The 93887-nt window shown below is 43.3% G+C and carries 93 protein-coding genes, 1 other RNA gene, 5 pseudogenes, 1 riboswitch and 1 other annotated feature (1 of these 101 only partly in view); of the genes and pseudogenes, 84 read left to right on the top strand and 15 right to left on the bottom strand.

The window, feature by feature from the left end; genetic code table 11:
* The coding region (locus ACTNA4_RS06530; protein ID WP_441029198.1) for an IS66 family transposase at positions 1-325 on the top strand (325 nt) is incomplete at its 5' end.
* Between the two features lie 75 nt (positions 326-400).
* Here ACTNA4_RS06530 and ACTNA4_RS06525 read toward each other — a convergent pair.
* Positions 401-1153: pseudogene (locus ACTNA4_RS06525) on the bottom strand (IS110 family transposase); the annotation flags it as partial.
* A 295-nt stretch (positions 1154-1448) separates the two neighbouring features.
* Between ACTNA4_RS06525 and ACTNA4_RS06520 the strand changes: the two are divergent.
* From ACTNA4_RS06520 to ACTNA4_RS06495, 6 genes are all read left to right on the top strand, one after another.
* Positions 1449-2507, top strand: a complete 1059-nt coding sequence (locus tag ACTNA4_RS06520) for an acyltransferase (RefSeq protein WP_441029196.1) — start codon at positions 1449-1451, stop codon at positions 2505-2507.
* A gap of 284 nt (positions 2508-2791) precedes the next feature.
* Positions 2792-3007: a hypothetical protein gene (locus ACTNA4_RS06515; protein ID WP_441029194.1), complete on the top strand. Its 216-nt coding sequence runs from the start codon at positions 2792-2794 to the stop codon at positions 3005-3007.
* A gap of 104 nt (positions 3008-3111) precedes the next feature.
* Positions 3112-3261, top strand: coding sequence for an ATP-binding protein (locus ACTNA4_RS06510; RefSeq protein ID WP_441029192.1), 150 nt, complete (start codon positions 3112-3114; stop codon positions 3259-3261).
* A gap of 149 nt (positions 3262-3410) precedes the next feature.
* A complete protein-coding gene (locus ACTNA4_RS06505) occupies positions 3411-3953 on the top strand; it encodes a DUF234 domain-containing protein (RefSeq protein ID WP_441029190.1) in 543 nt (180 codons plus the stop codon).
* 35 nt (positions 3954-3988) lie between these two features.
* Positions 3989-5200, top strand: coding sequence for a nucleotidyltransferase family protein (locus ACTNA4_RS06500; protein ID WP_441029188.1), 1212 nt, complete (start codon positions 3989-3991; stop codon positions 5198-5200).
* A gap of 145 nt (positions 5201-5345) precedes the next feature.
* Positions 5346-6965 (top strand): AAA family ATPase, encoded by a 1620-nt coding sequence (locus ACTNA4_RS06495; RefSeq protein WP_441029186.1) that lies wholly within the window; start codon positions 5346-5348, stop codon positions 6963-6965.
* A 74-nt stretch (positions 6966-7039) separates the two neighbouring features.
* On the opposite strand, the gene ACTNA4_RS06490 is transcribed toward ACTNA4_RS06495, so the two are convergent.
* The gene (locus ACTNA4_RS06490) at positions 7040-8467 is read right to left on the bottom strand and encodes a DUF4832 domain-containing protein (RefSeq protein ID WP_441029184.1); all 1428 of its coding nucleotides are present in this window, start codon (positions 8465-8467) and stop codon (positions 7040-7042) included.
* Positions 8468-8706: 239 nt separating this feature from the next.
* Between ACTNA4_RS06490 and ACTNA4_RS06485 the strand changes: the two genes are divergently transcribed.
* The 5 genes and pseudogenes from ACTNA4_RS06485 (at position 8707) to ACTNA4_RS06465 (ending at position 12930) form a co-directional block, all read left to right on the top strand.
* Positions 8707-10410, top strand: a complete 1704-nt coding sequence (locus tag ACTNA4_RS06485) for an ABC transporter ATP-binding protein (protein ID WP_441029182.1) — start codon at positions 8707-8709, stop codon at positions 10408-10410.
* Between the two features lie 258 nt (positions 10411-10668).
* Positions 10669-10845, top strand: a pseudogene (locus tag ACTNA4_RS06480) (AAA family ATPase); the annotation flags it as partial.
* Positions 10846-10948: 103 nt separating this feature from the next.
* Positions 10949-11182 carry a hypothetical protein gene (locus ACTNA4_RS06475; RefSeq protein ID WP_441029180.1) on the top strand — a complete coding sequence of 78 codons (234 nt, stop codon included), beginning with the start codon at positions 10949-10951 and terminating at the stop codon, positions 11180-11182.
* Between the two features lie 85 nt (positions 11183-11267).
* A complete protein-coding gene (locus tag ACTNA4_RS06470; protein ID WP_441029178.1) occupies positions 11268-11855 on the top strand; it encodes a 50S ribosomal protein L25 in 588 nt (195 codons plus the stop codon).
* 250 nt (positions 11856-12105) lie between these two features.
* Positions 12106-12930 carry a deoxyribonuclease IV gene (locus ACTNA4_RS06465; protein WP_441029176.1) on the top strand — a complete coding sequence of 275 codons (825 nt, stop codon included), beginning with the start codon at positions 12106-12108 and terminating at the stop codon, positions 12928-12930.
* Between the two features lie 64 nt (positions 12931-12994).
* Here ACTNA4_RS06465 and ACTNA4_RS06460 read toward each other — a convergent pair whose 3' ends face one another.
* Positions 12995-14050 carry a LacI family DNA-binding transcriptional regulator gene (locus tag ACTNA4_RS06460; RefSeq protein ID WP_441029174.1) on the bottom strand — a complete coding sequence of 352 codons (1056 nt, stop codon included), beginning with the start codon at positions 14048-14050 and terminating at the stop codon, positions 12995-12997.
* A 45-nt stretch (positions 14051-14095) separates the two neighbouring features.
* Between ACTNA4_RS06460 and ACTNA4_RS06455 the strand changes: the two genes are divergently transcribed.
* From ACTNA4_RS06455 to ACTNA4_RS06425, 7 genes and pseudogenes are all read left to right on the top strand, one after another.
* Positions 14096-15055, top strand: a complete 960-nt coding sequence (locus tag ACTNA4_RS06455; protein WP_427820641.1) for an ABC transporter substrate-binding protein — start codon at positions 14096-14098, stop codon at positions 15053-15055.
* Positions 15056-15070: 15 nt separating this feature from the next.
* On the top strand, positions 15071-15943 hold the full coding sequence (locus tag ACTNA4_RS06450) for a carbohydrate ABC transporter permease (RefSeq protein ID WP_427806181.1): 873 nt from the start codon (positions 15071-15073) through the stop codon (positions 15941-15943).
* Complete coding sequence (locus tag ACTNA4_RS06445; protein ID WP_427806180.1) at positions 15943-16803, top strand: carbohydrate ABC transporter permease; 861 nt, start codon at positions 15943-15945, stop codon at positions 16801-16803. Before ACTNA4_RS06450 ends, ACTNA4_RS06445 begins: the two co-directional genes overlap by 1 nt.
* A gap of 15 nt (positions 16804-16818) precedes the next feature.
* Positions 16819-18171: a glycoside hydrolase family 32 protein gene (locus ACTNA4_RS06440; RefSeq protein WP_427806179.1), complete on the top strand. Its 1353-nt coding sequence runs from the start codon at positions 16819-16821 to the stop codon at positions 18169-18171.
* Between the two features lie 221 nt (positions 18172-18392).
* Positions 18393-18503 (top strand): annotated as a pseudogene (locus ACTNA4_RS06435) (aspartate 1-decarboxylase); the annotation flags it as partial.
* A pseudogene (locus ACTNA4_RS06430) lies at positions 18493-18591 on the top strand (pantoate--beta-alanine ligase); the annotation flags it as partial. The pseudogenes ACTNA4_RS06435 and ACTNA4_RS06430, both read left to right, overlap by 11 nt.
* Before the next feature lie 3 nt (positions 18592-18594).
* On the top strand, positions 18595-19584 hold the full coding sequence (locus tag ACTNA4_RS06425) for a bile acid:sodium symporter family protein (RefSeq protein ID WP_441029172.1): 990 nt from the start codon (positions 18595-18597) through the stop codon (positions 19582-19584).
* A 68-nt stretch (positions 19585-19652) separates the two neighbouring features.
* Here the strand turns inward: ACTNA4_RS06425 and ACTNA4_RS06420 are convergent, their stop codons facing one another.
* Positions 19653-20222 carry a hypothetical protein gene (locus ACTNA4_RS06420; RefSeq protein ID WP_320812956.1) on the bottom strand — a complete coding sequence of 190 codons (570 nt, stop codon included), beginning with the start codon at positions 20220-20222 and terminating at the stop codon, positions 19653-19655.
* 718 nt (positions 20223-20940) lie between these two features.
* On the opposite strand from ACTNA4_RS06420, the gene ACTNA4_RS06415 reads away from it, so the two are divergent.
* Together ACTNA4_RS06415 and ACTNA4_RS06410 are read left to right on the top strand one after the other, a co-directional pair.
* A complete protein-coding gene (locus tag ACTNA4_RS06415) occupies positions 20941-21102 on the top strand; it encodes a hypothetical protein (protein ID WP_320812955.1) in 162 nt (53 codons plus the stop codon).
* Complete coding sequence (locus ACTNA4_RS06410; RefSeq protein WP_441029170.1) at positions 21102-21764, top strand: HAD family hydrolase; 663 nt, start codon at positions 21102-21104, stop codon at positions 21762-21764. Before ACTNA4_RS06415 ends, ACTNA4_RS06410 begins: the two co-directional genes overlap by 1 nt.
* Positions 21765-21839: 75 nt before the next feature.
* Here the strand turns inward: ACTNA4_RS06410 and nagA are convergent, their stop codons facing one another.
* The 3 genes from nagA to ACTNA4_RS06395 form a co-directional block, all read right to left on the bottom strand.
* A complete protein-coding gene (gene nagA / locus ACTNA4_RS06405) occupies positions 21840-22976 on the bottom strand; it encodes an N-acetylglucosamine-6-phosphate deacetylase (protein WP_320812953.1) in 1137 nt (378 codons plus the stop codon).
* A gap of 40 nt (positions 22977-23016) precedes the next feature.
* A complete protein-coding gene (gene nagB / locus ACTNA4_RS06400; protein ID WP_320812952.1) occupies positions 23017-23742 on the bottom strand; it encodes a glucosamine-6-phosphate deaminase in 726 nt (241 codons plus the stop codon).
* A gap of 215 nt (positions 23743-23957) precedes the next feature.
* Positions 23958-24641, bottom strand: a complete 684-nt coding sequence (locus ACTNA4_RS06395) for an RluA family pseudouridine synthase (protein ID WP_441029167.1) — start codon at positions 24639-24641, stop codon at positions 23958-23960.
* A gap of 335 nt (positions 24642-24976) precedes the next feature.
* Between ACTNA4_RS06395 and ACTNA4_RS06390 the strand changes: the two genes are divergently transcribed.
* The 21 genes from ACTNA4_RS06390 (at position 24977) to ACTNA4_RS06290 (ending at position 45642) form a co-directional block, all read left to right on the top strand.
* Positions 24977-25936 (top strand): calcium/sodium antiporter, encoded by a 960-nt coding sequence (locus ACTNA4_RS06390; protein WP_427806175.1) that lies wholly within the window; start codon positions 24977-24979, stop codon positions 25934-25936.
* An 82-nt stretch (positions 25937-26018) separates the two neighbouring features.
* Positions 26019-26228 (top strand) — a binding site (T-box leader).
* A gap of 92 nt (positions 26229-26320) precedes the next feature.
* Positions 26321-27760, top strand: coding sequence for a proline--tRNA ligase (gene proS, locus ACTNA4_RS06385; protein ID WP_441029165.1), 1440 nt, complete (start codon positions 26321-26323; stop codon positions 27758-27760).
* 33 nt (positions 27761-27793) lie between these two features.
* On the top strand, positions 27794-29125 hold the full coding sequence (locus tag ACTNA4_RS06380) for a CCA tRNA nucleotidyltransferase (RefSeq protein WP_441029163.1): 1332 nt from the start codon (positions 27794-27796) through the stop codon (positions 29123-29125).
* A gap of 34 nt (positions 29126-29159) precedes the next feature.
* Positions 29160-30152 carry a CotS family spore coat protein gene (locus tag ACTNA4_RS06375; RefSeq protein WP_441017432.1) on the top strand — a complete coding sequence of 331 codons (993 nt, stop codon included), beginning with the start codon at positions 29160-29162 and terminating at the stop codon, positions 30150-30152.
* Between the two features lie 90 nt (positions 30153-30242).
* Entirely contained in the window at positions 30243-31976 is a 1734-nt protein-coding gene (locus ACTNA4_RS06370; RefSeq protein ID WP_441029161.1) for a phospho-sugar mutase, read from the top strand.
* 179 nt (positions 31977-32155) lie between these two features.
* Complete coding sequence (locus ACTNA4_RS06365) at positions 32156-32431, top strand: HU family DNA-binding protein (RefSeq protein ID WP_427806170.1); 276 nt, start codon at positions 32156-32158, stop codon at positions 32429-32431.
* 70 nt (positions 32432-32501) lie between these two features.
* Positions 32502-32741: an RNA-binding S4 domain-containing protein gene (locus ACTNA4_RS06360; protein WP_427806169.1), complete on the top strand. Its 240-nt coding sequence runs from the start codon at positions 32502-32504 to the stop codon at positions 32739-32741.
* A 156-nt stretch (positions 32742-32897) separates the two neighbouring features.
* Positions 32898-33173 carry a sporulation protein YabP gene (gene yabP / locus ACTNA4_RS06355; RefSeq protein WP_427820644.1) on the top strand — a complete coding sequence of 92 codons (276 nt, stop codon included), beginning with the start codon at positions 32898-32900 and terminating at the stop codon, positions 33171-33173.
* Positions 33174-33179: 6 nt separating this feature from the next.
* On the top strand, positions 33180-33533 hold the full coding sequence (gene yabQ, locus ACTNA4_RS06350; RefSeq protein WP_427806167.1) for a spore cortex biosynthesis protein YabQ: 354 nt from the start codon (positions 33180-33182) through the stop codon (positions 33531-33533).
* Between the two features lie 84 nt (positions 33534-33617).
* Positions 33618-33953 carry an FtsB family cell division protein gene (locus tag ACTNA4_RS06345; protein WP_441029159.1) on the top strand — a complete coding sequence of 112 codons (336 nt, stop codon included), beginning with the start codon at positions 33618-33620 and terminating at the stop codon, positions 33951-33953.
* Between the two features lie 73 nt (positions 33954-34026).
* Positions 34027-35481, top strand: a complete 1455-nt coding sequence (locus tag ACTNA4_RS06340; RefSeq protein ID WP_427806165.1) for a SpoIIE family protein phosphatase — start codon at positions 34027-34029, stop codon at positions 35479-35481.
* A complete protein-coding gene (gene tilS, locus ACTNA4_RS06335; RefSeq protein WP_441029157.1) occupies positions 35478-36896 on the top strand; it encodes a tRNA lysidine(34) synthetase TilS in 1419 nt (472 codons plus the stop codon). The genes ACTNA4_RS06340 and tilS overlap by 4 nt, the downstream gene beginning before the upstream one ends.
* Positions 36897-37418 carry a hypoxanthine phosphoribosyltransferase gene (hpt, locus tag ACTNA4_RS06330; RefSeq protein ID WP_427806163.1) on the top strand — a complete coding sequence of 174 codons (522 nt, stop codon included), beginning with the start codon at positions 36897-36899 and terminating at the stop codon, positions 37416-37418. It begins immediately after the preceding gene.
* Between the two features lie 58 nt (positions 37419-37476).
* Positions 37477-39258, top strand: a complete 1782-nt coding sequence (gene ftsH, locus ACTNA4_RS06325; RefSeq protein WP_427820643.1) for an ATP-dependent zinc metalloprotease FtsH — start codon at positions 37477-37479, stop codon at positions 39256-39258.
* A gap of 16 nt (positions 39259-39274) precedes the next feature.
* Positions 39275-41317: a glycoside hydrolase family 13 protein gene (locus ACTNA4_RS06320; RefSeq protein WP_441017442.1), complete on the top strand. Its 2043-nt coding sequence runs from the start codon at positions 39275-39277 to the stop codon at positions 41315-41317.
* A 53-nt stretch (positions 41318-41370) separates the two neighbouring features.
* Entirely contained in the window at positions 41371-42426 is a 1056-nt protein-coding gene (locus ACTNA4_RS06315; protein ID WP_441029155.1) for a hypothetical protein, read from the top strand.
* Positions 42427-42436: 10 nt separating this feature from the next.
* Positions 42437-42541 carry an AAA family ATPase gene (locus ACTNA4_RS06310; protein WP_441017448.1) on the top strand — a complete coding sequence of 35 codons (105 nt, stop codon included), beginning with the start codon at positions 42437-42439 and terminating at the stop codon, positions 42539-42541.
* A gap of 32 nt (positions 42542-42573) precedes the next feature.
* Entirely contained in the window at positions 42574-42777 is a 204-nt protein-coding gene (locus tag ACTNA4_RS06305) for an AAA family ATPase (RefSeq protein ID WP_441029153.1), read from the top strand.
* Complete coding sequence (locus tag ACTNA4_RS06300) at positions 42707-43261, top strand: hypothetical protein (RefSeq protein WP_441029151.1); 555 nt, start codon at positions 42707-42709, stop codon at positions 43259-43261. The genes ACTNA4_RS06305 and ACTNA4_RS06300 overlap by 71 nt, the downstream gene beginning before the upstream one ends.
* A 178-nt stretch (positions 43262-43439) precedes the next feature.
* Positions 43440-44084 (top strand): TetR/AcrR family transcriptional regulator, encoded by a 645-nt coding sequence (locus ACTNA4_RS06295; RefSeq protein ID WP_427820621.1) that lies wholly within the window; start codon positions 43440-43442, stop codon positions 44082-44084.
* Between the two features lie 31 nt (positions 44085-44115).
* The gene (locus ACTNA4_RS06290; protein ID WP_441029149.1) at positions 44116-45642 is read left to right on the top strand and encodes a cytidylate kinase family protein; all 1527 of its coding nucleotides are present in this window, start codon (positions 44116-44118) and stop codon (positions 45640-45642) included.
* Here the strand turns inward: ACTNA4_RS06290 and ACTNA4_RS06285 are convergent.
* Positions 45546-46022, bottom strand: a pseudogene (locus ACTNA4_RS06285) (hypothetical protein); the annotation flags it as partial. The gene ACTNA4_RS06290 and the pseudogene ACTNA4_RS06285 sit on opposite strands and share 97 nt — an antisense overlap.
* Positions 46023-46161: 139 nt before the next feature.
* Positions 46162-46500: a P-II family nitrogen regulator gene (locus tag ACTNA4_RS06280; protein ID WP_427806156.1), complete on the bottom strand. Its 339-nt coding sequence runs from the start codon at positions 46498-46500 to the stop codon at positions 46162-46164.
* 502 nt (positions 46501-47002) lie between these two features.
* Between ACTNA4_RS06280 and ACTNA4_RS06275 the strand changes: the two genes are divergently transcribed.
* From ACTNA4_RS06275 to tadA, 4 genes are all read left to right on the top strand, one after another.
* Positions 47003-48070, top strand: a complete 1068-nt coding sequence (locus ACTNA4_RS06275; protein WP_441029147.1) for a hypothetical protein — start codon at positions 47003-47005, stop codon at positions 48068-48070.
* A 15-nt stretch (positions 48071-48085) separates the two neighbouring features.
* Positions 48086-49510: a deoxyguanosinetriphosphate triphosphohydrolase gene (locus ACTNA4_RS06270; RefSeq protein ID WP_441029145.1), complete on the top strand. Its 1425-nt coding sequence runs from the start codon at positions 48086-48088 to the stop codon at positions 49508-49510.
* A 66-nt stretch (positions 49511-49576) separates the two neighbouring features.
* Positions 49577-50572 carry a hypothetical protein gene (locus ACTNA4_RS06265; RefSeq protein WP_427806153.1) on the top strand — a complete coding sequence of 332 codons (996 nt, stop codon included), beginning with the start codon at positions 49577-49579 and terminating at the stop codon, positions 50570-50572.
* Entirely contained in the window at positions 50553-51056 is a 504-nt protein-coding gene (tadA, locus tag ACTNA4_RS06260) for a tRNA adenosine(34) deaminase TadA (RefSeq protein WP_427806152.1), read from the top strand. Before ACTNA4_RS06265 ends, tadA begins: the two co-directional genes overlap by 20 nt.
* A 45-nt stretch (positions 51057-51101) precedes the next feature.
* Here tadA and ACTNA4_RS06255 read toward each other — a convergent pair whose 3' ends face one another.
* From ACTNA4_RS06255 to ACTNA4_RS06245, 3 genes are all read right to left on the bottom strand, one after another.
* Positions 51102-51524: a bacteriohemerythrin gene (locus ACTNA4_RS06255; RefSeq protein WP_427820460.1), complete on the bottom strand. Its 423-nt coding sequence runs from the start codon at positions 51522-51524 to the stop codon at positions 51102-51104.
* Positions 51525-51657: 133 nt separating this feature from the next.
* Positions 51658-51921, bottom strand: an RNA gene (ffs, locus tag ACTNA4_RS06250) — signal recognition particle sRNA large type.
* A gap of 51 nt (positions 51922-51972) precedes the next feature.
* Complete coding sequence (locus ACTNA4_RS06245; RefSeq protein WP_427820459.1) at positions 51973-53502, bottom strand: nitrite/sulfite reductase; 1530 nt, start codon at positions 53500-53502, stop codon at positions 51973-51975.
* Positions 53503-53648: 146 nt separating this feature from the next.
* On the opposite strand from ACTNA4_RS06245, the gene ACTNA4_RS06240 reads away from it, so the two are divergent.
* The 6 genes from ACTNA4_RS06240 to ACTNA4_RS06215 all read left to right on the top strand — a co-directional run bounded on the left by ACTNA4_RS06240 (position 53649) and on the right by ACTNA4_RS06215 (position 60413).
* Positions 53649-55463 (top strand): B12-binding domain-containing radical SAM protein, encoded by a 1815-nt coding sequence (locus ACTNA4_RS06240; protein ID WP_427820458.1) that lies wholly within the window; start codon positions 53649-53651, stop codon positions 55461-55463.
* A gap of 189 nt (positions 55464-55652) precedes the next feature.
* Complete coding sequence (locus ACTNA4_RS06235) at positions 55653-57182, top strand: VanW family protein (protein WP_441029142.1); 1530 nt, start codon at positions 55653-55655, stop codon at positions 57180-57182.
* Between the two features lie 3 nt (positions 57183-57185).
* Positions 57186-58166, top strand: coding sequence for an AIR synthase-related protein (locus ACTNA4_RS06230; RefSeq protein WP_427820457.1), 981 nt, complete (start codon positions 57186-57188; stop codon positions 58164-58166).
* Between the two features lie 46 nt (positions 58167-58212).
* The gene (locus ACTNA4_RS06225; protein ID WP_427806146.1) at positions 58213-58710 is read left to right on the top strand and encodes an Lrp/AsnC family transcriptional regulator; all 498 of its coding nucleotides are present in this window, start codon (positions 58213-58215) and stop codon (positions 58708-58710) included.
* Positions 58710-59891, top strand: coding sequence for an aminotransferase class I/II-fold pyridoxal phosphate-dependent enzyme (locus ACTNA4_RS06220; protein ID WP_427806145.1), 1182 nt, complete (start codon positions 58710-58712; stop codon positions 59889-59891). Before ACTNA4_RS06225 ends, ACTNA4_RS06220 begins: the two co-directional genes overlap by 1 nt.
* Positions 59892-59915: 24 nt before the next feature.
* Positions 59916-60413 (top strand): tRNA (cytidine(34)-2'-O)-methyltransferase, encoded by a 498-nt coding sequence (locus ACTNA4_RS06215; protein ID WP_427820456.1) that lies wholly within the window; start codon positions 59916-59918, stop codon positions 60411-60413.
* A 93-nt stretch (positions 60414-60506) separates the two neighbouring features.
* Here ACTNA4_RS06215 and ACTNA4_RS06210 read toward each other — a convergent pair whose 3' ends face one another.
* Complete coding sequence (locus tag ACTNA4_RS06210) at positions 60507-61391, bottom strand: aldo/keto reductase (RefSeq protein ID WP_427806143.1); 885 nt, start codon at positions 61389-61391, stop codon at positions 60507-60509.
* A 255-nt stretch (positions 61392-61646) separates the two neighbouring features.
* Here ACTNA4_RS06210 and ACTNA4_RS06205 point away from each other — a divergent pair, with 255 nt between their 5' ends.
* From ACTNA4_RS06205 to atpC, 10 genes are all read left to right on the top strand, one after another.
* Positions 61647-61874, top strand: a complete 228-nt coding sequence (locus tag ACTNA4_RS06205; RefSeq protein WP_427806142.1) for an AtpZ/AtpI family protein — start codon at positions 61647-61649, stop codon at positions 61872-61874.
* Between the two features lie 25 nt (positions 61875-61899).
* Entirely contained in the window at positions 61900-62292 is a 393-nt protein-coding gene (locus tag ACTNA4_RS06200) for an ATP synthase subunit I (RefSeq protein ID WP_427806141.1), read from the top strand.
* Positions 62293-62310: 18 nt separating this feature from the next.
* On the top strand, positions 62311-63027 hold the full coding sequence (atpB, locus tag ACTNA4_RS06195) for a F0F1 ATP synthase subunit A (protein WP_427806140.1): 717 nt from the start codon (positions 62311-62313) through the stop codon (positions 63025-63027).
* 67 nt (positions 63028-63094) lie between these two features.
* Positions 63095-63358: an ATP synthase F0 subunit C gene (gene atpE / locus ACTNA4_RS06190; protein WP_427806139.1), complete on the top strand. Its 264-nt coding sequence runs from the start codon at positions 63095-63097 to the stop codon at positions 63356-63358.
* A gap of 46 nt (positions 63359-63404) precedes the next feature.
* Complete coding sequence (atpF, locus tag ACTNA4_RS06185) at positions 63405-63920, top strand: F0F1 ATP synthase subunit B (RefSeq protein WP_427820454.1); 516 nt, start codon at positions 63405-63407, stop codon at positions 63918-63920.
* Positions 63908-64453, top strand: coding sequence for an ATP synthase F1 subunit delta (gene atpH / locus ACTNA4_RS06180; RefSeq protein WP_427806137.1), 546 nt, complete (start codon positions 63908-63910; stop codon positions 64451-64453). Before atpF ends, atpH begins: the two co-directional genes overlap by 13 nt.
* 41 nt (positions 64454-64494) lie before the next feature.
* On the top strand, positions 64495-65997 hold the full coding sequence (gene atpA / locus ACTNA4_RS06175) for a F0F1 ATP synthase subunit alpha (RefSeq protein WP_427806136.1): 1503 nt from the start codon (positions 64495-64497) through the stop codon (positions 65995-65997).
* Between the two features lie 16 nt (positions 65998-66013).
* The gene (gene atpG, locus ACTNA4_RS06170; protein WP_427806135.1) at positions 66014-66886 is read left to right on the top strand and encodes an ATP synthase F1 subunit gamma; all 873 of its coding nucleotides are present in this window, start codon (positions 66014-66016) and stop codon (positions 66884-66886) included.
* Positions 66887-66922: 36 nt separating this feature from the next.
* Positions 66923-68314 (top strand): F0F1 ATP synthase subunit beta, encoded by a 1392-nt coding sequence (gene atpD, locus ACTNA4_RS06165; protein ID WP_427806134.1) that lies wholly within the window; start codon positions 66923-66925, stop codon positions 68312-68314.
* 12 nt (positions 68315-68326) lie between these two features.
* A complete protein-coding gene (atpC, locus tag ACTNA4_RS06160) occupies positions 68327-68725 on the top strand; it encodes an ATP synthase F1 subunit epsilon (RefSeq protein ID WP_427806133.1) in 399 nt (132 codons plus the stop codon).
* Positions 68726-68766: 41 nt separating this feature from the next.
* Here the strand turns inward: atpC and ACTNA4_RS06155 are convergent, their stop codons facing one another.
* Positions 68767-69267, bottom strand: coding sequence for a DUF6062 family protein (locus ACTNA4_RS06155; protein ID WP_441029139.1), 501 nt, complete (start codon positions 69265-69267; stop codon positions 68767-68769).
* Between the two features lie 140 nt (positions 69268-69407).
* Between ACTNA4_RS06155 and ACTNA4_RS06150 the strand changes: the two genes are divergently transcribed.
* The 19 genes from ACTNA4_RS06150 (at position 69408) to ACTNA4_RS06060 (ending at position 89875) form a co-directional block, all read left to right on the top strand.
* Positions 69408-71600, top strand: a complete 2193-nt coding sequence (locus tag ACTNA4_RS06150) for a DNA topoisomerase III (protein ID WP_441029137.1) — start codon at positions 69408-69410, stop codon at positions 71598-71600.
* A 69-nt stretch (positions 71601-71669) separates the two neighbouring features.
* Complete coding sequence (locus ACTNA4_RS06145; RefSeq protein WP_427806130.1) at positions 71670-72095, top strand: hypothetical protein; 426 nt, start codon at positions 71670-71672, stop codon at positions 72093-72095.
* Positions 72096-72213: 118 nt separating this feature from the next.
* On the top strand, positions 72214-72720 hold the full coding sequence (locus ACTNA4_RS06140; protein WP_427820464.1) for a shikimate kinase: 507 nt from the start codon (positions 72214-72216) through the stop codon (positions 72718-72720).
* A gap of 253 nt (positions 72721-72973) precedes the next feature.
* Complete coding sequence (locus ACTNA4_RS06135) at positions 72974-74266, top strand: UDP-N-acetylglucosamine 1-carboxyvinyltransferase (RefSeq protein WP_441017493.1); 1293 nt, start codon at positions 72974-72976, stop codon at positions 74264-74266.
* A 136-nt stretch (positions 74267-74402) separates the two neighbouring features.
* Positions 74403-74505: riboswitch (SAM riboswitch) on the top strand.
* A 157-nt stretch (positions 74506-74662) separates the two neighbouring features.
* Complete coding sequence (gene metK, locus ACTNA4_RS06130) at positions 74663-75850, top strand: methionine adenosyltransferase (RefSeq protein ID WP_427806128.1); 1188 nt, start codon at positions 74663-74665, stop codon at positions 75848-75850.
* A 93-nt stretch (positions 75851-75943) separates the two neighbouring features.
* Positions 75944-77098 (top strand): sensor histidine kinase, encoded by a 1155-nt coding sequence (locus ACTNA4_RS06125; protein WP_427820450.1) that lies wholly within the window; start codon positions 75944-75946, stop codon positions 77096-77098.
* On the top strand, positions 77095-77784 hold the full coding sequence (locus tag ACTNA4_RS06120; RefSeq protein WP_427806126.1) for a response regulator transcription factor: 690 nt from the start codon (positions 77095-77097) through the stop codon (positions 77782-77784). Before ACTNA4_RS06125 ends, ACTNA4_RS06120 begins: the two co-directional genes overlap by 4 nt.
* Position 77785: 1 nt before the next feature.
* The gene (locus tag ACTNA4_RS06115; RefSeq protein WP_441017496.1) at positions 77786-79159 is read left to right on the top strand and encodes a TrkH family potassium uptake protein; all 1374 of its coding nucleotides are present in this window, start codon (positions 77786-77788) and stop codon (positions 79157-79159) included.
* Between the two features lie 37 nt (positions 79160-79196).
* Positions 79197-79856, top strand: coding sequence for a potassium channel family protein (locus tag ACTNA4_RS06110; protein ID WP_427806124.1), 660 nt, complete (start codon positions 79197-79199; stop codon positions 79854-79856).
* Positions 79853-80647: a TrmH family RNA methyltransferase gene (locus tag ACTNA4_RS06105; RefSeq protein ID WP_427806123.1), complete on the top strand. Its 795-nt coding sequence runs from the start codon at positions 79853-79855 to the stop codon at positions 80645-80647. Before ACTNA4_RS06110 ends, ACTNA4_RS06105 begins: the two co-directional genes overlap by 4 nt.
* Before the next feature lie 4 nt (positions 80648-80651).
* Complete coding sequence (gene argF / locus ACTNA4_RS06100) at positions 80652-82754, top strand: ornithine carbamoyltransferase (RefSeq protein ID WP_441029135.1); 2103 nt, start codon at positions 80652-80654, stop codon at positions 82752-82754.
* Positions 82755-82758: 4 nt separating this feature from the next.
* Positions 82759-83739: a biotin--[acetyl-CoA-carboxylase] ligase gene (locus ACTNA4_RS06095; RefSeq protein ID WP_427806121.1), complete on the top strand. Its 981-nt coding sequence runs from the start codon at positions 82759-82761 to the stop codon at positions 83737-83739.
* Positions 83740-83756: 17 nt separating this feature from the next.
* On the top strand, positions 83757-84095 hold the full coding sequence (locus ACTNA4_RS06090; RefSeq protein ID WP_427806120.1) for a DUF6145 family protein: 339 nt from the start codon (positions 83757-83759) through the stop codon (positions 84093-84095).
* Positions 84092-85060, top strand: coding sequence for a tRNA dihydrouridine synthase DusB (gene dusB, locus ACTNA4_RS06085; protein ID WP_427806119.1), 969 nt, complete (start codon positions 84092-84094; stop codon positions 85058-85060). Before ACTNA4_RS06090 ends, dusB begins: the two co-directional genes overlap by 4 nt.
* A gap of 175 nt (positions 85061-85235) precedes the next feature.
* On the top strand, positions 85236-85718 hold the full coding sequence (greA, locus tag ACTNA4_RS06080) for a transcription elongation factor GreA (RefSeq protein ID WP_427806118.1): 483 nt from the start codon (positions 85236-85238) through the stop codon (positions 85716-85718).
* Positions 85719-85770: 52 nt separating this feature from the next.
* Positions 85771-87732, top strand: a complete 1962-nt coding sequence (gene lysS, locus ACTNA4_RS06075) for a lysine--tRNA ligase (protein ID WP_441029133.1) — start codon at positions 85771-85773, stop codon at positions 87730-87732.
* A gap of 276 nt (positions 87733-88008) precedes the next feature.
* Complete coding sequence (locus ACTNA4_RS06070; protein ID WP_154477473.1) at positions 88009-88179, top strand: hypothetical protein; 171 nt, start codon at positions 88009-88011, stop codon at positions 88177-88179.
* 137 nt (positions 88180-88316) lie between these two features.
* A complete protein-coding gene (locus tag ACTNA4_RS06065) occupies positions 88317-89705 on the top strand; it encodes a zinc-ribbon domain-containing protein (RefSeq protein ID WP_441029131.1) in 1389 nt (462 codons plus the stop codon).
* The gene (locus ACTNA4_RS06060) at positions 89702-89875 is read left to right on the top strand and encodes a hypothetical protein (RefSeq protein ID WP_441029129.1); all 174 of its coding nucleotides are present in this window, start codon (positions 89702-89704) and stop codon (positions 89873-89875) included. Before ACTNA4_RS06065 ends, ACTNA4_RS06060 begins: the two co-directional genes overlap by 4 nt.
* An 86-nt stretch (positions 89876-89961) precedes the next feature.
* Here the strand turns inward: ACTNA4_RS06060 and ACTNA4_RS06055 are convergent, their stop codons facing one another.
* Entirely contained in the window at positions 89962-90759 is a 798-nt protein-coding gene (locus ACTNA4_RS06055) for a hypothetical protein (RefSeq protein ID WP_441029127.1), read from the bottom strand.
* A 584-nt stretch (positions 90760-91343) separates the two neighbouring features.
* Between ACTNA4_RS06055 and ACTNA4_RS06050 the strand changes: the two genes are divergently transcribed.
* The 3 genes from ACTNA4_RS06050 to ACTNA4_RS06040 form a co-directional block, all read left to right on the top strand.
* A complete protein-coding gene (locus tag ACTNA4_RS06050; RefSeq protein WP_270251714.1) occupies positions 91344-92168 on the top strand; it encodes a ParA family protein in 825 nt (274 codons plus the stop codon).
* A complete protein-coding gene (locus ACTNA4_RS06045; RefSeq protein WP_441029125.1) occupies positions 92125-93072 on the top strand; it encodes a ParB/RepB/Spo0J family partition protein in 948 nt (315 codons plus the stop codon). Before ACTNA4_RS06050 ends, ACTNA4_RS06045 begins: the two co-directional genes overlap by 44 nt.
* A 283-nt stretch (positions 93073-93355) precedes the next feature.
* On the top strand, positions 93356-93887 hold the start of the coding sequence (locus ACTNA4_RS06040) for a SpaA isopeptide-forming pilin-related protein (RefSeq protein WP_441029123.1). The gene runs 3719 nt beyond the window's last position; the window shows 532 of its 4251 coding nt (coding positions 1-532); it begins with the start codon at positions 93356-93358; its stop codon lies off the right edge, out of view.

The raw sequence follows: 93887 nt of genomic DNA, 5'->3' as shown, positions 1-93887 counted from the left end.
TAATTATGTTCTCAACCGGCGTGATACAGCGGAGACCTATCTGGAAGACGGGCGGTGCAGCTTTACTAATAACCTCAGCGAGAATGCGATTCGTCCACTTGCAGTAGGGCGCAAGAACTGGCTGTTCAGCAATTCCGTTGACGGAGCGAATGCCAGTGCAGTGGTCTACACAATGGTTGAGATGGCAAAAGCACATGGGCTGAATATTTATGGATATCTTAAATTTCTGCTGGAGCACCGGCCAAGTAAAGATATGACCGATGAACAACTGGAAGAACTGGCACCTTGGAGTGAAAAACTCCAATCTATCAAAAATCGCATGTGAATTATAGTGAATTACTCCAACTCGCAAAGGGCTGGGGTAATTTTGTATCTGACCGCATTAATATTTGGCGCTTACAGAAGAAATCATATTTTCTATCATTTTATCAACATCATTGATTTCGGCTGTGATATAATCCATATGTGCGCGGACAAGGCGCATACGATATTTTTGGGCATCAGTCATCTGATATCCTTCGACGGATTCTATAACAGCATCTTCTTTGGATTTGAGGCTCCTTAGAAGTTTAGATGCGATTTCTTCGTGGTTAATGGATGTACCCGATTGCTCAAGCAGATAGTCGATAATGGATGTGGATGACTTCCCAAAGATATCGGAAACAACAGAATCTAATGCAACATTGCAAACAGTAAGAGCATTCTGATATCTATTCTTTTCACTTGAACGGCAGGAAACAAGCTTGTAACGATAGCGAGTGTATTCCCTGAGAATACGGACTTTCTTGCAAGGAATATAACTGCCTTTGACAAGTCCAAGACGGAACAAATCTCCAATCCATTTAGAATCTTTGGTATCATCTTTGTTGCCTTTCACAGCCTTTACCCATTTGGGATTGGCAATGACAACATTGATTTCATCTTCTAGAAGATTAAAGACAGGAACCCAGTATTTACCTGTGGATTCCATACAGACATCATGGCAATCATTGTCGAGAAGCCATTGCTTGAATTCGAGAATGGAATTGTTAAAGGTGGAAAAGCGCTTCTTTTGGTAAGAAGGCTCTATGCCACCGGTGGTTTTGACGATTGTGGCAACGAGAAACGATTTGTGAACATCGACACCACAACAGGTTTGGTAAGTAACTTTCATAGTCAGACTCTTTTCGTAAAAGATGAGAAGCCATTGACTGAACTGCCACACAATTAAACTAAGGCGCTTAAACAATTCTTAGTGTACGGATTCATGATGCCACTTATTTGTGCTTGAAAAGGCAGAACTTACACTGATTACTATGCTGTCTAAAACGAAGAAAGTTATTACAACTTATCCTCCCGTGCTTTGTAGTGTAGCTTCTCGCAAACTATTTTACAGCACAGCGTAGAGAGTTGGCACACTTTCATTACTATTTGTGCCGCCAGCCGAAGGCGGCGGAATGGAGATTACTATGAGAGAAAAAAATTATGGAATCGACATGCTGAGAATACTTGCTATGTTCATGGTGACGATATTACACATATTAACTCAGGGTGGAATTTTAAATGCATCAAGCAGATTTACAAGTCAATATGAAGTAGGATGGTTTCTCCAAACTGCGGCATTTTGCGCAGTGGATATTTATGCCCTTATTTCCGGGTATGTATGGGTTTATGCAAAATATAGATATAGAAATATATTAGAATTATGGTTGCAGGTTCTATTTTACACATTGTCCATTACTGCATTGTTTTGGGCTTTTGTCCCATCTTCTGTATCTACAATGGAATGGATGAAAGCATTATTTCCGGTAATGTTTAATCAGTACTGGTATTTCTCATCTTATGTTGCCCTCTTTTTGTTTATACCGCTCTTAAATATAGTTCTTGAGAAGATGGAAAAAAGACAGTTGCAATTCTGTATTGGAATTATACTATTCTTTTTTAGTTGTATACAGACGTTGTTTTATAGTGACGTGTTTGGAACGAATGATGGATATAGTGCAATCTGGCTTATGATTTTATATTTAGTAGGCGGTTATGTAAGGAAGTATGGACAAAGTATAGAAGGAAAAGCAATAAGGTTTCTTGTGGGATATTTTGTTATGGTAGGATTTACATGGTTATCCAAGCTGTTTATTGAAATTTTGACTCTGCGTTTTCTGGGGGAAGTTCGCGCGGGAAACTATTTGATCAACTATAAAGCGCCTACAATCCTATTTGCAGCAGTTTTTTTGCTTTTGTTTTTTGAAAGGATTAGAATTTCTTCGTTTTGGAAAAGGATAATATGCTTTTGCTCACCAATGGCATTTGGTGTTTATTTAATACACACTCATCCACTGGTCTTTTATTATTTGATGAAGGACAGATTTTTAAAGTATGCCGGATTTCCATGGATACTGGAAATTTTGGCGGTGTTTGGAACGGCGGTATGCATTAATGTAATTTGTTATATGATAGATTTTATCCGATTAGAATTGTTTAAAAGATTACATATTAGGAAAAGAATAGACTGTTTGAGGAAAAGGTGAAAGTTGTTTTAAATATTCACTTTTTTCAAGGGTAGAAGAGAAAAAAGAATTATTTTTCTTGTAGAAGGTTTGAGTAGTATGATGCCCAGGGCGAGTGGCAGTATGGCCTGGGCATCCTTCAGCTATATAATTACTCCCCTTGTCGCCATGGGGCTTCTATATGTGGCAGCTAAAATACTGACGTATGTATTTCCAAAAGTATATTGACTGCTTGGTGTGGAGGCTGGAATTCCTGAAAGATATAATTTTAACTTTTTTCCTGTACATACAAAGTTAAAATTGAATTGTGGGAGGGAAAGCGGGTAACGGAGCGTATTCTTGATGAAATCAAAGGAAGAATGATGGAAGATATTGTTCTTTTAGAAACGAAGTTGTCCAGAACCAATTGTGAAGTTTTTCGATTGCAGTTCGCAGTTGGTGAGTTCGATATGATAGTTTTTGATCCGGAAGAGGGAAATGTGAAATATCTGAATGTGGAAGAGTATTTAAAGAAATTGTGATGCTATGAAATAATACCAGCAGTTATTGACAAATTCATACCAACGCATAAAATAAACTTATGTTACACCAACTCATGAGTCAACAAAATGTGAGGGAGGAGAATATGTTTTATTGTCGGGAACAAGAACTTCAAACGATGAATCGACGTTATGAAAAGGGACGATTTGAGTGTATCGTTATATACGGAAGACGGCGTGTAGGTAAAACTGCGTTGATTAATGAGTTCTGCAAAGGAAAGCAGACGGTTTATTAAAACAAGAGTTGCGGGAGCCGGCAATCTATAATTCAGTCATTACTGCTATTGCTGGCGGTGCCAGTCGTTCAAATGAAATTTCTACAAAAGTAGGACTTGAATCCGGTGTGTGTGCAAAATATTTGAAGGTATTGTTGGATTTGGGCCTTTTGAAGAAAGAAACTCCTATTACAGAAAAGCCTGGAAAGAAAACAGTTTATGGCATTGATGATAATTTCTTCCGTTTCTGGTACCGTTTTGTTCCGAGGAATATGTCTCTAATCACTGCAGGACGTATGCAGCAGATTTATGAGCAGGCGGTAAAACGGTATTATCCGGATTATATGGGGCTGGTCTTTGAAAAAATGTGTCGAGAATATCTGCTTCGCTATGCATCCAATCTTCCTGTTTTGTTAAGCAATGTTGGACAGTGGTGGGGAACAGATGCAAAAACCAGAAAAGAAATTCAAATCGATATTGTTGGAACGCCGGTGGAAGGAAATGAGTATCCGATAGGTTCCTGCAAGTATCGAAATGAGAACACTGGAATCGGGGAATTGGAACTGATTCGCAGATATGCTTCGGTATTTCGCAAGAATGGAACATTTCATTACTATATCTTCTCCAGGGGAGGATTTACACAAGAATTGATAATGGCAGCAGAGAAGGGCGAGGTTACGCTGCTAACGCTGGAAGATCTTTACGCCGGATAAGGGACGATCCTGTGTCCCGGGATAAGAGGGTTATTATGGCATCTATTTCATCAATCAACAAAACTGAATACACCCTTCTAAAGCTTCTCAGCCGGAGCCTGCGACCATCTAAGGGAACGCCACGGCTCCCGTCCCTGACCGGAAATGAATGGCAGCAGCTTGTGGCTTATGCAGACCGTCATGAAGTGCTGTCACTGCTTGAGAATGTATTGGAGATGGACAGGATTCCGGAAGAACAGAGGTTTGCTGTGCAGTTTAAAACAGCAAAAACTGTGCACAAAGGCATCCAATTACAGGTATTGAATTCCAGACTCACCGCGCTTTTGGAGAAAGCGGGAATTATTGCTGTCACAATGAAAGGCAGTGCGGTCGCAAGATTTTACCCGGTTCCGGAATATCGGAAGACAACCGATCTGGATCTGTTTATAGCAAGTGCAGATGATGTCGGGAAGGCAGTCCGGATTCTGAAAAACAATGGTTTCGCACCTTCCGGCAAATGGCATGCTAACCATCATATCGTTCTGGTTTCCGGGAAGAATGAAGTGGTAGAGCTTCACACAACGTGGGCGGAAGCTTTTAAGGAAAAGCATTTGAATCAATATCTGGAAAGGTGTCAGAAAGAAAGTGTTCAGCACGTCCACCTTGTAGAATGGCAGGGATTACAGATGTACGCATGTGAGACGGCATGGCAGGCATTTTATCTGCTGATCCATATGCTGCAGCATTTTGTCGGGAGTGGATTTGGGCTTCGCAATCTCTGTGACTGGGTTGTCTTGTGGGAAAACTGTGATGAGGAAAAAGCGCGGAGAGATTTCTGGGAAATGGCCTGCGAGAGTGGTACGGCAGAATTTGCAAAAGCGATAACAGCCATATGCGTAAGGTATCTTGGATTGAATCCAAAGAAGAGTCCGGTTCCGGCGGAGCATCCGGCAGAGCAGGAAGTGACGGATGCGCTGCTGAGAGACATCCTGGATGCCGGAGAATTCGGCTACAGTGAAGCAGAACGTATGGTAGGCATGGAAGGAAATTCGCTGGCGGCTTATGTGAGAGAATTCCATCATCAGATGCATATTAATTTTCCAAAGGCGGGGAGAATAGCAGTCTTCTGGCCGGTTCTGTGGGTTGCTACACTGGTGCGTTTCCTGAGAAATAATAAGAAACTGAATCGTGCACCCATTTCTGCGATTATGAAGAAAGCGGGGGAGCGAGGGAAGTTGGTGAAACGCTTTACATCATACGAAGAGTAGTAATGAAGTAAAGTGTCAATTCGCACCATACTCTTGGACTTGGGCATTTGTTCTGATATAATGGTAATGCATAGCTGAATGGTTGAGTGTGTGGATAAGAATGGATTCCGATGCATTCGTCATAGTAGAGGGAAGGAGCGTATAGATGGGAGTATATTTGAACAGCACTGCAGCTTATACATTATACAAAAGTGAAACAGTGAAGCCATACTTTGTAGATAAAACATTGATTTTAAAAGAATTATTTCCATTGGTTGAAGAAGGGAATAATTATTTATGTATTACCAGACCCCGACGTTTCGGGAAAACGGTTATGGCTAATATGATTGCTTCTTTTTTTTCGCGTGGACGAGATGCGGAAGATATTTTTGCTTCTTTATTGATTCATACAGACAAGGATTATCAAAAATATAGGAATCAGTTTACAGTGATTCATATCGTGTTTAATGAATTGCCGAGAAGATGCAACTCATACGATCAATATATGGATCGGATTGAAAAAAGGTTGGTTCGTGATCTTCAGAATGAATACCCGGATTTGGAACTTAGTGACACAGATGCGATTTGGGATATTCTTATGGATATCTATACGGCAAATCCTGAGTTACGAATTATATTTGTTCTGGATGAGTGGGATTTTATTTTTCACCAGGAATTTGTGACAGAAGAGGATAAGAAGGATTATCTTTTGTTTTTGAGAAATTTGTTGAAAGACAGACCTTATATTTCCCTTGCATATATGACGGGGATTTTACCGATTGCAAAATATTCCAGTGGTTCAGAATTGAATATGTTTGCGGAGTTTACGATGACAAACGAAAAGAGATTTTCGGAATATTTTGGGTTTACAGATGAAGAAGTGGACCGCTTGTATCAGCGTTATGTTGAACGCACAGAGGAGAAGATGATAACCCGTGATGAGTTGAAGAGTTGGTATGATGGATATCATACTCAATCTGGTGCTCGGCTTTATAACCCAAGATCCATTGTGCTCTCTTTATCAAATAATAATACTGGAAATTATTGGACGAATTCAGGTCCGTATGATGAGATTTTCTATTATATTGAAAATAATATTGATGAGGTAAGAGATGATCTGGCGTTGATGGTATCCGGCATTGGTGTACCTGCGAAAATAAGGGAATATGCGGCAACATCTATGAATCTGCAGACAAGAGATGAGATTTTTTCTGCTATGGTTGTTTATGGATTCCTTAGTTATGAGAATGGAAATGTTGTGATACCGAATAGAGAGTTAATGGAGAAGTTTGCTGAAATGCTTAGAAAAGAAGCTTCGTTGGGATATGTATACAGGTTAGCAAAAGAATCTGACCGGATGCTCAAAGCTACATTGGCTCAAGATACGGATACCATGTCTCAAATCTTAGAATTGGCACATAATACGGAAGTTCCTTTGCTGAGCTATAATAATGAAACAGAGTTGACGGCAGTAGTGAATCTTGTGTATTTGGCAGCAAGAGATTATTACCGTGTAGAGCGGGAAGATAAATCCGGTATCGGATATGTTGATTTTGTTTTTTATCCGGTAAAAGATAAGAGTCTGGATTGTATAATATTGGAGCTGAAGGTGGACCATACGCCTGAAGAGGCAATTCAGCAGATTATAGATAAAAAATATGCTTTATGTTTTAGTGGAAAATTGGGTGAGCAGGCTCAATATACCGGAAGAATTCTTGCGGTTGGAATTAGTTATAACAAGCAGAAAAAGAAGCATTTTTGTAAGGTGGAAGTGCTGAAACAGTAATAATGAAAAAGAATGCGGGAGAGGCCTCTGCAAATTATTTTGTCAGACGAACTACTCCCGCGTTGTATTAATGTTTACTTCTCCAACTGCCCTAACAGATATCCATCATCTGTAGCTTCATTCTTATTCCCCAGCAGAATCATTTCCCCGCTTGTTTCATCTGTTACAGAAAAATAAATTTGATATCTGCCGTGTTTCAAATCTTTCACAGGAAGTTTCACTGTGAAAGATTTTTTTTGCCCGCTGTAGAGTTTTCGAAGATCTGCACCGAATGGAACGCTGATACATTCTCCGGTTTCTGCATTTTTTAGTACAATCGAAGTTAGAAATGGTTTCAGTGTGTTGGCAAATCCGACGTTCTGCAGGGTCAGCGTGAGGGATAAATTCTGTCTTAGTACTCCGGATTTCCTGAGCTTGCAGGATTGGATCAGGTAGCGATATCCGAGATGTTCCTGTACATAGCGGTATCCGTCACATCCACGAAAAGCATCCTTTCCGGTCCAGAGAGTATTTCTCCATTTATCCAGAACGCGGCTGTCGTAATCGGCATTCAGGTATGAGACATGCATGGTCTGAAGTGCGGACACGGAGGTGTTCAGAGTGCTCAGTGTGCTTTGGTAAATGACTTCGCCGCCGTTTGGCACATACCGGCATAAGCGATTCTGGAATTCCAGTTCTTCTGTTCGTGTGCCCTGGTAAGCCGGAGAACCGGCATCGCGTCTTGCGGTCGATCCGTATGTGCCAAGGTCAGATTCGGAACCAAGCATCCCGTCATTGAAAAGACCAAGTCTTCCCATCAGAGAGTCATCTGTTCCAAATGCCGGGAAGTTCGAGGGGACATTATACACATCGTTGATCATTCTCCACTGCGCGGGCGTGCGGACGGAAAGGTAGATGGAAGGTGCGATGACAGCATTTAAGTGGCGGATGAGCGTGCCTACGGAAGCGCCATCCATAAAACGCGAATGATGCATTTCGCCCCAGTTTCCTATGAATATCCCTTGTATGATGTAAATCAGATCCTGATGCTGATTGACCAGTGGACTGATCTGATCCATATGTGTCAGAATCCGATCCAGTGAATCCGGTTCGGTAACCGCTGCGATGCCATCCCAGTCATAAAGAAAACGGAGGATCAGTTTTGGATTGGAAGGGGCTTGTGACCAGGCTTCCAGAATGTCATTGAATTGTGCGAGTCCGGTTTCGCTTATTTCGGTTTTACGGTAATTTTTCAGATTGATTTCCAGCAGCGCCAGAGAAGCTGTGTAAGAATCCGTCTGATAAGAAGCATTTGCAGATGTATATTCATCGGACAAGGTATAGCCGATGATGTGGTAAAAGCCCTGGTAAGGATTGGCAAGCGGCTCGCTGCTTTCGGTAAAAGCTTCTGCCATATAAGTGATGCGGTTTGCATAGGAGGTCAACAGATAGGCAATTATGATTCCTAACAAAAGAAAGACCAGTATCCATAATCTGAAAGAAAAAGCATTCATGAATTTCATTGTATGTGCTCCGTTTCCTAAAAGCTTTCTTGCAGCGATTCGAACCGCCGTACGAATAGCTACGTCTTATTTTAAATTTACTCTAACAGACGATAAGAAGGATGTCAAACTCTTGTTCAAACATAAAGATACGCCATGATGATCCGGCGGGCATCGGGAAAATGCCATAGATATTTACATATGAGTCTGATATAATAAATGACAGATGTATAAGAAATATGCTATTTGAAAGAACGATTATGATGTATAAAGAGAAAATTTTAAAACTCCTGAAAAGTCCGGCATTGGCGGATATTTGGCGGTGGTCAAAAGCCGTTCATAAGTCGATTTTTATATTGTGTGTGTTGAATCTGATGATCTGTGGCTGCTCGCTGGGGATTACGGTCGCTACTAGAGGGCTGATTGACAGTGCCGCGGGGAGGGATAGCGGACAACTTAAGCTGTATGCCGGTGCGCTGGTTGTGCTGGTGGTGATGATCCGGTGTCTTTCCTTAGGTTTGGGACTGCTGAATACGAAGACGAATGCGCTTCTTTTAAAAGAAATGCGGTCTATGATTCTGAAGAGCCTGTTGGGGAAACAGTATGCGGGATTGAATGGCTACCACAGTGGGGAATTGGTCAATCGCATGTTCTCGGATGTAAATGTTGTCAAAAACGGCATCGTGGAGATCGTGCCGGGGGTGGCCGGCATGGGCGTGAGCTTTCTCGGAGCCGCGGCTATTTTGATCGCCATGGACTGGAGATTTGTGGTGGTGCTGGTTCTGGGAGGAATGCTGGGACTTCTGCTATTGATCCTGTTCAGGAAACCCATGAAGCAAAGGCATAAAGAAGTACAGGAAAAAGAAGGACAGCTGCATGCGATGCTGCAGGAAACTTTGGAGAATCTGCGACTGATCAAGGCGAGTGGCTCTGAAAAGCGGATAGAGTACCAGATGGATGTACGGCAGCAGCATTTTCAGGAAGCACAGATGCGAAAGGGCGCTTTTTCTGTGTATATGAACAACAGTATCAATCTGATTTTCCAGTTTGGGTGGCTGTTTTGTATGCTCTGGGGCGGCTTTGGCATTTACAGGGGAAATCTGACATACGGAATGCTGGCGGCGATCATCCAGCTGGTGGGGCAGATTCAAAAGCCGATCGCAAGTGCCGCAGGAGTAGCCGGTCAGGTCTATGGAACCATCAGTTCCGCGGAGCGATTGAAAGAGATCCTGGAGCTTCCGGAAGAGGAGAATGGTGTTTGTGCAGACGGAAGAGAACTTTACAAAGATTTTTCGGCAATACAGATGCGTAATCTGTGCTTTTCCTATGGAAAAGACAGGCAGCCTGTGCTGGAACAGGTGAATATCCGCATCGGAAAAGGCGATTTTGCTGCTGTGACAGGTATTTCGGGTGGAGGCAAGAGCACACTGTTTCAGCTCCTTTTGGGAATTTATCAGCCAAGTAGTGGGCAGGTGGGCTTCTGCTTTGATAATGGGACAGAGGAGATGCCGTCCCGCAGGATGAGATCGCTCTTTGCTTATGTTCCTCAGGGAAATACACTATTTTCCGGTACACTTCGGGAGAATTTTACCATGTTTACGGATGACGCCACCGATGAAGAGATCCTGCAGGCAGCAAAAGCGGCCTGTATCGAACGGTTGATTGTGAAAAGTGATGCCGGACTGGATACGGTCATTGGAGAACGGGGAATCGGATTGTCGGAAGGTCAGGCTCAGCGTGTAGCCGTGGCGAGGGCTTTACTTAGCCGGGCACCGATCCTGTTACTGGATGAAAGCACCAGTGCGCTGGACGAAGAGACGGAGGCAAAGCTGCTTGGGAACATTGCGTCGCTGAAGGAGAAGACCTGTTTGATCGTGACGCACAGGAAGGCGGCACTTAAGATTTGCGATTATCGGATCCATATTGAGAATGGCGGAGTAAAGAGAATGGAAATATCGACGTGAGGTTACTGACGTAAAGAACGCCCTGACCACGACTTGCATAATGCTAATGCAAAGGAATACTGGGACGGTAGAAATACTCTGATCTAGCTGAATAGAATCCGTTTGTTTCGTGCAGACTACACTTGATGATGATGGATAATCCGGCGAAGAAAGGCAGGAAGAAAAGCGGGAATCAAGTGTCCTCTTGAAAACCGCGTCAGCTATTGTTACAATAAGATAACAGTGAATGAAGTGTAGTTTAGGGAAAGGAGCGGACTGATGACGGACAGAGGACTTTTGAAGCTTACGGTCGGGATAGAAAGCTTTGAAAAAATCCGGATAGAAGGGTTCTACTATGTTGATAAAACGGCGATGATTCGGGACCTGTTGTGCAAATGGGGTGAAGTGAATTTATTTACCAGACCCAGACGATTTGGTAAGTCGCTGAATATGAGCTAAGAAGAAATGTAAGGTAATGAGTGTAAAAGTACAGAATTAACAGTATAAGCTGTTAATATATACGCTGGTAGGGATGGAATCGGCACAGGACTTCGGGGAAATGATCTATTATGTACTGAAACAGATCCTGACAGATTGTTACTTCATGGTTATGGGGGACGTATCGCAGAATATCCATTATGAGACCGGTATGAATGACTGGGAAGGATTAAAAGAAGCTCTTTTTGAGCAGAAAAAAGACAGTAAAATTGTGCAAAAACGCGAGAAAAACATGCAAAATAAATCGATATTTATGCATCTTTTCCGATGGATGCGTGTTATAATACACGTGTAACAAGGAAATACTTAACTGACCTGTATTTGTAAGAGAGTATGAAGAAAGGCCGCTAAGCAATCAGTTCTGTAGGAGGAAAAGATAAATGAATACTTTGAAAGCTGAAAAAAGAGACATGGAAACGAAAGCAAAAAAGCTTAGACGGGAAGGATTTGTTACCGGAAACATTTTTGGAAAAGAAATTGAAGGATCTATACCGGTCAAAATGGAGAAAGCAGAAGTAGATAAGCTCCTTAAGACGAAAAACAAAGGAAGCCAGATCGTCCTGGATGTGGATGGACAGAAGATGCATGTACTGATCAAAGAAGTAGATTACAACACCTTGAAGAAACAGGTGGATGAAGTGGATTTTCAGGCATTGGTAAGTGGAGAGAAAGTTCATTCGGTTGCAGAAGTTGTTCTGTTGAACCACGAGATGGTCATGGAAGGTGTGCTGGAACCGGTATTGACTGAAATCGCATATAAGGCAGTTCCGGAAGCACTTGTTGAGAAGGTCGAGATTGACGTGGCAAATATGAAACCGGGTGAGTCTGTGAAAGTGAAAGATCTGCCGATTGCATCGAATAAAGATATTGATCTGATGACGGATCTGGAGATGACAGTGGTCACCGTTCTGGAAGCACACAATGCGGTAGTTGATGATACAGAAGAGGAAACAGTGGAAGAAGCTTAGGCGGAGTTTAAAAGAGAGTTTTAATTGAACTGTGAGAATGCCTTTATTCAAGTATGCGTATGTTTGCTTGGATAAGGGCATTTTTGTATAATGTAAAACATCGATTTTAATAATTGGATGAAACCGTTATAGGCAGTAGACAGAACATTTGGTATAATATTAATATAGTGTCTCGAAAATAACTGGACTGTAAGATAGAAATACTGAATGAATGAAATACAAAACCATATGCAGGAAAGAGAGAAAAAAGATGATTATAGGAACGCATATGTCCATTGCCGGAGGACTGGAGAAGACGGCAAAAAATGTAGTGAAAATGGAAGCAAACACCATGCAGATTTTCAGCCGGAATCCGAGGGGATCGAATTTTAAAGTGCCGTCGGAGAAAGAAGTATCAGAATTTCAACGAATCCGAAGAGAGAATAACTTTGGACCTGTTCTTGCACATGCTCCGTATACGATGAATCTTGCCAGCCCAAAGCCGGAGGTTTATGAATTCGCATGCACCGTGATCCGCGAGGATGTTGCCAGAATGGATGCACTTGGAATCGAGAATATGGTATTCCATCCGGGAAGCCATACCGGGATCGGAGTGGAGGCCGGTATTCAAAATATTATCGCAGGGCTGAATCAGGCGATTACCGGGAAAGAGAAGATTACAGTGCTTCTGGAGACGATGACCGGAAAGGGGACAGAAATAGGCGATCGATTTGAACATCTGAAAGCAATCAGAGATGGGGTGGATCATCCGGAACGGATCGGAATCTGTCTGGATACCTGCCATGTATTTGCGGCAGGATATGATATCGTGAAGAATCTGGACGGTGTGCTGGAAGAATTCGATAAAGCTCTGGGGCTGGATCTGCTGCGGGCGATTCATCTCAATGACAGTATGACGCCGTTTGAATCGCATAAGGATCGGCATGCAACGATCGGGAACGGCGAGATTGGACTGGAACCTTTGTTGAATGTACTGAGACATCCGGCATTGAAAGAGTTGCCTTTCTATCTGGAAACACCGCTGGATGATGCAGGACATAGGGATGAGATAAAAATGTTGAAAGAGATGATATAGAGGGGGACTGCGAACTCGTCCCCTCTAGTCACTCTATAACTTGCTCTTTCTCCGATTGCACAGATCAAAAAGCCTCAGCGTAGCCGGACTCTTTTTCCGTAGTTTCGCGACGCAAAAGAATCGGTGTAATAATCTTATGAACCGGTTTTTCCGGCAGGTGTGGACGGCGTTTTTTACGTTCAGTCATCTGATCGACTAAAAGGCTGACAGCCTCACCCGCGATGATGTTGATCTGCTGGCCGATGGTACTGATTGGCATGACAGCTTCTCTTGAAATCGGAGAATTGTCAAAACCGATGATCAGATAGTCATCCGGCAAGAATCCGTATTTCCGGAACAGAATATTCAGAAGTACATTTGCATGGGTATCATTTGAAATAAAGATACCTTTTTTCATGCCCTGGTACTCTTGCTCAAGTTCTTCGACAATCGAAAACAGTACATCGTAAGTACTTTCGAAGCTGTGCCCCATTTCCCGGACATATGTCTTGTGATTCAACTGTCTCTCTTCGCATAGATCAAGAAATCCCTGTAGTCGTCCGTAGGACGGAACGGACTTTGCAGTTGGGGAATTGATGTGGATCAGTATGTTACATTTGTGCCAGGCAAGCAGGCTGGTGGCCTGATAGCCACCCATGTAGTTGTCGGTGTTTACACTTGAGACAAACTCATCCTCTCTCTCGATGGTTACAACAGGAATCTGAAGGGAAGCGAGTTCTCGTGAGGGAATAGTATGGCTCATGATAATCAGACCTTCGATCTTGTATGCCATCAGTTCCTGAATATAGCAGCGTTCTGTCTCTTCGTGTTCGTTCCCTATAAACACAAGGAATTTGTAACCGAATTTTTCGTATGAAGCGAGTATCTGATTCAACATTTCAGAATAATAGTGGTGGTATAGATCCGGTACGATCACGCCGATGAATTCTGTCTTGCCGTTCGCGAGAATTCGGGCTACTTTATTCTCTTTATAATTCAGTTTCTCCAGCGCATCGGCGATAATCTGCTGATTTTCCAGAGTGAGCGAATCCGGATTATTGAAATAACGGGAAATCGTTGTTTTGGAAAAATGGGTATATTCCGCAATGTCACTGAAGGTTACGTTTTTCTTGGTTCCCATAACCTCCTCCTTTTCTCCTCTCTTGAGGGTACTGAGATCACGCTTTTGAATACGAAAGCGGAGATTCAGGTAGCACTGGAGAAGATGGGAGCGGCTTTTGAAGAGAAATCCGGAGTTCATGTGGAGGTTATGCCGGTAACGGACGGAGATTCACCCTATACGAAGATGGTCAGCCTTTATAACTCAGGAAATCCGCCTACACTGGCGATTCTGGATACCACAGATGTGATTGCGCTTGCTGAGGAGAAAGCGGCGGATCTGACAGAAGAACCGTGGACTGCGGAAGCGGAAGAGTATTTGACAAGGATTAACGGAAAAGTATACAGCTTCCCACTTTGTATTGAGGGAAGAGGTCTGATCTACAATAAGAAAGTGATTGAAGATGCATTGGGAGAAGAATTCGATCCGAAATCCGTTACTACTCTGGATGAGTTTGTTGGATTGCTCGACAGACTGGTGGATGCGGGAATCGAAAAGCCTGTTTCCCTTGCAAAGGAAGACTGGTCACTGGGGGCACACCATCTCCAGTACATATATGAGACCTATGACGGCACTTCTGAGGGTGCGGCGAAGATAATTGAAGAATTGAAAAACGGAGATTTGAAAGTTGAATCTTACGATCGCGTTTATGAATTACTGGATATGTTCGATGTCCTGAAGAAATATAACGTGGCAAAGGGTGATCCGCTGGGAGCAGACTACGATGAGATGGCAATTGACCTGGCAGACGGAAAAACGGCTTTCTGGTTCAACGGAAACTGGGCTTGGCCGAATCTTGAGGAAGCCGGAGCGGAAACTGAGGATGAATATGGTTTCCTCCCGTATTTTATGAACAATGATCCGGACGATTTCGTGAACTGCAGGATTCAGGCTTCTCCGTCCAAACAGGTGATGAATGATCACTGGTCTATTCTGGGATCTGCAATGCAGAAATATCTCGCGGGCCGCAGTGACAGGGAAGAACTGATTGAGTCAATTCAAGATTACTGGGATGAACAGGAATAAGAAAGGGATGGAGTTATGGAATCAAATAATAAAGGAAAAGATTTCTGTATGTTTGCGTTACCGGGGCTGTTTTGCTTCGTGGCAGTTGTGATTGTTCCGTTTGTATATGGTGTTTACCTTACGCTGACAGACTGGAATGGTGTATCAAAGGTTAAAAATTTTGTGGGGCTTAAGAATTTCGCAGGAGTGATGAGAGACGGTCAGTTCTGGACATCCCTGCTTCTGACCTTCAAATATGTGATTGTGGTGGTATTGCTGGTAAATGTACTCGCCTTTGGAATCGCGTATCTTTTGACCAGAGGAATGAAAGGTCAGAATTTCTTCCGGGCCGGATTCTTTACGCCAAACCTGATCGGAGGTATCGTACTTGGTTATATCTGGCAGTTTGTATTTTCCAGAGTATTCGTAAGTATTGGGGAGACGACCGGATGGAAATTGTTCGAGGTGTCATGGCTGTCAGATCCGGACAAGGCGTTTGCGGCGTTGGTGCTGGTGTCTGTTTGGCAGCTTTCTGGATATATGATCCTGATCTATGTGGCAGGATTTATGGGACTCAGTGAGGACGTGATGGAAGCGGCACAGATTGATGGAGCTTCCGGATTTGTGAAATTAAAAAGTATTATCATGCCACTTATGATGTCATCGGTTACGATTTGCCTGTTCCTGACATTATCACGTGCATTTATGGTTTACGATGTGAACCTGTCATTGACAGCAGGCGCGCCTTACGGAACAACAGAGATGGCGGCAATGCACGTGTATGAGAAGGCATTTACATCCAGACAGTTTGGTGTAGGTCAGGCGGAAGCGTTGATATTATTTGTGATTGTGGCTTGTATCAGTGGAATTCAGGTATACCTGACGAAGAAGCAGGAGGTGGAAGCATAATGAAGCAGACAAAAGTTGGAGGAAATAAGAAAAAAGCAGCAGATATGCTTGCGATGCTGGGACTTATCATTATTTTTGCAGCGTACATGTTCCCGTTTTTGATGGTAGTGATCAACTCTCTGAAACAGAAGAGAGACATTATCAAGAGCCCGTTTTCATGGTTGTTTACAATCAAAGGCCTGTCATTTGACAATTTTGTAAAAGCATTTACACAGATGGATTTCTTGAACGCATTCAAGAATTCGCTGATCGTGACGGTTTCGGCAACTCTGCTTGTGACGCTGTTTGCGGCAATGCTTGCGTATTATATAGTTCGAAATAACAATGTGATCTCAAAAATTACATTTGCCCTGATGGTGGCTTCCATGATCATTCCGTTCCAGGCACTTATGATTCCGTTGGTTAGTATTTACGGAGGCACACTGAATATTCTGAATCACCGGGCAACCCTGATCTTCCTGCATACAGGATTTTCAATGGCAATGTCAGTATTCATGTTCCACGGATTTATCAAAGGAAATATTCCGATTGCACTGGAAGAAGCGGCTTACATTGACGGATGTACACATTCACAGACCTTCTTTAAGGTCGTACTCCCGCTTCTTAAGCCGATTATTTCCACGATGGTCATCCTGAATTCTATGGCTTTCTGGAATGACTTCCTGCTGCCGTCGCTGGTTCTGACAGATAAGAAGCTGTTGACGCTGCCGCTTTCAACGTACAGTTTTTATGGAACCTACTCTGCGGATTATGGTACAATTATGGCAGGTCTGCTGCTTTGTGTGATTCCGATCCTGGTTCTGTATATTATCCTTCAGAAACAGATCATCGGCGGAGTGGTAGCAGGTGCAGTAAAATAAAAGGATGGCTTGAATATGATGAGAAATGTATTGCATTTAAAAGCTCCGGGAAACTGGATCAACGATCCGAACGGATTTATATATTACAAAGGAAAATACCATTTGTTCTATCAGCATTTCCCGTATGCTCCTGTGTGGGGAACCATGCACTGGGGGCATGCGGTGAGTGAAGACCTCGTTCATTGGGAACATCAGGGCATTGCGTTGTTCCCGACGAAAGAATACGATCAGAATGGTGTGTTCTCCGGCAGTGCGCTGGAAGTGGATGGAAAGCTGTATTTGTACTATTCTGCTGTAAAATATCTGGAAGCGGAAAGTGAAAATATCCATATGGCAAAGAACGGAAAATTTGAGACCAGCCAGGCGCTGGTGATTTCTGAGGATGCAGTGCATTTTGATAACTGGAAAGAAAAAATGCAGATCATACCTGTAAACCATGATGATGCACAGGCACACGCCGTACATACGAGAGATCCGAAGGTATGGAAAGAAGGAGACACGTATTATATGGCGCTCGGAAGTACCTTCAGGGAAGAGACTGGTAGGCTTGTGATCTATACCAGTAAGGACGGGATACACTGGGATTTTGCGAATCAGATGCTGGATGGCAGATTCGGAAAGATCCTGGAATGCCCGGATATTTTCAGAGTGGGAGATGACTGGGTGTTTGAAGGTTCGGCGATGTATATCGGAGATCCGGAAGAAGGGTATGAAAGTCACGCAATCTGTGCCCCGGCTGTATTTGAGCCGGGGAAATGTGAACTGTCCATTTCGGGAGAGTGCAAGTATATGGATTATGGAATGGATCTCTATGCACCGCAGACCAATCTGGATAAAGATGGCCGGAGAGTGATGATAGGATGGATGCGTATGCCACAGGCAGTGAAAGAAAAAAACGGTATGGAGTGGAATGGGATGATGTGTCAGCCAAGAGTCATAGATGTGGAAAACGGACATATCTTTTTCCGGGTTCATCCGGAAGTAAGAGCATATTTTAATCAAGAAACACCGATTCCGGAGAAATTGGATTATTCTCGTCCTTTCTGTCTGAAAATGAATCTGGAGGAGGGAGAAATCCTGAATATCGGAGGGTACCGTATCTGGATGGAAAATGGTGCGGTACATACAGACAGAAGCATTGTTTTTGCAGGAATGAAAAGCTGTTCGCTGATTGGCAAAAGTCCGGATGTATCCGGAAGGTGTGAACTTGAGATTTTCGTTGATAAAAATCTGATTGAAATCTTTATAAATGACGGAGAATTTGTGATCAGCCATGTTGTATATGGATTGGGAGAATGTATGGAACTGTCCTGCAGTTCCGGGAAAAAAATTCTGTTTTTGCGGCATGGCGGGGATGAAGAGATGTAAGTTGTTTTTCACACAGTAGCCGGTATTTACTGCGGGCTACGTGCCGGGAGCGTACATGAGCCACGATGTAAAAGGGGCAGCAAAAAATATACGGATTCGTTGTTGCAAGATGAAATGTCAGGGTGCTATAATACCTGCGGAGATAGTATTCCAAGGAAACTATACTCTGTCTGATTCACTGTGATTTTCATGCCGAAATGATTTGGGAAAGGAAGTTGAAGATGACAGTAGAAATGCTTAAAGGGAAGATACATCGTGCGACTGTTAAGCAGGCTGAACTGGATTATGTGGGAAGTATCACAGTAGATGAAGATCTGTTGGATGCAGCCGGTGGAGCGTGTAGAGAAGGATGTCCTGGCGGCGATGGCTGTCTACATCGGTAAAACGAGACTGATCGATAATTTCAGTTACGAGGTGTAGGCGATGGAAAAAATAATGAAAAAAATCGGGAGAATCAGTTCATTTCTTACGAGATACATCGGAGTGATCATTATTATTTTTTCTATAATAGCCTTCTGTTGGCGTGACGGATTTGCATGGACGACAAATTATACATCCATGTTCCTCGGGATTGCCATGTTTGGAATGGGACTCACAATAAAAATGGGAGATTTTCAGGTCGTATTTTCCAGACCGAAAGAAATACTCATCGGATGTCTGGCTCAGTATACGGTCATGCCGCTTCTGGCGTGGATCCTTGCGGTCGTGCTGAAATTACCGGAAGATCTGGCATTAGGAGTGATCCTGGTAGGATGCTGCCCGGGCGGGACTGCGAGTAATGTGATTACATATATTGCGGGAGGGGATGTAGCATTGTCGGTTGGTATGACGATCGTATCAACACTCCTATCACCGCTTGCGACCCCTTCTTTAGTATACTTTCTTGCCGGCGCATGGGTGGAGGTTTCCTTTGCCGCAATGGTGCTTTCTGTTGTGAAGGTGATACTGGTTCCGGTTCTTTTTGGAATCCTTATCCGAAGTATTCTGGGAAAACAGATTCAGAAGATATCTGAGATTCTGCCCCTGATATCGGTGGTATCCATTGTGATGATCATTTCAGGAATCGTCGCGGTGAATGCAGATAAGATCATCAGCTGCGGCATACTGGTTCTGGGAGTCGTAATCCTTCATAATCTGTGCGGAATGGGAATCGGATTGGCGGCGGCTAAGTTCCTGAAGGTACCGTATGATAAAGCGACTGCGATCGCCATCGAAGTGGGGATGCAGAACAGCGGACTTGCGGTTTCACTTGCGACAGTCAATTTTGCGGCGAATCCGCTTGCAACTTTGCCGGGGGCGATTTTCAGCGTGTGGCATAATATGTCCGGTTCTGTTTTTGCGGGAATGCGCCGCAGAGGAGAAAGACAAGAAACAAATGCGAATGTACGGGAAGAGAAAATGGAATGTGCATAGACGAATAAATAGAAAAATACCAGGAAACGTTTGAAACGTCCTGGTATTTTTTATGAACATTCCGATTATCAGTCAATAGAATTGTCGGGTTCCGGTTCCGTAACCGTTCCCGAGAGCATGCGGACCGGGCTGGATTTGTCGATATCCTCAGCGATCTTCTGAGCTTTCAGAAGAATATCCGTTATTTCGGTTTCTTCTTCGGCCTCTTCCGGTACAAAGCAGCGTGCACTTTCGTCCGGAAACAGATGATTCTTAAGCTTAAATGCCATGAGAAAGGCTTCGAGTTCCTGCTGAAGCGCATCCTTGTAGAATTCAAAGTAGAATTTGATTTCTGTTTTTTCAAAATTCGTACAAATGCATCCGCATTGACTGCCGTGGGTGCGGCTCTGGCGGCGGAAATATTCCGGATCCCCTGTTACCATATAGAAAATCTGAACCAGAAGGTTCTCTTCAATATCACTTTCATATGTAAACCAGTGCTTACTCAGTGTGTCCTTCTGCAGGGACTCTTCATCAATATCGTATTTTTTTAATAATTTCTGATAAAGCTTGATTGCAGATTCCCGCTCTCCGCCTTCTCCGCGCTCGGCAAGAGCTTTGATTTTTAATAATTTGGCTTCTAATTTGTTCTCATCCACTGAAATAGTTCCCCTTATTATTTTGTCGCTGTTGCCATTATACCACAAGATGGTAAGAATGTGCTTTGTGATTTGCTAAAATATTAAGTTTTATATAAACTCTTTACCGTATCGGGAAGAATGTGCATTTATGTAATAGTATACAAAGATTTACAAGATGGCAGCAGTCTGTTGAAATGCGGATCGGAATATGATACACTTCCACCAAGAACAACCGTGTTGCAGGGTGGCTGACCTCTATTCTACATAGAATGGGGGTGGTGCTGATGGACAAGAAACCTTTTGACTTCAGGGACTTGATGGCTTTTGGAATGTTCATTCTGGCATTGCTGACATTCGTATTTACGTTTATCAGATAATGTTTTAAGGCATAGAAAAACCACCCCGAACTTTGACCGAGACAGGGTGGCGATTCTATGAATTTCCAATTTACTTTTGAGGTCAACCCCTTGTGGGCGGTTGTTCCTTTTCTGTGTCTTAAATATAGCATATCTGGCAGTAGTACGCAAGGACTGAACCAAAAATTGAGGAGAGTTTCTTTAACAATAGTAAAATAATAGCTTCAAAATATTAAGTTTTCTTTAGAATTTGTGAACTGTCTTGTCTATTCCCCTGAGAGTATAGTAAAATATAACCATAAAGAGTAGGCATGGTATGAATTCGAGGCCTGCTCCGGATATTCCATGTTGAGACAGTTATCGAGAAAGGGGAGTATACAATGACAGAAGATTTAATTAAACAGATAAAGGGAATCAAGCAGGCACTGGTGAATGTGGATATGTCAGGTGAGGATTGGGAAGAGAGAGAAGAGATCCTTGAGAAGCTGGAGGATGTCACCACTTATTTGAAGGATGCCATGGGCAAGGGTATTGAGTTCTGATGAGAAGAGTGGATGCACTGATATTTGACATGGATGGTCTGATCTTTGATTCGGAACGGGTGGTGCAGCGAAGCTGGAATGAGGCAGGAACGAAACTCGGTTATGGACGTGTCGGGGAACAGATTTACCATACACTGGGATTTAATGTAAAACAGCGGGAAGTGTATTTTAAAAGAATATATGGTGAAGATTTCCAAATGGAAGAATTCAATAATCTGACGCGGAAAATTTTCTATGAGATTGCGGAGTCGGAAGGGATAGCCATGAAGAAGGGCGTTCGCGAACTGATGAAATTTGCGAAAGAAAGCGGAATTCAGATCGGACTTGCGACTTCATCCAGGCGGGAATACTCTGTCCGTTTGCTCACAGAGGCCGGAATATGGAAATATTTCGACGGATGTGTATTTGGAGATATGGTTACAAAGGCGAAGCCTGATCCGGAGATCTATCTTAAAGCTTGTGAAGCAGTCGGGGTATGCCCTGCAAAAAGCATTGCTTTGGAGGATGCTCCGGCCGGGATTCGAGCATCTCATGCGGCAGGAATGATTCCGGTCATGGTGCCGGATCTTGTTGAACCGACGGAAGAGATTCAGAGTCTTTACTACCGGCGGGTAAATTCCCTGATCGAGGTGATTCCGCTTGTGGAAGAACTGGAGAAATAGAATAAAAGGCAAAAAAGAGCTGTGCTTCAGATGAGGCACAGCTCTTGAATTATAAAAGTCTGAAATCCGGTATAATTATCCGTGAATGATGACTTGACTGAGATTCAGATCCTGATCCAGAAGTACCAGATTGGCAATTTTTCCGGTGGAAATGCTTCCGTAACGGTCATAGATTCCGATTGCTTTTGCCGGATTCATGGTGGCACATGCAATGGCACTTTCCAAAGGGATCTGCATTTCTTTGACAGCGGTTCTCATGCAGTCCATCAGATTGGTTACGGAACCGGCAAGAGCACCATCGCTGACAAGTGTGGCGTATTTCCCCTTTACAGCAACATCCTGTCCGCCAAGTGTATACTGACCGTCTTCCATTCCGGCGGCACGCATGCTGTCACTGATCAGGATCATGCGGTCATCGCCAAACAGCCGGAAGGTAGCCCTGACGACAGACGGATGGATATGCACACCGTCACAGATCAGCTCGGCACGGCAGTGCGGACTGTCGAAAGCGGCACCGACGACTCCCGGAGCACGGTGCGTGAAGGGAGGCATGGCATTGTACAGATGGGTGGCATGTCTGGCACCACGGTCATAGGCTTCTTTGGCGGTCTTATAATCTGCAGTAGTATGTGCCAGAGAAATGGTAACTCTGTCGTGGAGCGCATCGATGAATTCCATTGCGCCCTCATTTTCCGGGGCAATATCGATCAGCTTGATGAGACCGCCTGAACGTTCCTGAAGACTGTTGAAAAGCGCTTCGTCACAAAGCCGGATATGTTCGGCAGCCTGAGCCCCCTTTTTGGCTTCACTTATAAAAGGCCCTTCCATGTTGATACCGACAAGAGAAGACTGTCCCGGACGGGCAGGTGATTCGTTATAGGTACGTGCTGCATCCATAACCTGAGCAAGCAATTCCGGGGACACCGTCATGGTTGCAGGACAGACGGATGTGACACCACAAGAAGCTTCATAGCGAGTGATTGCATCAATCGCTTCTACAGTACCGTCACAAAAATCATGTCCCATGCATCCATGGAAATGGATATCGATTAGTCCCGGGATGGCATAAAGCCCATCTGCATCCAGAACGGATTCAGTTTCGGCAGGTATTAAGGAAGGGCAGATATCCGCAAACACTCCATCTGTAATTCGAATATCCTGCCTGGAAAATGTTTTATCTTCTCTGTAAACAAGTGCATTTCTGATAATCATAATTATTATTCAGCCTTCTTTCTAATGTATGGAACAGATGTTACTGTGGTATTTTGGATAAAGCAGCCTCATCTGCGACCAGTGATACATCCGGATGGAGCTGAAGGATAGAAGCCGGTACTTGCGGAGTGATTGGCCCGAAGAAAGCATCGCGAACAATTTCCGATTTATCTTCTCCACTCACAATAATCAGAATTTTACGGGCATTCATGATCGTGCCGATTCCCATGGTGTATGCCTGCCGCGGAACATCATCGATGGATGCGAAAAAGCGTTTGTTGGCTTCGATGGTTCTTTCCTGAAGGTCTACGCAGTGGGTTTCCTTTGGAAAATGATCAGCCGGTTCATTAAATCCGATATGTCCGTTGTGACCAAGACCGAGAAGCTGAAGATCCACTCCTCCCAGGGAACGGATGATCTCTTCATAATGACGGCATTCTTCCGTGGCGTCTTCTTTTGTGCCATCCGGAAGATAAGAAGCTTTGATATTTACATGATCAAACAGATTCTCATGCATGAAATAGTAGTAGCTCTGGTTATTATCACGCGTAAGTCCCTTATATTCATCCAGATTCACAGTAGTAACCTGTGAAAAATTGATATCCCCCTTATTGTACCAGTCAACCAATTGTTTATAAGTCCCGATTGGTGAAGAACCGGTAGCAAGCCCTAAAACACAGTTCGGTTTCAGAATTACCTGTGCTGAAATAATATTGGCAGCAGTACGGCTCATAGCATCATAATTTTTGGTTTTGTAGATTTTCATAATTTTCCCCTTTCCAATAAACTTATCAGTATTTTGTACTTTCATATGATAAATGTATCAAAAGAAATACTAAAAAACAAGATAGTGCAAATCGAAAGCATGGAAAGTGCAAAAAAAAGCATTAATTGTGCTATTTATTAATATGTAGCATTCTTTATACTGAGTTTCAAAGACAGAGGAGGTAAAATGGCATGTCAAGGACAAGAGGAAGCGGATCAACTGGCAGTCCCCTGCGGCTGCTCTAAAGTGAAATTCATCTGTTTCCCGGTTGCAGGATGTCGGAAACTGAGGTGATATGCTCTGAGGGAAATAGGAGTATATCCTCGTGTCTGGACAAATTGCGGATTATATTTATTATCCCCCCAAAGAGGAGCACCTGCGTGTGCCATTTGTACGCGGATCTGATGATGCCGTCCTGTTTTCAGGTGCACAGTTACCGTGGTCAGTGTATCGCCATTCCCCATGTGCTGCGTATCAATGACTTCATAAGAGAGCTCTGCGCGCTTTGCCTGAGGTGTATCTTTGGAGCAGACGCGGGAAGTATTGGTCTTTCCATCCTTTACAAGATAATCGACCAGTGTTCCGACGGAATTTGGCAATGTGCCACAGCATACAGCGTGGTAGTCCTTACAGAATCCGCTCCCCGTTAGTTGTCGGCTCAGTTCAGCAGCTGATTTAGGGTTTTTAGCAAAAACCATGAGACCGGATACGGGCTGGTCCAGTCTGTGGATCACGGCCAGATAAGGCGCCCTGGAGCCGGACGATGTGGATGCAAGATGATTTTTCAGAATGCTTTCCATATCAGCCTGTCCGAGTTTGCGGGTCTGTACCGGAATCCCTACAGGTTTGTCACAGACAATGATGTCTTTATCTTCATATAATATATTGAGATGTTCCATAATTTTCCTCCGAAGAATTTTTTTGCTTGACTTTTGAAAAAAAGGAAGTTACACTTATCTCCAGTAAAAGGGAGTAGCTTCCATTGATTCGTTTTGTCAGGAAATTCATTGCCGAATTCAGTGTGATACGAAATCGTCATCACGATTATTTAAACATAATCCGGTTCGTATTGTCAATTAGCGAGACTTTTATTGCAATTTTATGCCACAGGTGCAGGGGTTTGCAATAAAAAGTCTTTTTTATTTGCCTAAAATACATTGCTGTATTCAGAAAACGACTCAAAACACAAAACTCAGCACCGCCAAAATATATGATAAAAATGGGAGGAAAAAGTATGGTCTATGTTTTATTGATTCTGGGATTTGTCTTGTTGATTAAAGGAGCAGATTTTTTTGTGGAAGGAAGTTCCAGCGTGGCGAAAATTCTGAAAGTGCCTGCGATTATCATCGGACTTACTGTTGTGGCATTTGGAACCAGTATGCCGGAGGCGTCTGTGAGTATAACTGCAGCGTTGAAAGGACAAAATTCACTTGCTGTAAGTAATGTCTTAGGGTCCAATATGTTTAATCTTCTGATTGTACTTGGCTGTAGTGCGTTGATGAAGCCGCTTCGGGCTACAGATAGTGTGCTTAAGAAAGAATTTCCGTTCTCTATCCTTATAACTGCAGTGATGCTTTTGATGACAACAAGGTTCGCTTTCAGTCAAATCCTTGCAGGCGAAGGTGAATTTGTGCTCGGAAGAGTGAGTGGTGTGATCCTTCTTATCATGTTTGTACTGTTCCTGGTTCTCCAGGTCAAGGAGGCATTGAGAGCACGGAATGCGATGCCGGTTGAGGATTATGCAGTCATGACTCCGGCAAAAAGTGCACTTTTTATTATCGGTGGAATTGCCGGAATCGTTCTGGGAGGAGATCTGGTTGTAGATTCGGCTACGGAGATTGCAGTACGGTTTGGACTGAGCCAGACCTTTATTGGTCTGACGATCGTTGCGATGGGGACTTCCCTGCCGGAACTTGTGACATCCATGGTTGCGGCAAAAAAAGGAGAAAATGATCTCGCTCTGGGAAATGTAGTCGGTTCGAACATATTTAATATACTTCTGATTCTTGGAGCAAGTTCTGCAATCTGCCCCATCACGGTAGATATCAATGCAATATATGATATGTTCATACTGATCGTATTTAGTGTATTTGCGCTGATCTGTGCGAAAAGCCGTAAAGAATTGTCAAAGAAAGAGGGTGTGCTCTTTTTAATGCTGTATGCAGTATATTTTGCTTATATTTATGTGAGATAACTGTGGGAAAATCTGCAAAGACGGGTTGACAAATATAGAAATCTCAATTAAAATTCTGAGTATCTGAAAAGAAGCGATAGACACGTGGACTGTGAAGAGGATTAGTATATATTGGAAGTGGCACAGAGAGGTTTCCGTCTGCTGCAAGGAAACTACATGGAAGATATAGAACCTGCCTTGGAGTTCCTGTATGAAAATACAGCGCACCCGGCGTTAACGGGAAATGAAGTGAACTGTTTTACCATGTAAGACGGTTAATCAGGGTGGTACCGCCGGTTTTCCGGTCCCTTTTGTCAGGGGCGGGAGAACCGGCGTTTTTATCTTGAATGCCAGTTATACTGCACCCCTGAAACAGATCAAAAAATAGAAGAGGAGAGGTTTGACATGGCAAAAGAAAAGAAATTTGTAGAATCAATTACTTCGCGGGATGTAGATTTCGCACAGTGGTATACGGATGTGGTTCGTGAAGCGAAACTTTGTGATTATTCCAGCGTGAAAGGATGTTTGAATTATTTGCCGAACGGATATGCGATTTGGGAAAAGATTCAGGCTGACCTGGATAAGAGATTTAAAGAAACAGGTGTAGAGAATGTTTATCTTCCTGTATTGATTCCGGAGAATCTGTTGCAGAAAGAGAGTGACCATATCGAAGGATTTGCACCGGAAGTAGCATGGGTAACAAAGGGAGGAATGGAACGCCTTCAGGAGAAAATGTGTATTCGCCCGACTTCTGAGACCTTGTTCTGCGATCTGTGGTCAAGAACCGTGCAGTCCTATCGTGATCTGCCGAAGGTATGGAATCAGTGGTGCTCTGTACTTCGATGGGAGAAGACAACCAGACCGTTCCTTCGCTCCAGAGAGTTCTTATGGCAGGAAGGCCATACGATTCATGCGACTTATGAGGAGGCTGAGGAAAGAACACTTACTATGCTCAGAGTATATCAGGAGTTTATCCGGGATTCTCTGGCGATTCCGTTTGTATCAGGTCCTAAGACAGAGAGCGAGAAATTCGCAGGTGCTCAGGACACCTATACGGTAGAAGCTTTGATGCATGACGGAAAGGCACTTCAGTCTGCAACCAGCCATTTCTTCGGAAGCGGCTTCCCGGATGCATTTGACATCAAGTATCTGGATAAGAATAATGAACTTCACAGTGTATATGAGACTTCATGGGGACTTTCCACACGTATTATCGGTGCGATCATCATGGTACACGGTGATGACAGCGGACTCGTACTGCCTCCGAGAATTGCTCCGGTTCAGACGAGAGTGATTCCGATCGCACAGCATAAGGAAGGTGTACTCGAAAAAGCGAATGAACTGGTTGATACATTAGCGAAAGCCGGCTACAGTGTGAAGATCGATGATTCCGAGAAGAGCCCGGGATGGAAATTCAGTGAGCAGGAAATGCTTGGAATTCCGACCCGTATTGAAATCGGACCGAAAGACATCGATCAGGGACAGGTTGTCGTTGTACGCCGCGATACACGTGAGAAGATTATTGTTCCGATCGATGAAATTGCAACCAGACTCGGAGAAATTCTGGAAACGATCCAGAAAGACATGTATGACCGGGCAAAAGCATTCCTTGACAGCCATATTGATACAGCGGTGACCATGGATGAAATGAAAGAGAAATTCAATGAAAACCGTGGATTCATCAAAGCAATGTGGTGCGGAAGCGAAGAGTGCGAGGGCGAGATCAAATACGAGACCGGCGGCGCATCTTCAAGATGCATCTGCAAAGAAGATCCGATCAGTGACACATGTATTTATTGCGGTAAACCTGCGAAACATATGGTTTATTTCGGCAAGGCATATTAAGATAGTATAAAGAACAGGTGAATGTAAAGAAATATGAAGATTCAATTACCTGACAAGGTGCATCATATTATTACAACTTTACAGGATCACGGGTACGAGGCATATGCCGTAGGAGGCTGTGTCAGGGACAGTATCCTCGGACGGGATCCGCAGGACTGGGATATAACAACATCAGCAACGCCTTTGGAAACAAAGGCGTTGTTTGAACGTACCTTTGATACCGGAATTGAACATGGGACGATCACGGTACTTCTGGAGAAAGAAGGCTTTGAAGTGACGACTTATCGGATAGACGGTAAATATGAAGACAGCAGACATCCCAAAGAAGTTCAGTTTACACGCAGTCTGGAAGAAGATCTGAAACGGCGGGATTTTACGATCAATGCCATGGCATATAATGAGGAGGCCGGGCTGGTAGATATTTTTGACGGTCTGCAGGATCTGGATCAGAAAGTGATCCGATGTGTGGGGAATGCAGGGGAACGTTTCTCGGAAGACGCGCTTCGGATTCTCCGCGCAGTGAGGTTTTCCGCTCAGCTTGGATTTGACATTGAAGAGAAGACCCGGGAGGCAATCAGCGATCTGGCATCGAATTTAAGAAATATCAGTGCCGAGCGCATACAGGTGGAACTCGTCAAATTGCTGGTATCTCCGCACCCGGAGCGCATCCGGCTGGCATATGAACTTGGTATCACATCCGTGATTCTCCCGGAATTCGACGTTATGATGGTAACAGAGCAGGAGAATCTTCATCACTGCTATCATGTCGGCGAGCATACGATCCATACGATGATGAACATTGCGCCTGAGAAGGTACTGCGGCTTACCATGCTTTTTCATGACATGGGAAAACCGGTGACGAAATCGATCGATGAGAAAGGGGTCGCACATTTCAGGGGACATGTATGTGTCAGTGAAGAGATCGCAAGAAGGATTCTGCAGCGCCTCAAGTTTGATAATGATACTATAAGAAAGGTAAGCAAGCTGGTGCGTTTTCATGATTACAGAATGCCGGCTGCTTCGAAATATGTGCGGCGTGCAATGAACAGGATCGGAGAGGACTTATTCCCGTATTATCTGTTGGTGCAGCGTGCCGATATTGCCGGACAAAGTGAGTATCAGAAGACGAAGAAGATAGAAAATCTTGAGCAGATAGAAAAATTATATAAAGAAATTCTGGAATTGAAACAGTGTGTATCGCTGAAGGGCCTTGCCGTGACGGGACGTGATCTGATCGAGGCGGGAATGGAACCGGGGCCCCAGATCGGCGAGATGTTGGAAACGCTTTTAAAAGAAGTGATTGATGATCCTGAAAAGAATGAGAAGAAAGTTCTTCTAAAAATGGTATCTCGGGGCATACACTAGAAAGACATGAAAACGAAACGTGCAGGGGGATGCCATGAAAGATTATGGGATTAGTGTCTTAGAACAATACCAGATGGAAGTAAACAGCACCCACAGAATCAGGGGTGCTGTTTTGTGCGATACGGATCGCGGGCTGTTTCTTTTAAAAGAAGTATATATTGCACCGAAAAGGCTGCCCGTGCTCATCGAACTGTACAAAACGCTGAATGAAAGCGGAATCTGTATGGTGGATATGCCACTGGCAAACAAAGAGGGAGCGTATATTACGACGGCTGATGACGGAACCGGGTATATGGTAAGACGATGGTTCCAGGGGAGAGAATGCGATGTACGCCGGGAAGCGGAGCTGCTGGAGGGAACGAAATACCTGGCAAAGCTGCACAAACTGATGCGGATACCCGGTGAGGACACAACGGGAGCCGAAATCAGTTTTCCGCTGGAAGAGGAATTCAGGCGGCATAACCGGGAACTGCGGAAGGTGCGTACGTTCATTTGCCAAAGAAGTGTCAAAGGAGCATTTGAGACGGAATTCCTGAAAGGCTGTGACCGGATGTACGAATGGGCAGAAGGGGCGAACGAGCATCTGAAAGAGACCGGATACCGACGGTTATGGCAGGAGGCACAGGAGAAAGGGACCTGGGTTCACGGAGACTACAATTATCATAATCTGCTATTTTGCAAAGAGGGATTGGCAGTTACCGGATTTGACCGTGCGCACAGAGAACTCCAGTTGGATGATTTTTATTATTTCCTGAGAAAAACAATGGAGAAATACAGGTATGATGAGCGTCTCGGTTATAAAATGCTGCGAATGTACGATGCGGAAATAACACTCGGGAAAAAAGAAAGGGATTATCTTGCAGTGAGGCTCGCTTACCCGGAGAAGTTCTGGAAAATTGTGAATTTGTATTACCACTCGAATAAAGCATGGATTCCGGAGAAAAATGTTGAAAAACTGAGGACGGCAATTCGCCAGAATGAGGAAAAGAAGCGCTTTTTATCGAATATATTTGCTTTTCATTTATAGCCAAGTAGTGTATAATAGGGATAAAGCGAGTACCAGAATGTGCCCTTGAGGGAGAAATGTACTCAGAACAAATGGAGGTACAAAAAAGAGATGGAAGAATATGTAAAGAGATACGAAGAATGGTGTACTAACCCGTATTTTGACGCGGACACACAGGCAGAACTGAAAGCAATTGCTGATAATGATGGGGAAATCAAGGAGCGCTTTTACAAAGATCTGGAGTTTGGTACAGCAGGACTCCGTGGTGTGATCGGAGCCGGAACGAACCGCATGAATATTTACACTGTTAGAAAGGCAACACAGGGACTTGCGAACTATATCATCAAAGCAGGTGCGAAGGAACGCGGAGTGGCGATCGCTTACGACTCACGCCGTATGTCCCCGGAATTCGCAGATGAAGCAGCACTTTGTCTGGCAGCGAACGGAATCAAAGCATATGTATTCGAATCACTTCGCCCGACACCGGAACTGTCTTTTGCAGTGCGTGAACTGAAGTGTATTGCCGGTATCAACATTACGGCCAGCCACAATCCGCCGGAATATAACGGATATAAAGTATATTGGGAAGATGGAGCACAGATTACTCCTCCGCATGATAAAGGTATCATGGATGAGGTTCTTGCTGTTACCGATTATACAACGATGAAGACGATGGGACTGGAAGAAGCGAAAGCGGCCGGTCTCTATGAAGTGATTGGACAGGCTATTGATGACGCACATATTTCCAGATTAAAAGAGCAGGTACTGCATCAGGATGCGATTGATGCAGTGGGTAAGGATCTGAAGATCGTATACAGCCCTCTTCACGGAACCGGAAATATACCTGCCAGACGTGTACTTAAGGAACTTGGCTTTGAAAATGTATATGTTGTGAAAGAACAGGAACTCCCGGATGGAGAATTCCCGACCGTTTCTTATCCGAATCCGGAAGCAGAAGAAGCATTTGAACTTGGACTTAAGCTTGCAAAAGAGGTAGATGCCGATCTGGTACTTGCAACAGATCCGGATGCAGACCGACTTGGAGTGCGTGTAAAAGATAAAGACGGCGTATACCATACATTAACAGGAAATATGTCAGGATGTCTGCTCGCTGATTACGAGATTGGACAGAAGAAAGCCTTGAAAGGCCTTCCGGAAGACGGATACCTGATCAAGACGATCGTTACTTCCAATCTGGCGGATGCCATTGCAAAAGGATATAATGTAGGACTGATCGAAGTCCTGACAGGTTTCAAATATATCGGACAGCAGATTCTTGGATTTGAAACAAGTGGAAAGGGTGAATATCTTTTTGGATTTGAGGAAAGCTATGGATGTCTGATCGGAACACATGCAAGAGATAAAGATGCAATCGTAGCAACAATGGCTCTTTGCGAAGCAGCAGCTTACTATAAGACAAAAGATATGACATTATGGGATGCAATGGTTGCAATGTACGAGAAATATGGTTATTACAAGGATGATATCAAGTCAATCACCATGAAGGGAATTGAAGGACTTGAAAAGATCCAGAACATCCTGCAGACACTGCGCAATAATCCGCCGGCTGAGATCGGTGCTTACAAGGTGCAGAAGGCAAGAGATTATCAGGCAGATACAATCAAAGATCTGGCAACCGGCGAAGTAACACCGACAGGCCTTCCGAAGTCCAACGTTCTTTATTATGAACTGAATGATGATGCATGGGTATGTGTTCGTCCGTCAGGAACCGAACCGAAAGTAAAATTCTATTATGGAATTAAGGGAACTTCTCTTGAAGATGCAGATGCTAAATCAGAAGAACTTGGAAAAGCAGTGCTTGCTATGGTGGATCAAATGTTGTAGAAAACAGTTTGTCCGGAAAGAATTGTATTTCGGTGTTCCTAAGAAGGATTTAGGCTTGACAAAGGCTTTAAAACCCGATATAACTTTACATAGGGCATTCTGCAAGGACGCAGTCAGCCTTTAGTACGAGGTAGAATACAGTTGGTATTCGAGTGATTATGATACAGGAGGAAATATTCATGAACAAAACAGAATTAGTGGCAGCAGTGGCAGAGCAGGGAGAGGTTTCTAAAAAAGATGCAGAAAAAGTGTTAAAAGCTTTTGTTGATGTAGTTACAGAAGAACTGAAAAAAGGGGAAAAAGTTCAGTTGGTAGGTTTTGGAACATTTGAGGTAAGTGAAAGAGCTGCAAGAGAAGGAAGAAATCCTCAGACCGGTATGACCATGAAGATTGATGCCTGCAAAGCGCCGAAGTTTAAAGCAGGAAAAGCTTTGAAAGATGCTGTAAACGCATAATTGGTTTTGGATTGATGAATGTAAATAGAGAGCGCTGGCCGCTCTCTATTTTTGTAGGAGAAATAATGATATGAGATTAGATAAGTTTTTGAAGGTATCGCGCCTGATCAAGCGCAGGACTGTGGCAAATGAGGCATGTGATGCCGGAAGAGTTATGGTGAACGGTACGGTAGCAAAGGCATCCGTTAAAGTGAAAAAAGGGGACATTATTGAGATTCAGTTCGGAACAAAGACTGTAAAAGTGGAAGTGCTTGAGCTAAAGGAAACTACAAAGAAGGACGAAGCTGCCGAGTTGTTCCGATACCTGTAATTCTATAAAGTTTTTAACATATATTATCCCATACATTCATAAAATGATATCAAGGCACTGAATGACCGGAACATATCCGGATCATGGGTGAATGCGCGGAGGGATCCGCATGTATCATAGATGGAAAGGTTGGGGGTAGTGGTGGAAGAAAGTAAGATGCCGAAAACGCACAATCATAAGCTTGTAATCAACAACAGAAAAACCAGTATGGTGACGGGAGTTCTGGATGTATTGTCGTTTGACCTAAATGAAATCCTGCTGGAAACGGATCAGGGAATGCTTATGGTGAAAGGAACGGACATGCATGTGAACCGTTTAAGCCTGGAAAAGGGCGAGGTGGATTTGTCGGGGAATATTGACAGTGTGGCATATTCCAATATTAATTCGGCAGGAAAACAAGGTGAAAATTTTTTGACAAAACTTTTCCGGTAACCGAATATGTTGGGAATTGAAAAAGAGTTTTTGGTGTTCCTTCACGCAATCATAACCGGAGTTTTTGTGACTGCTGTATATTTAAGTCTTAGGGTGCTGAGAAGGATTTTCCGCCATGCATTATGGGTGATCAACATAGAAGATTTCATATATTGGATTTTTGTATCACAGTACTTTTTTGTGCAAATTTACCACACAAGTAATGGTGAGATAAGGTGGTATTTTGTACTAGGTGTTGTGATTGGGGCGATTTTGATGCACTTTTTCGTTGCTTTTACAAAAAAAATCGATCAAAAATTATCTGATTTGATGGAGAAAAAAAACGGAAAAACTATTGATAAATCTGGGGAAAAAAGATAATATTATTTTACAATTGTGGATTTTATATAAGTAATAATAGGGAATATACCGGTTGGAAACAACAGTAAAGGGTGAGTATATATAATGGGAAGCTTAAAGCAGAAGAATCGGAAGATCCGGAAAGGACATTCGAAGAGCAGGCTTCAGAATCATAAGAGAAGTGTGTTGGCAATCAGCAGTATTATTGTGATGCTCAGCGCAGTAATTGTTATTCATGGAATGGCGTTACAGGCGAGAAACAAAGAATACATGGCTCAGGAAGCAGAACTTATGGCACAGCTGGATGATGAGAAGGATCGCTCGGAAGAGATTGATAAACTGAAAGAATATGTGGGAACAGATGAATATATTGAAGATGTTGCGAAAGAGAAGCTGGGATTGATTAAGCAGAATGAGATCCTGTTTAAGGCGGCTAATTGATGACGTATTCACGAATGATGAGCTTTGGAAGAGATTCCAGAGCTCTTTGTATTATAGTAAGGGAGGCAGGCAGATGGGAGAAAACAGAAACGAAGTGACGGTGATGCAAAGTCCGTATGTAACGCAGGCGGACAAGTTTGCCAAGTCCCTTAGACATCTGGCGGATACATTTCTGAAAATGGAAGGAACCAGGGAGGGTTTCAGTGCTGAGGAAGTTCAGGAAATGATCAGACAGATAGAGGATCGGGTGTGCGGTTCCTGTGAGCGGAGGGAGCATTGTACCGGACAGAACAGGGAACAGATCGATCTGCTCATTTATGAATTGCTTTGTGCGGTGGAAAAATACGGTACTGAACTGAATGTAGAGATGAAACGAAAACTTCAGAAAAGCTGTATTCAGGCGCCTCGTTTTCTCAGGACTATTCTGGATGTGTTTCAGGAAGCAAAGAAAACACTGATTTGGAACAATAAAATGATCTTAAACCGGGAAGGATGCGCAGTCCAACTGGATACGTTCGCCCAGATGATACAGCATGCGACCAGGGAACTGGATGCAAGTATTTTTCAGGATCCGCCATTGGAAAAAAAGCTGAAGATGCACCTGAAAAGATCAGGAGTCAGGATGCTGAGCTCTGTATTTTTTGTGAATCCGCAGGGGCGATATGAGATTCATATTACGGGGAAAACAGAAAAAGGGGTATGTATGACAACGAAAAAACTGTCAGAGATACTTTCGGACTGTGTCGGACGGAAAATGTGTCCTGCCAGCGAGGAAAGGCCGGTGATGAGTCAGGAATACTGTACGGTAGTTTGTGTAGAAGGACCGGGATATTATACGATGCAAGGCATCGCAAAAATCGGAAAAGGATGTCAGAAGATTTCGGGAGACAGTTACCTGATGACGAGATTGCCCGGTGGTCAGGAGGCGGCAATCCTTTCTGATGGGATGGGATCCGGAGAACGTGCTTCCAGAGAAAGTGCGATGATCGTAGATATGTTGGAAGAATTGCTGAAGGCGGGATTTCCCAGACAGACGGCACTGTCTATGATGAATACAGCACTGGTCATGGGAAGAGAAGAAGTATGTTTTTCTACTGTGGATATGAGTATTTTTGATCTGTACAGTGGGGAATGTGAATTTATAAAAGCTGGCGCTGCACCTACGTTTATACGGAAAAGGGAAGGAATGGAGCATATCTATTCTGAAAATCTTCCGCTCGGCGTAGTGCCGAATCAGCAAAGCGGAGAATTCAGAAGAAATCTGGAATCGGGTGATGTTGTTGTGATGGTCACGGATGGAATCCTGGATGCACTGCCTTCGGGAGAGCAGGAGCAATTGCTGGATCTGATCATCGGAGGAACATCGCTTGAAAATCCGAAAGAATTGGCCCATTATATCCTGCAAAGTGTCCTGGAACTGACAAACGGTGAACCGAAAGATGACATGACAGTTTTGGTGGCAGGAATCTGGGAGATGTGTTACTCTAATGATACGAAGAAAGAAAATCGTACAAAAGGAAAATCATGATGCTGAATAGAATAAAAAAGTTTATGGAAAAGTGGCATATGCTGACAGCGGGGGATACCGTGATAGCAGGTGTTTCGGGAGGTGCAGACTCAATGTGCCTTCTTTTTGTGCTGGAAGAATTGAGAAAGAGTATGGAATTTGATCTTGTTATCGTTCATGTGAATCATGGGATCCGCGGTGAAGCAGCAGATGCGGATGAGGAGTACGTGCGAGACATCTGCAGGAAGCTGGGGCTTACTTGCGAAGTATTTCATGTGAACGTCCCGGAATATGCAAGAAAGGAAAAACTTTCCGAAGAAGAAGCCGGAAGAGAGCTACGAAGAAAAGCGTTTCGTGAAACAGCAATCAAATATGGTGGTACCAGAATTGCACTGGCACACCACCAGGATGACAATGCAGAGACATTTTTTCTACATCTCGCCAGAGGAAGCAAGATGAAAGGACTTGGAGGGATCTGCCCTGTAAAGGGAGATTACATTCGTCCGCTTCTTTGTGTGAACCGGATGGAGATAGAAGAATTTTTGGAGAAAAAAGGAATCCTTTATTGTATGGATGCAACAAATCTGGAAGATACTTATACAAGAAACAAGATAAGAAACCATGTCATCCCATATTTTACAGAGAACATTAATTCAAAAACGGTAGAACATATTAATGGGGCTATGGAGCAGCTTCGAGAGGTACAGGAATATCTGGAACGCCGGATGAGGGAAGCGTATCGGAAGTGCGTGAAAGAGGAGCGGGGGAAAATCCATATTTCTGAGCAGGAGTTCCGTAAACAGGATGAGCTGATCGGCAGAATGGTATTAAGACAGGCAATGGTTTGTCTTAGTAAAAAAGAAAAGGATCTGGATGAGGTTCATGTAGTTCAAATCAGAGAGTTGCTGGATAAGCAGACGGGCAGAAAAATTGATCTTCCTTATAAAATGCGTGCGGTACGGACATATGAGGGAATTGATTTGACTCTTGGAAATGAGACGAAGACCAATGGTACAGAAATGGGAAACGAAGGCAAAATTGTATGTATCCCGAATGTAAATGAAACAGAGGAATGGAGAGTTGAGTATGGAGATTGGAAGGTTTCTTGCAGAAAATTTCCGTTCACCCAGGGACTTGAGGGGATTCCGAAAAAAACATACACGAAATGGTTCGATTATGATATAATAAAAGAGAACGTCTTTGTACGCAACAGACGGGCAGGAGACAGGATTGCGATTGATAAAGAAGGAAATACGCAGAAACTGAAATCCTATTTTGTGAATGAGAAAATTCCGTCGGACAAAAGAGATAAAATTCCGCTGATCGCGGAAAAGGAGAGAATTCTCTGGATTGTGGGATATCGTCAAAGTAAGGGATATCAAGTGACGGAACAGACAAAGACCGTTTTGGAGATTACGATAAATGGAGGTACCTAAATGGCAGAGAAAATTAAGGTTTTAATACCGGAAAAAGAAGTGAATGCAAGAATTGAAGAATTAGGAAAAAAGATCAGTGAGGATTATGCGGGAAAACAGGTACATTTGATCTGTGTACTTAAGGGAGGAGTTTTCTTCATGTGTGAACTGGCAAAGAGGATTACTGTGCCGGTTTCCATGGACTTCATGAGTGTCAGCAGCTATGGTGACGGAACTTCATCCAGCGGAGTTGTGAAGATTGCGAAGGATCTTGATGAATCGCTGGAAGGAAAGGATGTACTTGTAGTTGAGGATATTGTGGACTCAGGACGTACGCTTTCTTATCTGCTGGAAATTCTTCAGAAGAGGGGACCTAAGAGTATGCGTCTTTGTACATTACTCGACAAACCGGAACGGCGTGTTAAAGACGTGCATGTTGATTATGTAGGATTTAATATTCCGGATGAATTTGTGGTAGGGTTCGGATTAGATTATGCACAGAAATATAGAAATTTACCATACATCGGATGCGTAGAGATGTAATTGGTGGAAGGAGCAATAATTGAATAATAATAATAAGACAAGAGGAATCAGCGGGCTGATGCTTCTTCTTTGTGCTGTTTTTATGATAGGAGCATACTGGTTTATGAATCAGGCCGAGAAACAGGAGAAGGCATATACTTACCGGGAGTTCCAGGAAGATCTGCAAGATAATAATATTAAGAAAGTTGAAGTAAAGCCGGACAAGGTAGCACCAAATGGCACGCTAAGGATTGAGAAAAATAATGGTGTGCTGGAAGAACTGTATGTCACAGACGTTAATGAAGCACAGGAGCTTCTGAGCTCTTATGATGAAGTAATCTGTTATGTGGATTCTGTACCACAGGAAAGCTGGTTTGCGACAACGATGTTACCAACGCTTTTGATGATAGGTGCACTTGTTCTTCTGGTTATGATGATGAATCGCCAGGGTGGTGCAAATGCAAAGGCGATGAATTTTGGGAAAAGCCGTGCGAAGATGAGCACAGAAGCGGAAAATAAAGTCAAGTTCAACCAGGTTGCCGGCCTGAAAGAAGAAAAGGAAGAACTGGAAGAGATCGTGGATTTTTTGAAAGCTCCGGGGAAATATATTCAGGTTGGAGCAAGAATCCCGAAGGGGGTGCTGCTTGAGGGACCTCCGGGAACCGGTAAGACTTTACTTGCAAGAGCGGTGGCTGGTGAAGCCGGGGTCCCGTTTTTCACGATTTCCGGTTCCGATTTTGTGGAGATGTTTGTCGGAGTTGGAGCATCCCGTGTGAGAGATCTCTTTGAGGATGCGAAACACAATTCGCCCTGTATTGTATTTATTGATGAGATTGATGCGGTGGCAAGACGCCGCGGAACAGGTATGGGCGGAGGCCATGATGAGAGAGAGCAGACATTGAACCAGCTTCTGGTAGAGATGGATGGCTTTGGACCGAATGAGGGAATTATTGTTATGGCTGCGACGAACCGTGTGGATATTCTGGATCCTGCCATTCTTCGCCCGGGGCGGTTTGACAGAAAAGTGGTCGTTGGAAGACCGGATGTGCAGGGAAGACTTGAGATCCTTCAGGTCCATGCGAAAGGAAAACCACTTGCGGAGGATGTGGATCTGCAGCAGATTGCCCAGACAACGGCTGGATTTACCGGCGCGGATCTGGAAAATCTGTTGAATGAAGCAGCGATCACGGCTGCTAAAGAAGGGCGTGTGTATCTGCAGCAGGCAGACATCCGGCATGCATTTGTGAAAGTAGGTATCGGTGCGGAGAAAAAGAGCCGTATTATTTCGGATAAAGAGAAACGGATCACAGCATTTCATGAATCAGGGCATGCGATCTTGTTCCATGTACTTCCTGATGTGGGACCTGTGTACAGTGTATCCATTATTCCTACTGGATCGGGAGCGGCGGGGTATACGATGCCATTGCCGGAAAAGGATGAGATGTTCAATACCAGAGGCCAGATGCTTCAGGATATCACAGTTTCGCTCGGTGGAAGAGCTGCTGAGGAGATGGTTTTTGATGACATCACAACCGGAGCATCTCAGGATATCAAGCAGGCAACCGCCTATGCGAGATCTATGGTGACGAAATTTGGTATGTCGGAAGCTCTTGGGCTGGTAAATTACGATAATGACAGTGATGAAGTCTTTCTGGGAAGAGATCTTGCACATTCATCACGTGCGTATGGTGAGCAGATTGCGTCTACGATCGATTCAGAAGTTAAGAGAATTATAGATGAATGTTATGCCCGGGCGAAACAGATCATTAAAGAACATGAAGATGTATTGAATGCCTGCGCGGAACTTCTGCTTCAGAAAGAAAAGATTACAAGAGAAGAATTTGAAGCATTATTTGATTAGGAATTGAGGAAACATTATGAATAAAGAAGCATTGTTTTGCGATGGCACTGAGGCATATGTTAGCCAGCCGGAGCCGGAAGTAGACGAATGGATACAATTGTGGTTCCGGACGGCAAAGGACGATGTGGATGAAGTACTGATGTGCATCAAGGATGAGAGCTTTCCGATGAAGAAAATGATCTCAAAAGGCGCGTTTGATTATTATTGCATTGACTGGCAGCTTGACACTGAGGAATTCAGATATTATTTTAAAATTTTGAAAGGCGAAGAAGTCTGCTATTATAACCAGTGGGGAGCGAGAGACGATTACGCAGAATACTATGATTTCAGGATTGTTCCCGGATTTGCCACACCAGAGTGGGCAAAGGGGGCGGTGATGTATCAGATTTATACGGATCGTTTCTGCAACGGAGATCCAACCAATGATGTTCAGACAGGGGAGTACTTCTATATAGGCGATCAAGTACAAAAGGTGGAAGACTGGTACCGCTATCCGCAGCCGATGGATGTGCGTGAATTCTATGGAGGAGATCTACAGGGCGTGATAAATAAGCTGGATTATCTGCAGAGTCTTGGAGTAGAAGTGATTTACTGTAATCCATTATTCGTTTCTCCGTCCAATCATAAATATGACACGCAGGATTATGATTATATTGATCCACATGTTGGAAAGATAGTGACAGATGGCGGTAGACTTTTGGAACCCGGGGAAAAGAGTAATTATCACGCTGATAAATACCGGATTCGTACAACGGACAAAGAAAATCTGGAAGCCAGCAATCAGCTGTTTATCCGGCTGGTTGAAGAGATCCACCGTCGCGGAATGAGAATAATTATTGACGGAGTATTCAATCATTGTGGTTCGTTTAACAAATGGATGGATCGGGAAATGATTTATGATCAGGTGGAAGGATATCAGCCTGGGGCATATATGAGCGCACAGAGCCCATACCGGAACTATTTCCTGTTCCACAATAATAATGACAGTGAGTGGCCGCAAAATGCCAGTTATGATGGATGGTGGGGACATGACACGCTTCCGAAGCTGAATTATGAAGATTCGAAAGAATTAGAAGAATATGTACTTGGCGTGGCAAAAAAATGGGTCTCACCGCCTTATAATGTGGATGGATGGCGTCTGGATGTCGCGGCTGATCTGGGGAGAAGTAACGAATACAATCATGAATTCTGGAAAAAATTCCGCAAGGTTGTGAAAGATGCGAATCCCAATGCATTAATTCTGGCAGAGCATTATGGAGATCCGAGAGAATGGCTGGAAGGCGACGAATGGGATACGGTCATGAACTATGACGCGTTTATGGAACCTCTGACCTGGTTCCTCACCGGGATGGAAAAGCATAGTGACGAATACCGTGAGGATCTTCTGGGGAATGCAGATAATTTTGTGAATGCGATGAAGCATCATATGGCAAGTATGATGACCCCATCCCTGCAGACGGCGATGAACCAGCTTTCTAACCATGATCATTCACGTTTCCTTACAAGAACGAACCATAAGGTCGGAAGAGTCGCAGAACTGGGACCGGAAGCTGCGAATCAGGGAGTGGATCTTGCAATTATGCGTGCTGCCATTGTGATGCAGATGACATGGATCGGTGCGCCAACACTCTATTATGGAGATGAAGCCGGAGTCTGTGGGTTCACGGATCCGGATAACCGCAGAACCTATCCATGGGGACGCGAAAACAAAGAGATGATCAGTTTTTACCGGGAAATGATCCGTATTCACAGAGAAAATCTTGCATTGAAGAAAGGTTCTCTTAAAATGTTAAAATGGGGACCGGGACTTCTTGCGTACGGAAGATTCTGGGGAGATGAACAGATTATCGTAATCATCAACAGCGCAGACGAACTTCGGGAGATTCATGTCAATGTCATGCCTGCGGAAGTGAAAGAAGGTTCCAATATGGCACGAATCATGTATTCTTATATAGAAGGCTATATCGGTGCGTTTGATGAGTATGTGGTGAAGGAGGGAATTCTGTCACTGATGATGGGACCGAAATCGGCGATTGTATTGAAGAATAAGAAATGGTAGGGAAAACCTTGAAAAAAGTAACTGTTTATGAAATTATGCATATGGAGAAAATAGTGGCAAAGATTTCATCTTCCGGAAAGGCAGAGATCTTTGAAGAATCGTTTATGCCGTATGATTTATATTTGGATGTGGAAGATGATAATGACATCGATGTGCTTGTAAATAATGTAAATAATTTTAATCATTGGTGCGCATCAAGAGTATTGTCTCTGGATCGAAAATACGCAAAAGATATTCTGAACAGTATCGGAGTCATGCAGGCAGTTACGGATAAAGACAGGGCGAATATATCACTGTCGTACCGATGTGTTTCTTTGACGGATGTATACTGGGTGAGAAACGAAGGGGACAGAACAACATTTGATGAAATAAATTTATATGATAATCCTTTGAATGAAGCGATTGTCGAACTCACTCTTAAGGGGCGCCAGATGACGGTTACGAATCAGGAACTGGCGCCGGATTTATCTACAAGAGGATGCTTTCCCAAGGCCTGGATCCGATGCGATTCGGGATTTAAGTTATTAAAAGACGGAGAAGCAGAAGCGGTGAAAAGAGAAGTACTGGCAAGTGAAATCTGCCAGTGCTTTGACATTCCGCAGGTCATTTATCGCGAACATGAATATGACGGAGAAATCGTATCGGAAAGTGATATCATTACTTCGAAAGAATATTCCATGGTTTCTAAAATGGCATTCGATATTTATGCGTGTAATCATAATCTGGATACACTGGAAGTCTGCAAAGAAATGGATCCTGTTACATATTATGGGATGAACATACTGGACTATCTGACCGGAAATACGGACCGGCATCCGGAGAACTGGGGATTTCTGGTGGACAACCGTACGAATAAGTATGTGTCTTTGTATCCGCTCATGGATTTTAATCAGTGCTTTTTGTCATATGATAATCTGGAAGGCGCAAAGTGCCAGACCGTTTTCCCGGCGCAGATGTCGCAGAGAGAGGCGGCACAAGAAGCGGTAAAACATATCGGACTTCGGATGGTTCGTGAAATGGATATGAAGAAGTTTGGGGATATGGAAAAAGAAGCAGAGATGTTTCAAATGAGATTGGCGGAATTGAAGAAAATGGTGGGAGAGCGGTGACAGTGTCACATTGATTAATCGTCCGCGACGTTTTGGTAAGACGCTTAATTTGAGTATGTTAGAACGCTTTTTCTCTATAGATTATGCAGATCAGAGAGAGATACAGATGCGTTAACAGATGCAGACCGAAGTTTTTATGATCGAATTTTGGCAGAAGATATCAGGAATCCTGATGCGACATCGGCACTTTACCAATTATCGAACTATCTGTATCGATACTATGGGAAAAAAGTCATTATTCTTCTTGATGAGTATGATACGCCCATGCAGGAAGCTTATCTTGGACGAATGTGGACTGTCAGAAAAGAAAGAACAGGTAAAATACTGGTACGACGGATTTATCTTTGGTGAATGTAAAGATATTTACAATCCATGGTCGATTTTGAATTATCTTGATAAAAAGGATTTTAGGACATACTGGGCTAACACCAGCTCTAATAGTCTCGTTGGGAAACTGCTTCGGGAAGGAAACCGCACAATTAAAGAAAAATTTGAAAATCTTCTCTGCGGTGAAACAATTCGTACGCCAATTGACGAACAGATTGTATATAATCAACTAGATAATAATGAATCTGCAATCTGGAGTTTGCTTCTTGCAAGTGGTTATCTGAAAGTACTGAGCTTTGAACGGGAGGAGTCGTTGGAATACGGGGAAGAGGCGAAGTATGAACTGGTGCTTACCAATTATGAAGTTGAGCGAATGTTCAGCACCATGGTACGGGGATGGCTCAAATGCGTGGAGCCGGATTACAACGATTTTATCAAAGCTCTGCTGCTTGGAGATAAGAAAGCAATGAACGCATATATGAATCGCGTCGCTCTAAGTACATTCTAAATTAAAATGAAATTTGCAAGTATATTGTGGCTAGCTAAAATCTGAAAAATAGTTCAGCCGGAATATACTTGCTTTTTTTGTTATTAAAGAATTTGGAGAATAAAAATGATGAGATATTATTGACCACATGGTTTGTTTGTAGTATTATTGACCATGCAGTCAAGAAAAGGAGGGCTTTATGAAGAAGGAAGAAAAAACCAGACTCACTTGCGAGAAAATCATTCAGGCGGCAATTGCAGAATTTGGTACGAAGAGTTACGAAGCGGCCTCACTGAATACAATTTGCAGCGATAATCATATATCAAAAGGATTGATCTATCACAATTTCAAAAATAAAGATGAATTGTATTTAATCTGTGTGAAACAATGTTATGAAGAAATGACGAGACATATTAAGAATACAGTTTGTCATTCGGAGAGTGTGGAGGAAAAACTGAAAGAACTCTTAAATGCCCGACAGGTTTTCTTTGAAAAAAACCCGTATTATGCGCAGATTTTCTTTAATAGTGTTTTGATGCCTCCAAGGCATCTGATAAAAGAGTTGAAAGAATTGAGAGTTGGTTATGATGAGTGTTTAAAAGAACGCTATGCAGAATTACTGTTTCAGATGGAATTAAGAAAAGGGGTAAGTGTTGAGAAAGCGATTCAGTATCTGATGACAATGCAGGAAATGTATAATGGCTATTTCCGGGAGATGTATTATGAGAATGAAGATATACAAAAAGTGATCGAGACACATGAGAGCAGATTATCGGAATTATTGGATATGATCATGTACGGTATTGCAAAGAAAACGGAGGATTTTTCAGAAAATCTAAGGTGAAGATAAATATGAAGTAAGGAAGTGTAACAAAATGATTTTGATGTTTGTGAAATTGATTTTAGTTGTTATATTGGCATTTTTGGCAGGAAAGCTGATATCGAAATTGAAACTGCCCGCTATTTTAGGCTGGCTGATTGCCGGGATGCTGTTAGGACCGCATGCGTTTTCACTGATGAATCAGGAGATATTGGATGTAGGGTGGTATCAGGTTATGATTCATGTGCTGGAATGTGGTGTTGGACTTATGATCGGTACGGAATTGGTCTGGAATAAGATTAAGAAATCCGGAAAGGCGATCGTGATTACAACGCTGACACAGTCTTTGGGGACTTTTCTGGTTGTTTCATTGGTATTTGGAGTCGTATTCTATATAACAGATGTTCCATTGTATCTGTGTTTTGTTTTTGGAGGAATTGCGCTTGCAACGGCTCCCGCACCGGCACTTTCAATTGTGCGTGAGTTTAAGACGGATGGACCTGTTACGAAAACGTTGATTCCGATGGCGGCTCTGGATGATATCGTAGGCTGTGTTGTATTTTTTACAACCATCGCTGTGATCGCCGGGAAACTTTCGGCGGGAAGTATGCCGGCTTATATGATTGCTCTGGTGGTTATATTACCGCTGGTTATTGGGATTGTGTGTGGATTCCTGTCAGGATTTATCTTGAGGAGAGACAATGGTGATGGGATAACGCTGGCATTGCTGATTGTCACCATTTTATTTACTTCTGTTGCAGGATTCTTTTTTAATAACCGTGTGATGCCGACTCCGATTTTGAATTTTATGTTGATGGGAATGGCTTTTTCGGCCACCTTTTCAAATATGATGAGTGAAAATCGGCTGGAACAGATTATGCGCGTTTTTAAGGCTGTTTATATTCTGTCGCGTGCATTAGGAAAATATTTTGGCGCTTATTTCGGGGCGGCCGTTACAAAGTCTCCGCAGACAGTAAAAAAATATCTTGGTTTTACACTGCTCCCACATTCTGGAGTTTCTCTTGTATTTACGGGAATTGCGGTTTCCGTTTTGAGCGGTTCCGCGCCGGAATGTGCGCAGATCATACAGGGAACGATCGCGGCGGCAGCGGTGATCAATGAAATCATTGCAGTGATCATGGCGAAAAAAGGATTTGAATGGGCTGGGGAACTGAATCAGAGTGGTGCGGACAATGCATTGGAAGAGAAAGCTTCAGCTCCACTTGTTATTACAATCAGTCGGCAATACGGAAGCGGTGGACGAGATATTGCTATGAAATTGTCGAAAGATCTGGGGATTCCGTTTTATGATAAAGAGATCATCGAAATGGCAGCTCAGACCAGTTCGATTGAGCGTTCATTTTTTGAAAATTATGAGACGGATAAATCCAATAAAGTGCTGAACGAGCTGGCAAGTAATGTGACGAATCATTACTCATTGGATGACCGGGTGTTTGAACATAATGTGAAAACGATACGGAGGATTGCGGAGACGTTGCTTACGCAGTCACATCCGGCTGTGATGGCAACTAATCCTGCGAGGGAGCCGTTGAAGGTCATGGATACGTCTGGTTTGCCGTAGCGGATCCATGTTACGATCAGTGCTGCGATGGTTGCGGCAGTCGCGCAGAATACAGTATGGAAAATGATAAATACGCCGATTGGAAGACCGTTGAATAATCCGTCAGCATCGGCAAGTTTGGTCGGATCTAAGAAGCCGGTTGAACCGATGATTCCGTTCCAGTCACTTCCATGCATGATTGCAAACCCGAATATAAAGAAGAAAAGACTTCCCAGGACAAAGTCCATCATATTTTTCATCAAAATGTTACCTGTGTTTTTGGCTCTTGTAAAACCGGCCTCACACATAGCAAAGCCTGCCTGCATGAAATAAACCAATATTGCACCTACAATTGTCCATACTACATTCAGAAGAAGCTCTGTTGCTGCCGTGGCTTCCATGCCGCTTTCAATTAATGCTGTTAATCCCATAATACTATCTCCTCTTTCTGTTATAAAAAAGGATACCTGATGCATCAGATGCACAGCTATCCTCATTGATAACAAATATGAATTTTTTTATTTATATGTACCATTTTGATTAAAGAGCTGCGGTACCGCGCTCACCAGTACGAATGCGGACAGCATCTTCCACTTCATACACAAAGATTTTGCCGTCGCCGTATGCTCCGGTTTGGATTTCCTCAACGATTTTCTGAATCAAAGGTTCTGCAACAGAAGGGTCAACGACTGTTTCAACTTTTACTTTCGGGAGAAGATTCACGCTGTATTCAGCTCCGCGATATATCTTTCTGTGCCCTTTTTGATTGCCGTATCCCATGATGTTGCTGATCATAACGCCGTTTGCGTTGGAAGCGTCAAGAATTGCTTTCAGGTCTTCAAGCTTCTCCGGCTGGATGATGATTTCCAGTTTTTTCATAATAACAGCCTCCTTTTCTGAAAAACAAAAAGGCGCTTTCCGTGTTAGGAAAACGCCCTTGTTTTTGGATATCCCCTATTATACACAAGGGGAGTGATTTGTCAAAGGTATTTTTATCTTGAAAGAAGATAAGACTCCCACCTCTATAGGTGGTGAGTTGTGACAAATATGTCTTGGTGGGAGTCCAATCTCCTTCCAAGATAAAGCCTCCGGCGGATTGCAGAGGTGCGCAGATGTATTGTGTCATGCAAAGCATGACGCGCACCTCGCAGCAAGTACGCCGAGGCGTACTTGAAAAAAATTTTATAATTTGTAAATCATGAACAGAAATAAAATGAGAGAAAAAAGTTGTGAAAATCGCAAGTGTAGAATATCCGAGTCAGGAGGAAGAAAAAGAGCAAAAAATAAAGAAAAAAATGACGACTGTTGACGGATAAATTGTCATTTGCTACAATAAAAAATAGGGAAAATGGTGCTGAATTAATAAGGAGGAGAAGATGGCATGATAAGTCTCACATTTGGGGAGCAAGTAAAAATTGTTTTAAGCAGAAAAGGTATGACAATCAAGGAGCTGGCAGAACAGATTGAGGAAAGAACTGGGAAAAAGATGTCCAGACAGAATCTGACACAGCGTCTTGGAAGAGATAATTTTCAAGAGCAGGATATGCGCATGATTGCAGACATTCTGGGGTGTTCGTTCCAACTCAGTATTCTTGCAAGTCAGGAAGCGGCAGAGAGGGCATCTGTAATTGAAGAAGTTCCACCGACAAGTAAAGAACTGGATAAGCTTGCAGCAAAGAAGGAAAGAAAAGTGGCACGTGCTGAAGCGAAGGAAGCGGAACGAGATATTACAGTGGGCGAGATCGTAGATATGATGGAAGAACCGCAGGAGCAGGAGGGAGAAAAAGAAGCTGCTCCGGCCACGGAACCTGTGGTAGAGCAAATGATTGATACAACGGTTGACACAGAGACAGAAACCGTAGTAGAGGAAATATCTGAACCTGAGGAAAAGACGGCAGGCGAGGAGGAAGCAGCTAAGGAAGCTGAAGTTAAGGAAGAACTGGTTCATGGCGAGCCGGAAGAAGATGCAATCGGAGAAGAAGTGCTGGAGGAGACAGTGGCAGAAGCACCGACAGAGGAGGAAAGAATATCGGAATCTGTGATGGAAGAAGCTACGGATGTACAGCCGGAAGCAGAGCCAGAGGAAACCATGAAAGAGGAAACAGCGAAGACTGAGCATAGGGAATCGCGTTTTTCCAGAATAACAAAGATTATTTCTTCGCCAAAGAGAGAAGAAAAGCGTCACGAAAAAGCAAAAGATTTTCAGCCGATCAAGAAACGTGCGGATGAAGATGAAGATCTTGTAAATGGTGATGTGAATCCGTATACAGGTCATGAATATCAATCGAACAGTGTTCGGATGCATCCGAAGCGCATCGGTTATGTTCAGGTTTATGACCGTAAGGAACATAAATGGACAGATATGACGGAATGGGCATTCCTTGGATTTGAAGAGCGTAAAAAAGCAACGCTTGGCAAGGATTATGAACCGCCAATCTATCTGGATTAATGACAGAGGGCTGTTATGGAGTGGGAAAAGCTTTTATCAGCAAAGAGGGACCGGCAGAGTGTACATCGTGCCGGTTCTGTTAAATCTACAGATTTGCGCAGTGAATTTGAGAAGGATTATCATCGAATCATAGGAAGTGCGTCGTTCAGACGGCTTCAGGACAAAACGCAGGTATTTCCTTTGGATAAAAGTGATTTTATTAGAACGCGTCTGACTCATTCGCTGGAAGTATCATCATTTGCCAAGTCTTTGGGACAGAATATCGGTGAAAATATACTGACGTATGGCCTGAATCCGGGATTTAGTCCGAGAATGAAAGAGGATATCTGTAGTATTCTTCAATGTGCAGGCCTGATTCATGATATAGGAAATCCGCCATTCGGGCATTTCGGGGAGCTTGCTATTCGGGAATGGTTTGCAGAGAATCTGGGAAAACTGGAATTTTGCGGGCAAAAGGCAGAAGAACTGTTAGAACCGCAGATGCGAGAAGATTTATATCATTTTGAAGGAAATGCGCAGGCACTGAGGCTTGTGACTAAGCTGCATTATCTCGTGGATGAACGGGGAATGAATCTGACATATGCGCTTTTGGGGAGTATAATCAAATATCCGGTTTCTTCGCTGGAAATCAGGCCGGAGAGCGGGAATATTAAGGATAAAAAGTTAGGATATTATTATGCAGACCGAGATATTTTCTATGATGTACAGGAAACGACCGGGACCAATGGATGTCGGCATCCGCTGACGTTTATTCTTGAGGCTGCTGATGATATTGCATACAAAACGGCCGATATCGAAGATTCATTTATTAAAGGATTTATTTCGTTCCATAAGCTGAGAGAAGAACTGGAAAATCTTAATACGGAGACAGGAGAAACTGGAGGTCCGTTTGATGCGTTGTATGAACTTGACAAATTCTATATGAGGGGAAAAGAGCGCGGAGAACGGAAACCAGAGGAGTATGCGGTCAAGAACTGGATTGTTCGTGTACAAGGTTTCATGATTACTTGTGCAACCGATGGGTTTACATCGAATTATGAAGCGATCATGGATGGAAGATATGAACATGATCTTTTTTATGGGACGTATGGAGAAAAACTGATGGATCTACTTGGAAGTCTGGCATTTCGCGAGGTGTTTACTTCGGCGCAGATTTATAAAATGGAAATGAAAGAGTCGGTTATGCTGAATTTTTTGATGGATAAGTTTTCGGCAGCTGTCATGAAATTTGATAACCCTTATGAGAAACCGGGAACAATCGATAAAAGGATTATTTCTTTTATATCAGATAATTATAAAAGTGCATATTATTTTCACAGTAAAGGAAAAAGTGAATCGGAAAAGCTGTATCTCCGTCTCCTGCTTGTGACGGATTATATTTGTGGAATGACGGACAGTTATGCAAAACGTCTGTATCAAGAACTCACAGCGATTTTTTAGTCATGATTTCGGATTATTCTGAATAAGTTAGAGTAGGTATGTTTTTTGAAGGAGTGCACTCTTGCTATGAAGAAATTTATCCGGTATCTGTATGAATATCAAAATGGGAAACGAATCAGAAATGTAGGATTTGTGCGGACAGAAGAATCTGATGATTCGGCAGTGATCCAGATTTACGGACAGGGATTTCCGGTGTCGGACGGACAGACACTGGAAATCTTCCTTTTTTATCTGATGGGAAATCAGACAGTGGGAATTTATATGGGCGAAATCCCGGGAACAAGATCTGCTTTTGGGTATCGACTTGCGTATTCTGCGGAAGACGCAGGTGGTATTGATTTTTTCAACAAGATTGAAGGAATGATTCTCCGGAAGAAAAGAAACGAGGAAGAAGAATGGTATGCGGCTGTTTGGAATGAACGACGGGTTGATGTTGAAAATATGATAAGACGGGAGGAAATATTGCGGCGGGAGACGAAAGAGGAAACGAAGCAGTCGGAGAAAGAAGAATTGCCGGAAGATGTGGAGCTTTCAAAGAAAGAGGACATTCCGGAGAATCCGGAAAGCTCCGGGGAGAAAGTGCCAGCGGATACGGAGGCTCCGGAGGAAGAAGAACTGACGGAAAATGTGGAACAATCAGAGCCTGTCGAGAAGCTGGAAGATGATAGGGAGTCCTTGACGGAAGAAGTAACAGAAAAGGAAGAAGGATACAGGGAACAGATTTTCAAAATCAGCAGACAGGACCTCGCCCAGCTTCCACGCAGGGAGTGGCGTCTGGCAAACAATCATTTCCTGCTTCACGGATATCACAACTATCATCATCTGGTTTCATTTCGGAAAGATGGGAGATGCTGGCTCGGAGTTCCGGGGATTTATCATCCCAGAGAGGAATGCGCAGCCGGTGCATTTGGATTTCGGCAGTTTATGAAGCCGGAAAAAGGAGAAATGGAATGGACAGAAGGAGAACGCAGTCAGTCGGAAGATTTTGGGTATTGGTGTCGTGAAATCAGTAATGTGATAAAAAAAACGAGGAGAGAAGAGGATGAAGAGACAGCTCACTGAAGATGAAAAGTATATGAGGGAAGCAATCAGGCAGGCAAAAAAGGCATGGAAAATTGAGGAAGTACCAATTGGCTGTGTGATTGTTTATGAAGGAAAGATTATTGGACGTGGATATAACAGGCGTACCACAGATAAAAATCCGCTTGCACATGCAGAAATTCTTGCCATCAAAAAAGCTAGTAGGAAAATGGGGGACTGGAGATTGGAAGACTGCACCTTATATGTGACGTTGGAACCATGTCAGATGTGTGCAGGAGCAATCGTACAGGCACGTATGAAACGAGTCGTGGTTGGATGCATGAATCCGAAAGCAGGATGCGCCGGGTCGATACTGAATCTTCTTCAGGTTGCAAAGTTCAATCATCAGGTGGAGCTGGAAACCGGCGTACTGGAGGAGGAATGTTCTCTGATGATGAAAGGATTTTTTAAAGAGCTCCGCGAAAAGCAAAAACGAAAAAAGGAACTGGAAAAAGAAAATCTCTGATTGGAAATTGAGGACTCCAATCAGAGATTTTAATGTCTTTATTTTTTACAGTTTTTCATTGTTGAGAGTCATATTCTTGTACTCTGCAACAGAACGGTCAAATCCTTTGATATGGTTATAAAGCCAGTCAACGACATTCTTCTGAACCTGCGCAACGAAAGCCTCGGACGGACCTTCCTCTTCCTCGAGCATAGCGTGAAGTTCGGAAACGACCTGACGGAGTTCTTCATGTTTCTGCTTATGTTCAGCAATTCCCGGGTATCCGATCTCTTCCTGAAGTTTTTCTTCAGCTGAAAAATGGAAATCAGTGTAGTCTGCAAGGTAACCCAGTGTCTGGATTGCAGTTACTTTACCGGAGCTCTGCTCACAGCTCTTCAATAAGTCATTAATTTTGTCAATCAGCTCTTTATGCTGAGAGTCGATCATCTCATTACCAGTTACTAAAGTTTCATCAAATTCTGCGTACATCGCAATCTCCTCCTTGATTTACATCGGCATTTCAGAAAAATAATATCTGAAGTCGCTTCATATTATATAGAATAAGCGTAGTTGATTATCGGGGGAAAGTCAAGTGATACTAATAAGAAAACGAGATTATTTTTCGTGCGCTGTGCGTCGAACAATTTCCCCCCAAACGGTACTCCGGCTGTAAACTCAACCCAGGCTACCTTACGGCACCCAGAAGCATCTGCTTAGTGCTGCTTCGTTCCCGACCTGACACGGTTCACAGAGATCCGCCGCGTAAGACCCAGATATCAACGCCACGAACCGGAGGCAGCTTTGACAAGAAAAGCCCTCGGCACAGCATCACCCCTACTATAGCGGATTGTAGGTACAGGGTACCGCTAACACCCCGGCTGCACGGAATATAATTGTAACTTGTTTTCGCCAAAATGTCAACGGCTATGCTTTCATTTTATAAATATTTGCCTGCAATTTCTTTGAAGCGTTCCGGATTCTTTGCATACCAGTCATCATACAGCATACCGGAAGCGGAGATCTCTTCTCCAAGGTCTTTGAAAAATGCAGGGATATCGGTTTCCAGTATCGTTCCGAGCTGTTCGCCAAAACGTTCATGATTCTCTTCATCTTCTCCGTTGACCGTCATCACAAATGCAGAGACCGGTTTCCCGTCTACTTTCTTCATACCGCCGCGGAAGCCGATTTTGCCGATTTGGTGAGTTCCGCAGGAAGATGGACAGCCGGAAATGTGAATCTGAGGAAGAACACCGTCAGCAAAATCCCATTTTCTGGATTCGTTTACCAGAGTGGCAAGGAGAGCCTGAGAGTCACGGACACCTACCTGGCAAATAGAAGCGCCGATACATGCAACGGAAGACTCGAATACGGTTCCGGCACTGTCGGATGTGATCTCCAGAATTCTCTCAGCTTCCTTTCCGGTACAGTTTATGATATATGCGCCTTCGTCCGGAGTGAGGCGAAGCTCAACACCATCCATGTCACAGATTGCTTCATAAAGGTCAACCAGTTTTTCTGGAGAAGGGCATCCGCCGAGTGGATGATACTTGACAGCGTATAAACCATTTTGCTTTTGAGCAATAATTCGGGGAGAAACCACTTCAGAACCATCGCTGCATTTTGGAGAAACGCTATCGGAGATATGAAGAGTCAGATCCGGACACTCTGCTTTTGCATCTTCTAGTTTCTTCAAATATTCTTCCGGCAGTTTGTCACCAAGCACATCCTGCATATAACGGGTTCTTGCTTTGGCACGATTCTCATAATTTCCATATGTGGTGAATAAACGAACCATTGCTTCAATATAATAGAGAATCTGGTCGGGACGGATTTTTTCAGCTACTGGAACCCCCATTTTAGGGTTGTTGCCCAGTCCACCTGCGCAGTACACGTCAAAGGTGCCGTCTTCTCTTGCGCAGAAACCAAGATCGCGGAATGTTGCGTGCGTCTGATTGGCAGGAGAATTTGAGAAACATACTTTTAATTTGCGGGGGAGTTTGACTGTTTTGATCAGCCCCATCAAGTAATCGGCAGCTGCATTGGCATATGGCATCACATCAAAATATTCGCCCTTTTCCACGCCACTCAGCGGAGAGACCATAACATTTCTTGGAAAATCACCGCCGCCTCCACGGGTCACGATGCCGGCGTCAAGCGCTGAAACGGACAGCTCACAGACTGTATCCGCGTTCAGATTGTGAAACTGGATGGTCTGACAGGTGGTAAAATGTACTTTGTCTATATGATATTTTCGGATTGCATCTGCAATAAATCCGAGCTTTTCTTTTGTGACACGTCCTCCAGATAGACGCAGACGAAGCATGCTGGATTTCCCGCCGCGCTGTGCATAGCTGCCGAATCCTCCGGAAAACCCCTTATATTCAGGAACTGTTACTTCGCCTGCATAAAATTTCCTTGTGACTGCTTCAAATTCTTCATAATCTTTTTGCCATTTGGTTGTCTGCATAGTTATACTCCTTTGATAAAGAATTTAAGATATCTATATAATAGCCAGTTTATATAAAAAAATCAATTTACTTTCAATATTTTACAAATGACTCGATTTGCTATATAGTGATGAGTAACAGCTAGTGGTAAGCGAGGAGGCAGAGTATGAAAGTTTTGTTAACTGCTATAAATGCAAAATATATACATTCTAATCTTGCTGTTTATAGTCTGAAAGCGTATGCCGAGGAGAAGATGCAAGGTACGGAGAAAGAGAATGATGTCAGGATAGAAATTGCGGAATATACGATCAATCAGCAGACGGATGAGATATTAATGGATATTTATAAAAGAAAGCCGGATATGCTATGCTTGTCATGTTATATTTGGAATTTGATCTATGTTGAAGAGATTGTGCGCGAAATACGCAAAATTTTGCCGGATGTGATCCTGTGGCTGGGGGGCCCGGAGGTATCTTATGATGCGGCAGATGTGTTGAGACGTCTCCCGGAAGTGGATGGTGTGATGATGGGGGAAGGCGAGAAGACTTTTGCAGAGCTTCTGATGCATTATAATAAAAGCAGTCGGAATCAGACAAAAGAACTGGCCGAGATTCCGGGAATCACTTATCGGCGGTTCTCAGATGTAATTCAGACGGAGGAGATAGGCGAAAATGAATGGCGGCCGGTAATGAATCTGAGTGATGTTCCGTTTGTATATCATAATATGAAAGATTTTGAAAACAAGATCATATACTACGAATCCAGCAGGGGATGTCCGTTTTCATGCAGTTACTGTCTGTCATCGGTGGATAAGTGCCTGAGATTTCGCAATTTAGAACTGGTAAAAAAGGAGCTGCAATTTTTGATTGATCATAAAGTGCCGCAAGTGAAATTTGTTGACAGGACATTCAATTGTAGTCATAACCATGCGATGACGATCTGGAGCTATATCATGGATCATGATAATGGCATTACGAATTTTCATTTTGAAGTTTCTGCGGATCTTCTGAATGAAGAGGAACTGGAACTGATGAGCCGGATGCGCCCGGGACTGATTCAGCTGGAAATTGGGGTACAGTCTACAAATCTTGAGACGATCCGTGAAATACACCGTACAATGCGTTTTGGAGAAGTGGCGCGGATCGTGAAGAGAATTCATTCATTTGGAAATATTCACCAGCACCTGGATCTGATTGCCGGGCTTCCGTTTGAAGACTATGAAAGTTTTGAAAGATCGTTTAATGATGTTTATGCTCTGCAGCCGGAGCAGCTTCAGCTGGGATTTTTAAAAGTGCTGAAAGGATCCTATATGGAAGAACATAAAGAAGAATATGAACTGGCTGCGAAAAGTCTTCCGCCTTATGAAGTGCTGTACACAAAGTGGCTGCCCTATGATGATATACTACGACTTAAAGGAATTGAAGAGATGGTTGAAATGTATTATAACAGCAGACAGTTTTGCCATAGTTTACCGTATATCATCCGTTTATATGAAAGCCCATTTGCTTTTTTTGAGGATCTGAGCCGCTTTTATGAAGAAAGAGGAATGAATCTTGTGAGCCATTCCAGAGTAACTCGTTATGAGATACTTCTGGATTTTACAGAAGAACGGGATCCCGAACATACGGAGGAATATCGACAGTTGATGACGTTGGATTACTTCCTTCGGGAAAATGCGAAAAACCGGCCGGAATTTGCAGGAGAAGAACGAATTTCAAAAGAAGAGGAAAAGGAATTCTATGATCAGGAAGCAAAGAAACACCGGTATCTGGCTGGATATGAGGATTACGACAGAAGGCAACTGCGAAAAATGACACATCTCGAAGCGTTTTCCTTTGATGTGCTTGGAAATATGAGTTCCAGACGGGTGATTCTGTTGTTTGACTATCAGAACAGGAGTCCGCTGAATCATGAGGCAGCGATTCATACGATCTGTGAAGAGGTCTATGAAAAAAGCGAGGCTTGTGTATTGCAAAAATGAGGCAAAGAGTATAAAATGTAAAGAAATATGCATGTAGAGGTGAAAACAATGTTCAATCGTAAAAAGACACAGAGAGCAGCAGCAGTGATCATCCTCGTAGTCATTGCGGCGATGGTGGTTACGATGGTACTGCCGTATTTGATTTAGGAGCGGTAAAACAAGAAGTGCAGCAAAGAGGGGAAACTGGCAATGCCGAAGCGTAAAAGAAAACCGCATTTGAGCAAAAAAGCGAGAAGAAGGAAAAAACAGAGAATCGCCTATCTAAGCGGTTTGTTTTTGCTGTGTATTTTGCTGGTTTGCGGTATCTCTTATGGTTTGCTTTATCGTTATGTGAATAAAACAGAGGAAGATAAAATCAGTAATCATATCTATATAGGGAAAGTAGAACTGTCTGGTATGACAAAAGAGCAGGCAAAAGATGCTGTAGAGAAAAAGATGGCGGAATACAGACAGCTCAAAGTAACTCTCAAAGTTGGAGAACAGACCGCTAAGACAACACTTGGTGATCTGGGAATTGAAATGAAAGATGTGGATAAGCTGATAGAAGAGGCAGTCTCTTATGGGAAAGAGGGATCAGTCTGGAAGCGTTTCCGGCAGATCCGGAAGCTGGGAAAAAATGAACTGGTGCTTGACGACACGTATCAGCTGGATGGAGAGAGTGCAAAATCAGTTTTAACTGAAAAGGCGCTTCCTATGGAGACGCGTGCTGTGGATGCTACGATTACTCATAAAGGTTCCGGATTTGAGATTACGGATGAGGCGGCGGGAAATAAGATTAAAATCGAAGAATCTCTGGCGAATCTTGAAAAATATTTAAATGAAAAATGGAAATATAAAGAAATTACGCTGGAACTGGTTCAGGAATCGGAAGCACCTTCGGTGACAAGAGCAGATCTAGAATCAATCCGGGATGAACTGGGGTCTTATTCCACACAAGCCGGATACGGTGACCGGGTGAAAAATATCCGAAGAGCAGCAGAGCTTCTCAATGGAACACTTTTGATGCCGGGCGAAGAACTCTCGGTAGAACAGACCTTGGCACCGTATACAGAAGAGAATGGATATGTGGCCGGCAGCGCTTATGAGAACGGGCAGGTCGTTCAAAATATCGGAGGAGGTCTCTGTCAGGTATCTACGACGCTGTATAACGCGGTTCTTTATTCGGAACTGGAAGTTACTGAGCGATGTGCACATTCTATGATCGTCAATTATGTGGAGCCATCGAGGGATGCGGCAATTGCAGAAGGTGTGAAAGATTTTAAATTTAAAAATAATTATGATACCCCGATCCTGATTGAGGGATACGTTGACAGTAATAATAAGGTCTGGTTCTATATTTACGGAAAAGATACCAGGGCCGAAGGCCATTCAGTAGAATTTGAAAGTGAAACACTCGAGCGCACAGAATATTCGAAGAAATATGTAGAAGATCCGGATAGTGCGATCGGTTCGATGGAAGAAGAGGGAACAGCAATCAATGGACGTACGGCAAGGCTTTGGAAAGTTGTTTATGAGAATGGACAGGAGGTCAGTCGCGACGTTATTAATAACAGTACATATAAAGCTTCGGAAGTAACAGTGAAAGTCGGAACGGCTTCGGGAAGTGCAGAAGCATCCAAGCTGATAAGAACTGCAATTCAGAGTCAGAATGAAGATAAGATCCGGGAAGCTGTAAGTGAGGCAAGAACACTTCAGAGTGGTTCCGGGGAAGGAGAATAGCGGATGAAACCGGGAAAGATATCGCAGACCGTATACAGACGGTCCGTCTTGAAACAATTGAATACAGACGTACATGCGGCATTTTTTCCGCCGGCTAAGGAGGAGTGCTGTTATGGGATTAAGGCTGATCCGGGTGAGATGATTCTTTCATCTGGCGTTTCTCTCTATGGCAATGAAAAAGATTTGTGTGTGTTTGCCATAGCACAGGTATGTAATGCGCTTGCGACAAGAGGAGCATCACCGAAAGGAGTCAGCATTCAGATCATGTTGCCTGAATTTGCGTATGAATCCAGACTGAAAGCGATGATGCAGACATCTTCGGAAGCTGCAAAAGAATATGGCATAGAGATTCTTGCGGCAGACGTACAGAATGTTCCTGGAATAAAGACGACGATCGTGAACGTGACGGCAGTGGGAACGACAAAGAGAATACTGCAGAGCTGCAAGGCGCCTGCAGGGCAGGATATTGTGCAGATCAAGTGGATCGGTCTGGAGGGAACGTTAAGAATATTAAAGGCCAGACAGGAAAGTCTTGCTAAGCATTTTCCATCTGCGTTTTTGAAACAGACTGCGTCTTATGAAAAAGAGCTCATTTCGCTCAAAGAAATGAAAGCTGCTGATGCCATAGGCGTATCTGCCATGCATCAGATTGGAGACGGTGGAATCCTTGCGGCACTCTGGGAACTGGCAGAAGGAGCGGATATCGGTCTTTCTGTAGACATGAGGAGGATTCCCGTAAAACAGGAAACAATCGAAGTGTGTGAATATTTTCATCTCAATCCTTATCAGCTTACCAGTACGGGAAGTATCCTGGTAATTACGCCGAAAGGGGAAGAGTTGGCAGATACGCTTACAAGGGAAGGAATGGCGGCAGCCGTGATCGGACATACGACGGCGGGCCGTGAAAGAATCATCCTGAACCAGGGAGAAATACGGTATATTGATCGCCCTGCACCGGATGAATTGACGAAGATTTTAATTTAGACGGGATCGACATGACCCGTTATCGGATATTCTGGAGGATAGAATCATGGAAAATAAAGAAACAAGAAGAGCAATTCTGAATTATATTGAGCGTAATAGCAAAGCGAACCTTGGCGAACTTGCTATTATGCTGGGAACGGATGAAGTAACGGTAGCAAATGAGATTGCCGCTATGGAGAAGGAAAAGATCATTTGTGGATATCATACGATTATTGACTGGGATAAAGCAGGTTCAGATATGATTACGGCATTGATCGAAGTAAGAGTGACCCCGCAGAGAGATCAGGGCTTTGATAAAATTGCTGAGAGAATTTACAATTTTCCGGAAGTGACTGCTGTGTACCTGATTTCAGGCGGTTATGATCTGATGGTCATTCTGGAAGGATGGACATTGAAAGGGGTATCTCAGTTTGTGTCTGAGAAACTGGCGCCGATCGAATCAATTATTGGAACATCTACATATTTTATCTTGAAGAAATATAAAGACCATGGAACCATCATGGTACCGCAGAAGAAGGAAGAAAGGATGTTGGTGACACCGTAATGAGAAATCCATTATCACAGAAAGTAGTACAATTAGAACCATCAGGGATTCGTAAGTTTTTTGATATTGTAAATGAAATGAAGGATGCGATTTCACTGGGCGTTGGAGAACCGGATTTTGATACGCCATGGAGAATCCGTGAAGAAGGAATCTATTCGTTGGAAAGAGGACGTACATTTTATACATCGAATGCAGGGCTTAAGGAACTGAAGATCGAGATTGCAAATTATCTGAAAGACAGGGTAAATGTAGAATATGATCCTTATCACGAAGTCCTCGTGACTGTAGGAGGCAGTGAAGCGATTGATATGATGTTTCGTGCTATGCTGGATCCGGGAGATGAAGTGTTGATACCGCAGCCGAGTTATGTGTCCTATCTTCCGTGTGCATTTATGGCAGACGGAGTGCCGGTTGTAATTCCCCTGAAGAACGAGAATCAGTTTAAACTGACGGCAGAAGAACTGGAAGCGGCGATTACACCGAAGAGCAAGATTCTGGTCATGCCGTTCCCGAATAATCCCACGGGAGCAATTATGACTTCCGAGGATCTGAAGCCGATTATGGATGTGGTGATCAAGCATGATCTGTTTGTGCTCTCGGATGAAATCTACTCTGAATTAAGTTATATGGGAGATCATGTTTCCATTGCAAGTTTTCCGGGAATGAAAGAAAGAACGATTCTGGTTAACGGCTTTTCAAAGGGGTTTGCCATGACCGGATGGAGATTGGGGTATGCCTGCGGACCGGCAGAAATCATTGCACAAATGACAAAGATTCATCAGTATGCAATTATGTGCGCACCGACAAACAGTCAGTATGCAGCAGTGGAAGCGCTCAGAAACTGCCGCGGAGAAGTGGCTAAGATGCGCGAAGCTTATAATCAGAGAAGACGTTTTCTGGTTCATGAATTGAGAAGAATGGGATTGGAATGTTTTGAACCATACGGTGCTTTTTATATTTTCCCAAGTATCAAGGAATTTGGAATGACTTCGGAAGAATTCGCCACAAGATTCCTTGAAGAGGAGAAGGTGGCGGTCGTTCCGGGCACCGCTTTCGGAGCCAGCGGAGAAGGATTCGTGAGAATTTCTTATGCATATTCTCTGGAAGATCTGAAAGAAGCGCTTGGACGTCTGGAACGGTTTATTACAAGGCTGCGTACACAGAAAATAAAAGAAGTCTAACTTTTATGACAGAGGAGAACTGGGATGCTGAATATTGTATTGTTTGAACCGGAGATACCTGCGAATACAGGCAATATTGGCCGCACCTGTGTTGCGACGAACACCAGGCTGCATCTGATAGAACCACTTGGCTTTAGGCTGGATGAGAAAAGCCTGAAGCGCGCGGGAATGGATTACTGGAAGGATCTGGATGTTACCACATATATCGATTACCAGGATTTTATGGAGAGGAATCCGGGAGTGAAGATTTACATGGCGACCACGAAATCTCCGAATTTATATACGGACGTGCATTATGAGCCTGACTGCTACATTATGTTCGGAAAAGAAAGCGCCGGAATTCCTGAGGAGATTCTGATTCATCATAAAGAGGATTCGATACGGATCCCGATGGTAGGAGACATTCGTTCATTGAATCTGGGAAATTCTGTCGCGATTGTATTGTATGAGGCGTTGAGACAGAACGGATTTGCGGGGATGAATACAGAGGGACATCTTCACAGACTGGAATGGGATGTATAAGAAGAAAGGTTTTGCATCGTAAAATAACAGTCGGGAAACAGATAAGAACTTGTCTGTTCCCCGACTGTTTTAATGTGTTGAAAAATCTTATCCTTACTGCTCAGGATTACTTTTGCGAGTCGGAATGTAGAAATCAGGATGTTCACCCAGCCATGTGGTCTGAGGCATACAGGTCATGATCCACATATCTTCTTCGGAAATAGAAAAATCAAAGATATCCATATTACTCTTCATATGTGCTTCGGTAGAAGCTTTTGGAATCGGAATGATTCCTTTTTGAAGAAGAAAACGGAGGTTGATCTGAGGAATACTTTTTTGATATTTTTTAGCGAGCTTCGCAAGAAGTGCATTCCCGGCTAAAGCATTTTCGCGGCCTCGTCCGAGCGGGCTCCAAGCCATCGGACGGATATCGTGGGCGAGTAAGTAGCTGACGGCTGCTTCCTGAGAATACCCGGGATGAAGTTCCAACTGGTCGACCACCGGTTTTATTTTGCATCCGGAAAGTAGATTGTCCAGGTGATGCGGAAGGAAATTGCTGCACCCAAGACTCCTGATTTTACCCTCTGCATGCAGATCTTCCAGCGCCCGCCAGGTTTCCAGGTCCAATTCTTTCCAGTTTTCATTTTCGTCGCCGGTCTGGCGTGGCCAATGGATCAGGTAAAGATCCAGATAATCCATCTGAAGACGATCCAGCGTTGCTTCAAATGCCCTTTTGGCATTTTCATAGCCCATTTCATCGATCCATAATTTGCTTTCAATAAAAAATTCTTCACGTGGAATACCACTTTCTTTGATAGCCTGACCGAGCACTCTTTCTGTCTCATAGATGGAGGCCGTGTCAAAGAAACGGTATCCGGTTCGGATGGCAGTGCGGATGATTTCCAGATTGTCTCCGTCTTTCTCATTGTAAGTTCCGAAGCCGAAGCAGGGGAGTGATGTACCGTTGTTTAACGTATAACAGTCATTAATTGAATTCATATGCAACCTCTTTTCAAAAAAATCTGATTTTATTTTAAATGTAAGACAGAAAAAATGCAAGTTTTATTATGTACGCAAAAAAGAACAATTATTTGCTATCTTTCTATGATTTTACCAAAATACATCCCTTGTTTCGGACAACATTTTTTAAAAAATGTATAAAAAAAATTAAGCTTTAGAATTAAATTGCTAGACATCGGACACGAAAACAGATATAATAGGATACAGAGAAATTTCAGAAAGTGGGGAATCGGTATGAATTATAAACAAAGTGTGTTCCGTACTTTAGCCTTAATTTCACAGGTGGGTATAAGTATACTGGTCCCTATTTTGTTGTGCACGTTTCTCGGAGCATGGCTGGAGGAGAGAATATCTTTTCCGGTTTTTATCCCATTAATTATTGTTGGTGTGCTGGCGGGGGGAAGAAATGCATATTATTTAGTCAGGCATGCAAATGAAGATCCGGAAGACAGAAAAGAGTAGGATTGGCAGGAAGAAGGGAACGGGTATGGAGAGATCAGATGAGAGAGTGTTGAAAGACATGATCATGACCATGGTCATATACGGAATTATAGCACAGATTATCTGTCTGTTTATACCGGGAGATCATCTGAGGATGGCGGCAGGGCTCTGGATCGGAGTCGCGACCGGAATCGGGATGGCAATCCATATGAAGCAGTCTTTGGATGAGGCATTGTATCTTGACGAGAAGGGCGCCTCAAAGTACATGCAGAAAGCGTATGCGAAAAGGTATATTGCAGTGATCATTCTGTTTATAGGAGTCACTTACTTTAACCTTGTTAATATATTAACGCTTATTGCAGGAGTAATGGGATTAAAAGTTGCAGCATATTCGCAGCCGATTATGCACAAACTTTTTCAAAAGCTTAAAAAATCTTAAGTAAAGGAGGTTAAAAATGTGGGGAATAGCTTAGGGATACTGGCGGCGAAAGAACCGGATTTCCAAATCCACGGTCTCGTCAAGTTCGAACTGTTTGGACAAGAGCTTTGGCTAACCACCACCCATGTCAGTATCTTGATCGTTATTGCGTTAATGCTGATATTTGCGCTGGTTGTCCGTTCTAAGCTAAGTAATGCGGAAGGCAAGCCGGGAGCGTTACAGAATGTTGCGGAGTTTATTGTTGAAATGCTCGACAATATGACATACGGCAGCATGGGCAAGGAACTGGGAACAAAGTACCGGAATTACATTGGAGTGCTGTTCCTGTTCCTGATCGTATCGAATATTTCCGGACTTTTAGGACTCAGGCCGCCAACGGCAGATTATGGCGTTACATTGCCGCTTGGTCTTATCAGTTTTACTTTGATTCAGTACAACAATATCAAGTACAACAAAGCCGGAGCATTTACGAGTTTGTTCCAACCGTTGCCACTCTTGTTCCCGATTAATCTGATCGGTGAGATCGCAGTGCCGATTTCGCTTTCACTGCGTTTGTTTGGTAACGTGCTTTCCGGAACGGTTATCATGGGACTCTTATATGGACTGTTATATAAGATTACATGGGGCTGGCCGGGAATTTTACACGTATACTTTGACCTGTTCTCAGGTTGTATTCAGGCATACGTGTTTGCAATGCTGACAATGGTATTTATTAAAGACAAGGTACCCGATTAGCAGATGCTGAAAAAAATTCAAATCCAGAAAGAGATTAAGACAAAAAGAAAACAGGAGGAAGATTATTATGAATATTTCTAATGAAGGTTTAATTTTAGCGTGTTCAGCAATTGGAGCAGGTCTTGCGATGATCGCAGGTATCGGACCTGGAGTTGGACAGGGTATCGCTGCCGGACATGGTGCATCAGCAGTAGGACGTAATCCGGGAGCAAAATCTGACGTAACATCTACCATGCTTTTAGGACAGGCCGTAGCAGAGACAACCGGTCTTTATGGTCTGGTTATCGCATTGATTCTCTTATTCGCTAACCCACTGCTTGGAAAACTGTAAAAAGAGTGGTTATGCCTTGACAAAATAAGAGAAAGGAGGCCAGGCTTTGGAGCGTTTATTTAACTTGGATGCGCAGCTTCTTTTTGATGCAGCCGTAATGGCCTGCAGTATGTTTGTACTGTTCACATTGCTCTCTTATCTGTTATTCGATCCGGTTCGTAAGGTTCTGGAAGATCGTCGGAAGAGAGTTGCAGCGGAGCAGGAAACTGCAAAGAAAGAAAAAGAAGAAGCTATCGTATATAAAGAAGAATATGAGCAGAAATTAAAAGAAGTCGATAAAGAAGCTCAAGAAATCCTGAGTGAAGCCCGCAAGAAAGCGATGAAAAACGAAGCAAAGATCATCGCTGAGGCGAAGGAAGAGGCGGCTCGCATTATTGAACGCGCGAATGTTGAAATTGAACTGGAGAAGAAACGTGCTCTGGATGATATGAAGCAGGAGATGATCTCGATCGCGTCTATGATGGCTGGAAAGGTTGTTGCAGCTTCCATTGACACTAGTGTTCAGGATAGTCTGATTGATGAGACATTAAAAGAAATGGGTGAACAGACATGGCTAAGTTAGTATCAAAGGTTTACGGCGACGCCCTGTTTGAAGCTGCCCGTGAAGCCGGACGTATGGATGATATGTATGAGGAGGTTTTGGAACTTCAGAAGCTTCTTCAGGCAAACGAAGAACTCCAGAAGATGATGGAGAATCCGAAAGTCATACGTGAGGATAAGGAAAATGTCATTGAAACCGTCTTCCGCGGTCGGATTTCCGATGAGATCGTGGAATTGATGAAACTGATGATTGCCAAAGGGCGTTACAGTAACATTGAATCCGTGTTCGATTATTTTATCGGACTGGTAAAAGAAGAAAAGAAAATCGGAATTGCCTATGTGACAACAGCGGTAGAGCTGACAGATGGGCAGAAGGATGAGATAGTCAGACGGCTGCTTGAAACAACAAGATATGAATCATTTGAAATGAATTATGCGGTTGATGCATCATTGATCGGCGGAATGGTTATTCGTATCGGTGACCGTGTTGTGGATTCAAGTATCAAGACAAAGCTGTACGAGCTGTCAAAGAGCCTGAGAAAGATACAGGTTTGATTTATCCTTGAAAATTTAGAGAAAGAAGGTGGATTCGCTCCATGAACTTAAGACCAGAAGAGATTAGTTCTGTGATTAAAGAACAGATTCAGAGATACGCGTCTGAGCTTAATGTTTCTGACGTGGGAACCGTTATTCAGGTAGCGGATGGTATTGCGCGTGTCCACGGCCTTGAAAATGCGATGCAGGGAGAACTTCTGGAGTTCCCTTCTGAAGTATATGGTATGGTGCTGAACCTGGAGGAAGACAACGTTGGTGCCGTTCTTCTGGGAGATCACAAGAACATTAATGAAGGGGATACCGTTAAGACGACCGGACGAGTTGTTGAGGTTCCGGTAGGCGACTGCATGCTGGGTCGTGTAGTAAATGCACTTGGACAGCCAATTGATGGCAAAGGACCGATTCAGGCGGAGAATTACCGTCAGATCGAACGAGTAGCACCGGGTGTTATTACCCGTAAATCAGTAGATACCCCTCTGCAGACCGGTATCAAAGCGATCGACTCCATGATTCCGATCGGACGTGGACAGCGTGAGCTTATCATCGGTGACAGACAGACCGGTAAGACTGCCATTGCGATTGATACGATTATCAATCAGAAAGGGCAGGGAGTAAAATGTATCTATGTAGCAATCGGACAGAAGGCTTCTACCGTTGCTAACATTGTAAAGACACTGGAGAGCTATGGCGCTATGGATTACACCACCGTAGTAGCTGCGACAGCAAGTGAACTGGCACCTCTGCAGTACATTGCACCATATTCAGGATGTGCAATGGGTGAAGAATGGATGGAGAAGGGCGAAGACGTTCTGATCGTTTATGATGACTTGTCCAAACATGCAACTGCATACCGTACACTTTCCTTGCTGCTTCGTCGTCCGCCAGGACGTGAGGCTTATCCTGGAGACGTTTTCTATCTGCATTCAAGACTTTTGGAAAGAGCTGCGCGTCTTTCTGATGAACTTGGCGGAGGTTCTCTTACTGCACTTCCGATCATCGAGACTCAGGCAGGTGACGTATCAGCTTACATTCCGACCAACGTAATTTCAATTACAGATGGTCAGATCTATCTGGAAACAGAAGCTTTCAATGCCGGTTTCCGTCCGGCTATCAACGCGGGTCTTTCTGTATCACGAGTTGGTGGTTCCGCACAGATCAAGGCTATGAAGAAGATTGCAGGTACGATCCGTACAGACCTTGCTCAGTATCGTGAGCTGGCATCTTTCGCCCAGTTCGGTTCTGATCTTGACGCTGATACGGCAGAACGTCTTGCACAGGGCGAGCGTGTTCGTGAAATTCTGAAGCAGCCACAGTATCAGCCGATGCCGGTTGAATACCAGATTATTATCATTTACGCTGCTGTTAAGAAGCTGATTCTTGATATCCCGGTTGAGGATGTTCTTCGTTTTGAAAAGGGATTATTTGAATATATTGACACAAAATATCCGGAAATTCCAGAATCTATCAGAACAAAGAAAGTTATGACTGAGGAAGTAGAAGAGACACTGAAGAAGGCAATCAGCGAATTTAAAAAAGAATTCTAGGAAGAGGTGACAGATCATGGCATCTATGAGAGATATCAAGCGGCGTCGGACCAGTATCCAGAGTACGCAGCAGATTACAAAAGCCATGAAGCTTGTTTCTACCGCTAAATTACAGAAAGCAAGAAGCCGTGCCGAGGATTCGAAAGCATATTTTAATTGTATGTACCAGACAATGACCTCATTGCTTGCCAAAGCAGGCAATCTCGATCATCCGTATGTAAAATCAAATGGTTGCGAGAAAAAAGCGATCGTTGTAGTTACTTCTAACCGAGGTCTTGCCGGAGGGTACAATTCAAATATCGTAAGACTGATTACCGGCAGTGATTTTAAGAAAGAGGACGTTCGCATTTATGCGGTCGGAGGAAAGGGACTGGAACTGCTGAAGCACAGAGGGTACGAAGTGGTTGCCGATTATTCGGAGATCATTGAAGAACCGGTTTATGATGATGCGAAAGTAGTTGCAACCCGACTTCTTGACGATTTTGCCAAGGGCGAGATCGGAGAGATTTACCTTGCCTATACTTTCTTTAAAAATACGGTCAGCCATATACCGACTCTGATGAAAGTGCTTCCGGTTGAAGCACAGGAGGCAGAGGAAGGGGAAGAGGAAGCAAATGCAGTGGACAAGATTACTCCGATGAATTTCGAACCGGAGGAAGAGGAAGCTGTCCGGCTTCTTGTTCCAAAGTATATCAGCAGCATTCTGTATGGCGCTTTTATAGAAGCGGTTGCAAGTGAAAATGGTGCCCGTATGCAGGCAATGGATTCTGCTACAAGCAATGCAGAAGAAATGATTAATGATTTGGAATTGAAATATAACAGAGCACGTCAGGGTGCTATTACTCAGGAACTTACGGAGATTATTGCCGGTGCGGAAGCAATCGGTTAGTAATCAAGCAAGGGCCTTGTAAGTAAGGAGGAAAAAATGGCAGATAAGAATATAGGGAAGATCACCCAGGTTGTCGGTGCCGTACTTGACCTCAAGTTTTCAGAAGGAAAATTACCGGAAATCAACGAAGCGGTTGAAATTACGAGAAAAGACGGAAGAATCCTTGTGGTAGAAGTTGCACAGCATCTGGGTGACGACACAGTAAGATGTATTGCCATGGATTCAACGGACGGTCTGGTTCGCGGTATGGATGCCGTTGCAACCGGAGGACCGATTTCCGTACCAGTTGGCGAAGCAACACTTGGCCGTATCTTCAACGTACTTGGTAAGCCAATCGACGAAAAGCCTGCACCGGAAGATGTAGAGTATATGCCGATTCACAGAAAAGCTCCAAGTTTTGAAGAACAGGCAACAGAGACCGAGATGCTGGAGACCGGTATCAAAGTCGTTGACCTTCTTTGCCCATATCAGAAGGGTGGAAAGATCGGTCTGTTTGGAGGTGCCGGAGTAGGAAAAACGGTACTTATCCAGGAACTTATTACAAATATTGCAACAGAACATGGTGGCTATTCTGTATTTACAGGTGTAGGTGAACGTACCCGTGAGGGAAATGACTTATATGGTGAAATGACAGAATCCGGAGTTATTAAGAAAACGGCCATGGTATTCGGACAGATGAACGAACCGCCTGGAGCGCGTATGAGAGTAGGTCTTACCGGACTGACTCTTGCTGAATACTTCCGTGATAAAGGTGGAAAGGACGTACTTCTTTTCATCGACAATATTTTCCGTTTCACACAGGCAGGTTCTGAGGTATCTGCGTTGCTTGGACGTATGCCTTCAGCCGTAGGTTACCAGCCGACACTGCAGACAGAGATGGGGGCTCTTCAGGAGCGTATTACTTCAACAAAGAGTGGTTCTATCACATCCGTACAGGCTGTATATGTACCGGCCGATGACTTGACTGACCCGGCTCCGGCTACAACATTTGCCCATCTGGATGCGACGACCGTACTTTCACGTGCTATCGTAGAACTTGGTATTTATCCGGCTGTAGACCCGCTGGAGTCTACATCCCGTATTCTCGACCCGCATATTGTTGGCGAGGAACACTATAAAGTTGCCCGTGGTGTACAGGAGATTCTTCAGAAATACAAAGAACTGCAGGATATTATCGCAATTCTTGGTATGGATGAGCTTTCAGAAGAAGATAAGCTGGTTGTATCTCGTGCTCGTAAGATTCAGAGATTCCTGTCCCAGCCGTTCCATGTAGCTACGCAGTTCACCGGCCTGGAGGGACGTTATGTTCCGATCAGCGAGACGATTCAGGGCTTCAAGGAAATTCTGGAAGGAAAGCATGATGATATTCCGGAAGGATATTTCCTGAATGCAGGTAATATTGATGACGTGCTTGCCCGTGTGAAATAGGAGGGACGTCCTATGGCAGAAAAGTTTAAACTGAGTATCATTTCTCCGGACAGAGTGTTCACAGAAGGCGAAGCTGAATTCCTGGAATTCACAAGCACAGAAGGAGAGCTCGGTATCTATGCTCAGCATATACCGCTTACGACCATTCTGGAACCGTGTGTGATGAAAATTCATAATGAAGGGGAAGTGAAGAAAGCAGCAATTCTTGGAGGATTTGTAGAAATCCTGAAAGATAAGATTACCGTACTTGCTGAAGATGCCCAGTGGCCGGATGATATTGATGTAGCCCGTGCAAAAGCGGCAAAGAAACGCGCGGAAGATCGGCTTACTGCAAAACAGGAAGGAACAGATATGCTTCGTGCAGAAGCGGCACTGAAACGTGCAATTGCACGAATCAATACGGTGGATTAATAAGAATAAAAGGGAGCTTTTGGCTCCCTTTTGTTTTACGATTATTTAGCCTGATACGGAGGATCTGCAGGATAACCGCTCCCGATTTTTTGCATGGCACGTTGTACGGAATCTCTGGAATTTTTCCAGTCAGCATCTTGAAAACGATAATCAAATTTCTTTTGGAACCATATGCTGACGTTATTGCTTCCGCTGACTGCGGAAGTGTTTTTGTGGAAACGATCAGCCAGATTTGGTTTGGCGGAAGAGGAATAGTTCTTCATTTCCTTTTTTAGGTCACCGGTGAGCTTTTTCAAATGAGTTTCCAGAATTAAAGCACTGCCAAGCCTGTTTCCATAAGAAAACATTTTTTGATAGTGTTCACGACAAAAACCGGCTTGATCGGTTGCAGCGCGAATATCATCGCGCATATAGGATGCGCCTGACCCAAGAACAAAATCGAGGGCATGCTGTTCGAGGTCTCTTTCAATGAAACAAAACGGGCATTCATCATTTGCACGAAATGCATCCATTAAGGGAATAGTGTATAATTGTTCTTTCATATGTAAATTCCTTTCAGTAAAATGAGATAAAGAGTTTATATAATATTTATTTTACTTTATTGGATATCGTTATACAATCATGTTATTATAAGATGATAAAAATAAATTGAAAAGTTAGATAGATGGAACGGAGGAATAGGATGAAATCGTTGGTTATTGCCGAGAAACCGTCTGTAGCCCGTGATATTGCACGGGTATTAAAGTGCAGTAAAAAGCTGAATGGAGCAATTGAAGGAAATAGGTATATTATAACCTGGGGGTTGGGACACCTGGTAACGCTGGCAGATCCGGAAGATTATAATGTGAAATATAAAGAATGGAAGATGGAACATCTTCCTATGATGCCCAATCCCTTTAAATTAGAAGTAATCGGACAGACCGGAAAACAATTTTCAGCAGTCAAGAACCAGATTCACCGAAAAGATGTAGAGGAAATTATTATCGCTACAGATGCAGGGAGAGAGGGAGAACTGGTGGCCCGTCTGATCCTTGAAAAAGCGGGGAGTAAGAAACCGATTAAACGTCTGTGGATATCCTCTGTTACAGACAAAGCGATTTCTGACGGATTTGCGCATCTGAAAAATGGGCATGACTATGATTCGCTGTATGATGCGGCAATGTGCCGGGCAGAAGCTGACTGGCTGGTCGGAATTAATGCTACGCGTGCGTTAACCTGTAAATATAATGCACAGCTTTCCTGTGGTCGTGTTCAGACACCGACACTGGCTATGATTGCAAAAAGAGAAGCACAGATTAAGGAATTTAAGCCGGTTCCATTCTATGGAATGACGGCAAAAACGGGCGGACTGACATTAACATGGCAGGATCAAAAATCAAAAAGTTACCGGTCATTTGATAAAGAGCGAATGGAGAAACTGGTGTCGCAGCTTAGAGGGGAAGAAGCTGTAGTGACTGCGATTAAAAAGACACCGAAGAAAACACCGGCTCCGCTATTGTATGACCTTACAGAGCTTCAGCGAGATGCAAATAAAAAATATGGTTTTTCTGCCAAGGAAACACTGAATATTATGCAGCGATTATACGAAAATCATAAGGTGCTTACTTATCCGAGAACAGATTCACGCTATCTGAGCAGCGATATTATACCGACTCTGAAAGACAGGCTGGCAGCATGTCAGACAGGCCCTTATCGGAAAATGGCTCTCATGGCATCCAAACAGACTCTGCCGGGAAAACCTGCGTTTGTAAATGACGCAAAGGTATCGGATCATCATGCCATTATTCCGACTGAGCAATCGGCACAGTTAAGTCATATGACAAATGAGGAATGGAAAATATATGATCTGGTAGTAAGAAGGTTTATGGCAGTGTTCTTTCCTCCGTTTCAATATGAACAGACTCAGGTAACTGTAGAAATTGCAGGAGAGCATTTTGTTGCGTCCGGCAAAATAATAAAGAGTCAAGGATGGAAGGAAGTGTATGGAGATCTTCAGACGACGGAGGACGAAACGGAAAATGAAGAGGATCGAAGCTTAAAAGATCAGACTTTGCCGGAGATAAAAGAAGGAGATCGTTTGCCGGAACTGTATATTTCTATGACAGAAGGAAAGACAAAGCCGCCGGCTCCATTCAACGAGGCAACTCTGCTTTCCGCTATGGAGAATCCGATCGCTTTTATGGAATCCCACGACAAGAAAATGGCGCAGACTCTGGGAGAGACAGGCGGACTCGGAACGGTTGCCACAAGAGCAGATATCATTGAAAAATTATTCGGAAGTTTTCTTCTGGAAAAACGAGGGAAAGATATTTATCTCACATCCAAGGCAAAACAGCTTTTGGAATTGGTTCCGGAAGAACTGAAAAAGCCGGAACTTACAGCTGATTGGGAAATGAAGCTGTCACGTATTGCAAAAGGACAGATGAAGAAACAGACATTTATGAAAGAGATTGAAGGATATACGCAAGAAATTCTGGATGAGATCAAATGTGGTGAGGGAACTTTCCGTCATGATAACTTGACAAATACAAAATGCCCCAGATGCGGAAAACGTATGCTGGCAGTAAAAGGCAAAAACAGTGAGATGCTGGTTTGTCAGGACAGAGAATGCGGATATCGCGAGACGGTTGCAAAGACGACAAATGCTCGCTGTCCTGTATGTCATAAGAAAATGCAGCTCCGCGGAAAAGGTGAAAGTCAGATTTTTGTATGTGTTTGCGGGCACAAAGAAAAACTGACAGCATTCCAGGAAAGGCGTAAAAAAGAAGGCGCCGGTGTCAGCAAAAAAGATGTGCAGAAATATCTGAAAAAGCAGAAGGAAGAACCGGTCAACAACGCATTTGCAGATGCATTTGCCAAATTGAATCTCAAATAGAAAGCAAAGCACCATCTGACACGATTCACATATAATAAAGTATATTCTGATGAAATGGAAGTGCCTGAGATGGACATAAAGATGCCTTATTATATGACATATCCGATGCCGTTTCTGTTTGATGATGAAAAGGAAGCAGATCGTGATTATGAATACCTGAGAAGCATGTATCCGGAACTTGCAAAGCAGATTATCCCTTATGTTGAGGAAGAATGCGATCGGTTGGATTATGAAGGAAGTATGATTTTTGATGAATATCCGGATAAACTTCAACTCCGTTTAATCTGTAGCAGAGTTTATGAAAAAGTAATGGAACAAGAGAAAATCAAGGAATTCTCTCTGGAGGATAATCAGATACAAGAGCAGGTGAGAAGACCGGTCCGGAGTCGCAGAAAACCAGACCGGATCAGGGATATCATAGAATTATTGACATTTCATGAGCTGATGCGAAGAAGAAACAGGCATAGAGAGCAGCAAAGAAGGCGCTACTGGTAAATAAGATGCCATTCCAAACTATTATAGAAAAAGATTGATAAAATACAGAGGTATGTGCTATAATAGCTGAGCGGCAAAATCAGGAGGCTATATGATTAGAAAAAATGCGGAGGTACATATGAAAAATATTGTTTTTATCGGAATGCCCGCAGTAGGCAAAAGTACAGTAGGAGTCGTTGTGGCGAAGCGGCTTGGTTATGAATTCATAGACACTGATTTGCTGATACAGAAACAGGAACAAAGGCTGTTGAGGGAGATTATTGAACAGGAAGGAATTGATAATTTCCTGAAGATTGAAAATCAGGTAAACAGAGATATCGAGGTGGAACATGCAGTCATTTCTCCCGGAGGGAGTGTTGTCTATTGTGAAGAAGCTATGCGCCACTTTAAAGAAAATGGAATTATTGTTTACCTGCAGGTGTCGTTTGACACTATTAATTCCCGCTTGAAGAATGCAAAAAAACGCGGTGTAACGCTCAGGAACGGCCAGACGCTCAAAGATCTATATGATGAAAGGATCAGCCTTTTTGAAAAGTATGCTGACATTACCGTTTCTGAAGAAGGATTAGAGCTGGAAGAAACCATAGAAAAGGTACTTGATGAGCTGGAGAGCATGGAAAAATAGTAGAAAAAGTTTCAAAAATGTTACGAAGTGGTTACATCCGGTTCATATATCAATAGAAAAAATTTTACAAAATTATATTAGTGTGCTATACTATTCAAGAAAGAGATGAAAAGTACAAAAGTATCCCCATACATTTCTTCACAGTTGTGGCAAATTTATAATAGTATGAGGGTTTTTGTTTTTGAGATAATAATAGATAAGTGACATAGATAACAACATTTAAGAGGGAAGAAAACGTCTGTAGAGGTGTAATATGGAACAGTATATAATTAAGGGTGGCAATCCATTGGTTGGCGAGGTTGAAATTGGTGGAGCAAAGAATGCAGCACTCGCTATTTTAGCTGCGGCAATAATGACGGATGAGACTGTAATGATCGATAATCTTCCGGATGTAAATGATATCAATGTATTATTGGAAGCCATTGAAGGGATTGGAGCCAGAGTTCAGAGAATCGACCGGCATACAGTTAAGATCAATGGAAGCCATATTACCGATTTTGACATCGAGTACGACTATATTAAGAAGATCAGAGCTTCTTACTATTTGCTCGGAGCTCTGCTTGGAAAATATAAAAGAGCGGAGGTTGCTCTTCCGGGTGGATGTAATATCGGAAGTCGTCCGATCGACCAGCATTTAAAAGGATTCAGGGCACTCGGAGCATATGTGGACATTGAACACGGAAAGATCATTGCCGAGGCTGATCATCTGAGAGGAAAACACATCTATTTTGACGTGGTCAGTGTCGGAGCTACGATCAATGTAATGATGGCTGCATCCATGGCAGATGGCCTTACAATTATGGAAAATGTGGCAAAGGAGCCGCATGTTGTTGATGTTGCCAATTTCCTGAACAGCATGGGTGCGAATATTCGCGGGGCAGGAACGGATGTTATTAAGATCCGTGGCGTGTCTAAGCTTCATTCTACAACGTATTCCATCATTCCGGATCAGATTGAAGCGGGAACATTTATGTTCGCGGCAGCAGCGACCCGCGGGGATGTAACTGTGTTAAATGTCATTCCAAAACATCTGGAAGCTACGATCGCAAAGTTGGTTGAGATCGGCTGTGAAGTAGAAGAGTTTGATGACGCGGTTCGCGTGGTTTCGAAAGGAGCTCTGCGCAATACGCAGGTTAAGACACTTCCTTATCCGGGATTCCCGACAGATATGCAGCCGCAGATCGGTGTTACACTTGCTCTTTGCAAAGGGACAAGTACGATTACAGAAAGTATTTTTGAAAACCGTTTTAAATATCTGGATGAGCTGGCAAGAATGGGCGCGAATGTCAAGATTGAAGGCAATTCCGCGACGATTGAAGGCGTGAATGGATTTTCAGGAGCCAGAGTCAGCGCACCTGACCTCAGAGCCGGAGCCGCACTGGTAATAGCCGGACTTGCGGCAGATGGAATTACGATTGTGGATGATATTGTTTATATCCAGAGAGGGTATGAACGGTTTGAAGAAAAACTTAGAAGTCTCGGAGCACAGATTGAGAAGGTAAGTACAGAGCGGGAAATTCAGAAATTCAAACTGAAAGTATGTTAATTGTACTGAGAATATTGAAAAAAGCATACAGATATTAAAAAATGTAGGGAGCACAGCAGCAAAAATGTTGTGTTCCCTATTGACGTATATAACAACAAGTGATATGATGTGTAGCGGAACAGAATAAAGAAGCTTTCTCTTATTCAGAGTGGTGGAGGTACAAAGGATCTGTGAAGCCACGGCAACCCCATTTTAACAATGGAAGGTGCCAACCTGAGCGAGTAATCGAACAATAAGAGGATTGATGATGAAATATCGGGTCAGTCCTTTTGGGACTGATTTTTTTTGACACATCGGATTCGAATAGATGATCCGGTATGTCAAATCCTTAAAAAGGAATACGATTTTGTGTACAATCATATAAGAGAGAGTGGCAGAAAAAGAAAGGAAAAGAAGATGGAAAGAGTATTATTTACTTCAGAATCAGTAACCGAAGGACATCCGGATAAGATGTGCGACCAGATCTCAGATGCAATTCTGGACGCACTTATGGAGCAGGATCCGATGAGCCGTGTGGCATGCGAGACCTGCACGACGACAGGACTTGTTATGGTCATGGGGGAGATCACAACAAATGCATACGTGGATATTCAGAAAATCGTGCGCGATACAGTAAGAGAAATCGGATATACCAGAGGAAAATATGGATTCGATGCAGATACCTGCGGAGTCATTACTGCAATTGATGAGCAATCTGCGGATATTGCTCTTGGGGTTGACAAGGCCTTAGAAGCAAAAGAGAATAAAATGTCAGATGAAGAACTGGAAGCAATCGGTGCAGGAGATCAGGGAATGATGTTCGGGTATGCGTCCGATGAAACAGAGGAATATATGCCATATCCTATCGCTTTGGCACATAAGCTTGCACTCCGTCTGACGGAAGTAAGAAAGAATGGAACGCTTCCGTATCTTCGACCGGATGGTAAGACACAGGTTACCGTGGAATATGACGAGAACGGAGTACCGGCACGTCTTGACGCAGTGGTATTATCTACACAGCATGACCCGGAGGTGAGTCAGGAACAGATTCATGAAGATGTGAAGAAATACATTTTCGACGAAATCCTTCCGGCAGAAATGGTTGATGAGAATACCAAGTTTTTCATCAATCCGACTGGACGTTTTGTAATCGGAGGTCCTCATGGGGACAGCGGACTGACCGGACGTAAGATTATTGTGGACACTTACGGCGGAATGGCACGCCATGGCGGCGGAGCATTTTCCGGAAAAGACTGCACGAAGGTAGACCGTTCAGCAGCATATGCGGCAAGATATGTTGCAAAGAATATTGTGGCAGCAGGACTTGCAAAAAAATGTGAGATTCAGCTCTCCTATGCAATCGGTGTTGCTCAGCCAACTTCGGTTATGGTCGATACCTTTGGAACAGGAAAGATTTCTGATAATAAACTTGTGGAGATCATCCGTGAGAACTTTGATCTTCGCCCGGCAGGCATTATCAAAATGTTGGATCTCAGACGTCCGATCTACAAGCAGACAGCTGCATATGGACATTTCGGACGCAATGACCTGGATCTTCCGTGGGAAAAACTGGACAAGGCAGAAGAATTGAAGAAGTATTTATAGAATTTTTAGAAAAATTTATGGGCGCTTTGATGTGAAGCGCCCGTTTTTGTGCTATTCTATATTCAGTAATGTGCAGAAAGGACAGATTTGAATATGAAGTTACGCACGAGACTTGTGATTTCATTTGTAACGATTATTACACTTCCGACTATACTGACAGCACTTCTTACATGGGGAATCGCACAGTATCAGATCGGTGTGATCGTGAAGAATTATGGGAGCAGTGGAACAGAGTATAAGAGCTTTTCGAATTCGCTTGAGTTTCTGGGGCAGATGCCGGAGGTCAGGAGTTTTATCCTGCATACCTTGTTCTCAGTTATAATGATTCTTGTACTTACAGCAGTGATTCTGATTTTCTGGGTTTATGGAGGAATCATCAGTCCGATCAATAAACTGCAGGAAGCTGCGAAGAATATCAAAGAGGGAAATCTTGATTTTGAACTGAAACCGGAGAAAGATGATGAGCTGGGGCAGCTTATGCAGGCATTCGAGGAGATGAGGATACGCCTTAAGGATAATGCGGAAGAGAAGCTGCGGTATGACAAAGAGAGTAAGGAACTGATCAGTAATATTTCACATGATCTGAAGACGCCGATTACAGCGATCAAGGGGTATGTAGAAGGGATCAGAGATGGAGTAGCGGATACACCGGAGAAGATGGACAAATATCTCGGAACCATATATAATAAAGCCAATGAGATGAATCTTCTTATCAATGAGCTGACGCTCTACGCGAAGATTGATACGAATCGAATTCCGTATAATTTTGCGCCGCTGTCGGTAAATGCTTATTTTGATGACTGCGCGGAAGATCTTGCGATGGAACTGGATTCCAAGAATGTGGAGTTCGGGTATTTTAACTATGTGGAGGATGATCAGAAGATCATTGCTGATCCGGAGCAGCTTAAGAGGGTTATCAATAATATTATCAGTAACTCGCTTAAGTATATGGAGCGTGAACATGGACTGATCAATCTCCGGGTGAAGGATGTTGGAGACTTTATTCAGGTGGAGCTGGAGGATAACGGGAAGGGCATTGCAGCAAAAGATCTGCCGAATATATTTGACCGCTTTTACCGGACGGATGCATCCCGGAATTCATCCAAGGGTGGAAGTGGAATCGGTCTTTCGATCGTTAAGAAGATTATTGAAGATCATGGAGGAAAGATCTGGGCAACCAGCCGTGAAGGAACGGGCACAGTCATGTACTTTGTGATCAGAAAATACCAGGAGGTACCAAACGTATGAGCAGAATACTGATTATTGAGGATGAAGAAGCAATTGCAGATCTTGAGAAGGATTATCTGGAATTGAGCGGGTTCGAAGTGGAAGTTGCGAATGACGGAGTGACCGGTCTCGACAAAGCATTGAATGAAGATTATAATTTGCTGATTCTGGATCTGATGCTGCCGGGAGTAGACGGATTCGAAATTTGCAGAAAAGTCAGGGATGAAAAGAATACACCTATCATTATGGTTTCCGCTAAAAAGGATGATATTGACAAGATACGAGGGCTTGGTCTCGGAGCAGATGATTACATGACGAAGCCATTCAGCCCGAGTGAACTTGTTGCGAGGGTGAAAGCGCATCTTGCACGGTATGAAAGGCTGATCGGCAGTGCGGTTGAAGAAAACAAAGTGATTGAGATTCGAGGTCTCAAGATTGATACGACAGCGCGAAGAGTATGGATCAATGGCGAAGAAAAACCGTTTACTACAAAAGAATTTGACTTGCTGACATTTCTGGCAAGTCATCCGAATCATGTTTATACAAAGGATGAACTGTTTAGTGAGATCTGGGATATGGAATCCATTGGAGATATTGCAACGGTGACAGTTCATATTAAGAAAATCAGAGAGAAGATTGAATACGATACTTCCAATCCTCAGTATATAGAGACCATCTGGGGAGTAGGATACAGGTTTAAGATGTAATATGGAAAAATTAAAAAAAATCAGATTAACGACGACGCAATTACTTGCGACCGGGTTTCTGGGAATTATTTTATTGGGCGGTATCCTTTTGTGGCTGCCCATTTCCAATACTCGGCCTATTTCATTGATCGACGCACTCTTCACGGCGGTTACATCAGTATGCGTGACCGGACTTGTAACGGTCACTCCGGCAGTACAGTTTACTTTATTTGGGAAAATCGTGCTGTTGATTCTGATACAGATCGGCGGTCTGGGAATCATTGCCTGCGTAACAGCATTCTTTATTATCATGAAAAGACGTATTTCACTGAAAGAGAGGGTCGTGATCCTGGAAGCCTACAGCATGGAATCCTTATCCGGAATGGTTGCCATGATCCTAAGAATCTTAAAAGGGACCATCTGTCTGGAAGGAATTGGAGCATTGCTTTATTCATTCCGGTTTGTGCCGGAATTTGGTGTTGTGAAAGGGATTGGATATTCAGTTTTTCATGCGGTGTCTGCATTCTGCAATGCCGGTATTGATATTCTGGGTGATTCCAGTTTTATTCCGTATGCGGATAGTGTAGTGGTGAATTTCACGACCATTTTGTTGGTTGTACTTAGTGGACTTGGATTCACGGTATGGCAGGATCTTGGACAGAACCTGAAAAAAGTATGGAAAAAAGAATTAGAACTCAGAAGATTATTTAAAAAACTCCGTTTGCATTCCAAGATCGTACTGATCATGACATCTGTGTTGATTGTATCAGGCACACTGGCCTTTCTGCTTCTGGAATACAATAATCCGGGGACGATCGGAGATATGAGTTTTGGAGAAAAACTGATGTCTTCTTTGTTTCATTCGGTGTCAACCAGAACGGCAGGCTTTGCAACTGTACCACAGGGGGAACTGACGCAGGGAACGATGTTTACGACTTGCATACTGATGTTTATCGGAGGGTCTCCAGGCGGAACAGCAGGCGGAGTGAAGACGACAACGATTGCAATGCTGATCCTGTGCTGTGTGTCTGTCCTTCAGAATAAGAAAGATGTGGAATGTTTTGGAAGAAGAATTCAGGCGGACAATATCAGAACGGGAATCTGTGTTGTTATCCTTGCGTTTGTATCGCTGCTTGCAGGAACGACACTGCTCACAATATTTGAGGGAGATGTGGACTTCATCCGGATTATGTATGAGACTACGTCGGCGATAGGGACGGTCGGTCTGTCAGCTGATCTGACGTCACAGCTCTGTACGGCAAGTAAATTTGTAATCATGGTCCTGATGTATATCGGAAGACTTGGGCCAATTACATTTGCACTTGCTTTCGGGACAGGAAGAAAATCGAAGAATCATATTCGTCAGCTTCCGGTTCAAGGGATTTTGATCGGATAAGAAAAACATGCCAAACGGCAGCAGAAGGAGTGGGAAAATGACAAAACAGTTTGCAGTATTAGGACTTGGAAGTTTCGGATACAGTATGGCCATTACTTTAGAAGAACTTGGATGTGAAGTGGTCGCTGTAGATTCTTCGGAAGACAAGGTACAGCAGATCGCAGATGAAGTGTCATATGCGGTCTGTGCAGATATTCAGGATAAAGATTTTATCAAAGCATTGGGAGCAAGGAATCTGGACGGTGTGGTCGTTGCGATTTCCGAAAATCTGGAAGTGAGTATTCTGGCTACGCTTCTGGCGAAAGAACTTGGAGCACCGTATGTGTTGGCGAAGGCGCAGAGTGATATTCATGCGGATATTTTGAAGAAGCTTGGCGCCGACAAGGTAGTATTCCCGGAACAGGAGATGGGAAGAAGAGTTGCCAAAACACTCGCCACCAAGAATTTCACAGACTGGATCTCACTTTCAACGGATTTCAGCATGGTAGAAGCGCCGCTTCCGGAAGCGTGGGTCGGTAAATGTCTTCTTGAATTGAATGTCAGAGAAAAATTCGGAATCAATGTAGTAGGAATCATCCGTAATCAACAGGTGACCGTGAATATACAGCCGCAGGAATGCCTGGAAGCAGGAGATATGATGATCCTGATTGGAGAAAATAAAGTTTTGAATGATATCAGTAAAGGAAATTTAGTATGATAACCAGTACGGGAAATGGCAGAGTCAAGCAGTTGATTCAGTGGCAGAAAAAAAGAAAAGCAAGAGATAAAGACGGAGTATTTCTGGTTGAGGGACTCCGGATGTTTGTGGAAGCACCACGGGAAAACGTGCGAGAGCTTTATGTGTCCGAGAGCTTTTACCAGAACCAGGAGGAGAAATTGCAGCTGGATGAGTGGAAAGCAAAGCTGGAGATTCTTTCGGACCATGTGTTTGACCATGTATCGGATACCATGACTCCGCAGGGGGTGCTGTTGGTGATGGAACAGCGGAAATATACCCTGGAAGAGATGCTTTCAAACGGAAGAGGGCAGGAAGAACCACTTCTGATGGTGTTGGATAATCTTCAGGATCCGGGCAATTTGGGGACGATCTTGCGGGCCGGAGAAGCAGCCGGAGTGACCGGTGTCATTCTCAGCCGGGATTGTGTGGATATTTATAATCCAAAGGTGATTCGTTCTACGATGGGATCGATCTACCGGATGCCGTTTGTATATGTAGACCAGCTTCCGGAAGTGGTTTCCATGCTGTCTGGCAGTGGGATCCGGACCTATGCGGCCCATTTGGATGGAAAGAACAGCTATGAGAAAGAGAATTATAAGAAAGGGACTGCATTTTTGATTGGAAATGAGGGCAACGGACTGCGAAAAGAAACGGCAGACGCGGCCGATATTTATGTACGAATTCCGATGTGCGGAAAGGTGGAATCCTTAAATGCAGCGATTGCCTCGTCGGTTTTGATGTTTGAGGCGGCAAGACAGAGAAGGGAGTAAATCTATGAAACCTGTAATTGATCTGGAAAAAGAATATGGTTTGGTATTCGACGGAGGAGGAGCGCGCGGAGCATATCAGATCGGTGCGTGGAAAGCGTTGGAAGAAGCAGGAGTAAAAATTCAGGCAGTGGCAGGTACATCGGTGGGCGCGTTAAATGGCGCCCTTGTCTGTATGGGGGATCTGGGAAAGGCAGAAAATATCTGGAAAAAAATGTCATTTTCACAGGTGATGGATGTAGATGACGGGCTCATGGAAGCGCTTTTTGATGGAGAAGTTCCGGTTAGAGAATTCCTGAAAAAAGTTTGGGCAAAACTCTCTGACGGTGGAGTGGACATCACCCCATTAAAAGAATTAATTCACGAATGTGTGGATGAAGAAAAAATCCGCAGTTGTGGGAAAGAGTTCTGTCTGCTTACATTTTCTCTGTCAGATTTTAAAGAACTGGATCTCAGTGTCGAGGATATTCCGGATGGACTTCTTGAAGATTTCCTGCTTGCAAGCGCGTACCTCCTGGGCTTTAAAAACGAACCGCTTCATGGGAAGACCTATATTGACGGTGGAGTGATTAATAATGTTCCGACAAATTCCCTGTTAAAAAGAGGCTACAAGGATATTATTCAGATAAGGATTCTGGGACCGGGGCGTGTACCAAGAGCAGTTCTCCCTGAAGAAGGCAGTTTTTATGAAGTGATACCGCGGGTGAGTCTGGGAAGTATTCTGGAATTTTCTGAAAAACGCAGCCGTCAGAACCTGAAAATCGGCTATTATGATACAAAAAGAATGATTTTTGGGCTGGAAGGCTCAATTTACTATATTGAACAAACACACGAAGAGTGCTATTATGTAGAAATAATGAAACTTATCAGTGAATTGGAAAAGGCAGAATACCGTATGAAGCTGAAGCTTCCCATTGCCTGCTCCGATAAAGAACTGTTTCTCGGCATGCTGGAAGCAAGTGCAAAACTGATGAGAGTTCAAAAATACAATATCTACAAGGTAGACGAACTGTGGGATATCGTATGTGAACGTTTTGAACGTTATTCTGAAACAAGGCTGACACAGCTTCCTGGTTTTGTTTACGTAATTGTGGGGATAAGAAAGGAATACAAGATGGACTTAAAAGGAAGAAATTTTTTGACACTGAAAGACTATACCCCTGCGGAAATCGAATATCTGCTTGACCTGGCGGCAGATCTGAAAGAGAAGAAGAAAAAGGGAATACCGGTAGATACACTCAGGGGTAAGAATATTGCGCTGATTTTTGAAAAAAGCAGCACAAGAACCCGTTGCTCTTTCGAAGTTGCGGCACATGATCTTGGTATGGGAACCACATATCTTGATCCTTCATGTTCTCAGATCGGAAGTAAAGAAAGTATTGAAGACACGGCCCGCGTACTCGGAAGAATTTATGACGGTATCGAATACCGCGGATTTGGCCAGGAGATCGTGGAAGAGCTTGCAGAAAATGCAGGAGTACCGGTATGGAATGGCTTGACAAATGAGTATCATCCGACCCAGATGCTTGCAGATCTTCTTACAATCAGGGAGCACCTTGGCAGAATCAAAGGACTGAAGCTGGTCTATCTTGGTGATGCAAGATACAATGTTGGAAATTCTTTAATGATTCTCTGTGCAAAGATGGGAATGGATTATGTAGTATGTGCACCTGAGAAATATTTCCCGAATCCGGAACTGGTTGAAGAATGCCGGGGATATGCAAAAGAATCCGGAGCAACGATCAGCTTGATTGAAGATGTAAAGGAAGCGACCAAAGGGGCAAATGTAATTTACACAGATGTATGGCTTTCTATGGGAGAACCGGATGAAGTCTGGACAGAGCGTATCAAAGACCTCAGAGGATATAAAGTAACCAAAGAAGTAATGGCAAATGCAGATAAAGATGCTATTTTCCTGCACTGCCTGCCGTCTTTCCACGATCTGAAGACGAAGCTTGGCAAAGAAAAATGTGGCAAGCACGGAATGACGGAAATGGAAGTTACGGATGAAGTTTTTGAGTCAGAACAGTCAGTTGTATTCGATGAAGCTGAGAACCGTATGCATACAATTAAAGCGGTGATGGCAGCAACATTGGGCGCGGAATTATAAATATATGAAAACAGAAATTTTGAAAATGCTCCGACAGACAGATGAATATCTGTCGGGGCAGCAGATTTGCGATACATTTCAGGTGTCAAGAACGGCAGTTTGGAAGGCAATCAACCAGCTGAAAGAGGAAGGGTACGAGATTGAAGCGGTGCGGAACCGCGGATACCGGCTCGCTTCCTGGCCGGATGTGCTTTCGGAAAAAGAAATTGCAAGCTGTCTCAAGTCAGCGTGGGCAGGCAGAAATCTGGAATTCTGGAAGGACATAGATTCCACCAATACACGGGCAAAAGAGCTGGGAGAAAAAGGGGCGCCGCACGGCACTCTGGTCGTGGCAGAGCAGCAGACTGCGGGAAAAGGAAGAAGAGGCAGGAGTTGGGTATCGCCGGCCGGTAGCAGTATTTATATGACACTTCTTTTGCGGCCTGAAGTAGAGCCGTCACGTGCACCGATGCTGACACTTTTGATGGCATATTCGATCGCTGAGGCCTTAAGAGAAAGTGAACAGATCGATGTTCAGATCAAATGGCCGAATGACCTTGTATTAAATAAGAAGAAAATCTGCGGAATCCTTACAGAGATGAGTGCAGAGGTGGATTATGTCCATTATGTCGTGATTGGTGTGGGAATTAATGTAAATACAGAAGAATTTCCGGAAGAGATTGCCCGAATGGCGACGTCCCTTCGCGTGGAACTGGGAAGAGAATTTCGTCGGGCCGAGATCATCTCTTCTATTATGCAGAAATTCGAGAATTATTACGAAGCATTCTGTAAGGATGGAAACCTGTCATGTATCGTGGATGGATATAACCGTATTTTAGTAAATAAGGACAGCGAAGTGCGGGTTCTGGAACCCGGCAATGAATATAACGCAAAAGCACTTGGAATCGATGATACGGGTGAATTGATTGTGGAGAAGGAAGATAAAAGCCGGACCAGAATTTTTTCCGGTGAAGTATCCGTGCGCGGAATTTACGGGTATGTATAATAAAAGGAGAAATGATCATGTATCAGGATAAAATTGTCCTTTGCGGGGCAAATTCATATGAAGAGAAATATTATTTGAATCCGGATTTTGAAAATCTGCCGCAGCATATCAAGGATGAACTGAAGATCATGTGTGTATTGTATGTTCATGATGTGGGCGGGATCCTTACACTGGTTTTTGAAGAGGATGGCGAGCTGTGCTTTGAAGTCACATCCCAGGAGGGAGATCCGATGTTTGATGACATTGGAAGCCAGCTCAAGATTAAACAGATTCAGCATGATGAAGAGAAGCAGGAACTTCTGAACCAACTCCAGCTTTACTATAAAGTATTTTTTCTGGGAGAAGAACTGGAATGACAAGAACACTGAAAATCGGAAATGTGGAATTGAAGAACCGCTATATACTGGCGCCGATGGCAGGGGTAACAGACCTGCCATTTCGTTTACTATGTAAAGAACAGGGCGCCGGGCTTTTGTGCATGGAAATGATCAGTGCGAAAGCACTGCAGTATAAAAATCGTAATACAAAAGCACTGCTTCAGATCGATCCGAGAGAGTATCCTGTTTCGCTCCAGCTCTTCGGGGCTGATCCGGACATCATCAGTGAACAGGCGAAGGCAATCGAGGAGCTACCGTTTCAGATACTGGATATCAATATGGGGTGTCCGGTTCCAAAAGTTGTCAAAAACGGAGAAGGCTCGGCACTGATGAAAAATCCCAGGCTGGTGTATGATGTTGTTTATAAAACGGTAAGAGCAATTTCGAAACCGGTTACGGTTAAAATACGGAAGGGCTTTGACGAGGAACATGTAAATGCGGTGGAAATAGCAAAGATTATTGAGGAAGCAGGAGGGGCAGCAGTTGCGGTTCACGGAAGGACGAGAGAGCAGTACTATTCGGGAAAAGCAGACTGGGACATTATACGGCAGGTCAAAGAAGCTGTTTCCATTCCGGTCATCGGAAATGGGGATGTAACAGGTTCTTTAGCAGCGGAACAGCTTTTGGAAGAAACCGGATGTGATGGTGTGATGATCGGGCGGGGGTGTCAGGGTAATCCATGGATCTTCAGAGAGTTGAATGAATATGAAGAAACTGGCAAAGTGCCTCACAGGCCATCAAAGAAAGAAATCAAAGAGATGATGCTTCGCCATGCGCAGCTTCAGATTGAATTGAAAGGAGATTACCTTGGAATCCGTGAGATGAGGAAGCATGTGGCGTGGTATACGAAAGGTATGGAAGGGTCTGCGAAACTCCGGGATGAGATCAATCGTGTTGAAAGCTATGAAGAGCTGGAAAAATTGCTGAATGAGAGAATCTGTTAGAAAAAATAGAGAGAATCCGGCGAAACCGGCAGTAAAAATTATTGACATGAAACACGCAATTATGTATAATAATGAAATTGTGAAAGTATCTTTAGATAAACATCATTTCTTCAGAGAATATGATGTTTATTCTAGCATAGAGATGCTGTTTTAGTGATAAGAGGAGATGGAAAGTATGGAAGCAAAGAAGACATTACTCACTTATACAGGACTGAAAAAACTGGAGGATGAGCTTGAGAATCTGAAAGTTGTTAAGAGAAAAGAAGTCGCTGCAAAGATCAAAGAAGCAAGAGAGCAGGGTGACTTGTCCGAGAACGCTGAGTATGATGCTGCAAAAGATGAACAGCGTGATATCGAAGCACGTATCGAAGAACTTGAAAAGATCCTGAAAAATGCTGAGATTGTTGTAGAAGATGACGTGGATCTTGAAAAGATCAACATCGGATGTACGGTAGATGTATATGATAGAGAATTTGAAGAAGAGATGGAATTCAAGATTGTAGGTTCTACAGAAGCGAACAGTCTTGCAGGAAAGATTTCCAATGAATCACCGGTAGGAAGGGCTCTGATCGGAAAGAAAGTCGGAGATGTTGTGGCTGTTGAGACACAGGCCGGTGTGATTGAATATGAAGTTTTAAAGATTAACCGTTCTATTTAGTGAATGAAATGTAAGTGCCGAAGGCAGCAGTTTCTTATAAGATGCCTGCAGCATGCAGAGAGGAGAAGAAGAAGTGGGAGCACAGCAGAATAACAACGGGCAGGAACAGGATATTAATCATTTGAGAAAGGTACGCCGTGAAAAACTGGCGGAACTTCAGGCAAACGGACAGAATCCGTTTGAAATCACCAAATACGATGTAACCCATCACAGCATGGAAGTAAAAGAACATTTTGAAGAATTGGAAGGCAAGCATGTTGTACTTGCGGGACGTATGATGTCCAAGCGTATCATGGGAAAAGCATCCTTCTGCAACATTCAGGATTTACAGGGAAACATCCAGTCTTATGTTGCAAGAGACAGTATTGGAGAAGAAGAATACAAAGCTTTCAAAAAAATGGATATCGGTGATATCGTAGGTCTGGAAGGCGAAGTGTTTAAAACCAAGACCGGTGAGATCTCTATTCATGCATCTGCAGTGAAGCTTCTTTCCAAGAGTCTGCAGGTTCTTCCGGAGAAATTCCATGGTCTGACCGATACCGATATGCGTTATCGTCAGAGATATGTGGATCTGATCATGAACCCGGAAGTAAAAGATACATTTATCAAACGTTCTAAAATCATCAGCTCTATCCGTAAATACCTTGACGGACAGGGATTCATGGAGGTAGAAACTCCGATGCTGGTTGCAAATGCCGGAGGCGCAGCCGCAAGACCGTTTGAGACACACTTCAACGCGCTGAACGAAGATTTCAAGCTTCGTATTTCTCTGGAACTTTATCTGAAACGTCTGATCGTAGGCGGATTGGAAAGAGTATATGAGATCGGCCGTGTATTCCGTAACGAAGGTCTGGATACCAGACATAATCCGGAATTTACTCTGATGGAATTATATCAGGCTTATACCGATTATAACGGAATGATGGATCTGACTGAGAACATGTACCGTCATGTGGCACAGGAGGTTCTTGGTACAACGAAGATCGTATATAAAGGTGCCGAGATGGATCTCGGAAAGCCGTTCGAGAGAATCACCATGGTTGATGCAGTTAAGAAATATGCCGGCGTTGACTGGAATGAAGTGCATACACTGGAAGAAGCAAGAGCCGTTGCGGATGAACATCATGTAGAATACGAAGAAAGACATAAAAAAGGCGATATCCTCAGTCTCTTCTTCGAAGAATTTGCAGAAGAACATCTGATTCAGCCAACCTTCGTAATGGATCATCCGATCGAAATCTCTCCGCTGACCAAGAAGAAACCGGAGAATCCGGAATATGTAGAACGTTTCGAGTTCTTCATGAACGGCTGGGAAATGGCAAATGCTTACTCTGAGTTGAACGATCCGATCGATCAGAGAGAACGTTTCAAAGCACAGGAAGAACTGCTTGCACAGGGTGATGAAGAAGCGAACACGACGGACGAAGATTTCCTGAACGCATTGGAAATCGGTATGCCGCCTACAGGTGGTATCGGATTCGGTATCGACAGAATGTGTATGCTGCTGACCGGCGCAGAGGCAATCAGAGACGTACTTCTGTTCCCGACGATGAAGTCACTCGGTGATGTAAATAAGAAAAATGATGTAAAAAATCAGGCTGCCGAAGAAATGAAAGCAGAGCCGGAAAAAATTGATTTCTCTAATGTAAAGATTGAGCCTTTATTTGAGGAAGAAGTTGATTTTGATACATTCAGCAAGTCAGATTTCAGAGCTGTAAAGGTTAAAGAGTGTGTTGCAGTACCGAAGTCAAAGAAACTTCTTCAGTTCACTCTTGATGATGGAACAGGCACAGATCGTACGATTTTAAGCGGTATTCACGCTTATTACGAGCCGGAAGAACTGGTTGGTAAAACACTGATCGCCATCACAAACCTTCCACCAAGAAAGATGATGGGAATTGAGTCTTGCGGTATGTTATTATCAGCAGTAAATAATCTGAAAGACTCAGAAGATGAAGAACTGCATCTGATCATGGTAGATAACCACATTCCAGCAGGTGCAAAGCTCTATTAAGATGATGTATGGATGTACCGTTTCACTAAAATGACGGGATGTACTTCATTTGGTCAAAACCATATAAAACAGTGATTTACATCAAACTTACATCATTTGATGCAGAAATTTGTGTAGAGCAAGAAAAATCGCATATTTTTAATAATAAATGGGTAGTTCCGATTGGAATTGCCCATTTTTTACATCATATACCGATGTTTGCACAGAAGATGGATAACCGTTAAGATGTTTCTGTCGATACGATATTGTATGAGCTTAAAATCGGAGGAACAAGAAATGTATATGCGACTGACACCGAGAGAAAAAGAGATGGCAGACATGTTTGAACAAATGAGCAAAGAAGAACAGGAAATTATGATTGAGCTTGCCAAAAGAATGAGGACGGAGGAACCTGAAAAATTATTAAAAGAAATAAAGCAGCGATTGAATATAGATGATGGTGTGTAATTGATAGCTGTATTGCCCTTTGAGAGAGGAAAATCCTTTTTCAAAGGTTTTTTTCTATTTTCAAAGGGGTTTCGCAAACTACAACATCAAGCAAAAACTTCCTATACTTTAAGCACAGAGGAAGTGGAGGTTTTGATATGAATAACAGTTTATCAGTAGTGCATCCGGAATTGATAGTTGAGTGGTCTAAGAAGAATCTACCACTGACACCAGATGGTATTACATTCGGCTCTAACAAACTCGTCTGGTGGAAAGGCAGCTGTGGGCATGAATGGCAGACCAGTGTTAAGGCAAGGTCAAAGGGCGAGAAATGCCCGATCTGCTCCGGGGCGAGAGCAGTCGCAGGAATTAACGATCTAAGTACATTGAAGCCGGGATTGGCTTCTGAGTGGTCCAAGAAGAATGAAATCAAACCGACAGAGGTAACCGTAGGTTCTCATAAGAGAGTCATCTGGAAGTGCCGACTGGGGCATGAATGGACAGCATCGGTTAAGAGCAGGAGTATCAATGGTTCTGGTTGTCCATACTGTTCCCATAATAAGGTGCTTGTTGGATTTAATGACCTTGCGACAGTGGTTCCAAAAGTTGCGGATGAATGGTCAGAGAAAAATGAGAAGAAGCCAACGGAAGTTACTGCATTTGCTAATCGTAAAGCATGGTGGAAGTGCAGGGATTGCGATTATGAATGGAATACACTTATTTCTACACGCTCAGGCGGAAGCAAGTGCCCTTGTTGCAGTGGCTATACCTTTATAAAAGGCAGGAATGATTTGAAAACAACACATCCGGAGATTGCTGAAGAATGGTCAGAAAAGAATTATCCGTTACAGCCTGATGAGGTCAATGCAAGGTCGAGAAAAAATGTGTGGTGGCATTGTAAGAAATGTGGCAATGAATGGAAGTCAGTCATCAATGCCCGAATAAAAGGAACTGTTTGTCCGGTATGTGCCGAAAGAGAAGTGCTTGCAGGATACAATGATCTGGCGACAACGGATAAAAATCTACTCAGTGACTGGGATTATGAACAGAACAGAATACAGCCGACAGAAGTATCACGAACTTCTGCTAAACGAGCATGGTGGAAATGCAGACACGGACATTCATGGAGTATGAAGATCAATGAACGGACAATTCTTGGAAAAGGTTGCAGGATATGTGAGCAGGAGTATTTATCAGTGTTTCCGGCTTTTGCCCTCAGTTATTATTCACATATGAAAGGATTGAAAATCGAACTCGGCTCAGACAGAGTTTTAGGGATACCGCTTGATACTTATATTCCATCTGAACAGGTGGCGATTGAAGTGAACAGCGGTTCAGAAGATATGGAAATCTTAAAAGAACATCTCTGTCAGCAAAGAGGAATTAAGCGGATCAAGTTGCCTATGAAAACCAATGAAACAGAAATCGCTTATGCTCAGCGTATCAAAGCAGCCTTTCAAAGCGTACATATATTTATTACTTCCGATACGGAAGAAGATGTCGGGACTATCAGAAGCGTATTTGAGAACTGGAGGAACAGCCAATGAGAGAAAAGAAATATCATATTGACTTAACAGCCGAAGAACAGAGCAGAGTTATTCAGTCACTTATCCGGCTGAAAAATGAGCTTCTCGAACAAGGCAGATATACTGACGCAGTGGATGATGTTCTCTGCAAGGTATTGGCAGCCAAGAAGAAGCATAATTTATTCATCTAATCAAATTGCCCAGAATATAAGAGGACCGCCTACACCGAAGTGCAAGCGGTCTTTTTAATGGGAATATTATCCATACAAACTTGAATTTAACTATTGGATTTATGTTCTTCATTATACTTCTTAAGTATTAGATCTGCTCTTTCGTTTATTTTATCCAACATGTTTTTCAAGCATTCTTCTACCTCTTCTTTTTCTAGCGGACATGGATAAGACAAAGATTGTCCTTTAAAAAACGTAATTCCATTAATTCTGTTTTCATTAACTTGATAATACATACTCAAACAATATTTTTCTTGGTTTTCAATAAAAAAACTATGCCATTTTTTTATAGTTTCATTGTCTACTTCTTCTGAAGTATTAGAATATTTCAAATTTAATCCTTCATCAACACATTCTTGTATTTTATCAATCATTAAAGGAAAATAATCTCTTACATCACTTAATAGTCCCTTTGCCGAATTAAAACCTTGAGGACAAGGCATAAAATTTGCAACAGTGTGACAAAGCTCCGCCAGTTCTTTCATATCCGTATATTCTTTGCATAAGGCAGTTACTCGATTTCTTGCATCAGAGTTTTCTTTAATATATTTTTCTGGAAATGAATCATATTTTTTATAATGATTCTTATATATCTTAACATTTCCTGCTTCTGCTATTGGATATTCCTCTGGATATTTTAAATGCATCGCATATGAAAAAGTTATCCAAAACGAGTTAATTACATCATAGAATGGACTTTGATTCCATTTTAATTCTTTATAGCATTGTTTTGCTTCTTCACAATATTCCGCATCGCCTTGTGCTGATGTGAAAAAAAGAAACAACTTATCAATTGAGTTAAATTCTTTTAAATCTTTAATTAATAACTCTTTACTTATTTCCAAAACAACCTCTCCTCTATCAATTCCGATTTGTTTCTATCTTTATTTCTTAATTATACACGGGATTTGAAGCTTTTTCTACTTATCTATTGTTCTAAAATCTCTCTCAAAAAAAATAATTAAAAAAATTTATAAAAAATAGGGTGTCAAAAGCCTGAGCAATTCCAAATAAGTGAAGGGAGTAATTCCAATCAACAAAAATGGAACGCCTTCCTTTGAAATTTAAAACTGAATATACAGGTCACTAAGACGTTAATTCTGATGATAGCCACCTTATCGGGTACGCCATAACTTTTGTGGATGCAGAACAGCGAGAACTCCCGGTATGAGTGTCAGGTTGCTCCTGACATGGCGATGACAGTCAGAAAGATAATGATACTTCTCTAAGGAGCTGGCGGAGTACCCGGCAGAGGTTAGAATCCTATGATACAGATCAGCAGTCTGTTCCTTAGTGGCTTCCCATGAGCGATACGCTCGGCAAGGGGTGTTGAGAACAAATGTTGCCATGACCGTTTAGGAAATGAAACGGTCAGGTACATAGTCATTCTACAATGGCTATGAATATTCAGGAAAGGAGGACGCAAGAAGTGTCAAACTGCAAAACGATTGCCATCTGCAATCAGAAAGGCGGAGTAGGAAAGACCACCACTTCGGTCAATCTCGGAATCGGTCTTGCAATGCAGGGAAAGAAAGTATTACTTGTTGATGCAGACCCACAGGGAGATTTAACCACTTGTCTGGGGTGGCAGGATACGGACAGTCTGGGTATCACGCTTGCAACGAAATTAACAGATGTGATGAATGAAACGATGAATGACCCGATGGTTGGAATCCTGCACCATGATGAAGGAGTTGATCTTGTCCCGGCAAACCTTGAGCTTTCAGCAATGGAGTATAACCTAATGAATGCCATGAGCAGAGAAACCACAATGAAAAATTACTTGAATCAGATTAAAGACAGATATGATTTTGTTGTGATCGACTGTATGCCATCGCTTAGTATGGTAACGCTCAATGCTCTTTCGGCGGCAGACAGTGTGATTATTCCGGTTCAGGCTCAATATCTGCCAGCAAAAGGAATGACGCAGCTCGTGCAGACGATTTCAAGGGTAAAGAAGTATATCAATCCGGATATTAAGATTGATGGAATACTTCTGACTCTCGTAGACAGTCGGACTAATCTTGCTAAAAGTACGGTGGAAGCTCTGAGGGAAAACTTCGGGAATCATATTAAGATGTACCGGACATCTATCCCAATCGGAGTAAAAGCCGCAGAAGCTTCTTCAAAAGGCAAGAGCATTTATGGTTATGAGCCACGCAGTACGGTGTCAAAGGCTTACACCGCATTCACGAAGGAGGTGTTAGCAGATGGCAGGAAGAAAGAGCGACTTCACGCTCACGAAGCTCGATGACCTGTTTACCACGCAGGCTCAGAGAGAAGAAGAAAAGCTTTCCAAAATCCGTGATATTCCATTGGGGCTGATTGACGATTTCCCAGATCATCCTTTTAAAGTCAGGGATGATGAAGATATGTTACAGCTTATAGAGAGTATCAGGGACAGAGGGGTTATTACTCCGGCAACAGTCAGACAGAAGGAAGATGGGAGATACGAACTCATATCTGGTCATAGAAGAAAACGAGCCTGTGAACTGGCAGGTTTTCAAACACTTCGTTGTGAAGTTGTGGATATGAGCAGAGATGAAGCCACGATTTTGATGGTAGAAAGTAATTTCCAACGCTCAAAGATACTTCCATCAGAAAAAGCCTTTGCTTATAAGATGCGTTTGGATGCCATGAAAAGGCAGGCGGGCAGACCGAGAAAAGAAAATTCGGACCCAGTGGGACCGAATTTAATTGGAACTCGTTCTAACAGTCTTTTGGCGGAGGAAACAGGAGAAAGCACGTCGCAGATTAAGAGGTTTATCCGTCTTACCTATCTTGTTCCTGAACTGCTTGAGTTTGTCGATCAGGATCGAATTAAAATGCGTCCGGCAGTGGAACTGTCTTATCTTGATGAGGATTGTCAGAGGGACATCGTGGATGAAATCGACATGAATGACGCTACACCGTCACACGATCAGACTATCCGTATGCGGAAGTTTTTTGAGGAAGGGAAACTCACGACCGAAGTTATTCAGGCAATCATGTCGGAGGAGAAGCCGAACCAAAAAGAAAAGATTACGCTCAGCATGGACAGGGTAGAGAAGTTTATTCCGAAAAATATCAAGATTAGCCAGAGGGAGGACTTTATCTGTAAGGCATTGGAGCATTATAACAAGTATCTCAGGCAGAGGGCAGACCGTGACAGCAGATAACGCTTTTCTTGTTCCCCCTTCTCACACTCTACCCCCTATAACCTACCTTTTACCTGCTGAAAATATATATTCTATCTCCATATTTATAACTATCTCATAATGTTATGGTTATCTATAAGAGCCGGTCGCACAGTTGGAAAAGTGCAGGAGGTTCTGATACGATGAAAAGTTCAGATTTCTTCTTCGGCAGGTATTGGAGTGGTAACAGGGATAAAAATGCAATAAAAAATTGGACGCACTGTGGATAACCGGTGCGTTCGTTTCGTTTAAGGAGGAAAATCGAATGGCAAAATTAAAAATCAAGAGGGCTGTGTCGTTTGTGATGGCAACAGTTCTCAGCCTTACCGCCTTTATGGGCGTAGGAACGAATACTGCTTTTGCCGCAGCCGGGGAAAAGACCAACGTGTATATGGTCGATTTCCCTCGTGATGGCGATGCGAATTACGATGGTGTATGGGGATACAATAACCTGACACTGAAAAATGGATGGCATACAGGCAGTGCCACGCATACCAACCTGAAGGCAATCGGTTCTTTTTCAGGCAATGTTGGTTATTGTATTGAACCGGGCGTGCATCTGAGTATGGGGCAGTCTATGACTCAGTACGATGAAAACTATTTCAATAACATTCAGGCAAATGGCGTTATTTCCGGAGATGAGATCAGACAGTATATCGGTCGAATCTTACAGTATGGTTATCGTGGAACGATTTCCACAAGCTGGCGTTCACAGAATGAAGCTGCCGCAAACAGTATTGCCCATGCCTATGCGACACAGCTTCTGATCTGGGAAACCATCGTTGGAGAACGTGACG

The sequence above is a fragment of the Bariatricus sp. HCP28S3_A7 genome, from assembly GCF_052066375.1.
Lineage (GTDB): Bacteria > Bacillota > Clostridia > Lachnospirales > Lachnospiraceae > Allocoprococcus.
This window is presented reverse-complemented; position numbering and strand designations above follow the sequence as displayed.

What these genes read in the sequence shown, in the direction of transcription:
- lysS (WP_441029133.1), top strand. Translation starts at nt 85,771, where the DNA reads ATGCAGAGAGGAGAAGAAGAAGTGGGAGCACAGCAGAATAACAACGGG.
- tadA (WP_427806152.1), top strand. Translation starts at nt 50,553, where the DNA reads ATGAAGAGACAGCTCACTGAAGATGAAAAGTATATGAGGGAAGCAATC.
- ACTNA4_RS06265 (WP_427806153.1), top strand. Translation starts at nt 49,577, where the DNA reads ATGAAGAAATTTATCCGGTATCTGTATGAATATCAAAATGGGAAACGA.
- ACTNA4_RS06230 (WP_427820457.1), top strand. Translation starts at nt 57,186, where the DNA reads ATGAAACCGGGAAAGATATCGCAGACCGTATACAGACGGTCCGTCTTG.
- nagB (WP_320812952.1), bottom strand. Translation starts at nt 23,742, where the DNA reads ATGAAAATCTACAAAACCAAAAATTATGATGCTATGAGCCGTACTGCT.
- ACTNA4_RS06220 (WP_427806145.1), top strand. Translation starts at nt 58,710, where the DNA reads ATGAGAAATCCATTATCACAGAAAGTAGTACAATTAGAACCATCAGGG.
- ACTNA4_RS06070 (WP_154477473.1), top strand. Translation starts at nt 88,009, where the DNA reads ATGTATATGCGACTGACACCGAGAGAAAAAGAGATGGCAGACATGTTT.
- dusB (WP_427806119.1), top strand. Translation starts at nt 84,092, where the DNA reads ATGACAAGAACACTGAAAATCGGAAATGTGGAATTGAAGAACCGCTAT.
- ACTNA4_RS06060 (WP_441029129.1), top strand. Translation starts at nt 89,702, where the DNA reads ATGAGAGAAAAGAAATATCATATTGACTTAACAGCCGAAGAACAGAGC.
- ACTNA4_RS06440 (WP_427806179.1), top strand. Translation starts at nt 16,819, where the DNA reads ATGATGAGAAATGTATTGCATTTAAAAGCTCCGGGAAACTGGATCAAC.
- ACTNA4_RS06235 (WP_441029142.1), top strand. Translation starts at nt 55,653, where the DNA reads ATGCCGAAGCGTAAAAGAAAACCGCATTTGAGCAAAAAAGCGAGAAGA.
- ACTNA4_RS06240 (WP_427820458.1), top strand. Translation starts at nt 53,649, where the DNA reads ATGAAAGTTTTGTTAACTGCTATAAATGCAAAATATATACATTCTAAT.
- yabQ (WP_427806167.1), top strand. Translation starts at nt 33,180, where the DNA reads ATGTTGGGAATTGAAAAAGAGTTTTTGGTGTTCCTTCACGCAATCATA.
- ACTNA4_RS06520 (WP_441029196.1), top strand. Translation starts at nt 1,449, where the DNA reads ATGAGAGAAAAAAATTATGGAATCGACATGCTGAGAATACTTGCTATG.
- ACTNA4_RS06210 (WP_427806143.1), bottom strand. Translation starts at nt 61,391, where the DNA reads ATGAATTCAATTAATGACTGTTATACGTTAAACAACGGTACATCACTC.
- ACTNA4_RS06110 (WP_427806124.1), top strand. Translation starts at nt 79,197, where the DNA reads ATGACAAAACAGTTTGCAGTATTAGGACTTGGAAGTTTCGGATACAGT.
- ACTNA4_RS06460 (WP_441029174.1), bottom strand. Translation starts at nt 14,050, where the DNA reads ATGGGAACCAAGAAAAACGTAACCTTCAGTGACATTGCGGAATATACC.
- ACTNA4_RS06475 (WP_441029180.1), top strand. Translation starts at nt 10,949, where the DNA reads ATGATCTATTATGTACTGAAACAGATCCTGACAGATTGTTACTTCATG.
- ftsH (WP_427820643.1), top strand. Translation starts at nt 37,477, where the DNA reads ATGCTTCTTCTTTGTGCTGTTTTTATGATAGGAGCATACTGGTTTATG.
- ACTNA4_RS06155 (WP_441029139.1), bottom strand. Translation starts at nt 69,267, where the DNA reads ATGAAAGAACAATTATACACTATTCCCTTAATGGATGCATTTCGTGCA.
- ACTNA4_RS06045 (WP_441029125.1), top strand. Translation starts at nt 92,125, where the DNA reads ATGGCAGGAAGAAAGAGCGACTTCACGCTCACGAAGCTCGATGACCTG.
- ACTNA4_RS06450 (WP_427806181.1), top strand. Translation starts at nt 15,071, where the DNA reads ATGGAATCAAATAATAAAGGAAAAGATTTCTGTATGTTTGCGTTACCG.
- ACTNA4_RS06295 (WP_427820621.1), top strand. Translation starts at nt 43,440, where the DNA reads ATGAAGAAGGAAGAAAAAACCAGACTCACTTGCGAGAAAATCATTCAG.
- ACTNA4_RS06365 (WP_427806170.1), top strand. Translation starts at nt 32,156, where the DNA reads ATGAACAAAACAGAATTAGTGGCAGCAGTGGCAGAGCAGGGAGAGGTT.
- ACTNA4_RS06205 (WP_427806142.1), top strand. Translation starts at nt 61,647, where the DNA reads ATGAATTATAAACAAAGTGTGTTCCGTACTTTAGCCTTAATTTCACAG.
- ACTNA4_RS06255 (WP_427820460.1), bottom strand. Translation starts at nt 51,524, where the DNA reads ATGTACGCAGAATTTGATGAAACTTTAGTAACTGGTAATGAGATGATC.
- ACTNA4_RS06495 (WP_441029186.1), top strand. Translation starts at nt 5,346, where the DNA reads ATGGGAGTATATTTGAACAGCACTGCAGCTTATACATTATACAAAAGT.
- ACTNA4_RS06280 (WP_427806156.1), bottom strand. Translation starts at nt 46,500, where the DNA reads ATGAAAAAACTGGAAATCATCATCCAGCCGGAGAAGCTTGAAGACCTG.
- ACTNA4_RS06465 (WP_441029176.1), top strand. Translation starts at nt 12,106, where the DNA reads ATGATTATAGGAACGCATATGTCCATTGCCGGAGGACTGGAGAAGACG.
- ACTNA4_RS06225 (WP_427806146.1), top strand. Translation starts at nt 58,213, where the DNA reads ATGGAAAATAAAGAAACAAGAAGAGCAATTCTGAATTATATTGAGCGT.
- ACTNA4_RS06200 (WP_427806141.1), top strand. Translation starts at nt 61,900, where the DNA reads ATGGAGAGATCAGATGAGAGAGTGTTGAAAGACATGATCATGACCATG.
- atpG (WP_427806135.1), top strand. Translation starts at nt 66,014, where the DNA reads ATGGCATCTATGAGAGATATCAAGCGGCGTCGGACCAGTATCCAGAGT.
- ACTNA4_RS06115 (WP_441017496.1), top strand. Translation starts at nt 77,786, where the DNA reads ATGGAAAAATTAAAAAAAATCAGATTAACGACGACGCAATTACTTGCG.
- ACTNA4_RS06120 (WP_427806126.1), top strand. Translation starts at nt 77,095, where the DNA reads ATGAGCAGAATACTGATTATTGAGGATGAAGAAGCAATTGCAGATCTT.
- atpH (WP_427806137.1), top strand. Translation starts at nt 63,908, where the DNA reads ATGGCTAAGTTAGTATCAAAGGTTTACGGCGACGCCCTGTTTGAAGCT.
- ACTNA4_RS06140 (WP_427820464.1), top strand. Translation starts at nt 72,214, where the DNA reads ATGAAAAATATTGTTTTTATCGGAATGCCCGCAGTAGGCAAAAGTACA.
- ACTNA4_RS06065 (WP_441029131.1), top strand. Translation starts at nt 88,317, where the DNA reads ATGAATAACAGTTTATCAGTAGTGCATCCGGAATTGATAGTTGAGTGG.
- ACTNA4_RS06340 (WP_427806165.1), top strand. Translation starts at nt 34,027, where the DNA reads ATGGGAGAAAACAGAAACGAAGTGACGGTGATGCAAAGTCCGTATGTA.
- atpC (WP_427806133.1), top strand. Translation starts at nt 68,327, where the DNA reads ATGGCAGAAAAGTTTAAACTGAGTATCATTTCTCCGGACAGAGTGTTC.
- ACTNA4_RS06245 (WP_427820459.1), bottom strand. Translation starts at nt 53,502, where the DNA reads ATGCAGACAACCAAATGGCAAAAAGATTATGAAGAATTTGAAGCAGTC.
- ACTNA4_RS06270 (WP_441029145.1), top strand. Translation starts at nt 48,086, where the DNA reads ATGGAGTGGGAAAAGCTTTTATCAGCAAAGAGGGACCGGCAGAGTGTA.
- proS (WP_441029165.1), top strand. Translation starts at nt 26,321, where the DNA reads ATGGCAAAAGAAAAGAAATTTGTAGAATCAATTACTTCGCGGGATGTA.
- atpA (WP_427806136.1), top strand. Translation starts at nt 64,495, where the DNA reads ATGAACTTAAGACCAGAAGAGATTAGTTCTGTGATTAAAGAACAGATT.
- nagA (WP_320812953.1), bottom strand. Translation starts at nt 22,976, where the DNA reads ATGATTATCAGAAATGCACTTGTTTACAGAGAAGATAAAACATTTTCC.
- ACTNA4_RS06215 (WP_427820456.1), top strand. Translation starts at nt 59,916, where the DNA reads ATGCTGAATATTGTATTGTTTGAACCGGAGATACCTGCGAATACAGGC.
- ACTNA4_RS06380 (WP_441029163.1), top strand. Translation starts at nt 27,794, where the DNA reads ATGAAGATTCAATTACCTGACAAGGTGCATCATATTATTACAACTTTA.
- ACTNA4_RS06145 (WP_427806130.1), top strand. Translation starts at nt 71,670, where the DNA reads ATGGACATAAAGATGCCTTATTATATGACATATCCGATGCCGTTTCTG.
- tilS (WP_441029157.1), top strand. Translation starts at nt 35,478, where the DNA reads ATGATGCTGAATAGAATAAAAAAGTTTATGGAAAAGTGGCATATGCTG.
- ACTNA4_RS06500 (WP_441029188.1), top strand. Translation starts at nt 3,989, where the DNA reads ATGGCATCTATTTCATCAATCAACAAAACTGAATACACCCTTCTAAAG.
- ACTNA4_RS06510 (WP_441029192.1), top strand. Translation starts at nt 3,112, where the DNA reads ATGTTTTATTGTCGGGAACAAGAACTTCAAACGATGAATCGACGTTAT.
- ACTNA4_RS06370 (WP_441029161.1), top strand. Translation starts at nt 30,243, where the DNA reads ATGGAAGAATATGTAAAGAGATACGAAGAATGGTGTACTAACCCGTAT.
- argF (WP_441029135.1), top strand. Translation starts at nt 80,652, where the DNA reads ATGAAACCTGTAATTGATCTGGAAAAAGAATATGGTTTGGTATTCGAC.
- ACTNA4_RS06415 (WP_320812955.1), top strand. Translation starts at nt 20,941, where the DNA reads ATGACAGAAGATTTAATTAAACAGATAAAGGGAATCAAGCAGGCACTG.
- ACTNA4_RS06095 (WP_427806121.1), top strand. Translation starts at nt 82,759, where the DNA reads ATGAAAACAGAAATTTTGAAAATGCTCCGACAGACAGATGAATATCTG.
- atpE (WP_427806139.1), top strand. Translation starts at nt 63,095, where the DNA reads ATGAATATTTCTAATGAAGGTTTAATTTTAGCGTGTTCAGCAATTGGA.
- ACTNA4_RS06390 (WP_427806175.1), top strand. Translation starts at nt 24,977, where the DNA reads ATGGTCTATGTTTTATTGATTCTGGGATTTGTCTTGTTGATTAAAGGA.
- ACTNA4_RS06135 (WP_441017493.1), top strand. Translation starts at nt 72,974, where the DNA reads ATGGAACAGTATATAATTAAGGGTGGCAATCCATTGGTTGGCGAGGTT.
- ACTNA4_RS06375 (WP_441017432.1), top strand. Translation starts at nt 29,160, where the DNA reads ATGAAAGATTATGGGATTAGTGTCTTAGAACAATACCAGATGGAAGTA.
- ACTNA4_RS06445 (WP_427806180.1), top strand. Translation starts at nt 15,943, where the DNA reads ATGAAGCAGACAAAAGTTGGAGGAAATAAGAAAAAAGCAGCAGATATG.
- ACTNA4_RS06275 (WP_441029147.1), top strand. Translation starts at nt 47,003, where the DNA reads ATGATAAGTCTCACATTTGGGGAGCAAGTAAAAATTGTTTTAAGCAGA.
- ACTNA4_RS06090 (WP_427806120.1), top strand. Translation starts at nt 83,757, where the DNA reads ATGTATCAGGATAAAATTGTCCTTTGCGGGGCAAATTCATATGAAGAG.
- atpD (WP_427806134.1), top strand. Translation starts at nt 66,923, where the DNA reads ATGGCAGATAAGAATATAGGGAAGATCACCCAGGTTGTCGGTGCCGTA.
- greA (WP_427806118.1), top strand. Translation starts at nt 85,236, where the DNA reads ATGGAAGCAAAGAAGACATTACTCACTTATACAGGACTGAAAAAACTG.
- ACTNA4_RS06125 (WP_427820450.1), top strand. Translation starts at nt 75,944, where the DNA reads ATGAAGTTACGCACGAGACTTGTGATTTCATTTGTAACGATTATTACA.
- ACTNA4_RS06410 (WP_441029170.1), top strand. Translation starts at nt 21,102, where the DNA reads ATGAGAAGAGTGGATGCACTGATATTTGACATGGATGGTCTGATCTTT.
- yabP (WP_427820644.1), top strand. Translation starts at nt 32,898, where the DNA reads ATGCCGAAAACGCACAATCATAAGCTTGTAATCAACAACAGAAAAACC.
- metK (WP_427806128.1), top strand. Translation starts at nt 74,663, where the DNA reads ATGGAAAGAGTATTATTTACTTCAGAATCAGTAACCGAAGGACATCCG.
- ACTNA4_RS06485 (WP_441029182.1), top strand. Translation starts at nt 8,707, where the DNA reads ATGATGTATAAAGAGAAAATTTTAAAACTCCTGAAAAGTCCGGCATTG.
- ACTNA4_RS06490 (WP_441029184.1), bottom strand. Translation starts at nt 8,467, where the DNA reads ATGAAATTCATGAATGCTTTTTCTTTCAGATTATGGATACTGGTCTTT.
- ACTNA4_RS06470 (WP_441029178.1), top strand. Translation starts at nt 11,268, where the DNA reads ATGAATACTTTGAAAGCTGAAAAAAGAGACATGGAAACGAAAGCAAAA.
- hpt (WP_427806163.1), top strand. Translation starts at nt 36,897, where the DNA reads ATGGCAGAGAAAATTAAGGTTTTAATACCGGAAAAAGAAGTGAATGCA.
- ACTNA4_RS06105 (WP_427806123.1), top strand. Translation starts at nt 79,853, where the DNA reads ATGATAACCAGTACGGGAAATGGCAGAGTCAAGCAGTTGATTCAGTGG.
- ACTNA4_RS06320 (WP_441017442.1), top strand. Translation starts at nt 39,275, where the DNA reads ATGAATAAAGAAGCATTGTTTTGCGATGGCACTGAGGCATATGTTAGC.
- ACTNA4_RS06345 (WP_441029159.1), top strand. Translation starts at nt 33,618, where the DNA reads ATGGGAAGCTTAAAGCAGAAGAATCGGAAGATCCGGAAAGGACATTCG.
- ACTNA4_RS06425 (WP_441029172.1), top strand. Translation starts at nt 18,595, where the DNA reads ATGGAAAAAATAATGAAAAAAATCGGGAGAATCAGTTCATTTCTTACG.
- ACTNA4_RS06395 (WP_441029167.1), bottom strand. Translation starts at nt 24,641, where the DNA reads ATGGAACATCTCAATATATTATATGAAGATAAAGACATCATTGTCTGT.
- ACTNA4_RS06290 (WP_441029149.1), top strand. Translation starts at nt 44,116, where the DNA reads ATGATTTTGATGTTTGTGAAATTGATTTTAGTTGTTATATTGGCATTT.
- ACTNA4_RS06360 (WP_427806169.1), top strand. Translation starts at nt 32,502, where the DNA reads ATGAGATTAGATAAGTTTTTGAAGGTATCGCGCCTGATCAAGCGCAGG.
- ACTNA4_RS06150 (WP_441029137.1), top strand. Translation starts at nt 69,408, where the DNA reads ATGAAATCGTTGGTTATTGCCGAGAAACCGTCTGTAGCCCGTGATATT.